94 protein-coding genes and 1 rRNA gene are annotated in these 109,839 nt (G+C 55.8%); 59 read left to right on the top strand and 36 right to left on the bottom strand.

Annotation, left to right across the window (positions count from 1 at the left end; genetic code table 11):
- The 3 genes from EI42_RS22215 to EI42_RS22205 all read right to left on the bottom strand — a co-directional run.
- Nucleotides 1-132: transposase (locus EI42_RS22215; protein WP_249033474.1), on the bottom strand; the 132-nt coding region annotated here is incomplete at its 3' end.
- 161 nt (nt 133-293) lie between these two features.
- Entirely contained in the window at nt 294-2,444 is a 2,151-nt protein-coding gene (locus EI42_RS22210; protein WP_111324838.1) for a serine/threonine-protein kinase, read from the bottom strand.
- A 391-nt stretch (nt 2,445-2,835) separates the two neighbouring features.
- Entirely contained in the window at nt 2,836-5,475 is a 2,640-nt protein-coding gene (locus EI42_RS22205) for an ATP-binding protein (protein WP_111324837.1), read from the bottom strand.
- A gap of 432 nt (nt 5,476-5,907) precedes the next feature.
- Here EI42_RS22205 and EI42_RS22200 point away from each other — a divergent pair, with 432 nt between their 5' ends.
- The 3 genes from EI42_RS22200 to EI42_RS22190 all read left to right on the top strand — a co-directional run bounded on the left by EI42_RS22200 (nt 5,908) and on the right by EI42_RS22190 (nt 7,990).
- The gene (locus EI42_RS22200; RefSeq protein WP_111324836.1) at nt 5,908-6,204 is read left to right on the top strand and encodes an XRE family transcriptional regulator; all 297 of its coding nucleotides are present in this window, start codon (nt 5,908-5,910) and stop codon (nt 6,202-6,204) included.
- Between the two features lie 95 nt (nt 6,205-6,299).
- Complete coding sequence (gene map, locus EI42_RS22195; protein ID WP_111324835.1) at nt 6,300-7,088, top strand: type I methionyl aminopeptidase; 789 nt, start codon at nt 6,300-6,302, stop codon at nt 7,086-7,088.
- Between the two features lie 182 nt (nt 7,089-7,270).
- Nucleotides 7,271-7,990 carry a TVP38/TMEM64 family protein gene (locus EI42_RS22190; protein ID WP_111324834.1) on the top strand — a complete coding sequence of 240 codons (720 nt, stop codon included), beginning with the start codon at nt 7,271-7,273 and terminating at the stop codon, nt 7,988-7,990.
- Between the two features lie 180 nt (nt 7,991-8,170).
- Here EI42_RS22190 and EI42_RS22185 read toward each other — a convergent pair whose 3' ends face one another.
- The 3 genes from EI42_RS22185 to EI42_RS22175 all read right to left on the bottom strand — a co-directional run bounded on the left by EI42_RS22185 (nt 8,171) and on the right by EI42_RS22175 (nt 15,863).
- Complete coding sequence (locus EI42_RS22185; RefSeq protein WP_111324833.1) at nt 8,171-10,564, bottom strand: serine/threonine protein kinase; 2,394 nt, start codon at nt 10,562-10,564, stop codon at nt 8,171-8,173.
- Between the two features lie 136 nt (nt 10,565-10,700).
- Nucleotides 10,701-13,082: a hypothetical protein gene (locus tag EI42_RS22180; protein ID WP_111324832.1), complete on the bottom strand. Its 2,382-nt coding sequence runs from the start codon at nt 13,080-13,082 to the stop codon at nt 10,701-10,703.
- Nucleotides 13,083-13,358: 276 nt separating this feature from the next.
- Complete coding sequence (locus tag EI42_RS22175; RefSeq protein ID WP_111324831.1) at nt 13,359-15,863, bottom strand: protein kinase domain-containing protein; 2,505 nt, start codon at nt 15,861-15,863, stop codon at nt 13,359-13,361.
- Between the two features lie 1,438 nt (nt 15,864-17,301).
- On the opposite strand from EI42_RS22175, the gene EI42_RS34460 reads away from it, so the two are divergent.
- Both EI42_RS34460 and EI42_RS22170 read left to right on the top strand, forming a co-directional pair.
- The gene (locus EI42_RS34460; RefSeq protein ID WP_281278858.1) at nt 17,302-17,424 is read left to right on the top strand and encodes a hypothetical protein; all 123 of its coding nucleotides are present in this window, start codon (nt 17,302-17,304) and stop codon (nt 17,422-17,424) included.
- Nucleotides 17,425-18,335: 911 nt separating this feature from the next.
- Nucleotides 18,336-18,860 carry a hypothetical protein gene (locus EI42_RS22170; RefSeq protein WP_111324830.1) on the top strand — a complete coding sequence of 175 codons (525 nt, stop codon included), beginning with the start codon at nt 18,336-18,338 and terminating at the stop codon, nt 18,858-18,860.
- 443 nt (nt 18,861-19,303) lie between these two features.
- Here the strand turns inward: EI42_RS22170 and EI42_RS22165 are convergent, their stop codons facing one another.
- Nucleotides 19,304-20,116 carry an alpha/beta fold hydrolase gene (locus EI42_RS22165; RefSeq protein ID WP_111324829.1) on the bottom strand — a complete coding sequence of 271 codons (813 nt, stop codon included), beginning with the start codon at nt 20,114-20,116 and terminating at the stop codon, nt 19,304-19,306.
- Between the two features lie 505 nt (nt 20,117-20,621).
- Between EI42_RS22165 and EI42_RS22160 the strand changes: the two genes are divergently transcribed.
- On the top strand, nt 20,622-21,404 hold the full coding sequence (locus EI42_RS22160) for a DUF6585 family protein (RefSeq protein WP_111324828.1): 783 nt from the start codon (nt 20,622-20,624) through the stop codon (nt 21,402-21,404).
- On the opposite strand, the gene EI42_RS22155 is transcribed toward EI42_RS22160, so the two are convergent.
- Entirely contained in the window at nt 21,405-21,662 is a 258-nt protein-coding gene (locus EI42_RS22155; RefSeq protein ID WP_137686072.1) for a hypothetical protein, read from the bottom strand.
- Nucleotides 21,663-21,782: 120 nt separating this feature from the next.
- On the opposite strand from EI42_RS22155, the gene EI42_RS22150 reads away from it, so the two are divergent.
- Nucleotides 21,783-22,442, top strand: coding sequence for a DUF7010 family protein (locus tag EI42_RS22150; RefSeq protein ID WP_111324826.1), 660 nt, complete (start codon nt 21,783-21,785; stop codon nt 22,440-22,442).
- A 59-nt stretch (nt 22,443-22,501) separates the two neighbouring features.
- On the opposite strand, the gene EI42_RS22145 is transcribed toward EI42_RS22150, so the two are convergent.
- Together EI42_RS22145 and EI42_RS22140 are read right to left on the bottom strand one after the other, a co-directional pair.
- Nucleotides 22,502-22,777 (bottom strand): hypothetical protein, encoded by a 276-nt coding sequence (locus EI42_RS22145; protein ID WP_111324825.1) that lies wholly within the window; start codon nt 22,775-22,777, stop codon nt 22,502-22,504.
- Nucleotides 22,778-23,035: 258 nt separating this feature from the next.
- Nucleotides 23,036-23,431 carry a hypothetical protein gene (locus EI42_RS22140; protein WP_111324824.1) on the bottom strand — a complete coding sequence of 132 codons (396 nt, stop codon included), beginning with the start codon at nt 23,429-23,431 and terminating at the stop codon, nt 23,036-23,038.
- A gap of 218 nt (nt 23,432-23,649) precedes the next feature.
- On the opposite strand from EI42_RS22140, the gene EI42_RS34455 reads away from it, so the two are divergent.
- Together EI42_RS34455 and EI42_RS22135 are read left to right on the top strand one after the other, a co-directional pair.
- On the top strand, nt 23,650-23,781 hold the full coding sequence (locus tag EI42_RS34455; protein WP_282957333.1) for a hypothetical protein: 132 nt from the start codon (nt 23,650-23,652) through the stop codon (nt 23,779-23,781).
- A gap of 144 nt (nt 23,782-23,925) precedes the next feature.
- Nucleotides 23,926-24,705, top strand: coding sequence for a DUF6585 family protein (locus EI42_RS22135; RefSeq protein ID WP_111324823.1), 780 nt, complete (start codon nt 23,926-23,928; stop codon nt 24,703-24,705).
- A gap of 96 nt (nt 24,706-24,801) precedes the next feature.
- Here EI42_RS22135 and EI42_RS22130 read toward each other — a convergent pair whose 3' ends face one another.
- Nucleotides 24,802-25,635: a nucleotidyltransferase domain-containing protein gene (locus tag EI42_RS22130; RefSeq protein WP_111324822.1), complete on the bottom strand. Its 834-nt coding sequence runs from the start codon at nt 25,633-25,635 to the stop codon at nt 24,802-24,804.
- A gap of 5 nt (nt 25,636-25,640) precedes the next feature.
- On the bottom strand, nt 25,641-25,820 hold the full coding sequence (locus EI42_RS22125; protein WP_211326309.1) for a hypothetical protein: 180 nt from the start codon (nt 25,818-25,820) through the stop codon (nt 25,641-25,643).
- A gap of 523 nt (nt 25,821-26,343) precedes the next feature.
- Here EI42_RS22125 and EI42_RS22120 point away from each other — a divergent pair.
- Nucleotides 26,344-27,117 carry a hypothetical protein gene (locus EI42_RS22120; protein WP_111324820.1) on the top strand — a complete coding sequence of 258 codons (774 nt, stop codon included), beginning with the start codon at nt 26,344-26,346 and terminating at the stop codon, nt 27,115-27,117.
- 87 nt (nt 27,118-27,204) lie between these two features.
- On the opposite strand, the gene pckA is transcribed toward EI42_RS22120, so the two are convergent.
- Both pckA and murD read right to left on the bottom strand, forming a co-directional pair.
- The gene (pckA, locus tag EI42_RS22115; protein ID WP_111324819.1) at nt 27,205-28,788 is read right to left on the bottom strand and encodes a phosphoenolpyruvate carboxykinase (ATP); all 1,584 of its coding nucleotides are present in this window, start codon (nt 28,786-28,788) and stop codon (nt 27,205-27,207) included.
- Between the two features lie 535 nt (nt 28,789-29,323).
- Nucleotides 29,324-30,700 (bottom strand): UDP-N-acetylmuramoyl-L-alanine--D-glutamate ligase, encoded by a 1,377-nt coding sequence (murD, locus tag EI42_RS22110; protein WP_111324818.1) that lies wholly within the window; start codon nt 30,698-30,700, stop codon nt 29,324-29,326.
- Between the two features lie 311 nt (nt 30,701-31,011).
- On the opposite strand from murD, the gene EI42_RS22105 reads away from it, so the two are divergent.
- From EI42_RS22105 to EI42_RS22090, 4 genes are all read left to right on the top strand, one after another.
- The gene (locus EI42_RS22105) at nt 31,012-33,627 is read left to right on the top strand and encodes an ATP-binding protein (RefSeq protein ID WP_111324817.1); all 2,616 of its coding nucleotides are present in this window, start codon (nt 31,012-31,014) and stop codon (nt 33,625-33,627) included.
- A 144-nt stretch (nt 33,628-33,771) separates the two neighbouring features.
- Nucleotides 33,772-34,518 carry a response regulator gene (locus EI42_RS22100; protein ID WP_111324816.1) on the top strand — a complete coding sequence of 249 codons (747 nt, stop codon included), beginning with the start codon at nt 33,772-33,774 and terminating at the stop codon, nt 34,516-34,518.
- A gap of 161 nt (nt 34,519-34,679) precedes the next feature.
- Nucleotides 34,680-35,120, top strand: coding sequence for a response regulator (locus EI42_RS22095; protein ID WP_111324815.1), 441 nt, complete (start codon nt 34,680-34,682; stop codon nt 35,118-35,120).
- Between the two features lie 24 nt (nt 35,121-35,144).
- The gene (locus tag EI42_RS22090) at nt 35,145-35,333 is read left to right on the top strand and encodes a hypothetical protein (RefSeq protein ID WP_111324814.1); all 189 of its coding nucleotides are present in this window, start codon (nt 35,145-35,147) and stop codon (nt 35,331-35,333) included.
- A gap of 191 nt (nt 35,334-35,524) precedes the next feature.
- On the opposite strand, the gene EI42_RS22085 is transcribed toward EI42_RS22090, so the two are convergent.
- From EI42_RS22085 to EI42_RS22075, 3 genes are all read right to left on the bottom strand, one after another.
- Nucleotides 35,525-35,794, bottom strand: coding sequence for a hypothetical protein (locus EI42_RS22085; protein ID WP_111324813.1), 270 nt, complete (start codon nt 35,792-35,794; stop codon nt 35,525-35,527).
- A 118-nt stretch (nt 35,795-35,912) separates the two neighbouring features.
- Nucleotides 35,913-36,545, bottom strand: a complete 633-nt coding sequence (locus EI42_RS22080) for an RNA polymerase sigma factor (RefSeq protein WP_111324812.1) — start codon at nt 36,543-36,545, stop codon at nt 35,913-35,915.
- Nucleotides 36,546-36,957: 412 nt separating this feature from the next.
- Nucleotides 36,958-38,943, bottom strand: coding sequence for an acetoin utilization AcuC family protein (locus EI42_RS22075; protein ID WP_111324811.1), 1,986 nt, complete (start codon nt 38,941-38,943; stop codon nt 36,958-36,960).
- Nucleotides 38,944-38,996: 53 nt separating this feature from the next.
- On the opposite strand from EI42_RS22075, the gene EI42_RS22070 reads away from it, so the two are divergent.
- Together EI42_RS22070 and EI42_RS22065 are read left to right on the top strand one after the other, a co-directional pair.
- The gene (locus EI42_RS22070; protein WP_111324810.1) at nt 38,997-39,272 is read left to right on the top strand and encodes a hypothetical protein; all 276 of its coding nucleotides are present in this window, start codon (nt 38,997-38,999) and stop codon (nt 39,270-39,272) included.
- A 75-nt stretch (nt 39,273-39,347) separates the two neighbouring features.
- The gene (locus EI42_RS22065; protein ID WP_111324809.1) at nt 39,348-39,899 is read left to right on the top strand and encodes an HD domain-containing protein; all 552 of its coding nucleotides are present in this window, start codon (nt 39,348-39,350) and stop codon (nt 39,897-39,899) included.
- A gap of 238 nt (nt 39,900-40,137) precedes the next feature.
- On the opposite strand, the gene EI42_RS22060 is transcribed toward EI42_RS22065, so the two are convergent.
- On the bottom strand, nt 40,138-41,391 hold the full coding sequence (locus tag EI42_RS22060; RefSeq protein WP_111324808.1) for a hypothetical protein: 1,254 nt from the start codon (nt 41,389-41,391) through the stop codon (nt 40,138-40,140).
- A gap of 252 nt (nt 41,392-41,643) precedes the next feature.
- Between EI42_RS22060 and EI42_RS32040 the strand changes: the two genes are divergently transcribed.
- Complete coding sequence (locus tag EI42_RS32040) at nt 41,644-41,781, top strand: hypothetical protein (RefSeq protein WP_211326308.1); 138 nt, start codon at nt 41,644-41,646, stop codon at nt 41,779-41,781.
- A gap of 16 nt (nt 41,782-41,797) precedes the next feature.
- Here EI42_RS32040 and EI42_RS22055 read toward each other — a convergent pair whose 3' ends face one another.
- Nucleotides 41,798-43,129 (bottom strand): helix-turn-helix domain-containing protein, encoded by a 1,332-nt coding sequence (locus tag EI42_RS22055; protein ID WP_170142824.1) that lies wholly within the window; start codon nt 43,127-43,129, stop codon nt 41,798-41,800.
- Between the two features lie 288 nt (nt 43,130-43,417).
- Here EI42_RS22055 and EI42_RS22050 point away from each other — a divergent pair, with 288 nt between their 5' ends.
- Genes EI42_RS22050 through EI42_RS22035 form a run of 4 tightly spaced genes read left to right on the top strand, consistent with a single transcriptional unit; the run spans nt 43,418 to nt 44,706 of the window.
- A complete protein-coding gene (locus EI42_RS22050; protein ID WP_137686074.1) occupies nt 43,418-43,807 on the top strand; it encodes a hypothetical protein in 390 nt (129 codons plus the stop codon).
- Between the two features lie 24 nt (nt 43,808-43,831).
- Nucleotides 43,832-44,110, top strand: a complete 279-nt coding sequence (locus tag EI42_RS22045; protein ID WP_111324805.1) for a hypothetical protein — start codon at nt 43,832-43,834, stop codon at nt 44,108-44,110.
- Complete coding sequence (locus EI42_RS22040; protein ID WP_111324804.1) at nt 44,071-44,475, top strand: hypothetical protein; 405 nt, start codon at nt 44,071-44,073, stop codon at nt 44,473-44,475. The genes EI42_RS22045 and EI42_RS22040 overlap by 40 nt, the downstream gene beginning before the upstream one ends.
- A gap of 42 nt (nt 44,476-44,517) precedes the next feature.
- Entirely contained in the window at nt 44,518-44,706 is a 189-nt protein-coding gene (locus EI42_RS22035) for a hypothetical protein (protein WP_111324803.1), read from the top strand.
- 90 nt (nt 44,707-44,796) lie between these two features.
- Here EI42_RS22035 and EI42_RS22030 read toward each other — a convergent pair whose 3' ends face one another.
- Nucleotides 44,797-45,522 (bottom strand): CBS domain-containing protein, encoded by a 726-nt coding sequence (locus EI42_RS22030; protein WP_111324802.1) that lies wholly within the window; start codon nt 45,520-45,522, stop codon nt 44,797-44,799.
- Between the two features lie 211 nt (nt 45,523-45,733).
- Between EI42_RS22030 and EI42_RS22025 the strand changes: the two genes are divergently transcribed.
- Nucleotides 45,734-48,082 carry a S9 family peptidase gene (locus EI42_RS22025; protein WP_111324801.1) on the top strand — a complete coding sequence of 783 codons (2,349 nt, stop codon included), beginning with the start codon at nt 45,734-45,736 and terminating at the stop codon, nt 48,080-48,082.
- Nucleotides 48,083-48,150: 68 nt separating this feature from the next.
- On the opposite strand, the gene EI42_RS22020 is transcribed toward EI42_RS22025, so the two are convergent.
- The gene (locus EI42_RS22020; protein ID WP_111324800.1) at nt 48,151-48,543 is read right to left on the bottom strand and encodes a hypothetical protein; all 393 of its coding nucleotides are present in this window, start codon (nt 48,541-48,543) and stop codon (nt 48,151-48,153) included.
- 6 nt (nt 48,544-48,549) lie between these two features.
- Nucleotides 48,550-49,875: a TolB-like translocation protein gene (locus EI42_RS22015; RefSeq protein ID WP_111324799.1), complete on the bottom strand. Its 1,326-nt coding sequence runs from the start codon at nt 49,873-49,875 to the stop codon at nt 48,550-48,552.
- Between the two features lie 417 nt (nt 49,876-50,292).
- Here EI42_RS22015 and EI42_RS22010 point away from each other — a divergent pair, with 417 nt between their 5' ends.
- The 3 genes from EI42_RS22010 (at nt 50,293) to EI42_RS22000 (ending at nt 54,191) form a co-directional block, all read left to right on the top strand.
- Nucleotides 50,293-52,185: a serine/threonine protein kinase gene (locus EI42_RS22010; protein ID WP_111324798.1), complete on the top strand. Its 1,893-nt coding sequence runs from the start codon at nt 50,293-50,295 to the stop codon at nt 52,183-52,185.
- Nucleotides 52,186-52,304: 119 nt separating this feature from the next.
- Entirely contained in the window at nt 52,305-53,282 is a 978-nt protein-coding gene (locus EI42_RS22005; protein ID WP_111324797.1) for a DNA methyltransferase, read from the top strand.
- Between the two features lie 105 nt (nt 53,283-53,387).
- Entirely contained in the window at nt 53,388-54,191 is an 804-nt protein-coding gene (locus tag EI42_RS22000; RefSeq protein ID WP_170142823.1) for an inositol monophosphatase family protein, read from the top strand.
- An 89-nt stretch (nt 54,192-54,280) separates the two neighbouring features.
- Here EI42_RS22000 and EI42_RS21995 read toward each other — a convergent pair whose 3' ends face one another.
- On the bottom strand, nt 54,281-55,234 hold the full coding sequence (locus EI42_RS21995) for a C39 family peptidase (protein ID WP_249033473.1): 954 nt from the start codon (nt 55,232-55,234) through the stop codon (nt 54,281-54,283).
- Between the two features lie 439 nt (nt 55,235-55,673).
- Between EI42_RS21995 and EI42_RS21990 the strand changes: the two genes are divergently transcribed.
- On the top strand, nt 55,674-55,973 hold the full coding sequence (locus EI42_RS21990) for a hypothetical protein (RefSeq protein WP_111324794.1): 300 nt from the start codon (nt 55,674-55,676) through the stop codon (nt 55,971-55,973).
- On the top strand, nt 55,973-56,467 hold the full coding sequence (locus EI42_RS21985) for a DUF1440 domain-containing protein (protein WP_111324793.1): 495 nt from the start codon (nt 55,973-55,975) through the stop codon (nt 56,465-56,467). Before EI42_RS21990 ends, EI42_RS21985 begins: the two co-directional genes overlap by 1 nt.
- Here the strand turns inward: EI42_RS21985 and EI42_RS21980 are convergent.
- Nucleotides 56,452-57,105 carry a carboxylesterase family protein gene (locus EI42_RS21980; RefSeq protein WP_111324792.1) on the bottom strand — a complete coding sequence of 218 codons (654 nt, stop codon included), beginning with the start codon at nt 57,103-57,105 and terminating at the stop codon, nt 56,452-56,454. The two genes, EI42_RS21985 and EI42_RS21980, sit on opposite strands and share 16 nt — an antisense overlap.
- Nucleotides 57,106-57,365: 260 nt before the next feature.
- Here EI42_RS21980 and EI42_RS21975 point away from each other — a divergent pair, with 260 nt between their 5' ends.
- On the top strand, nt 57,366-58,223 hold the full coding sequence (locus EI42_RS21975) for a DUF72 domain-containing protein (protein ID WP_111324791.1): 858 nt from the start codon (nt 57,366-57,368) through the stop codon (nt 58,221-58,223).
- Here EI42_RS21975 and EI42_RS21970 read toward each other — a convergent pair.
- The 3 genes from EI42_RS21970 to EI42_RS21960 all read right to left on the bottom strand — a co-directional run bounded on the left by EI42_RS21970 (nt 58,195) and on the right by EI42_RS21960 (nt 61,346).
- The gene (locus tag EI42_RS21970) at nt 58,195-59,358 is read right to left on the bottom strand and encodes a glycosyltransferase family 4 protein (RefSeq protein ID WP_111324790.1); all 1,164 of its coding nucleotides are present in this window, start codon (nt 59,356-59,358) and stop codon (nt 58,195-58,197) included. The genes EI42_RS21975 and EI42_RS21970 overlap by 29 nt on opposite strands.
- A gap of 566 nt (nt 59,359-59,924) precedes the next feature.
- Nucleotides 59,925-60,947: a histidine phosphatase family protein gene (locus EI42_RS21965; RefSeq protein WP_170142822.1), complete on the bottom strand. Its 1,023-nt coding sequence runs from the start codon at nt 60,945-60,947 to the stop codon at nt 59,925-59,927.
- Nucleotides 60,948-61,076: 129 nt separating this feature from the next.
- The gene (locus tag EI42_RS21960) at nt 61,077-61,346 is read right to left on the bottom strand and encodes a metal-sensitive transcriptional regulator (RefSeq protein WP_111324788.1); all 270 of its coding nucleotides are present in this window, start codon (nt 61,344-61,346) and stop codon (nt 61,077-61,079) included.
- 313 nt (nt 61,347-61,659) lie between these two features.
- On the opposite strand from EI42_RS21960, the gene EI42_RS21955 reads away from it, so the two are divergent.
- The 7 genes from EI42_RS21955 (at nt 61,660) to EI42_RS21925 (ending at nt 73,151) form a co-directional block, all read left to right on the top strand.
- Entirely contained in the window at nt 61,660-62,781 is a 1,122-nt protein-coding gene (locus EI42_RS21955; protein WP_111324787.1) for a WD40/YVTN/BNR-like repeat-containing protein, read from the top strand.
- 160 nt (nt 62,782-62,941) lie between these two features.
- Nucleotides 62,942-63,376 (top strand): FixH family protein, encoded by a 435-nt coding sequence (locus EI42_RS21950; protein ID WP_111324786.1) that lies wholly within the window; start codon nt 62,942-62,944, stop codon nt 63,374-63,376.
- Nucleotides 63,373-64,500, top strand: a complete 1,128-nt coding sequence (locus EI42_RS21945) for a HAMP domain-containing sensor histidine kinase (protein WP_111324785.1) — start codon at nt 63,373-63,375, stop codon at nt 64,498-64,500. The genes EI42_RS21950 and EI42_RS21945 overlap by 4 nt, the downstream gene beginning before the upstream one ends.
- Nucleotides 64,451-65,146, top strand: coding sequence for a response regulator transcription factor (locus EI42_RS21940; RefSeq protein ID WP_111324784.1), 696 nt, complete (start codon nt 64,451-64,453; stop codon nt 65,144-65,146). Before EI42_RS21945 ends, EI42_RS21940 begins: the two co-directional genes overlap by 50 nt.
- Before the next feature lie 187 nt (nt 65,147-65,333).
- Nucleotides 65,334-68,126 carry a dynamin family protein gene (locus EI42_RS21935; protein WP_111324783.1) on the top strand — a complete coding sequence of 931 codons (2,793 nt, stop codon included), beginning with the start codon at nt 65,334-65,336 and terminating at the stop codon, nt 68,124-68,126.
- A 189-nt stretch (nt 68,127-68,315) separates the two neighbouring features.
- Entirely contained in the window at nt 68,316-70,673 is a 2,358-nt protein-coding gene (locus tag EI42_RS21930) for a glycoside hydrolase family 31 protein (protein WP_111324782.1), read from the top strand.
- 216 nt (nt 70,674-70,889) lie between these two features.
- Nucleotides 70,890-73,151, top strand: a complete 2,262-nt coding sequence (locus EI42_RS21925) for an ATP-dependent helicase (RefSeq protein WP_111324781.1) — start codon at nt 70,890-70,892, stop codon at nt 73,149-73,151.
- An 18-nt stretch (nt 73,152-73,169) separates the two neighbouring features.
- Here the strand turns inward: EI42_RS21925 and EI42_RS21920 are convergent, their stop codons facing one another.
- On the bottom strand, nt 73,170-74,111 hold the full coding sequence (locus tag EI42_RS21920; RefSeq protein ID WP_111324780.1) for a LysR family transcriptional regulator: 942 nt from the start codon (nt 74,109-74,111) through the stop codon (nt 73,170-73,172).
- A gap of 286 nt (nt 74,112-74,397) precedes the next feature.
- On the opposite strand from EI42_RS21920, the gene EI42_RS21915 reads away from it, so the two are divergent.
- The 4 genes from EI42_RS21915 (at nt 74,398) to EI42_RS21900 (ending at nt 77,267) form a co-directional block, all read left to right on the top strand.
- The gene (locus EI42_RS21915; RefSeq protein WP_111324779.1) at nt 74,398-75,156 is read left to right on the top strand and encodes a thioesterase II family protein; all 759 of its coding nucleotides are present in this window, start codon (nt 74,398-74,400) and stop codon (nt 75,154-75,156) included.
- A 233-nt stretch (nt 75,157-75,389) separates the two neighbouring features.
- Nucleotides 75,390-75,971, top strand: a complete 582-nt coding sequence (locus tag EI42_RS21910; protein ID WP_211326307.1) for a hypothetical protein — start codon at nt 75,390-75,392, stop codon at nt 75,969-75,971.
- A gap of 211 nt (nt 75,972-76,182) precedes the next feature.
- Nucleotides 76,183-76,731: a zinc ribbon domain-containing protein gene (locus EI42_RS21905; RefSeq protein WP_111324777.1), complete on the top strand. Its 549-nt coding sequence runs from the start codon at nt 76,183-76,185 to the stop codon at nt 76,729-76,731.
- 17 nt (nt 76,732-76,748) lie between these two features.
- Complete coding sequence (locus tag EI42_RS21900) at nt 76,749-77,267, top strand: hypothetical protein (RefSeq protein ID WP_111324776.1); 519 nt, start codon at nt 76,749-76,751, stop codon at nt 77,265-77,267.
- Between the two features lie 52 nt (nt 77,268-77,319).
- Here the strand turns inward: EI42_RS21900 and EI42_RS21895 are convergent, their stop codons facing one another.
- Nucleotides 77,320-79,752 carry a valine--tRNA ligase gene (locus tag EI42_RS21895; RefSeq protein WP_170142820.1) on the bottom strand — a complete coding sequence of 811 codons (2,433 nt, stop codon included), beginning with the start codon at nt 79,750-79,752 and terminating at the stop codon, nt 77,320-77,322.
- A gap of 468 nt (nt 79,753-80,220) precedes the next feature.
- Here EI42_RS21895 and EI42_RS21890 point away from each other — a divergent pair, with 468 nt between their 5' ends.
- The 7 genes from EI42_RS21890 (at nt 80,221) to EI42_RS21860 (ending at nt 89,867) form a co-directional block, all read left to right on the top strand.
- Nucleotides 80,221-80,541, top strand: a complete 321-nt coding sequence (locus EI42_RS21890; RefSeq protein WP_111324774.1) for a DUF2171 domain-containing protein — start codon at nt 80,221-80,223, stop codon at nt 80,539-80,541.
- Between the two features lie 354 nt (nt 80,542-80,895).
- Entirely contained in the window at nt 80,896-82,017 is a 1,122-nt protein-coding gene (locus EI42_RS21885) for a sigma-70 family RNA polymerase sigma factor (protein ID WP_111324773.1), read from the top strand.
- Between the two features lie 232 nt (nt 82,018-82,249).
- Nucleotides 82,250-83,884, top strand: a complete 1,635-nt coding sequence (locus EI42_RS21880) for a glycosyltransferase family 39 protein (protein WP_111324772.1) — start codon at nt 82,250-82,252, stop codon at nt 83,882-83,884.
- Between the two features lie 120 nt (nt 83,885-84,004).
- Complete coding sequence (locus EI42_RS21875; RefSeq protein ID WP_111324771.1) at nt 84,005-85,174, top strand: glycosyltransferase family protein; 1,170 nt, start codon at nt 84,005-84,007, stop codon at nt 85,172-85,174.
- A gap of 128 nt (nt 85,175-85,302) precedes the next feature.
- Nucleotides 85,303-86,445 (top strand): mannosyltransferase family protein, encoded by a 1,143-nt coding sequence (locus tag EI42_RS21870; RefSeq protein WP_111324770.1) that lies wholly within the window; start codon nt 85,303-85,305, stop codon nt 86,443-86,445.
- An 18-nt stretch (nt 86,446-86,463) separates the two neighbouring features.
- Entirely contained in the window at nt 86,464-88,173 is a 1,710-nt protein-coding gene (locus EI42_RS21865) for an MptA/MptB family glycosyltransferase (RefSeq protein WP_111324769.1), read from the top strand.
- A gap of 119 nt (nt 88,174-88,292) precedes the next feature.
- Entirely contained in the window at nt 88,293-89,867 is a 1,575-nt protein-coding gene (locus tag EI42_RS21860) for an FHA domain-containing serine/threonine-protein kinase (RefSeq protein ID WP_111324768.1), read from the top strand.
- Here EI42_RS21860 and EI42_RS21855 read toward each other — a convergent pair.
- The 6 genes from EI42_RS21855 to EI42_RS21830 form a co-directional block, all read right to left on the bottom strand.
- Nucleotides 89,864-90,937, bottom strand: a complete 1,074-nt coding sequence (locus EI42_RS21855) for a Gfo/Idh/MocA family protein (RefSeq protein WP_111324767.1) — start codon at nt 90,935-90,937, stop codon at nt 89,864-89,866. The genes EI42_RS21860 and EI42_RS21855 overlap by 4 nt on opposite strands.
- A gap of 13 nt (nt 90,938-90,950) precedes the next feature.
- Complete coding sequence (locus EI42_RS21850) at nt 90,951-91,760, bottom strand: sugar phosphate isomerase/epimerase family protein (protein ID WP_111324766.1); 810 nt, start codon at nt 91,758-91,760, stop codon at nt 90,951-90,953.
- A gap of 132 nt (nt 91,761-91,892) precedes the next feature.
- Nucleotides 91,893-92,720: a M55 family metallopeptidase gene (locus tag EI42_RS21845; RefSeq protein ID WP_111324765.1), complete on the bottom strand. Its 828-nt coding sequence runs from the start codon at nt 92,718-92,720 to the stop codon at nt 91,893-91,895.
- A 165-nt stretch (nt 92,721-92,885) separates the two neighbouring features.
- Nucleotides 92,886-94,157: a galactokinase gene (gene galK / locus EI42_RS21840; RefSeq protein ID WP_170142819.1), complete on the bottom strand. Its 1,272-nt coding sequence runs from the start codon at nt 94,155-94,157 to the stop codon at nt 92,886-92,888.
- Nucleotides 94,154-95,071 carry a galactose-1-phosphate uridylyltransferase gene (gene galT, locus EI42_RS21835; RefSeq protein WP_111324763.1) on the bottom strand — a complete coding sequence of 306 codons (918 nt, stop codon included), beginning with the start codon at nt 95,069-95,071 and terminating at the stop codon, nt 94,154-94,156. Before galT ends, galK begins: the two co-directional genes overlap by 4 nt.
- 16 nt (nt 95,072-95,087) lie before the next feature.
- Nucleotides 95,088-95,615 carry a hypothetical protein gene (locus EI42_RS21830; RefSeq protein ID WP_111324762.1) on the bottom strand — a complete coding sequence of 176 codons (528 nt, stop codon included), beginning with the start codon at nt 95,613-95,615 and terminating at the stop codon, nt 95,088-95,090.
- Nucleotides 95,616-95,871: 256 nt separating this feature from the next.
- Between EI42_RS21830 and EI42_RS21825 the strand changes: the two genes are divergently transcribed.
- The 13 genes from EI42_RS21825 (at nt 95,872) to EI42_RS21765 (ending at nt 109,091) form a co-directional block, all read left to right on the top strand.
- Nucleotides 95,872-96,642 (top strand): class I SAM-dependent methyltransferase, encoded by a 771-nt coding sequence (locus tag EI42_RS21825; protein ID WP_111324761.1) that lies wholly within the window; start codon nt 95,872-95,874, stop codon nt 96,640-96,642.
- A 215-nt stretch (nt 96,643-96,857) separates the two neighbouring features.
- On the top strand, nt 96,858-97,067 hold the full coding sequence (locus EI42_RS21820; RefSeq protein ID WP_137686076.1) for a hypothetical protein: 210 nt from the start codon (nt 96,858-96,860) through the stop codon (nt 97,065-97,067).
- Between the two features lie 34 nt (nt 97,068-97,101).
- On the top strand, nt 97,102-98,076 hold the full coding sequence (locus EI42_RS21815) for an A/G-specific adenine glycosylase (protein WP_111324759.1): 975 nt from the start codon (nt 97,102-97,104) through the stop codon (nt 98,074-98,076).
- A gap of 66 nt (nt 98,077-98,142) precedes the next feature.
- Entirely contained in the window at nt 98,143-98,967 is an 825-nt protein-coding gene (locus EI42_RS21810; RefSeq protein WP_170142818.1) for a PIG-L deacetylase family protein, read from the top strand.
- Between the two features lie 178 nt (nt 98,968-99,145).
- Nucleotides 99,146-100,921: a serine/threonine protein kinase gene (locus EI42_RS21805; RefSeq protein WP_111324757.1), complete on the top strand. Its 1,776-nt coding sequence runs from the start codon at nt 99,146-99,148 to the stop codon at nt 100,919-100,921.
- A 24-nt stretch (nt 100,922-100,945) separates the two neighbouring features.
- Nucleotides 100,946-101,530 (top strand): 2-amino-4-hydroxy-6-hydroxymethyldihydropteridine diphosphokinase, encoded by a 585-nt coding sequence (gene folK, locus EI42_RS21800; RefSeq protein WP_211326306.1) that lies wholly within the window; start codon nt 100,946-100,948, stop codon nt 101,528-101,530.
- Nucleotides 101,531-101,737: 207 nt separating this feature from the next.
- Nucleotides 101,738-102,097, top strand: coding sequence for a ribosome silencing factor (gene rsfS, locus EI42_RS21795; protein WP_246046291.1), 360 nt, complete (start codon nt 101,738-101,740; stop codon nt 102,095-102,097).
- Between the two features lie 21 nt (nt 102,098-102,118).
- Entirely contained in the window at nt 102,119-102,304 is a 186-nt protein-coding gene (locus tag EI42_RS21790) for a hypothetical protein (protein ID WP_111324755.1), read from the top strand.
- A 214-nt stretch (nt 102,305-102,518) separates the two neighbouring features.
- Nucleotides 102,519-103,457 (top strand): hypothetical protein, encoded by a 939-nt coding sequence (locus tag EI42_RS21785; protein WP_111324754.1) that lies wholly within the window; start codon nt 102,519-102,521, stop codon nt 103,455-103,457.
- Nucleotides 103,458-103,621: 164 nt separating this feature from the next.
- On the top strand, nt 103,622-105,115 hold the full coding sequence (locus EI42_RS21780; RefSeq protein ID WP_111324753.1) for an FAD-binding oxidoreductase: 1,494 nt from the start codon (nt 103,622-103,624) through the stop codon (nt 105,113-105,115).
- A 9-nt stretch (nt 105,116-105,124) separates the two neighbouring features.
- Nucleotides 105,125-106,459: an FAD-binding oxidoreductase gene (locus EI42_RS21775; protein WP_111324752.1), complete on the top strand. Its 1,335-nt coding sequence runs from the start codon at nt 105,125-105,127 to the stop codon at nt 106,457-106,459.
- Nucleotides 106,456-107,535 (top strand): SAM-dependent methyltransferase, encoded by a 1,080-nt coding sequence (locus EI42_RS21770; protein WP_111324751.1) that lies wholly within the window; start codon nt 106,456-106,458, stop codon nt 107,533-107,535. The genes EI42_RS21775 and EI42_RS21770 overlap by 4 nt, the downstream gene beginning before the upstream one ends.
- A gap of 11 nt (nt 107,536-107,546) precedes the next feature.
- The gene (locus EI42_RS21765; RefSeq protein WP_111324750.1) at nt 107,547-109,091 is read left to right on the top strand and encodes a (Fe-S)-binding protein; all 1,545 of its coding nucleotides are present in this window, start codon (nt 107,547-107,549) and stop codon (nt 109,089-109,091) included.
- Nucleotides 109,092-109,325: 234 nt separating this feature from the next.
- Here the strand turns inward: EI42_RS21765 and EI42_RS21760 are convergent.
- Nucleotides 109,326-109,839, bottom strand: a 23S ribosomal RNA gene (locus tag EI42_RS21760); the annotation flags it as partial.

The raw sequence follows: 109,839 nt of genomic DNA, 5'->3' as shown, positions 1-109,839 counted from the left end.
TTCAATAATTTGTTTGAGTCGTGTATCTATTGGTTCCACAAGGACTTTCCGTCTGTACTTGGGGCACCAGACCACATGATATTTGCAAGAATAGAGCACATTCTTGTTTGATTTGTAACTCATCCTACTCATGGGAGTAGTATACAGCATGAGGCTACCTATTGTCAATATCTTGAGCTATCTAGTGTTGCGACTTTGACGCAATCCTCCTACGCGGCCCTTCCACAATCACCCCATAAGGAACGCCCCTTCTATCCCCATAGCTAAAGCTAGGGGGTTTACGGGGCGCTTTGCTAAATCGTCTGCCAGACCTGAACACTATACACTTGATTCCCCTCCTCATCTCCACTGAACGTATCGACAGACGCGATCCGCGTTCCGTCGGGCGACCAGGCAACATTGCTGACATCCTGCCTGTGTCCCTCATAGGTATAAATAATCTGGCCCGATGAGGCATCCCAGACCTGCACGGTATGATCCTGCCCACCCGAGGCAATGTATTTGCTATCAGGCGACCAGGAAAGCGAGTTCACCAGTCCGCTATGCATCCGATAATGAACCAGCGTTGCCGCCGTCGAGGCATCCCAGACCTGGACCGTATTATCCCAGCTACTGGACACGATGCGCGAGCCATCGGGCGACCACGCCAGCCCTCGAATCGAGGCAATATGTCCACGAAACACCACGCTGGCCTTTCGCGCCAGAAATCGAATTTTCGGGGCGTTATCCCAGATGGAGATCAGCCCGTCATCACCCGCCGCCGCAATATAGCGTCCATCGGGCGACCAGGCCAGCGATTTGATCCCCTTCGAGTGGCTGCGATGGGTAATCACGCTCTGATCGTTAATGACATCCCAGATGTAGACCTTGCCGCTCTCCCCACCAAGCGCCAGAAACCGGCTGTCGGGAGACCACGCCATCGCGTCAATCCAGCCCTCGATATACTGGTGCACCTTCTGATGTTCCTGCGCATCAATCACCGTCAGTTCGCCATACTGCACCATCGCCCGGTGTCGTCCATTCGGCGCCCAGGCCGTGATATTCCCGGTATGTGGCGTGGTAAACGCGACCTTTCCGCTTCGCCCATCCCAGATACAGAAGCAGTCCATACTGCCCGAAGCAATCCACTTGCTATCAAGCGACCACGAAAGCGTATGAATCTTCGAGGTATGCCCCCGATAGACACACAGCAGCGTTCCGACAGGCTCTTCGCCCATTGCGGCACGCCAGGGCGTATGAGGGAAACGGGGAGCCGGTTTCTGTAAGGCGGGCGAGAGTTCAGGCCCCTTGAACACCGACGGCGAGAGCTCGCGCCCCTTCAAGAGCGACGGCGAAAGCTCAGGCCCTTTGAACAGTGCAGGCGACATCTCGGGCCCACGAAGCTGCGTCGGTGAAAGCTCCTGCAAGTGGGGCGGAATCTCCAGATCATCAGGCAGGTCGAGCGAAGGGATATCAGCCATCGAGGCAACCGAAGCCAGCGGCATATCTTGCCGGAACAGCGGTTGTACGGCCAGCGATTGCATGCTATGTTCCTCGGTCGCCTCCTCACGGCCCGGCGAGAGGAACGGTGTGCCCGCAAGCTGAGGAGCGGGATCCTGCTGTCTGGGCATAATCAATTTGACCGGTCTGGCGGCCTGTCCAGCCTGCTCAAGGGCCTCGGCAAATTCGAGGATACTCTTGAAGCGCTGCTGAGGATCTTTCGCCAGAGCAGTCAGCACCACCTTTTCGACCTCCGCCGAGATGAAGGTATTCTTCTTGCTTAACGGTGGCGGCTGATCGTAGGCATGGTGCCAGCCCAATTCAAAGGGAGAGGCCCCGTTAAACGGGCGTTCGCCGCAGAGCCACTCATAGACCACGATACCGAGCGCATATTGATCGCTGGCAGGCCGGGGCTTCCCCTGAAACTGTTCTGGAGCCATATAATGCGGAGTGCCCGAACGGTCGACCCGCTGCATCGAAATCGTGTTGTGCGCAGTCGCAGCCAGGCCAAAATCACTTAAAATGACCCGGTCTTGCTCATCAAGAAGCATGTTCTCGGGCTTGATATCCCGATGAATAATCTTGTTGTCGTGCGCATACTGCAAGGCAGACGCAACCTGCTTGACATAAGACACAACAGACAAGAGAGGGACACGCACCCCCCGGGGATGCCGCTTGAGCAGCGTTCCTTTTTCGGCATACTCCATGATGATATAGGGGATATCATCGGCAAACCCGAAGTCATAAATCTTCAGTATATGAGGATGCTTCAGTTTTACAATGGTCTGCGCCTCATGCGCGAATTCCTTCTTGTGAGCCGTGGTCATCCGCTGACACATTATCTTGATGGCGGCTTGCGTTTTCAGGTATTTATGCTCACCCAGGTACACATCTGCAAAGCCTCCCTTACCGATCAAACGCACAAGCCGATAATTGCCGAACTGCTGCCCGGTGCGCTCACTCATCGGTTACATCCTCCGATCCTACATGCATTCAGATTCAAACCCGCTCCTCCTTTCCCCCGGGGTATGCACGCTTCTGCTCCGCATACTCTCACTCCCCTGTGTTTACACCACTTCTCTGTCAATCTATATCCATACAGGTACCATTGAGTACGAATAGCTGTCCTTTTCGTCAATTTGAGCACACTTCTTAACCACTTCTCAACCACTTCTTGACGCCTTCTTTCCACGTTCCCCCGCCAGGCCCTTCTAGTATACTAACATAAATTGAAAGTGTTGCATATAGAAAGGTCAGATTTTCCCGTGACATCTTGAAATGTATCTACAAGTGTCAGCACAAAAAGAATGGTTTGCTTCTCCTTTGTCGGTAGATCACCACAAGCTCGCTTTTCGCCTATAACGCAGCTTGCTTGAGCGGCAATAAGCACCAGAACAGGGAACCTTTCTGCGGTTCACTCTCGACACCGACAGATCCCTGATGCAGCTCAACAATCGTACGACAAATATGCAATCCAAGTCCTAAGCCTCGCCCACCCTCTCCATAGACCTGCACTCCCTCCGCCTGATAATAGCGCTCCCAGACGTGCCGCTGCTGCTCAGGGGTCAATCCCTGCCCGCGATCACGCACCCAGATCCGCGCCTGCTCACCCTCCACGCGCAATCCCACCTCCACTTCTGCCATCGAATATTTCAAGGCATTGGACAGATAGTTCCCGACCACTTGCGCGATGCGCACCGGATCGACACAGGCCTGCACCCGCTCCCGGCTCACCTGACAGCGAATCGTGCGCCCGGGCGCCGAAACGCGAAAATCATGTACCACTTCCCGCACAATCTGCACCAGATCGCAGGACTCAAACGTTACGACCAGCTTGCGTTCTTGAATCGAGGACGCATCGAGCAGATCGCTAATCAGCCGATCCTGTACGCCCACCTGGCGCAGCGCGCTTTGTAGCTGGCTCTCGATCATATCAGCCTGAGATCCCAGCTCCGCGGGCAGCGGTTCCAGCCTCTGCCGAACCTGCTGATGCAAATATTCAACTAATTGCAAATTGGCCTGAATCGCTGCTAACGGCGAGCGGAGCTCATGGCTTGCCTGCCCGATAAACTCATCTTTGCGCCGCTCCGCATCCTTCAAGCCAGTGATATCCAGAAACGAGAGCAGCACCCTGGGCGTATACCCATACATCTCGTGCAACAGGGTCGCACCGATCAGGACCGTCTTGCATCCGGTCGGCGTCTCCCAATCGAGCTGTACATGCTGAACCGACTCCCCTCGCGCCGCCTGCATCACCAGAGCAAGGACCGGCTGCATATGCTGGCTCTGGAGATCAAAGCAGGAACAGCGCACCTGCTCGTTCCGCTCGGGTTCCTCGTTACAGAGCAAGCGATGCGCAGCCTTGTTTACAAAGGTGATCTTCTGCCGCTGTGGCTCGATCAGCATGACCGGCGTTGGCAACAGGTCAAGCACGCGTTCCAGCCAGCGCCGATGCTGGCTCAGGTTTTCAGCGAGTAGCTCGGCTCGGGCCCGGGCCTCACGCTCGCGAAGCAGCAAGTGATTGCGCTCAATCTGCATCTGCCTGCGCCTGGCAATCTCCTCCTGCGCCTCGGTATAGAGCCGCGCATTATCGATCGCTCGGGCCACCATCGCAGCCAGCTCCTTCGCAAGCGCCACATCAGTCCCGGTATAATGGCGTCCGGATTGCCGCGTATAACAGGCAACCAGGGCCCCGAGCGCCTTCCCTCGCGCAAAGAGGGGCATCACCAGCACCGAAGTAATCTGCATATCATGCAAAAACTGGAGATGTTCAGGCGAGGTACTGGCCCGCTGGATATACTGCTCCAGCATATAGGGCGCAACAATTGGCTCGCGGGAGCGAATCGCTTGAATCACAGGGTGGCTCTCCATCGCCCGCGTGGGCACATAGCGCATACACTCCTGACACCGCTCAGAAAGCTCTGGCACCGCCGTACAGGCCACACGTGAGAGCACGTCCTTCGACAGCAGGTCGATAAAGCAGAAATCAGCCAGCGTTGGGACAGCCAGCTCGACCGCCTGCTGCACCGTCTCCTCGATCTTCAATGAGGACGCGATAACGGTACTTGCCCGCAGGAGAAAGCGCAGCGCCTCCTCTGATCTCCGATGCTCGATCCCTACAGCGATGGTATTCGCCATCACATGGAGCGCCTGCTGTACCGCCGGGCTGCACATATATTCCAGGCAGAAAACCAGCGCCCCGGTCAGGCGGTCCCCGACATCCAGCGGATACACCAGCAGATAGCGCTTCCCGACCCGCTTCAGTGCGGGCCACGCCTCCTGAAGCTCGGCACAGTAGAGCCGTTGTGTCGTCACGCGCCCCGGGCCCTCGGCTCCAGGTGGGAGACAGCGGTAGTCGGCCCGCTCCTGTGGCGTCAGTCCCTCACAAGCCTGCAACTCCAGCATCTGCGCCGCCGCGTTCAGCGTCCAGATTCCTACCATTTCAGCCGGAAGCGACTGCTTGAGCATGCAGACACAGCGCTCCAGCACCTCGTTAAGAGGATCATCACTGCTCATCAGCAGGCTGAGCTCAAGCCGCATCTTTGCGAGCATCGCCTGTTCCTGCTGCTCAATCTCGGCCCGTTTACGCTCGGTGATATCGCGCGCCATCGCCAGGATGCAGGAAGTGTCGCCCGGCGGCCAGACGGGCATGACGATCACCTCCCACCACTTCGGCGCTCCCTTCAGGGTCGGAAAAAAGCCTTCAAATCGGTCCGCACGCCCTTCGCGCGCGCTTCTCACCGCCTCCCGAACAAGGGGCTGAGAGGCTTGATCCCAGAACGCAGACCAGGATTTCCCGCGAAAAAGGGCCTCATCCTCGATTCCCAGCACCCGCATGCCAGCAGGGTTGATGGAGAGGAGATGTCCTTGCATGTCCAGCACCATGATGGTTTCAATCCCCAATGGCCCCAGAAGCCGTTGCAACTGTAATTCACTCTCACCTGGCTCCCACAGCGGGCAGTGCTCAACATGCGCATTTCTGTTTCTCTCTTCCACAGTCCTCAGCAGCGCTCACCCGAGAGGCGCCGCAACCTCCTTTCCCACTTACTCCCGACATCCGTTTCGTTTTTCGCCTCGGGAACCCACCCGATCACCGTTCTGCTTCCACGCCTGTTCTTCGCTGTTGATTCGCGATTCGTAATTTGTAACAACTTTTGCCCTTGCAGAAAACAGTTCTAAGTCTAACGCATTCTCCCATTTCCGTCAATCACTATCCCTTGTTTCTCTTCTTTTTTCCTTACACGTATGCTCCAGTTACTCCATTCCTCTTTTTCCTCCATTGAATGGCCGCAACGTGTATTGACATCCCGGTACACTTCTGGTATTGTATTCGGAGTAGAAGGCATGCCATTCACAGAGAGCATCAGGAGTTTTTGAGAAGCCTTTCGCAGGTCGAAGTTCTTAGAAAAAGCCAGGAGGATTCTGACCGTGACTATTTACTGCACGCTGCGTCCCTTGCTTGCACGCGTGAACCAGGTGCGCACCAGCCGGGGCCTGCCCCCTTTGAGCCTGCGCCGTCTGTCCGCCGAAAGCGGTGTTCCCCTCAGCGTCATCGCTGCCCTGAACACCGGTCGCAGCCGCCGCATTGACTATGGGACAGTGGACCAGCTCCTCCACTACTTCAGTCGCTACTTCTCTGTTACGGTCAATGATCTCCTTTCCTGGGAACGAAATGTCCCTTCAGAACAGGAACAGAGTGCACTTCAACCCCATGCTCATCTATAGGCCATTCGATGCTCACAGCATTGTGTTCTCGATTGGTATTGCCCTATCACAAACAAGCATTCCGATGCGTTAACAAGACAGAAGGAATTTCGATTATGGCTGTTATGCTCAAATCTCGCAGCGAGATCGCGAAGCTTCGCGAGGCCGGTCGGCTGGTCGCGGAAACGTTCGAGGTCCTGCGCCCCTACGTCAAGCCGGGCGTCTCGACCGCTGAACTGGACCAGATCGCTGAAGACTATATCCGCAGCAAAGGCGCGACCCCGATCTACAAGGGCTATGGCGCTCGTCCCGCCCGCGATGGCCATCCCGGCACACCTCCTTTCCCCGGTACCATTTGTGCTTCGGTCAATGAGGTCGTCTGTCACGGCATTCCAAGCAAGAAGGCCATCCTGAAAGATGGCGATATCATCGGCGTTGACATCGGCGTTCTCTACAATGGTTGGGTCGGCGACTCCTGCACAACCTACCCCGTCGGCACCATCAGCGAGGAGGCGCAGCGCTTGCTCGATGTGGCGAAACGCTGCATGGAGCTCGGTATTGAGCAGGCTCGCCCGAATAATCGCCTCGGCGATATTGGCGCCGCCATTCAGAGCTATGCCGAATCGCACGGCTATACCACTGTCCACGAGCTGACCGGTCACGGCGTCGGACGCTCCTTGCACGAAGATCCTCTTGTCCCACATTACGGACGTCCGGGTACTGGCCTGCGCATCCGTCAGGGGATGGTCTTTACGATCGAGCCGATGATTAACCAGGGCGTGGCTGCGGTTCGCATGCTTGCAGACCGCTGGACAATCTGTACTGCTGATGGGAAACTCTCCGCGCAGTACGAGCACACGCTTGCGGTCACCGATGGCGCTCCCGAGCTCCTGACCTTGCCGTAACAGGTTGTTGCTCCGGCGCGTCATAGGGCTGGCGCGCCGCCTTCCTTGCTCCTCCTTTCCTGTAACTCCTACCCCATCTCTCTCGTACTAAAGACAAACAGGATCTCCGGTCGGAAATAGCAGCAAAACAGCACACACGCCGTTTACATATCTCTCTGACTCAGTGAAAGGATTTTACCCGTTTGTCAAAGAAAAACCTTTTCTACTTTGCCTTGACTGTTCTGATCGTCGTTGGCGCAGCGCTCTTTTTCTTTCTGCACGTGCTGCCTAACTTTGAGAGCTATAAGCAGATCTTCTCGTCGCTGGATAGCCTGCGCGCCTATGTGCAGAGCTTCGGCGCCTGGGCTCCCCTGATCTTCTTCCTGATACAGGTGACTCAGGTGATCGTCTCGCCCATTCCCGGCAATATCACGACCCTTGCCGGCGGGGCGCTGTTCGGTATCGTGCCCGGCTTCCTGCTCAGTGGAAGCGCGATTGTGGTCGGTTCGATGCTGGCCTTCTACCTGGCGCGATTCCTCGGGCATGTCTTTGTGATCAAACTGGTGGGCCGCAAGCAATACGAGCGCTACAACTCGTTCTTTACGGGTCGCTACTCGCTCGGGCTGCTCATCATCTTTCTGGTGCCCTTCTTCCCTGATGATGTGCTCTGCCTGCTGGCCGGGCTCTCCGCGATGCCCGCGAGCATCTTCTTTCTCTTCCTGCTGATCGGGCGCCTGCCTGGCACCTTCCTGACCACACTGGTAGGCGCGGGCGTGCTTCAGTTGTCGCTGGTAGAATGGATTGTTGTTGGTGTCATCTCGCTGCTGGTCATAGTGGTCATCTTTAAGTATGGTGACAGGTTTGAGGAATGGATGGGCAGAAAAATCAAGAAACTCAACAATAAAGAGAACGGGGCCTCTTGAACCGCTCAGAGGTCCCCCCTGTATCGATAGGTGGCGATGCCCCTGAATCGCTCTTTCTCCCATGAAATCAGCCCTCTCCATCCCTCAAAAAGCCTCCCGATATTTCCGCCCTATTTCACGCCTTTCTCGACTATACGAAGCACATATACCCGCCCGCGCCATCTGGCTACAGGAAAAGCATCACTGCCTGTCTGGTGTCACCACCACAACCTTGATCCGCTCGATCTCGCCCGGCAGATGATCGCTCCCGAACGGTAGCTTGACCTCAACGTTCGCGATCCCGTGCTGCTGGTTCAGGTAGGCAAGCGCGGCCTCGACCGTGGCCCCCTTCACGCTCTCGGGCCAGTTCCCGATCTCCTGCTTGCTGAAGTGATACAGCCATGTCCCCCTGACCGTCACCGTCAGGAAGATGATATTGTTCGGCCCATTGCGCGCGGTCAGCGCCCCCACGGGCTTGATCGTGTCATGCAGCGTAAAAGCGTCCTTCAACTGCTGCTTCGCCTGTAATTCCAGCAGCCGTGTGGCAAGCTGTTCGGCGACAGCCCGCCTGTAGGCGACGCCACGCCCATCCACGCGAATCGTGATCGTGACCGCCTCGGGCTGCGTGTCAAGCGGCGGATCGACCGTGGCCTTGACGCTCAGTTCCGGTTGCCCGGCCAGCGTCTCATCTTTGCCAAGCGCCTTCGTAATCTGATCCCTGACCTCTTTTTGCAGCTTCTCCGTCAGCGTGGCTTTCGCCTTCTCCACATCCTCGTTCTGGATCACATGCAGCACCTGCCCATCGACGCCGCCACTAAACGCCTCCGGGTTCCGCACGGTGACGCCCTTGCTACAGCACGGCCCGTTGAGCGTCTCCGGGGGAATATTGCCAGCGCTGCCGGGCGTCGTCACCAGCGCGTCGGTGGTTGCCCTGCCAGGTTCGGTCAGGGTGCGTCCGGGGATTTTGATCTCGGTGAGCGTCTGGATCTTCAGGCCATTGGGACCATCCAGCGTGGTCTGAGCGGGAATCGTGACCGGCAGCAGGTTCGTATTGTAGAACTCAAGCTGACCCCGCGCCTGCGCTCCCTCAACCGTGCGCGTCGTCTGCGCCTGAATCGTGCTGCTTCCCTGTTGCTGCTTGCTGATCACGCGATCGGGGAGCGTTCGCGCCTCCACACTCGGCACCTTGCTCTGAGGCGAGGCGCTGAGCACAAAACTATTCTCCAGCGTCTTGCTCTCCGGCGTGACATAGATCATGGCATCACCCGGCGTGCCAAGCACCGGGAACCCCGCCGGAAAAATACTGATCCCGAAGACATGCGGCAAGATCAGCAGCGTGAGCAGCATCGAGGTGGCGATCAGGCAGAAGAGCAGCGGCAGGAGCAACCGCCGATGACGCGGGACAGCTCTCCGCTTCGGTGGCTCAATCACGTCTTCGGTGGTGCGGGCACGCGGCTGAAAATCGTCGGTGGTATGCACCGGGCGCGCCCGCTTTTCCAGCACGACCGGCTGTTGCTCTGGAACCAGCGCCGCCGTAATCGCGGGCCGCAGCCGCCGGGAGGGATCGGGCGCTCGAGGCGCGCGCTCAAACGTCGGGATCTCGGGGAGCGAGGGCAGTTCTTCAAGCGGATAGGCTCGCCCACCCGGCTCAGGCTCGGTCAGGGTATCGCCATCAAATCCACCCGCCTCCTCAAAGAGCTCGATGACCGGGCCAGATCTCGATGATTCGATTGCTGACAGAAAGGCGTCACGCAACTCGGCTATGGTACGATACCGCTCCTCGGGCCGCTTCGCCATCGCCGTGCGAACCACGTCATCCAGCGCGCGGGGAATGGTCGTATCCCGGTCAGAGGGACGCGGAATCGGGTCGTACAGGTGCATCTTGATGACGGTCACGTCGTCTTCGTGGTTGTAAGGGAGATCTCCTGTGAGCAACTGATAGAGCAGGACACCAAGCGCGTAGATGTCGGTCTGGGGGGTGATGATGCCCCGGGTCTGCTCCGGCGCCATATACTGGGGCGTGCCCGGCACCTGATCGAGCGGGATCGGCCTTCCCGGACGCCCGGTGCGGCTATCGTCCAGCCCCTTGCGCCGCCGCGAGGCCGCGATCCTGACAAGCCCGAAGTCGGCCAGATAGATATAGGGCGGACCGTTGCGCCGCACGTCAAGCAGGACATTTGAGGATTTGATGTCGCGATGAATAAGCCCTTCATCATGCGCATATTCAACCGCATCGAGCAATTGCTGATAGATCGCGGCAACTTCGCCAATCCCCGGCAGACCCCGGCGCAGATACCCGGTCAGGGTCCCCCCCTCGATAAACGGCATGACGAGGAACAGGATGCCGTGCTCTTCGCCAAACTCAAACAATGGCAGAATATGCGGATGTCGCAAGGCTGCCACTGTCCGCGCCTCTCGCAGGAAACGCCGCCGCATATCCCGGTCTGTCGCGTAGTCCCCCAGTATCACCTTGATCGCTACCCGCCGATCAAACGCGGTCCGCTGCCGCCCCTCATAGACGGCTCCCATACCTCCCACCCTGATTCGGCGAATAATATCATAGTTTCCAAGCTGCTTGCCTTCCAGAGACAGCATTGCTCCTCGCGATCCTTTCCTGTAGCTTGAACCCGCTTTTTCTCAACACAACCACCTACCATCATTGCCACCTGTCGCGTTTTCTCGCGCCTCGCCGTGTCGTGTGACCGGAGCAAAAGAACCTGCCCGTCCGCTGCTAGCCGTTCCCTGGCTGCCCTTCGCCATCTCCATCCGTTACGGTTGGTTGCCCGCTCGGTACTCCATCGTTCCCCTTAAGACCCGGCACCGACTGAATGCTGAAGCCGATCAGTCCGAGCTCGGTCGGAAGCTTGTCACCGTTCATCTCGATCGAGACTTTGCCTTTCGCGATCCCTTTTTGCTTCTCAAGATATGCCTTCGCCTCGTTGACAGGCTTGCCCGCGATCGCTTTCGCCCACGCGTCCTTCATCTGCTCCGTGATCTCGAAAGCCCAGAGCCCCTGTGCGGTTACCTCCATCCGAAGCGGCTGGATTGCCTTGATCTGCGTTTTCGTGGTGATATCACCGATCAGCTTGTAGCCGGGTCCCAGATCGGAAGCAGACCCCGCCTGCTCCTGGAGCCGCTTCGAGACAAGCTGCTTCAAATCCTGAGGCTTCATCACCCACGCCGAACACGACGCCTTCACGCTCACCGTCGCCTCGCGTATGTCCCTCCCCTCATCACCTACCGGCTGGTCCACGTTCGGCTGAACCTGACATTGCGGATTCCCCACAATCTGCTCGCCCGCCTGCAACTTCGTCTTCAGATCACTCTGCGCCTTGCTCGATGTCTCATTCTTCACCGAGTTGATCGCCTTATCAACGTCATCCTGTGTCAGAAAATGATAATCGACCGGATCCTGCCCACCGGTGAAGCCAGAGGGATTTTTCACAAAGACTGAGTTACTGTTCGAGCAGCAGTTTTTATCAATAGCCATTGCCCCGATATTACCTGCTCGTCCTACCACTGAAGCATGAGCAGAAACCGAAACCTGACCAAGACTTGTCCCATCACTTGGCGGGATCACCGCAGGCTCATCAGTCACAACAGAAGCGCCACCGCCATTGATAGTGATTTCCGTGCCCGCACCGACGGTATATGCCGTTGACATGCCATTGGTAAACACAAGGGTACCGGTAGCAGTACGGCCCGGGGTTTTGGTATGGCCCGAGGCGGTCACGTTGATCTTTCGAGATTCGGCGCTGGTATTGAGCCGCCGCACCGGAATCTGCAATGTGTCAGGGGGCGGGTTCTTCTCGACACCGACCACAATATATTTGTTCTCGACGATGCGACTATCAGGGGTGATCGAAATAGTCGCGCCCGGCTGCGCCCCGGTAAACGCCTGCTGCACGCTGCTGAACAGGCTCGGGTTCGCGTAGGAGACACCGACACAGCCGCCAATCAGCGCCAGCAACAGCACCGCGATCAGGATCAGCCACGGCCAACCGCTCCGTTTCGTGGTCGTGGTGCGTCGGGTCGAGCCTGGAAAGCCGGTACTGGCGGCATTGATCGCGGGCATCTTGCCACTGGTGCGCGGAAGCGGTTTACTCTGTGAGGCGCTCTTGCGGGCCAGCCCTTCGGCAGCAGCGACCCCGGCACCGGCCCCGATCAACGCGCCGGTTGGGAGCTTACCACTTCTCCCATTGCGATTCGCGTCCGCGCCGATCTTGCCCGAAGCGCGTCGGGGAGGCAGCGGGTGCAGTTCGACCTCATCGGGCTGATTGAGCTTGATTGTCTCTTTCGCCTTGCGCTTTGGCTGAAGGTCGATAATCGACAGCTCGTCGTCGGGGGCAACATCCGGCTCTGAACGGGTGCTTGCCACGCCCGAGGCTCTGACAATCTCATTCTCCTCATTCAGTGGAGCCGTCTCGCCGCCTTCATCGTCGTCGATGCCATGCGGGGTCTTTGGCAGGTAGCCCTGTTGCGCGTCGACCTGTTCAGGGCTTGGCGGTTCAAGCGGGCTGTCCTCGTTAAAGAAATCGACATCGTCGGCGTCGTCACCCGGCCCGCGTTTCTGCATGGCGTTTGCCGCGCCCGCCCCGAGCAGAGCGCCACCAACTGCCGCCGTGCCGCCAACGACATGCGGACGCGCCGATTGTTGAGGGGAAGCGGAAGGGTCCTGATCCTGTGGCTTCGCTTGCTTCTCTTTCGCGCCACCATTACCCTTGTTGAACAGCGGGAACCAGCCCTTGCGCTGCTCGCTTTCGGCCAGTTCATCATCAAGCGATTGAACATAGCCCTCCAGTGACGAATAGACAGGAAAATTCCGGTGCCGCAGAAAATTCGCCGCCGGTGAGCCACTCGGAGCCACAAAGACCATGTTCGCCTTGATCTTCTTGCGCATCGCTTTCAGTTCGTCGTAGTCGACAGGGCGCTGAAACCCACGATTCTGGTGCGGCAGGATCAGGACAATCTGCTTGCGCTGCAATTTCTCCTGCGTCAGAATCGCCATTAAAATGCTTCTGCGTTCATCGTTCGGTGCTACATGGATAACGCCAATTGTCTGACTACGGGGATCGTTGGGTCCCAGTATTTCAGAGCCGTTTCCTTGTCTCATATACCCGCTTCCTCTGACCTCAATCTTTTTCTCGCGCTTCTATCGTGACATTTTACACTATCAACCGCATTTCTAACAATAGACAAACCGCTTGAAAATGGGAAGAAGCCGCGCCGCGCTGAACTCGTTGCCTGTCGCGCCACGCCTCTTCAGCGAGTTCCACCCTTCGCACGATCTATGAGAATCAACACCGGTACGGTCTGCGATTAGCGCATTTTTGTCTCCCTTTCCGACCTCTCCCCACATCTGCCCGCTTCTCGTCCCGTCTGGCCTTGCTCAGGTCCCTACCAGCACCTCAAAGTGAATCGCGGCTGGCTCCTGCGGGAGTCTGTTCGCGCCGCCCACCTCGATGACGACATCACGCACCCCTTGCTGCTGCTTGAGCGCCTTGATGGCCTCGTCCACGGTGCGACCGGCAATGCTCTTTGCCAGATGCTGCTGCTGAAGCGGATTGAAGAACGGCGTCGCAACACTCTTCGCCTCTACGATCATCCCGTTCTTGCAATCGCAGGGCTTCACGGTGGTGCTGATCTGATCGGATAGTGCCACATCCTTGCCCGCGTCTGCGGTTGCCTTCGCGCTTAAACGCTGCCTGACAAGCGTTTCGACCTCTTGCTTGTTATACGCGAGAACCCGGCAATTCTGGGACACGGTGACCTTTGTCCGCTCGATGGTGCGCCCCTGATCTCCTATCGGTTGCTCTGACGCCACCTTCGGCGTACATTGCGGCTCCCCGACCGACGCTTCACCCGCCCGAAGCTGCCCCTTGAGCTTCTGCACGCCCTGCCCTTTCAGCCTCTCGGCCAGCGGCTTCGCCACCTTATCGACATCCGCCTGCTGCACAAATGTGTATGACGCCGCGTCCTGTCCGCCCGTGAACGGCTTCTCATTCTTGACATAAATCGAGTTATATTGAGAGCAACACGTTGTATCAATATCCAGAGCCGGTATATTGCCTTCAGGTCCGAGATCTATGGCATGAGCAGGAACAAGTACTGTTCCCAAATCCCTGGTATCAGAATTCGCAGATGGAATTATCACCTCTGCATCCGTAATCACCTTAATTCCGCTTTTACTCGTCAATTGTGTCCCAGCCGGTACTGTCTGCGTAACAAATGCTCCATTCGTGAACTTCAGGATCCCCTGGGCGTGAGCCCCTTCGGTCTTTGTCTGGCCGGTGGCGGTGGCGTCCTGAGAGGCGCTCTCGGTCGTGCTGTACTCGTGCATGGTGACGCGCAGGTGTGCCAGATCGGGGTTCTGCTCGACGCCGCTCACGATGAAGCTGTCGCTGACCTCCTGCCCGCTCACGGTGAGTTTGACGGTCGCCTGGCTCGCCTGTCCGAAGCCAGAGAGCCCACGGAACGGAAGGAGCCAGGTCAGCAGCCCACCCACCAGCAGCGCGATCACGATGCTCACCAGCATCACCCCGCGGCCACGCTTCCCGGAGGTTCGGGCAGCCGTACGAGGGATGCGTGTGGCCTGTTGCAGGCTCGCCGGGCGGGCTCGCGGCACCTCATCTTGTGTCTGGTAGTCCCGCGAGCGCAGGCCTCGCGTCTGGTAGCGTCGCGATGCATAGCCTCCGGTCGGGCGTCCCCGTGGCGAGCGGCGCAACGGCGGGTCAACGGGGTCGGCATCCTCCAGATCGAGCGTGTCGGGCTGCATCGAGCGACGATGACGAGGAGGCAGCCCTGAAGGCGGCCCCTCCGGGTCGTCGAACTCCTCCGTATCGTAGGGCAGCACGCGCGTCGGGCGAGCAGACGGGTAGATAAACGTGTCCCGCGGGCTGAACGACTCCTCATCGAGTGCGAGATCCTCATCATCATCGAGGCGCATCGACAGCGTTTCGTGGTCCAGCGAGGCCGGGCGAGACCGCTCATCGAACGCTCGAAATGAGCGATGACGCTTCGGCGGATCGAAGAAAGCAGCCTCTACCGCTTCCCACAGCTCCAGCGCGTCCGCATAGCGGTGCTCGGGATCGTGATGCAGCGCCCTGAACAGCACGGCATCCAGCGCCTCCGGGAGCAGCGCTTGCAGGCGACTCGGACGCGTGGGCGGCGCGGGCGGCCGAGGATCATGGATATAGCGTCCGACATCGGCCAGCGTGCGCCGAAACGGCATGCGCCCCGTACACAACTGATAGAGAATCACGCCCAACGCAAAAATATCGCTTTCCGGCACCACCACGCCGCGCAACTGCTCGGGCGCCATATACGGCAGCGTGCCCCCACGCGCATAGGTAAAATGGGTGGCTCCCACCTCAACGGCGAGGCCGAAATCACTCAGAACCGGCTGCTCAGTGCCATCGGGCAGCACGCGAAAGAGGATGTTGAGCGGCTTCAGGTCGCGATGAATGACCCCGTGCTCGTGCGCGTAGGCCACAGCGCTACAGAGCTGGCGAAAGAGCGGAAGCGTCTCGCTGAGATCATAGGGCTGGCCCGCCGTGAGCCGCCGATGCAGGTCGCCCCCCTCCGCGTACTCCATCACGATATAAGGGAGAATCGAGCCCTGTTCCTTGTCCAGCAGCTCCATACGCACGTTCGTGTAGACGCGCAAAATATTGGGGTGATTCCACAGCACCACTTTCTCCGCCTCTTTGCTGAATCGATCCAGCGCCCGCTGATCCATGTTTTCCTGCTTGATGACCTTGATCGCCACCTCACGCTTGCCGACAAGATCCCACGCGAGACATACATCAGCCATACCACCGCTGCCGAGCATCCCTTCCAAGCGGTAGCGATGGCCCACCATCTCGATAGCCCGACCATATCGCCATAACTGCATAGTCGAACGTCTCCCTTTTTCATCTCAATAGAGCTGTCTCAAATCCTTTTTCTGCCCGAGAACCTGACCGAAGAAAAGCACTATCCAGTATATGCGACAAGACCAATTATTGCATATGAATGGGAGAAAAGGCAACTCTTTTCAGAACTTTTCTTTCTGTTGCTCCAAAAGCGGACAGAACATCACAACCTGCGATGTCTACCGTTCGATGAGGCGAACTGCCACCAGCACAGAAGCTGTTCCCTGTCTGCCACCTCTTTGCCCCATGATCGCTCGTCACGCCGTTTGCGGCTCTCTCATACACAACCCACACAGTACCCATACAGCACCCACACAGCGATCATACGGTACTCATTCTGCGATCGGGTCTCTTTTCGGCAACTCACACAGCACCCACACACTACCCATACAGCACCCACACAGCGATCATACAGTACTCATTCTGTGTTCATTCTGTGGTCGTTCTGGACTCAACTCTCTTTCTGGCACTGATACTGCAACCCATACAGTACCCACACGCTACCCATACAGTACTCATACAGCGCTCTCATATCGCTCATATGGTACTCATTCTGTGGTCGTTCTGTACTCAAATTTCCTTCTGGCACTGATACTGCAACCCACACAGCACCCACACGCTACCCATACAGCACCCACACAGCGATCATACGGTACTCATTCTGTGTTCATTCTGCGATCGGGTCTCCTGCCGGCGCTCACATTCTCCTCACATCGCGCTCACACAGAACTGATACACTACCCACACAGCACCCATACAGCGATGCTTCAGCGCTCTGTTCCGCATTCGGCCACCCACACACTACCCACACAGCACCCATACAGTCCAGACACAGCACTCATACAGCGCTCACATTAACCTCACATACTCCTCACATGGGGATAGAGGGACTCATGGTGCTCTGGTGGCCATCTCGTTGAGCAAACTCCAGAGAAAAAATGAGGATCTGTCAGAAGAGAGCGCAATTATTTTCGCTTTTTTTGTGGTATGACCCCTGAGCGCGCTCCCCGGGCTTGTTGCAACATACGCGCAATTATTTTCGCTTTTTTTCACACCATCTTCACACGAGATCAAAGCCCCTTGAGCGCGCTTCCCGAGCTCCTGGATCGGCAGTAGATGGTGCTTTGCGCGGAGAATATGCCTGCTCACAACGCGCAATTATTTTCGCTTTTTTGATGCTATAGTCCCTGAGCACGCTTCCCGGGCTGTTTGCAGCATATGCGCAATTATTTTCGCTTTTATTCATGATATTTTCATACTACTTCCCGGCATTTTCGCCCGGCATCAAAGCCCTTGAACCGGCTTCTCGGGCTCCTGGATCGTCAGCAGACGATGCTTTTTGCGGGCTCTATGATCGCACGCAACGCGAAAATAATTGCGCGTTCTTTGTTTTTCGCAAAAGGGAGACGTTTTTGTATCGTGACAGCGTGTTTTATGGGAGGCACTCCGACTCTCTGCGATCCTGCCGATAAGCGAGGAATGCAGCGGCTTCCGGCGCGTGGTGAGGCCGGTTTCTCCCCGACGAGCGAACCCGAGGCATGACGATCGCCCCACAGCCAGCTTTCTCCCCGCTAGCGCGTGCTGTGCCCCATGCGCTGCGTCGGCCTCTGAGGCAACCTGAACGGGTGTCGGGATCTCCCCGGCAACGCCACCCGGAAAGCAGCCGAGGCGTTTTTGCGGCAGCAGTCCGTTTTCCGCCGCCAGAAAACAAATCCCCTCCTATACGCGTGCGCGCGCGCGAATTCGAAATATATAGACAGTACTACGAGTACTGAAAAGTAATCTATGGTATAGATATATAAATTCGAATCATGAATTTCGAATGTATGTCTGTTGCGGTTCTTTTTTTTTCTGGAAGTCTGGAAAGCGCTGCGCTTCTCGAATGCGCGGAGGTCTGGCGATCACCTGCACTGAAGATGAGTCTTACGGGAGTATTCGCCTGGTGCATGCCTCACTGCTTGCTTGCCGGAAGTACTCGTATCAAGCAGAGAGCAGTTTTCTCCTGCACTTCTTGCATTGCCTATTCACCATCGGTTGCCGGTTCCTCTGCTTCGCCGCGTCAGATTCAGGTATCCTTGTGTCTCCTGCAGTAAATGACACACGTTTTTTCCAAATTACGTCCTGATTGGCTCAAATTTTAGGTATTTACAGAGAAAAATCAAAAACTGTCAGAAATTCCAGCCAAAATCACTTGACACCCAGATAGAAACTCTGCTATGATTGCTACGTCAAGCGCACGTGTGGTACCTGCCGCATGGTAGTGGACCTTTACCAACAATGCCACTAGCACCGCTCGGGTCGCTTGAAACACAAATGAATACACGCAAACGTAGTGGAGGAAATTGTAGTGCTGTTTTGTATGTTAAGCGTTTTTTGTAAGGTGGAAGTTGTTGAAAAGGAAAACCATATGACACATTTCGAAATCGTTTCTTGGATGGCAGGGAGGCTGAAAGATGACTGTTCCCCCTATAAATTTGTTCCCCGGTAGTGAGGAAGATCCTCGCCGGCAGCTAGAACGGCGCATGCGCATGCTTGAGCGCATGTACAAAGAGCAGCAAAAAAAGTACTATGATCGCACGGCGAAACGGCTGTTCAACTCGGTCTTCCCACCGGATATCAAGCCGGTGGAGTTCGCCGAGCAGGTCTTGCTGTGGGTAGAGCTGCTGAAAGAGGGCTATCCCGGTCCTTCAGGTCTGGACTGGCGCGCCATTACGCTCGGTCAACTGGCCGACCCTGTTGAAGAGGATGCCGATGACGTGCTGACAAACGTCGGCGAACAGGGCATCCCCCATTTCGACTCGACGGTTTCGCCGAGCGAAGATAGGGGACTCCCCTGGTATTTCCTCCGACACCTTTTGTTCGCCGATGATAAAAAGCAGAAGCTTCCCAAACGGGAGCGGCCCACTGACAGGCAGACGGGCCCCCTGCAACCACAGGAGCCTGATGTGTCTGGCAATGAGCCAGATACCGCGGGATAACAGTTGGCACTGGCACCACGCGAACGCCTCCTGGTGAGGCACAACCTGCACAGAGCATGGCAACGGGAAAATTCGGGCGGACAAGGAGGGGAAAGATGCGCCAAACAGGCTGTAGTCGATGGGGAACGCAGGCCCTGGCACAAAACCTCATCAGCTCACATCCAAACATACTGCATCTTCTATGGGGAAATTTCGCGTTTCTGCATCCCTGCCTGAGGGTTGTTCCTTGCAGCACATCAGGCCTACAGTTCTTCCCGTTGTCCAGTTCTGTGCGTGCGCTGCCGGTAGCATTCGTCAGCATGGTTGGCAGGTTGATCATGCTGACCCTGTCCTACATTTATTACTTCTACCTCACATTCTTGCGAATCGAACGGACGACAACGACGCGCTCACAACCAACCGAAGGAGAGGGGACGGTCAAACCCCCTCCTTCGGTCTCTCAATTACAGAAGCTGGATTTCCTTAAAAAAGCGCTCAAGCGCCTCGTGCCAGCGCTCCGGCTGATGCAGGTGGACATCATGCCCGGCATCCGCGATCTCGACAAAGCACCCTGTGGGGATCAGCCGCGCCATCTCCTCCATCGCGTCCCGGCTGATATGGCTCTTCTCCCCGTGCACGACCAGCGTCGGGCATTGCAGCCGCTGCCACTCGTCGCGATACGAGGTTGTCGCAACGTCCGAGATCGAGCGCACCATATCATCAACCACGAACTGTGGCCAGTAGCCTTCTTCGTGCTCCTCAAGTATCTCGATCCAGGTACGAGCCGCCAGCGTCTCGCCGCCAAAGAACTCCCGGGCATCCGCGAGCGTCTGGAAGGGAACCGGCCAGGAACTGAGGTCACGCTGTATCTGCTGTGGTGTCCCCGGCTGAGGGTCAAGCTGCGCCTCGACGACCACCAGCGCCCGTACCAGATCGGGCCGCTGAGCCGCCGTCAGCAACGCATTCAGCGCCCCCATCGACTGACCGATCAGCACCACTGGCGCAAGCTCAAGCCGCTCGATCACCCGCACGGCGTCGCGCACATAGGCGGCCCGCGAGAAATCGGGCAACCGCTTCGAGCTCATCCCATGCCCCCGCTGATCCAGCGCGAACGGATGGAAATGCTGCTGAGTCAACCAGCGCGCTGTAGTACGCCACTCGGAGCCTCGCCCGGCCAGACCATGCAACAGGAACACCGGCAGGCCATCACCGCCAAAATCCATACAACAGAGCCGAACATCATCTACCTGCAAAAAAAGCCGCTTTGTCTGGTCCATTTGCAGTCCTCACTTTCCTTCATCTTAAGGAACCGGTCCCTCTGGTGGAAACATGCTATCCGGCGCCCCGGTGCGCTATCCATTTGCCTCCTCCATGTTTCTCCCTTTTGCACATGTTCCACGCTCTTATTCTACACACAAACACCGTTGCATTTCATCACTTTTCTATCACAGATGCATCACAAATCAAAAGAAAATCCTATTACAGAGTACCTCAACTGCTACACAAAAGCATCTGGATTGCCATGCAAATAAGGAATAGCATCCTGATAGAATACCTTCATTCTGTCCCCGGAATGTCCATTTATACGAAACAATGTAGTGAAATGTCTGCATCTTGCGTCATTCTGCGGGAAATTGGCCTATAACTTGCTTGTAACTCTACCAGAAAATGCGATACATTGTATAGGGAATACATACTACTACCATAGATGATTGACAATCAGCCGAGGGTTCTTGATTCTAGCCACCCAATAATCTGGAAGTGAGAGGAACAGATTTTTTTATGGCACAGATCACCGCCACCCCCAACGAAGAAACAAGCATTCAGCAGGCCGCCAGCGCCTTCCAACTGGGCGAGCCCATCGCCGAGCACCAGATCAAACGCGCCGGGATCTATATTCGTATCGGTCTGGGAATACTGGTGACGCTTCTGCCGCCCTTCTGGGCCTACATCTCCATGGATGATACGCTGCTGGTCACGCTGCTCTTTACGCTGGCTTTCTGTAGCCTGCTCCTGACCGCGTTTCAACTGTTCTCACTGCCCTATGCCTATGATTGGCGGCTCTACACCTTTCGCGAAGGCTTTCTGTTCACGGCTCCCGATAAGATCGAAGCGTTTCGTTGGGATGCAATCGAGAGCGTGAAAGAGCAACAGGAAGAACGTCACTTCCTGCGCCTCATCCCGCTAGGCCAGAGCACCAGCTATCTGATTCGGCGCCATGACGGCTGCACGATCCATATCCCCGGTCTCTTCACGAACTTCTCCACCTTTCGCGCCCGGCTGATCGAAACCCTGAAACAGCGCCTGCTCCCCGAGGCCATCGCAGCCTACGAAGCGGGCAAAGAACAACAGTTTGGACCGCTCACCCTCTCTCAACAGGGCATCACCTGCAAAGGACAGGACATTTCATGGCAACACTTCAAAGCGCTCACCCAGCGACGTGACGGCTCACTCAAGCTTGAAACCCGGGGAACCACATCCGTGCCGCCGATCGCCATGTCTACCGTGCCGAATCTGGCAGTGTTGCAGGCCCTGCTGACCCACATTCGCGAGCAAGCCGCGTAGTTAGCGCCTTCCCCGGGCATTCTGGCGCGAGAGCGTGCGCCAGGCGGTAATGATGGCCAGAACAAACAAAATCGCGCCAATCACCAGCCCCGGGATCGCGAAAATACCGCCGGTCAACCAGGGGCTGATGGCGCCCGCCACAAAAAAGCCGATACTGGCACCCAGAAAGCCAACATTCGATTGAGGTGCCCCCTTGCGCCAGAGATAGGAAGCCAGCCCCAGGGCACAAACCGCGGCAAAGAGATTCACAATCGTCATCAGGTACATATTCTGCCTCCACGCTGAAATATGGCTATCATAACAGAACAATCCAGCAACCACAAGCCGCCGCTTTATGGTACAATGCAGCTCTGACTATCATGAGAGGTTCAGTCTCCTATGGACGAACAACAGAACGAGCCATTCAATGAGCAGAAACTTGTCAAAGAGTATCTGCGCTCGCTGACGAACAACGCCATGCTCTTCAACCTCTTTGCCGCCTTCTGGGCATTCATGGCGCTCCCCTCTACCAGTGGCCTGCTGCAACTTGCCATCGGGATTGGTCTGTTCTCGATCACCATCGCCTTCTGTCTCATCACCTACCGGGTGCGCCATCGCCTGCGCCCGATCCCGCGCACGCTGCTCTTTCCCGAGGGAAGCCAACCTGAGCCGCCCTCGCTCCGGAAAAGCTACTCGTCGGTCTTTCTGCTTGAATCGTTGCTCGTCTTTGTGGTGCTGGCCGTCCTCTTGATGGAGCATCAGGAGCGGTTTCTGCTCTCGGCCTTTGGGCTGATCTCGGGGCTGCATTTTCTGCCGTTGGGGGCACTCTACCGCCTGCGGGTCTACTATGTGAGCGGCATCACAATCACGCTGCTGGCAAGCATCATTATTCTGCTTCAGCTCGCTGGCGTTCAAGGGGAACTGCTGCTTGTGTTAAGTCTGGGAATCGCCGCGATTCTCTGGTTGACGACGCTCTATGCGCTGCGGCTCGCAGGAACAATCGTGCAGGAGATTCGGAGTCTGCTCACTGATCCTGAGGCCTCACCACCGCTGCTCTAGCGTCTCACTCAGGAAAAAAGAAAAGCAGGGAGCGCTTTCTTTCTCCCTGCCTCCTGAGACTATTGCTTCTCCTCTTTTTTGCCACCGAACATATTCCCGAGATTGCCCAGAAGATCCTGAGCCTTCGCTTGAAGCTGCTGCTCGGCCTGGTCCTCAAGGAGATCCAGACCTTGCGCCGCCATGTTCTTCGCCTGTTCTTTAAACTGTTCGCCACCGGGCACCTTCGCGGCAAACTGATCTATCACCTGATTGATCTTCTCCTCGGCTACATCGCGCGCCGCATCAATTGAATTGCTCAACGGATTGTTTTGTTGGGGCTTCTGCTCCTCGCTCATTCACTCCTCCTGAAGGATGCTATCGACATTGTGGAAATACGCCGCAGCATTACGGCATTCACTCAATAGTATACTGATATCTGCAAATAGATGCACCCTTTCGCACGCCAGATCAGCACACGGCCAAATCGATCAACGCGCCGGCTTCTCCCCGGCCTATCAAACCCCAAAAAAGACCGTAGCGGAGAATAGTTCCCCGCTACGGCGCATTCCCAGAAAAGAGGATAGCCAGGGTCTCTTCTTGCTACAGCAGCATTCTCATTCTTCTGGTTTCTTGCCTCCACCAAAGAGGCCCCCAAGTCTTCGCTTGGCCTCATCCAGAATACTACCGGAATGCTTCTTGCCTTCCTCCTCTATCCGATCCAGCCCCTTTGAAGCGAAATCTTTCGCCTGTTGTTTATACTGCTCTCCGCCCGGAACCTTGCTTGCATATTGATCAATGACATTATCAACCTGGCCTTCGGCGGCATTGCGTGCCTGATCGAACATGCCACCGGATTGATTTTCATTGCGGCTTTGCGATCGGTCCTCCTCTCTCTCAGAGCGGCCCCCAGAGCGACCCTCACTACCATACTGACCTTCATTGCTGTATCGGCCTTCTCCAGAGTACTGATCCTCGTCACGATACCGGCCTTCATTCGGATATTCGTTCATTCAGATACTCCTCTTCGTCAGAGAAACTACCGGGCGGTACCCCCTCGTTCTATACCAATCAGAACAGAGAAAAGCGGGACGTTCTCTCTATCGCGCGATACCAAAAGCTCTGCATTCCCCACACGGTAGAGATTCTCGTTCCCATATATCACCAGTATATGGTATTGCCTTTTCCCACCGCATCACACAAAAGAAGTATTCTCTGTTCACTCTTTTGAGTGAGGACAAAAATCACTCGAACGAGTGAGCAGCCTCCCTCTCCAATGATCAGACAAACAACCCTCTTTCCCTTCGGCGCACAACGCATTTGCCGCCGCCCGGGAAGCCATACCGCCGCTGTGTTGCAGTAAGACGAGAAACAACGGTTTTTTGATCAGAGGTTAGGAACTATTGTTTACTGTGGAAGTAATGGAGTACACATTTTGGCAGGTAATCCGTGTTTCTATCAGGGAGCAAATCATGAGTATGCTAGTTCAAAGGAGAGGGAAAAAATCGTGCGTGAGCTAGAACAACTGACAAGAGCCCATCTACCGGAAGAAGCCATCTCGGAACATAACATCCATTTCTCAAAAAGGCGCTTGCTCTGCTCTGCAATTGCGCTCTATACTGGCCTGCTTGGCATGATCATCAGTCTGGCCGGGCCGTTCTCCGGGCAGTGGTGGACGCTCGCCTACCTGCCCCTGAGCTTTGGCCTGCTTCTTCCCGGTGGGTATGCCCTCCTGATTCCGCTGCTCCGGCGCTCCTGGCAGGTTCGCGTGTACCCTTCTGGCCTGGTTGTCAGCAAGCAGCGCGAGATGCTTATTTTCCTCTGGGATCACATTGACGCCGTCTGGCAGAAAACAAGCTCTATTCCCGGCCTGCACGGACAACAGATTCGCTATTCGTTCACGATCAGGCGGCATGATGGGCGCAAGCTGGTACTCGATCACCATTTCAGCAATATCGAGCAACTGGGCACAACCATTCAGCAGGAAGTCACCCGGCGGCTGTTCCGCAAGGCTATTTTTGATCTGGCGGTAGGACACACCGTCCCCTTCGGCCCGCTTGGCATCAACCGCTATGGCCTCTTCCACGGTAGCGATTCCCTCGCGTGGAACGACGCCAGCATTCAGGTGAACAGCGCAGAGGTCAGCATCACGCAGCCATCCAGCGGGCGCGAGTGGTATCACGCACACACCGCTACAGTGCCTAATATTTACCTTCTTCTCTCCCTGATCACGCATATTCATACGTACTACCGCAAGAAAGCTGCTACGAGTGATTCCGGGGCCTAGATCCCCGCTTCCTTTGCCTGAAAGGCGGGTCTTTCCCCACCCTTCAGGCCGTTCGCCACCTTCTGGCACCGCTTCATCACGCAGAGGCGGTGCTTTTTATTGGCCTTCAGCCAGCGCCGCGACCTCGGCATAGAGCGCCTCCGCCGTCTTGCACGACACCGGCAGCTCACTTGCCGTGCCAACCGAACCCAGAATCGCCTCGATCCGCTCAAGCATATTCTGCGGCTTCTGTTGAAATGCAGCCAGATCGTGCGCCAACGTCTTCTCGCTGAGATAGAACGTCTCGTTCAGCGCGTAGAGTACCTGCACCAGACAATGAATCGCTCGGGCCAGACAGCCAGCCACCATATAGACATTGCCCGCCGCCGCTGCCTTTTCGGTGAAGCGCAACGAAAACTGAGCCGACCAGAGGAACGTTCTGATAATCGAGGCCTTGAGCTTCGGCGGGTACGCCTCGACCTGCACCTTGAGCCGCTCAAGAATGTGCTCGGGATCGTAGAGCGGACGACAGATCGCCGTCTCGGTGCAGTACATAAAATTGTGGAAGCCATACGCTGGCTGCTGCCAGTAATCAGAAATAACGATACCCGCGTTACAGTCGTCAAGCGTCGCCATGACCTTATCAATATCGCGGTACAGGAAATCAACACGTTGCCCCTGAATCGTCAGCCATGCACCGCCATTGACCCACGGCCCCCATTCGCCAACCTCTGTCACCACCGGATCGGGCGTGTCGTTCAAGCTGGCCGCAATGGCGCGTATATGCTCGATATCGGGGGGCTGCTGCTCCACATAATAGATCCCGATATCAAGATCAGAGTCGGGCCGCTGCGTCCCCCGGGCAAACGACCCACCAAGCACCAGCGCCCGCACCCCACGCACATCTTTCAATTGTTGCACTATCTGTTGAAGCAAGGCTTCCTGTTGCATTTCACTTATTCCTTTACACACGCAAACAGATCACGCATTTTCTGCACATCCCTGAACGTCACGCGGCGCCTCCAAACGCCCCGCCAGAGACGTTCAGCATCCAGAAAATACGCGCTCGGGCCATGAAGTGCCGCCCGACGGAACCATTCAAGCGGACGAAGGGAAAACAGTGGTAAACGATACATACCGCTCACACGGCCGGTATGTGCTGTCCCCCTCTTCAATCGCTCCCTGCGCATCTGCCAACAGGCCTCACAAAGCTCCACAGGCTAACACTCCTCACTCTCCTTATGAAAAACATACTTGCAGTCAGTGTAGCAAAAACGTTGTCCCTCTGTCCATTGCATACCTCACAATTTCGCAAATGTACCTGGCGTTATTTCTTCCGCTATCGTCGTTTGCTCTACTTCCTCTTGCCTTTCTGTTTCCGATCGCTTATAATAAATATCCCTACATTTCCCTGCATATCCCTTCATGCTCCTTGCTGACGGGATTCAGAGGAAGGAAAGCGTTCTCTCTGCATACAAACGGTCGAATGCGCCATTCCCGGGGTATCCTGGTCAGTGCCTTCCCTTCAATTTCTTCCCGTTCTACCCGAAAATTATTGCCTTTCTCCTTTTCTTGTATTATCATAACACATAGCAAAGGAGCACCCGGTATTCCACAACCGGCTGTCTCGAATATACTTCACGATGGAGACGAAACGGCATGGTTATGATGCAGCCGAGGAAGCCATTGGTCGAGGCCCTCTACAGCCTGATCCACTTCCTCTTCTTCGCGACCGCAGGACGCATCATCCTCGGCATAATCCTTCTTGGTGCGGGGCTCTACTATGGAACCACCTCGCATGCTGTGACATATCAGCGCTTTGAGGGAACGAGGGAATATCGATCGCTTATGATCGATGGAGCCTACAACTTCGTGCCCACACAGAGCGCGAACGGGGTCTTTTATCAACTCTCAATGAACGATTTCCCGATGCTCCCGGCGCCCACCGGCAAGGACCCTGAAACTGAAGACTTCCTGTACACCGTCGAGTCCTTTGTCTATGAGACCACGCCCATCACCAGCCAGAGCATCTTTACCAGGCAAGGGGCCAAAGCGAAAGGCTACCATGTGGTCGAGGTCACGTTTGCGGGCAAAACGGGCAAAACAACTACCCTGAGCACTCAGGGCTACAAGGAGCATCCGAACGGCTATACCGTCAATAACTGGCCGGTTGGGCTGAGTATCGTCGGGGCCGGGGTTGCTTTCCTGCTGCTGGCCAGCGCCGGTCGTCTGCTTGACTATCTCGCCAGGCGCAAGGAGCAGGCCGGACAGCTTCTGGTCCCCGAAAAGCAGGCCAGCGTCCTGCAACAGCAGCAGAGTGAAAACCCGTGGGACGATGCAACGCCGGCCATTCAAAAGCAATACCAGCAACGACTGGAGGAGCAGCACTACTGGAACAGTACCAGAAATAGGAAGCCAACGCTTACCGAATAGACCAAAAAGAGCAGGGGAGCGTCTCTTCTCCTCTGCTCTTTGCATGCAGTTCTTCTATACATGCAGGTTTTCTGATAAAGGCCTCTTCTACCGTGGGCCCGCGTTGCGAACCTCTTCCGACGGCAGGGTGAACTGCTTGAAGTTCTCCTTAAACAGTTCGGCGAGGTGCGTCGCCTGCATGTCATACCCGTCGCGATCAATCCACGTGTTGCGCGGATTCAGGATCTCGCTCGGCACGTCGGGGCAACTGGTCGGAATGCGCAGGCCAAAGATCGGATCAACCATTGTCTCGGCCTCGTCAATCGCGCCGCTGATGGCCGCCTTGACCATTGCCCGGGTGTAGTTGATGTTAATGCGCTTGCCGATCCCATACGGGCCGCCGGTCCAGCCGGTGTTGATGAGGTAGCAGCGCACGTTGTACTTCTCGATGCGCTCACGCAGCAGGTTGGCATATTCGCCGGGCCGCAACGGCAGGAAGGCCGCACCAAAGCACGAGCTAAAGGTTGCCTGAGGCGAGGTCACGCCGCGCTCTGTCCCTGCCAGCTTACTGGTATAGCCTGAGAGGAAATAGTACATTGCCTGCTCAGTCGTAAGCCTGGAGATAGGCGGCAAGACACCAAACGAGTCGGCAGACAGGAAGATGACCGCCTTCGGCTGCCCGGCCATTCCTGACCCAACGACATTGTCAATATAGTCAACGGGGTACGCCACCCGCGTATTTTCAGTTATAGATGCATCGCTATAATCTGGCTCACGCGTTTTCTCATGAAGAACCACATTCTCATAGACAGCCCCGAAGCGCACGGCGTTCCATATTTGAGGCTCAAACTCTCGAGAGAGATTAATACATTTGGCGTAGCAACCACCCTCAAAGTTAAAGATCCCGTTATCCCCCCAACCGTGCTCGTCATCGCCGATCAAGCGGCGCTCTGGATCGGCTGAAAGGCTGGTCTTCCCGGTGCCAGAGAGCCCAAAGAACAGGGCCACATCTCCCGCTGCACCCACATTCGCCGAACAGTGCATAGGCAACACGCCTTCAGCAGGTAAGATAAAATTCAGAACCGTAAAAATGGATTTCTTCATCTCACCAGCATACTCTGTTCCGGCAATCAGCACAAGCCGTTCTTCAAAATCAATAATAATAGCGGTCTCAGAGCGCGTTCCATGCGAACGCGGATTTAAACGGAAATGCGGTACACAAAGCACGGTAAAGCCCGGACGCTCGCTCAAGCGATCGGCCTCCGTCGCACGCAAGAACAGGTTGCGCGCAAACAGATTGTGCCAGGCCAGTTCAGTGATAACCTGTATCGGCATGCGATAGCGCGGGTCAGCCCCTGCCGCAGCATCAAGCACGTATACATCGCGTCCTTGCAAGTAATCCGCCAGGCTTCGGCGCACAATCGCAAAGGTCTCAGGAGACATCGGGTGGTTATTCTCACCCCACCAGATCTTAGATGCTGTTTGCTCGCTTGAGACTATATACTTATCCTTTGGTGAGCGCCCGGTATGAGCGCCAGTCGTTGCTCGCAACGCTCCATTGGCCGCAAGCAGGCCTTCTTTACGCTCTAAAGCATGTTCTACCAGTTCAGCAGGAGGCAGGTTCCAGTGAATCGTTCCCAGGTTTACCAGACCGTAATCTTCTAGCGCCTTCCTGCTCATCATCATCGTCATTGTCAACATCTCCTTCGGGGGATGTGTTGAAGATCGCGTATCACAACGTCTATGGTGTTTTTACTCTCCGCAGAGTACTGGCGACGCGACCGATCCCCTAACCACCGTTAGTTTAATACAAGTAACCACCTCAGTGCAACCCGCCAAAAGACGAATTCTGAGAGTTTCCTGAGAAATCAACCTTTCAGGCTAGCGCCCTCCTTCCCCTTTCAGTCCCACCTCCCAAAACAGGGCCGCCTTCCCTTAGCCCTATCGTACGACTCAAAACAGATCCATTTTCCATTACTCCAAAAGGGTTATCCCCTTTCCATTACGCTCTTTCTCCTATAAACGGCTTCAAGCTATACTCTTTACGCGGTGAGAAGCAGTACTACGGGCTCTATCGTGCAGAATTTCGCTCCGAGTCGATTCCCTGCCCGTTTCAGCAGACACGTTGACACGCTCTGCCCGAAAAACCCGGCATTCCCGCCCACAAAAAAGCCGCCAGCACCACTGTGCCGACGGCCAGCTTTTCAGTATTTCTTCAGGGCAAGAGCTACAGCTTTTCGACAAATGCTACAAAGCGATCGCCCCGCTCAAACTCGTTCTGGAACATGCCGAAACTGGTAAAACCCGGAGAGAACAACAGCACATCACCCGGCTTTGTCAGTGAAACGGCGGTCTCCATTGCCTGCTGAAAATCACCAAAAACGCCGCGGACGGGATTTTCTTTTCGCTGCTTTTTGGCCTCTTCCTCGATTGCTGGCAATAGCTCATCAGTACCATTTCCGCTCAGCAGCACCACGTCACGACAGCGCTCCACGATCAAACGCGGCCACGCATCCAGCGGTAGATGCTTGGTATTCCCACCGGCCACCAGCACCAGCGGCTCACGAAACGCCTCAATCGCCACCTGGCCGGCTACCGGTGTCGTGCTGGTACTATCGTTGATATAGCGCACCCCGTTCACCGTGCGCACCTCTGCCAGCCGATGCGCCACACCCCGGAAGCCACGTACCGCCCGGGCAATTGTGGCATCATCTACACCAAGCAGCCGGGCCGTGGTCGTCGCCAGCATGACATTCTCACGGTTATGCTTGCCTGCCAGCGGGCTTTCAGTGAACACGAAAGGCTCAATGCGCGACGGCTTGCCATGCTCGTCCAGTACCTCACGCGGGAAACTGCCGCCCAGTTCCACACTGGTAAACCAGGTCTGCCCTGGCGCTTCCAGACCGAAGCGACGTGTCCAGGGGTTTTCGTAGTTAAAAACGGCTATTCCCTTCTCCGACTGATACCGAAAAATATTGGCCTTTGCCTCCGCATACTCTTCCATCCCGCTATAGGTATTGAGATGATCGGGATAGAGATTGGTCATCACCGCGACTGCCGGGCTGATCGTATGCGGAGCCAGTCCCTCAAGCTGCCAGCTCGACAGCTCCAATACCACCAGCGTCTCTTCTGTAATCTCCGGCAACAGCGACAGCGTCTCCACGCCGGCCACGTTGCCACCAAGCACGACCCGCGCCCCGCTCTCGCGTAGAATCTCATACAACAGGGTTGAGGTCGTCGTTTTGCCCCGGGTACCCGTCACGCCGATAATTCTTCCCGGACAGTTCAGGAAGAACAGCGCTATCTCCATCTCGATTCGGGCCCCATGCTCCTGAGCAAGCAACAGATACGGCGACGTGCGCGGCACCCCGGGATTCCGAATCACGATATCTGCCCAGATAAAATCTTCTTCACGGTGCTGCCCAAGAATAAACTCGATGGGCAGCCCTGCCAGCGCCCGGACACTTGGCGCCAGTATGTCCGGCGATTTCATGTCCGTCACACGCACAATGGCGCCCTGCTGTGCGGCATATCGCGCCGCCGCCATACCCGAGCCTTGCAGGCCCAAACCCATCACAAGAACACGCTTCCCGCGCAGATCCATAGTCACAAACCCTCAATTCGCGCCGCCTGCCCGAAGGAGTCCCCGGCGCTGGCGGTGTGTCTGTATTTCAAGAACTCTCTTCTGCGTCTTTTTTCGGTAGGCGTAGTATATCATGCCGTTCCTGAAAAAACTAGCACAGTGCTCCACACCTCAGCGGCACAAAATCCCTGGATGTCCGTCCCTGAAAAAGAAGACAGAGTGATGAAAAAAGAGTATAATAGAAGTATCGATGTTCCAGAACCCATACAGGCAAGCATACTGCATCTTTCCCATGAAAGCGCACATGAGCGATCTATAGCAATAGTGTTTTTATGGAACTAGAATCAGCGTTACAGCTTGAACATATTCTCGGTCACGCCTCCATCGGTATCGCGCTTCTCGATACCGCAACCTTGCGTATTCGTTACATCAACCATTCTTTGAAATCCCTGCTTGACGAGCCCTGGAGCTATCAGGAGATCACCGGCACCCACGTCAGCGATGTGCTGCCACCCGACATCGTGCCGCATGCGCTGCCCCTCTTCAAGCAGGTTGCCGCGACCATGCAGCGTGTCCAGTATAACCGTCTCCCCTACGAAGGCTTCCTTGAGAGCCGGGGACGGACCTACTGGCGCGTCTCCATCGAATATGTGCCCGCTTCTTTCCTGCCAGCCAACCATGAAACGGCAACGCCCTCGCTCCTCATCACCGTTGAGGACATCACCGACAGCGTGCGCTCCCAACTCCACCTGAGCGCCATTCACCATATCAGCTCGGTGCTGGCTGGCCCGACGGCGCTCCCGCAGGTGCTCACTCGCATCCTGCAAGCGCTCCACGATATGGTAGGCTCCAAACGCTGCGCCGTGCTGCTGCGCGACCAGACCAACGGCGATGAGATGGCGCGCTCGATGCATATCGCGGCACATCGCGGCCTGCATCCAACGGCCTTCGAGTGGCACCCCACGGAACAGGAGCACACGCTACTTGGCAAGCTGATCGCCCGCGAGCGCCAGGGCAACCACGCCATTATTATTACCGACACCAGCCTGACGCCTGATCTGCTCCTGCCCCCGATCGACGATCGCGGCAAGCCAACACGGCCAGGCTCGGTGCTCTGTGTGCCGATCTTCGAGCCCTCTCAGGGTGATACTATTCTTGGCTCGATCGAGGTCTATCACCGCCGCACACGCGGCTTCCCCGCCGAGGAGGTTCGCCTGCTCGAACGCTTCGCACAACAGGCAGGGCTCGCCATCCATAACGCCCGCCTCTTCCGCAGTATCGAGCGTTGGGCCCGCATGGCAAGCCGAAGCGCCAACCAGAAAGAGAACGTCATGAGTGCCATCCCCGATGGTGTCGTGATCTACGATCCGCGTTGGCGCATCGCCGAGGCTAACCCTGCCGCCCGCCAGCTCTTCGGCTGGACAGATGACGTGATCGGACTGCCCATCACCGAGGCGCTGACGCGCAGCACCTCCCGCTTTACCATTGAGGGGCTCGACCAGCCCGACTTTATCGCGCAGCTTGAGCAGCGGGCCCTTGCTCACCAGAGTGACGAGATCAAGCTGACAAATGCCGCCGGGCAGGACTACACGCTCCGGTGCAGCTATACCCCGATTCGCGATGAGCCGGGCGACATCTTCGCCTTTATCACCATCTATCATGATATCAGTCAGGAAGCCGCCGCCCGCGAGCGCGTCGAGGAAGAGGTACGCCAGCGCACAGCAGAGCTCGCGCAACGCAACCGCGCCCTGAAAAAAGCCCGCTCTGAATTGAAATCTGCCAATGAGAGAATGCAGGTCCTGCTAGCCCATCTGCCCTCGGGCGTCATTGTCGTGGGCGCCGCCGACCACACCATTAACCTGATCAACAATCGCGGGATCGAGCTCCTCCGCAAAATGGGGACGCCGCTTGGCCCGCATACCGACCCCGCACGCGCACGCAAAAAGGTGATCGGGCTCTCTGTCGAGCAGGTCTTTCGTTCGCTCCAGATGTACAACGCCTCAGGCGAGTTCGTCCCTTTCGAGCAGCGGCCCATGTATCGTGCCCTCTTCGATGGCGAGGCCTGCGAAGATGAGCTGTATATGCACACGCCCGACGGACGGACCATGCACATGCTGGTCAACGCCGCCCCCTTCTTCGACAGCGATGGTGCAATCACCGATGCCGTGGTTGTCCTGCACGATATCAGCCGCACCAAAGCGCTGGAACGCGCCCGCGAGGATTTCTTTAATACCATCGCGCATGAGCTCAAGACGCCGCTTGCCAATATTCGCGCCCACCTGACCGCCCTCTTAGCCCGCGATCTCCAATGGTCGCTTGAAGAGCAATATCGCTTCCTGCAAACCGCCGATGAGCAGGTTGAGCGCCTGGTGCGCATGGTCAACCAGCTCCTTGACGCCTCGCGCGTTGAGGCCGGCGCCCTGCGTCTTGATGTAGAGCCGATTCTGCTCGCCGAGATGATCGAGGATCTTCAGGAGCGGCTGGAAGCGCTGATTGCCACCTCACAGCGCGGCCTGCGGGTCTCGCTGCCGCCACATCTGCCAGCGGTGCAGGGCGACTACGAGCTGATTATGAGCGTGCTGATGAACCTGCTCAGCAACGCATTTCGCTATGCCCCCGAAGGGGATAACGTCTACCTGAAGGTCGAGCCGATCACCGAGCCGGGCAGCACCACCCCGCACGCTGTTACCCTGCACGTCATCGATCACGGGCCGGGCATTGCCGCCGAGCAACTGAAAACGCTGTTCTCGCGCTTCAGCACGTCCCTCTATTCAGGCGAGCAAGCGCGTCGGGGTGGCTATCGCTGGAGCCCGGGAACCGGCCTGGGACTCTATATCAGTCAGGGAATCCTCGAAGCGCATCAGAGCCGGTTGCATGTTGAAAGCAGTCCCGGTCAGGGAGCACATTTTTCCTTTACCCTTCCCGTGTATAACGGGCAGCACAACTGAGAATTATGGTATAGTAGAGATGTACTCAAATACGTGGAGAAAAGCAAAAAAGCACAAATCATCAGAAATCGCTTTCTCCCTTCCCTCTGGTTCTCGCTCGTCGCAGCCAGAAGAAAGTATAGCAAGCACGTAAGGGTAAAACCAATGGCAACAACGGAAAAAAAAGTGCGCCTTCTCTGCATAGAAGATGACGCTCAGATGCGATCATTCTTGCTGACACAGCTCAAAGCGCGTGGGTTCCAGCTTCAGGCGGCCCGCGATGGAGCCCAGGCAATCGATATCGCCGCCATGTTTGAGCCAGAAATTGTCCTGCTTGATCTCTCGCTCCCCTCGCTCGACGGGCTCACCTTCCTGCGGCGCCTGCGTGAATGGAGCAGCGCCCCGGTGATCGTGCTCTCGGCCCATCAGACGGAGCAGATCAAGATTCGCGCTCTCGACCTGGGAGCCGACGACTACCTGACGAAACCGTTCAGCATCAATGAGCTGATGGCCCGGATCCGCGTTGCGCTTCGGCGCTCCGAGGAAACCGCCCGCCTGCGCATCAGCCTGACCGGCGAAAACGGGCTGAAATCCACCTATCGGAGCGGCGGCGAACAGGGCCTGCTGATCAATTTCGCCCGCCGCAAGGTGTACTCGGGCGGCAAAGAGGTCCATCTTACCCCCATCGAATACGATCTTCTCTGCGTGCTCGCGCGCAACGCTGGCAAAGTGGTCCCGCGCCGCGAGCTGCTGCAACAGGTCTGGGGGCCAGAGTATACCAAAGAGAATACCTACCTGCGCACCTTCATTCGGCATCTGCGGCGCAAGCTTGAGCCCGACCGCTCGCAGCCCCGCTACCTGCTCAACGAACTTGGCGTCGGCTACTATATGCCGCCTCCCGATCCCCAATGAAGCCCGGGCGTTTTCACGTTTTTTTCACAGAGTTCCTCTTCACCTTCACGCCATTCTCACTCAGTTTCAGGTATACTTGATAGTGAGGGATACGGAGTTCAGATGCTCCATCGCAGTTTGTCCTGTCGGCAGCGCCGCCGTCGTAGCAAGAAAGCGAGTCTATGCAGCAGAGTCACGCGGCAAACCAACAACCGACACGCGACAATCATGCCCTGCAAGCCCGCACACATGGGCAACGATGCATCCTCGTCGTGGAAGACGATCGCTCTTTAGCCCGTCTGGAAAGCGATGTCCTGCTACATCACGGCTATACCGTGATTGCCGTGCAGAGCGGCGAACATGCCATCGCGCAACTCCGCCGCTTTGTCCCTGATCTCGTAGTGCTGGATCTTGAACTCTCTGGCGCAGTGCATGGCCGGGACGTGTTACGCTTCTTGCGCTCGGGAACCCCGGTTCTGCTCACCACCAGCTCGATCACAGTCACACGGAAATACCTTCGTAGCCACGGTGAATCGATCATCCTTGAACATTTAGCGAAACCGTACTCCATTCAGGCTTTTCTTCACCGAGTACAGCATTTGTTGAAGGTCGCCTCTCAGTAGCCACGCTTCAAAGGAGGTTTCTCTATGGATCGAAAAGATGAGTATGAAATCCTGCGTCGTGGAGGCTTCGCCGAGAAAGAGATGCTCCAGCTTTCCAGACTGCGAGCCCTCCATCAAGAGAAAGAGAGGCAACAGGCAGCTATCGCGCATCGGCGGCTTGAGTTTATTCGCTGGCTGGTCGCTCGGGGCAAGCTGACCGATCAGATCGCCTGAAAGGAGAGGGGAAAGAAGATCACCGCGCCCAACGGGGTCGGATTCGATGCCATAACGGCGCCTCTCACATCTGCCACTCTGAGAAAAGCCAGAAGACACAAAAAAATCGGCGCTCCTCTTTCACATCGGGAGCGCCGATCCCACTATTCTTGTGTGCATCTCTCTTTTCCTTCTCGCTTCGCCGAAGCCTTTCAGGAAGGTAATAGCCGCAGATGCCTGGCAATCAAACCATCAAAAACCTGTTCTGCTTCTTGTTGTGCGTCAAAAAAATCCTCATCATCCTGGTTCTCGGGCAGATATTGCGGCAATGGCATCTGTGCAACTTTATCCATAATCGATTGAATAACGCCCTTCGGTGGCTCAAAGCGCCCTAGCTGGCTGAAAAGGCGATCGATTTCATCATTCTCGTCGAAATCTTCAGGCAGATTTTGTTGATAGAATTCATCGAATGGCTGCTGCATACGTGCTCCCTCTTACGTTGTTCTTCACCGTTCTATCTTATTCACGAACAACGCAAGGCGAGAGTTTCAGATTTCCAAGCTTTCTTATCCAATTTTCAAAATTCCGCCAAAATTTGCCCTAGTTGGCCGCAGTCAACGTCTGCCACTGAGTAGCAAGAGCGGCCCTCAGAAGCGGTCTCGCGCGCTGAAAATAGGTCTTCGCTGTCGCTTCAGGCATATTTAAGGTTTTCCCGATCTCTGAGAAGCTAAGCTGACCGGCGTAGCGCAACAGCACGACGGAACGGAACTTCGGTGGCAGGTTGTCGATCGCCTCTTTCAATGCGGCCTGCAAGTCGTTGCGCTCTGCCATCTCATCGGGAAGCGGTCGCTTGTCCGGCATGATGTTCAATGGCGACAGATCATCGTCGTCGCTGGAGCCTTCCAGTTCGGAGAAGTGTACAGCACGCTTACGGCGCAGCTCGTCAAGACAACGGTTTCGCGCTACCTGGAACAACCAGGCCTTGAGGGGCTCATTCGTACGCAGCTTTGGCAAGTACAGGTAGAGCTGGAGAAATACTTGCTGTAACACGTCGCAAGCCAGATCATAATCATTCAAACAGTGACATATAAAGTTGAACAGTGGAAGATGATAGCGTTGCACTAATTGTTCAAATGCTGTCTGATCGCCTGCAATGGTTTTCTTGACTAACGTGCCGTCGGTAATCTCGGGGGTCGGTGTCTTCACGCTCTTTGCTTTTGTCTGGGTCCTCATAATTTGCTTTAACCTCGCTTTCATTCTTTCGTCGCTTATAGCGTAGCTTTTTCCAGTGGAAAATTCAAGTATTTTTTGCTCGAATAAACTCTGCTATAAACGATTTTAAGGAGATCCTAAAAACATTAATATAATGTTGGGCTTAGCTTAAAATGAGATAAAAAAATTCGATTTCTAATCTAATTCTAAGCTCATTCTTATCGTTCTCTAAGCCTGATGTGCTTCTGCGGGGACGCTCTCTCCTGAGCGGGGGGCTTCTGTGAGGTCCGGGATCTCCGCGAGGTTATTATGTTGTTGTTACTCTTGACACGATCCAGCGGGTAAACCGGTTGTGGTGTTACCGTTTCTCCCTCTCACCCAAAAAAGGGGCGACGCCTCTTAAGAAGCGCCGCCACAGCATTCTACTGCTCGCTTAAATTCGCGCCAGATTTGGCGAACTGAGCATACGGCTTAAAAACTGATTTGCGGTCTGCTGGTCGACGCGCTTGCCAATGCGGGCCAGCAATACGTTTGCCGGCTCCATGCTCACATTCGGCTCGGTGGTGGGATATTCCTTAAAACCCTGAGAGCCAAACAGCCGCGAGATCATCTCTCGATACCGATACACCGAGATGCCCAGGTTCTCCGTGTCCCAGTGCCACGAGAGCCCGATAGCGAAGAGAATCATATCTTCCAGCGCGTCCAGTTCAAGGGCAAATTGCAGCATAGAACGTGCGATCCCCAGGCCACGCCAGTCGCTGCTGACCTCTATTGCGACCTCGTAGAGGTTCTCGATACCCTCCCACCACTCGTCAGCGGGCGCAATCGTTACCTGCCCGACGATCGCTCCCGAGGGCGTGTGGGCCAGCGTCAGCGCGCAATCGGGACTCTTCGCGATATCCAGCAGCAGTTGATGCTCGCGCTCTGGCAACCGTGCGAAGGTTCGCAACCCATCATCGGGACGCAGCCGCTTGACCAGCGACACCGGACTGAAGTCACGCAGGAGCAGCGGGCCACGCTTTGTCTCGATGGTTCTGGTGCGCGAGGGTGTCAGCGACGGATCGCGATTGAGATGCAGCAGGTCAAAGAGCCCCGCCAGCGGCGAGCGATGCCGCGTTGAGGGAAAGGCCTGACGCACCGATGGCGGTATCACCAGGTGACGCACCAGAGCCGCCGTCTGCCGGTTTGTATTGCTGATCGACCAGCGGCGCGGCTGCGGCGGGAAATCCTCTTCTTTATCCAGGAAGGTGCTCGGGAAGGTCGACGTTCCCTTTGTCGAGCGCATCACTTCCAGCAGCTCCACATCCTGCTTCATCCGTTCTTGCCAGCGCTCGCGCCAGCGCTCAACCCATTCCGACGGAAGCTGCTCCGGCACCTGCTGCCCGGTCATCTCGGCCCAGACCAGCGCCCACGCACGCGGCACCACGCGATACAGCGCATACCCACCACCACCGACAGCCAGCCAGCGCCCTCCACAATAGGTATCGGCCAGTTGGCGTGCCATCTTTGCCTGCGCACGGATACCCCGCATGGTCAGCGCGAGGTGCGTTAATGGGTCCCACGCATGCGTATCGCACCCGTGTTGCGTGACGATCACATCAGGCGCGAATGAGGTCACAAGCGGGTGCAGCAGAACATTCATCACCTCGATATAGGAATCATCCTCGGTGAAGGGCTCCAGCGGCACATTCACCGCGTAGCCACGCCCGACACTCCGCCCGGTTTCCAGCACATCGCCCGTTCCCGGGAACAGATAGCGCCCGGTCTCATGAAGCGAGATCGTCATGACGCGCGGGTCATCATAGAAGAGCTTCTGAACACCGTCCCCGTGATGGGCGTCGAAGTCGATGTAGAGCACCTTCGCCTCGGTCGCCTGCAAGACATGGGCAATCGCAACCCCCACATCGTTATAGATACAGAAGCCCGACGCCCGATCAGACCAGGCATGATGCAGGCCACCAGATGGATGAAAGACACGCAGCGGGCGCTCCTCTTCGCTGGCAAACGTCCCGCCCTCAGGCAATCCCATAATCGCGCTGAGTCCGACCAGAGAGCCACCCGCGATCCAGGCCGCTACATCATGCATATCAAGCACTGGCGGCGTATCGTCACTGTTAAAGCCGTAGCGCATCTGTAACCAGGCCCGTTCTTTCAGCTCGCCCTCTATCATAAACTCGTCCGACTCGCTGAGCTTCTGCACGGCCTGAATATAATCACGCGTATGAGCCAGCTTCAATTCAGCATCCGTGGCCTGCCGGATCGGCAAAAACGTCGCCGGGTCTTGCTGATCCCATAACCCGCTGGTCCGCAATAAATCTATCAGGGCCTCAATACGCACCGGCTGCAACGGATGCTGTGGCCCGAGTTGATAGTGTAATTCCGCCGGATCAAAGGCCAGGCGGGCCCTTTCATTGTGCATGCAGCTCCCCCTCCTCTACGGAGATTCAAAAGCGCTCTGTATCCCCCGGGAAATTGGTATCACTCAGCGCTTTTACCCCTTTTGGATCATTCATCGATATCAATGCCTGTACACTATTGTACACCGTCCTCGCTGTCAAGTTCGCCACCGACCTCCAAAAGCAAAAAGCCACCGAGCAAGCTGCCGCTGATCTCTATCTGGCCGCCCCTGTAGAGATCCAGCGCGTCAAATTGCAGAAGTGTCAGACCGAAATGCAGGAGTTTACAGCCCTCCTCAAAAGATCTATTTTGCAGACGAGGCTGTCACTCCCTGAAAATAAGGTGAAGTAGCCCTTTTTGCTCGTATGGCAGGTGTACGCGACATGTTATGATAAGACAGTGCAACAAAATGGAGGTATTGCTTGTATGCTCACTATCGCTCAAGCAGCCCGCTTTGCGGAATCTTATCTTGCCCCGCTCGGAGCGCGATGGCTCCATGTACAGGGCGTTGTCAGGCAGGCCTATTCCGTGAGCAGGATTCTCAATGACAAAGAGCATGACTATTTGATAAGCGCTGCGTATCTACATGATATTGGCTACGCGCCATCACTCCAGAAAACGGGCTTTCATCCTCTTGATGGTGCGTACTTTGTTCGCTCCCTGGGAGATCTACGTCTGGCATCGCTGGTTGCCCATCACTCTGAGGCCCGCTTTGAGGCTCGTTTGAAAGGGTTGGAAGAACAGCTTTCCGAGTTTCCGCGTGAGGAATCCCCGCTTGCGGATGCGCTGATCTACTGCGACTTCACTACAAGCCCTTTCGGAGCAACCATCTCGATGCAAGAACGCGTCGCCGATATCATGTCACGCTATGGGAAAGAGCACCCTGTCACACAGGCGTTGCACTTAGCGCTCCCCACCCTGACAGAGGCAATCGAGCGAATGGAGAAGCGGCTTCAGGCAAGCAGTTCGTCTCTGTAGCGATAATCTACCGGGACCAGAAAAAGAACCACCGGGCTGCTTCCGATGGTTTTTTATCAGCATTCAGCAATACATGCAGGGTTTCTATCTACCCTATTTATACAGCTTGATCTGGCCTATAAGTATTCTATCGGGCCGTGAAGCACATCAAGAGGACAAGATGTGTCCTTTCCATACGGGCTCTTCTTTCATATATCGGGCCTCTCTACATGACTTGTCTACAGCATCTACAAAATGCTTATTGAAAAAGATCAGGCCGTTGCGTTTTTACTAACTGAAACCCGAACTTGATGACATAAGGCTCCTTTGTATATTTCGCGTTTTCACGCAGAGATTGATAGAGGTTATGCATGCGTATGAGATGCAAAGGCGACTTCTTTGCTTCTGGTAAAATCGATTCGGCGATCTTTAAACCTTCATCCAGATAGCCGCTTTGAATAGTTGCAATAGCTTCTTCAGACCGGGCCGTTAACGTTCTACGCATTCGGGGATGAAGAGAAGGCAAGCTCTCTAAAGTTGCTAAGGCTGTTTGTGGTTCTTTCAGGGCAAGATGCATCTCAGCCTTTGTGATTATGTGCCAACTGAGATCAATCTTGTGAAAGAGAGGCTCTGTCTCTTGCTGATATTTCTCAGTGAGCCTGAAGGCGATGTCGTTTTGCTGTTTCGCTACTGCCATATCCTGTCGCGAGCGGGGATACACACTTAACAGAGCTGCTAGCTCGTCTCGGGAAGCGCTCTCCACGAATGGAGGTACGGCATAATTTTCAGCGATATTGACGGCTTCTCTCGCAAGATCAATTGCAAGTTGCAGATCTTTTGGCTCCTGGTGTATACTCAAGCTCCACTTCTCGTCCTGGATGTATGCATACATATACAGCGCTTTCGCTCTCTGTGCCTGATATGACTTCCTTTCAGCAACACGTATCGCTTTTTTTATGTATTTCTCTGCCGACAAGAGATAGCCCTGCGCTCTCTGCATATTTGCTGCTGCAATAAGATATTCGCAAAGCAATCTCACTATCTCATCTCTACTATTTTGATACAGAATACAGTCTTGCAGTACATAGATCCTTGAGAGCGCCTCATCAAAACTGTCGTAGGGGTTCTGCCAGAAAGAAATCAAGCGATCTCTATAAGCATTCAGGTTCAGCGGAGGAAGTTTGTTTGATGGAGTTGGGTGGAACAGCTTGTTAAGATCTTCCATCTCCATAGTTTGTAAGCCAAGATAAGCAGGTGGAATATTTAATATAGTATGAAGTATCCATCTCCTTTTCTGATCTACTGGAACGGTATTTGAGCTTTCCATGCGCTCCCACCAGCGTTTACTCACAGGTTTCTCTCCTAAGGATATCAGCAACTCATTATACAAGCGTACAACTTCACCAGTATTATACCAATTGAGCTTGTTGAGCCGCCAATCCCTCAGGACGTTTGCTTTATGGGTTAGCACAAATAAATCAATGTACTTTAGAGATTTTTGCTTTGATTCCATACCATCCCTCCATATACCTTACACATCTCTGTAGAATAGACTCCCATAAAACGCGACAAACTGCTGCTTAAAGCATATTACTTTGTCGCTCTCCTTATACATTAGCATGATATTTATAAAAATGGAATAGCTTTCCCTACCAGAATTACAATAAAAACTCTCAACATCCACTTTTTCGGGGTTGGATTTATGAAAGAAGTCAGTAAAGTAACATTGAATTACACCTTCCACAAAGATGAGATAGTAGCTGTGATGGAAGTCCTGAATCAGTTCCTCAGCTATGCACGCTCACATCCCCCTGAAGACGAGAAAGGGGTGAACCATGTGGAGGCGGTGCGGCGCTTTGTTGAGCGGGTGAAACAAAAGAGCCACCGGGCTGCTTCCCGATAGCTCGTATCATTACGTTCTACCAATGTTGTGTAAAGTCTCGTAATTCCTTGATTTCCTTGTCTCTATTCCATATGGTGTTCATTATCTCGTACATCACCAGAGCTTCATTAAAACGCTGTTCACTTTTTATCGATCTTGCTCCCTGAATTGCTGCTTTCCAGTAATAGATTGCTTTATCTCTATCCCGCCTCTTGCCCCTGAGGGTCGCAAGGGTCATACAATTGAGAGTATGTATCCTTGCTCTCTCGGTCATTAGGACCTTTGGGGTGAGATCGTCGTTAAGTAACTGTTCCGCTGTCTGTAACGAGCTTGTATATTCCTCCTGGGTATTATAGAGAATAACCCCATTTAACAGGATCTCTGCATAGGTGTAATAACTGCCAGGATCGGATGTCTCTGTGCCTATGGCTCCGATAGCCGCCTTATATGTGTCTGCTGCCTTTACACCTTGCTTCGCTCGCATGATAGCCAGGGTACTTTGTAAACCGCTGCGTACGACCGGGGGAATATCTGCGTTATTCAGGTAAGGGGTGACTTGCTCAATAGCCGCCAATGCTTTCTTATACATAGCTGCGTGGTGATAAGCCCACGCCTGAGTATCTAAAGCGCATGCAGCAAGCACCGGGTCGCCTGCATCATTACTAAGTTGTACGGCATTGCTGCTACCTTGTAGAGCTTCTTGTACTCCTTTTATATGCCATGCCAGGAAAGATTTGAGAAGGGCGCACTGAGCTGCCAGTTTTAAAGCTTCGCTACGATGTTCAGCCGAATCTTGAGCGATCCTTACTAAAGAAGGCAAAAATGCACTTGCTCCGTTGTATGCAGCCAGAATATCATCTCTTTTCTGGCTTTTCCCGTTTAGTTGCCAGCATGCAGCAACACTTGTTGCACACTGAGCTAAGAAGTCTCCATATTTTGCGTCTGTCATAGTAGCATCTCCTAAGACGAAGGGAAGCGATATAACCCTTAATAAAGCACTTTTCTGATCTTCATAGGGAATATCACTGAACTTGTTCATCAATCTACTAACTGCCTCTAATCTCTTATTAAATGAATAAGGCTTAAAGGCAATTGAGATGAGCTGCAAAGACAAGTCTTTTTCAAAATATTCCCTGGTTTCAGTAGTACCGTTTTCTCCTCCTTCTAAGAGCAATCTATTCTTTGCTAGCAAGACGTCTACATCTTCTACTTTCAGGATCTTTGCAAGCTGTGAGCGTACCTCGTAGGGCATCGGTCGTTTGCCTTTGATATACTGACTTATCGTTTGGCGGCTATAGCCAGTGAGCTTAGCAAGCGACACATAGTTCAAGCCTCTATCTTTTATGAGATCTGCTAAGGTGTACTTCATACACATCTCCATCCTGACTACATGTTCACCCTGTGCATCAAAGTATAACATATCAAGCATGTAAATTCAACTTAACGTATATTTAACATATTTTTACCACCTATATTCATTACCCTGTTAACATAACGAGTCCATTCTTAGTTCTATTACAGCTTGTATTCTCATTACCTAGTCTTTTATACTTGTAGGGCAGGCGCATAACAATTAGTAAAGCACCAATCAAGCAAGTTAATGTTTTAAAATCACCGATTCACTAACGGGAGCTTGTAGTTTATGGGGGTTGGTAAGATGAAACAACACGAAGAAAACTACACACAACTCACAGCCTGTAAAGACGAGCTAGCTGCTGTTCTAAATGTACTTCAGCAGTTCCTCAGCTATGCACGCTCACATCCCCCTGAAGACGAGAAAGGGGTGAACCATGTGGAGGCGGTGCGGCGCTTTGTTGAGCGGGTGAAACAGGAGCCTGCTGGTCCTCTATATTCTCAGGTTGTCTATCACGTACAGGCGCTGAATCGAGCACAACGCGAGGTCGATAACGGGGCATGGAACCCACTGTTTTACAAATCAGCAGTGGATCGCGTAGCCAGACACAAGGAATGGTTACAGTCACATGGCGTCCCTGTCTATCTCGACACGACGGCACGATGCTGGTGTCTTTGGATTGCCCTCGAGTAGGCAGAGTCAAGCAAGGAGGCTCTTATGCACAGGTCTGAAGTGGATGCACTTCGAGAACAGATCTATCTCGCCTGCGTGTCGCTCCGCGATCTCCATCATCAATCAGGCCGCGTCCAGGGGCGTTTGCAGGCGTTGGTGGCGGCGCTTGATAAGCATATTGGTGTTGAGGCAACAAATAGGTTGGTTGCGTCCATCTGCCTCAAGGTTGATATCATACCGGCGTATTTCCGTCTGCCTCAAGATGAATATCAGGGAGATGTGGCATGCAGGGACGAAAAACAACACTCTACGAGTTACGAGTAAAACACAATATCTACCATCAGGAGTTGCAGGAAGCATGTGAGGCGCGGGGGCTGCGTCCCTCGTATCTCGCGTGTATGGCGGGGGCGGCCATTCCGCGCGAAGCTGCTGAAATGATTCTGGCCGCCTTGAATGAGCTGGCGCATACCCACTACCAGCTTCATGAGGTCGAAATAGCGCTCCGGCCCCCGCTTTCAGAGCAGGATCTTGAAGGCAAGCTCAGGCAACTGGACGCTTTGCGGCAACAATGGCTGCAAACACGGAGAAAGAAAGCGCTGGATGCCTATCGGGCACTGGAGCGATGGTTTGAAAACCAGGGGCTGGCCCCCGCGTATCACTACGCGCTTGAAAAGCATGTGGTCTTATAAAAGGTTTGTGTTGCAGAAAGAGTCAGGAAAAGCGAGTTCGAGATGCAGAACAAGGATACCTATGAAGTGAGGGCCGGGAACACGGTTCTCTACGTGGGCAAAGACGCCGAGCAGGCTCGCCGAGTGTTCTTTGCCGCCGCGAAAGAGCAGGCATACGACACCCGGAAAATCACATTCTACGTCAATGGAAATAGGGCAGCCGAATTCCTGGAAAAGCCCGAATTCAGATAACAGACATCATCTGGTCACTCTGTTACCCCTTTTTGGAGCCCTGATACCGGCTGTGTACCAGGGCTCTTTTCATGGGCTCCCCGAGCGCTTTCAGGGGTGCAGCTCTCCCTCCTCTACAGGAGTGCCAAAGGCATAGTGGATCCTCTCTTGCTGCAAACGCAACAGAAACGGAGCGGGATTAATGGTGCCCAGGCGAATGATCGCAACATTCGGCACGCCTCCGATCGAAGGGGCCGCCATCACGCTGCGAATCTGCATGTTCATCTCCGCCGCCAGTAACAGCGCCCGCGCCAGCGGAGCCATATCGCCGAGCGGCAAGACGATATCAAGCTGCATGCCCGGCTCAAACGCGCCCATTGCCCGCGAGAGTGCCAGCAGCAGATCACTGCGTGTTACCAGCCCGACCAGCACCGCCTTATTCTCATTCTGGATGATCTCATACTCAACAACGGGTAAATAATTGAGGTTCCGTTCTACCAGAATTTGAGCAGCAGCCGGAACACTGGTCATTGGCGAAACGCGTAGCGGCGCACGATGCATCACCTCGACAACACGCCGCTCCAGCCAGGGGCGTTGTGACGTCGCGTTCGTATCTCGCTGTCGGGCCAGCGCGGCCTGTAAATCGATGTCCTGCGCCGTCAACATCCCTTCCAGAACGGTCTTGCGCACCTTCTTCTTCTCCACCTCAACATGCATAGAACGCACTACAGGGAGATGGTGAAATCCATGCTGCCGCAGAAGATTCACGGCGTGCGCCAACGTGGCGTCAGGAGCAATCGTAATCAATTTGGTGGTCATAATATCGCGAACAATCATTCCAGTCTCCCGTAGCAAGCATATCACGAGCCCCCGAGCGGCAGGCCGATATCTATCATAGCATACGGTTGCATCGGGCTCACAACTTCGCTCGCACTACTTCGTACAATATATAGGCTAGATAGAGCAAGTGATCAAAGCTCCAGACAAGACCCTGCATCACATCTCGCATGGGCGTAGCACTAAGAAAATTACGTTGAGGAGTGAACATATGGCTACTAATGAAGATACCACAAAACCACGCGTCAGTATCCCGGAGACAGAGCAACAGAACACCGAGCAACACCAACCGGAGAGCGCCGAGCCAGAAAACACAGGTCAGCAGCCACTGGAACCCGATGATAACGTGACCGCCCCGATGGATTTTCACGAACAGCTTGCTCCCACGCCCATCACACCAGAAGAACCAGCATCAGAAGCGGAAGCAGAGCCCACACCAGTCGCAGAGGAACACGAGCAGACACCGAATACCGAAGAGAAAAACGAGGCTCCCGAGCAGACACCAAACACCCGGGAGAAGAACGAGGCTCCCGAGCTCACAGCTTCCTCACAACAGCCAGCGGGCACCATCGTCACCCCGGCTCGTGAGGCCCCGGTGACCGCGCCACGCCTGCCCTATATGCGCGTGGAGGATCTGACCGAATTGCGCGTCGTCAGCGATCCACAGCTTTCGCCGGATGGTTCGCAGATCGCCTTTACCGTGCTTGAAAGCGATGCCGTCCACAATACCACACGTAGCGCTATCTGGCTGGTCAAAAGCAACGCCAGCAAAAATGACCAGCCCTGGAAACTCACCACTGGTACCGCCCACGATACCCAACCGCGCTGGTCACCCGACGGCAGACGCCTTGCCTTCCTGAGCGATCGCAGCGGCACGCCACAGATCTACGTTCTGACCATGTATGGCGGTGAGGCCCAACAACTCAGCGATCTGCCACAGGGCGTCAGCGACTTCAGTTGGAGCCCCAACGGCAGGGCGATTCTTGCCCAAAGCGGCTGGAAGCCCGCCGACGAGCAGAACCTTGAACAGCCTGGCTACGCCCCCACGATCATTACCCGTCTGGGCGCTTACCGAGAAGGTACAGGCTTTCTGCACGGTCGCCATCAACAGCTCTGGCTCCTCCCGCTCGCTGGCGAGCCGACACGCATCACCTCGGAACCGGTCGATCTGCTGGACGCAAGCTGGTCGCCCGATGGCAGCGAGATCGCCTTCTGTGCCAACCGCCGCACCGATGCCGATATCAGCGCGAGTAGTGCCCTCTGGGTGCTGACGCTGAAAACCGGCCAGCTTCGACGGCTCTCCCCGGAAGACGGCGTTGCCGCTATGCCAGCATGGTCACCCGACGGAAAGTATATCGCCTTCCTCTACAGCCCGGATCAGACCGAAGCGAGCAATATCGCCCCCTGGCTTGTGGAGGCCGATGGCAGCGGCACAGCTCGCCCGGCGGTTCCCGGCGCCGAAGCCATCACAACCCAGGTCTGGATCATCGACGAGCTGCGCACCGACTACCTGACGCGCCCGCAGTGGTATCCCGACAGTCAGTCCTTTATCGTCACCGTTCAGGAGCGGGGTCAGGTGCATCTCAGCCGTATCAATCTCGTCAAGCAGAGCATCGAGCGGCTGACAAAGGGCAACGGACGCTATCTCGCGCCACAGCTCAGCAAGGATGGCCAGCGTATCGCGCTCATTCGCGCCGACTGGTTCACGCCGGGCGATATCTGGTGCACGGACGGCAACGGCGAGAATCTGCGCAAATTGACCCGCGTCAATGACGCCTTCCTGCAAAGCCGCCAGCTTATTCGTCCGAAACGCGTCACCTGGAAGGCACACGACGGGCTGGAGATCGAGGGCTGGCTCTATCTGCCTCCCCTGCGACCGGGCACCCGAGCGCCACTGCTTCTGGCTCCGCACGGCGGTCCTACCGCGGCCTGGGGAGATGCCTATGTGCACGAGTTCCAGGTGCTGGCCGGGCGTGGCTATGCAGTGCTGGCCCCCAACTCGCGTGGCAGTTCGGGCTATGGCGAGGAGTTCAGCCGCAAACTCCTGAACGATTGGGGTGGCGATGACTACCGGGATCTTATGGCCGGGCTCGACCATGTGCTGAGCACCGAGCCGCTTGACAGCAGCCGCCTGGGCATCACCGGCATGAGCTACGGCGGGTATATGACCAACTGGGCCATCGCGCAGACCAATCGCTTCAAGGCCGCGGTCAGCCGCAACAGCATCAGCAACATTATGACTGCCGGGCTGCTCTCGGATCAGCCGACCTGGTTCCAGCAGGTGATGGACACACCCGACCTGCAACGCAGCCGCTCGCCGCTCACCCACGCGCATAAGATCCAGACGCCGCTGCTCCTGCTGCATGGCGAAAACGATCTCCGCTGCCCGATCAGCGAAGCGGTCCAGTTGTTTACGGCGCTCCGCCAGCGCAAACGCGTGGTGCAGCTTGTGCGCTATCCCGAGGGCGGCCACCTGATGGATTGGCCTGCCAATGGGTCGCCACAGCTCCGCCTCGATCGGCTGCGCCGCACCGTCGAATGGTTCGAGCACTTCGTCTAAGACAGAACAAAAGCCGGGATAATAATACTTCCCGGCTTTTCCGTGCTTTACAGGTCGTCGTACCCGGCTTAACCGAGGACGAAAAGCTGCACCAGCGCGAAAATGCCAATCACGGCAAGGAAAATGCCATAAATTCCCGCCGCAATCCGCGAGACACGATGTGTTCCACTGACATACTTCGCTCGCAGGCTGGAGAGCGCCATGCGCACCGCCACAGCGATGATACCCAGGATCAAGAAGAAGTCTATCACCCGTACCGCCATCGCCCCGTCAAAGACCAGCAGCAGAACAACAATACAGGCAAATGCCAGAAACGCGCCCAGTACGTCCAGAACCGCCCATCCCATAAAGGCAGGATCATCTATCGAATAACGCTGCATTTTCGGCGTGATGATCCAGATAACCACCAAACCAACAATATAGGCAAGAATAGCCCCTATAGTCCAGAGAACTTGCTGCATGCAGTATTAACCCCAGCTAAAAACACGTGCATTTTTCTCCAATGTACGTGCAGTTGATGCATCTATATAATAGATGTATGTATCCGGGAAAGTGGTCATCCCCAACTGCTGAAAGCTCTGCATCGCAAAAGCCTCGCTGTCAGCCCGCCAGGAGACCTGACCGGCTACGCTCGGAGTCATGGTCTGCACCTTGCCGGGATTATCCAGGGAGATCAGGAACGGGCCCTGCTCCTGCCCCATCTGCATGTATGCGGTTGCGACCAGTTTCTTGTTATCGGGCGACCAGCTCAAGTCAACATCGCGAGCCAGGAAGGTCGCGGGCACGCCGGCAAAGGCTCCCTGCTTCTCCCCATTCTCCAGATTCACGATCTGTATTTCACTCGCCTCCTTGCCCGGTCTGCCCTCCTTCAACACCTGCACAGCAAGCTGCTTGCCGTCGGGCGAAACGCTCCACCCCGGATGGACAAAAGCGCTGACCATCCGATTCGCGCACCAGGGAATATGCCCCATATTGAGTACCTGTTCGTGTTTCTCAGGATTGCTCAATGAGTAGCGATAAATGCCCACAGAGCTCTCATTCGCGCCGGGCTTATCGACCACCTGTACGTAGAACTGACCCTGACTATATTGCGCGTTCAGAAGTGTTGGCTTGCCTTGCTGCGGGTTCGCGACAGGGGTTGCACCGATCGTGCTTTGAGACAGGACTTTCTCCAGCTTCTGCGACTCCACATCGTAACGGTACAGGCCAGCGTCATCGCTCTTCTTTCCCGTGACGCCATTGTACCACGCCAACAGGTGTGACGCATCTTCCCAGGAGACAAAATTCCAATAGTCCTCCTTCGCCTCACCCTTTAAAGAAGCATTACGCTCAATTTTGGGGAGACGAATCGCCGTTGCCTGGCCCTTCTGAAAATCATACACATACAGCGAGCCGTTTCCGGCATAGTCCGGGCCAGGACAGCCACCGCCGCCGATTCCATAGGGCAACGCATGATACGCAAAGGCCAGATAGCGATGATCGGCGGACCAGAGCGGCATCTGCCAGAAGACCATTGTATTCTGCGAGAAGTTGAAGCTCGTTACCTGCGTTGGCGATTGTCCATTCTGTGCCGCCCAGAGCTGATTCTGACGGACGAAAGCATAGAAGTCGCCCTTTGAGTTCTCCGGGGCTTGTTCCAGCTTCGGGGTCGGTGTTGGTTGAATTGCGGGCGTTCCGCTTCCCGTATCGGGCGTGCCACGCGGGATCGTGCCTTCTCGCGGTCCACCACAGGCGGCAAACAGCAGCACCATCAGAAATACAGGAAATAACGCCGCTCTCAAGCGCTTACGCATGGAAAAGTCACCTCTCCACTCTCTATTACACAGCTTCAGCACTGCTCCATCTCGAAACGATAAAGCCTGGCTACCACAAACCATATCATACTGTTTCACGATTTTCATTGCCAGTAGGAAATATCGCCCGTCCGTCCCACCACCTCGCGGCTCTCCTCGAACACGCTCGATCTATCGAGGCACAACGGGAAACTTGTGGTATACTTGAGAAAAAGGGTGTTTTTGTTCCATGCATACACATCCGGACGCGGAACCGATGAAGCCTTCATCAAACCGCCTGCGGTCTTCCCCCACTGCACTCTATGCAATACGTGCTATTGAATTCCGCTAAAACACGCTACATGCTATACTTGCTGTGTTCTTTTCATACCTGGTCGTTACCATTAAAGAGCGCTTTTTTGGCAGGGAGCACTATTCATGACATTAGATGGCCAACGGCTCGATCACTATCAGCTCTCTCATCCCATCGGTCGCGGCGGGATGGGAATTGTCTATCTGGCGCAGGATTTACGGACTCCCCGTTCTGTCGCTATCAAAGTGATCTATATGAATCTGCCTCACAACGAGGAAGAGAAGCAAAAAGCGATACACCTGTTTCGCCGCGAAGCAGGAATTATCGCCTCAATGGACCATCCCCACATTCTTCCCCTTTTTGACTATGGAGAAGAAAGGGTAGATGGCGAAGATATCGCCTATCAGGTGATGCCCTATCGCAAAGAGGGATCGCTTGATCAGTGGCTCAAGCAGCGATACGCAGGCGGCGCACTACCCATTGCGGAGGTTTCACGCTTTATCACGCAGGCCGCCAGCGCTCTCTATTACGCGCATAACTCGCAGATCATTCACCAGGACATCAAGCCCTCGAATTTCCTGCTCCGCCAGCGCCCCGAGCGCCCTGAGCGTCCGGACCTGCTGCTTGCGGACTTCGGCATTGCCCGGCTGAGCACCAATACCAGCAGTTCCAGCATGGCAACCATGCGCGGCACCCCGCAGTATATGGCTCCGGAGCAGTGGAAAAGCCAATCGGTCCCGGCCTCCGATCAATACGCGCTGGCAGTGATGGCCTACCAGATGCTGACCGGCAGCACGCCGTTTCAGGGCAGCCCGGAGCAGTTGCTGTACCAGCATCTCAATGAGCCACCGACCCCGCCCACACAGCTCAATGCGCATCTGCCGTCCACCATCGACGCGGTCTTGCTCCGCGCCCTGGCGAAAGAGCCTGAGCAGCGTTACCCCAACATCAACACCTTTGCCTCAGAACTTCAGATAGCGCTTCTCAACTCAGATACTCCGACCGTCACCCTATCTCCTGGCTACATTCCGGGTGCGCGCTCCACCTCGGGAGGGCAGGGACCGCGGCCCGGCTACACACCCGTTTTCACGCAGACCCCACAGAGCAACCCACCGGCCCCCAACACGCCGTCACAACACGGTAACACCACTATTCCAGCGCCGCCAACGACCGACACCCCGGCGCCAGCAGGGAACACGAGCAAGAATAAGGCACTGCTGACACTCCTGCTCATCAGCCTTGTCGTGCTGCTTGTCGGCGGCATTGGTAGCACTTTTCTTCTGCTCAACAATCAGCCACCATCGAAGAACGCCCATTCTCCAGCAACCGATCAGCCAGATAGCATCACAACAACCACGGCAGAAGGCACATCACCCACCATCCCGGCGGTCACGCCCGACGTCAGCGCTGCCGAGGCCGCCCAGAACCCCTATCCCGAATATTTCCCCAAAGACGGCACGCTGCTCTACCTTGACCCGCTCACCACAGCACGCCACTGGCATGATACCCCGCTCAACCAGGATTTTGGCGGCAAATGCACCTTTATCCGCAACGAGCTCTATGTCACCCTGACTGACCTGCATACGTCCTTTCCCTGCACCAGCGATTTCACACTACAGGACTTTGCAGCCGAGGTCACGATGACCATGAAGAAACCCGGCTGCGGCGGCTTCTACTTCCGCTACAACGCAAATGAGCATCGTGGCTACTATTTCCTGATCTGCACCGATCAGACCTACACGCTGTACAAGTTCAACGGGAAGGACGCTTCGGCTCAACGCATGACCGGCAGCACCAACAAAGTCACCACGCTCTTCCCGGTAGGCGCGGGACAATCCCACACGCTCGGGCTCTTTGTGCAGGGCAACACGATGTACCTGTACGTCAACGGTCAGTATCTTGACAAGTTCACGGACGGTACCTACACCCGGGGCACGCTCGGCCTCGCAGCAAGCGCCCAGAACAAGGATATGATCGTTGCCTACCATCAGTTGGAAGTCTGGCAGCCAGACGCCTGACGAGCAGGGGGAGCAGACGCAGCACTCCCCTTCCTGGTCTGGCAGCTCTCGGGCATAGACGTGAGCAGGGAGATATGTTACAGTATCTAGTACATTTTTGGTTCATGGAGCATTGATGCATGGTCGAATTGATATGGAAAGGGAAACAACGCGCTCTTCCCCCGGCTTCCGCGCAGCTTCATACGATCGCTCAGTATCCCCCTCAAACCACGTCACCGGTTGACTGGCAGAATCGCCTGATTCAGGGCGATCGCGGCATCTGCCTGCCCGCATTGCTGCCAGAGTTTGAGGGAACTGTCCAGCTTATTTATATCGACCCACCCTTTATGACCGGACGTACATTCAGCAGGAACTCTCAAATAGCTTATCGTGACGTCTGGGGCAACAGCCTTGATACGTATCTCCAGTGGCTCTACGAGACGCTGCACTATCTCTATGCTCTGCTCGCTCCGACAGGGAGCCTCTATATCCATCTGGATTGGCGCACCACTCATTACGCGAAGCTTCTGCTCGATGAGATCTTCGGGTATAAGAGACGAGGCGGCGGCTTTAAGAATGAAATCATCTGGCACTACCAGAGCGGCGGACGCTATCGCAGGCTCTTTTCGCGCAAGCATGACACGATCCTCTTCTACACGAAATCAGAGCACTACACCTTTCATGGCGAACGCATAGGCGAGCGCCGTGGGGCTCAGAAACGCAACCATATGCGGCGGGAAGTTGGCCCGGATGGTCGTGTCAACTGGGTCATTCGGGCAGGAGGGCGCACCTACACCTATAGCGAAGACGATCGCATGACACCAAGCGACGTCTGGACCGATATCAGTCACCTGCACCAGAAAGACCCGGAGCGCAACGGCTACGCCACTCAGAAGCCCGAGGCGCTGCTAGAACGCATCCTGCTGGCCTCCTCCGAGGAACATGACCTTGTGCTCGATTGCTTCTGTGGCAGCGGGGTCACGCCTGCCGTGGCCGAGCGGCTTGGGCGTCGCTGGATAGCCTGCGATCAAAGTGAGCTTGCCATTCAGACGACCCTGCACCGCCTGCTCCAGCAGCCCAGGCAGCACCCCTTCCTGCTCCAAAAGTGCCAGCCCTGATAGGCCAGAAAGCGTCCAGGCATCCCTGTTGAGATAGCATTTCATGGTATAATGTTTCTACACTGGAAACGAGCAGAAAACGTAAAGGAGACACATTTTCATATCATGCTTGAATTGCTCGAACAACTTTTCCGCCAGGTTCGCAGCTACTCTCAATCGGAGCGCTTTGACCGCAAACGGATCTATCACCGCACCGCCAAACATGTCACCATGCAGTTTGATCGAGACGCGGAAGATATCATTATCCAGGGGCTTCAAGAGAGCGGGCACGGCTTCGAGATCATCACCGAGGAGCGCGAAACCCTGAGCACGACCAGTAACCCGCAATATCGTATCGTCGTCGACCCTATTGATGGCTCCACCAATGCCGAGCGTGGCATTACAGCCGCCGCCGTTGCACTTGCCGTTCTACCAATCGATGCCCCAATTCTCCCATCGCACGTGCAATGGGCACTGGTTGGCGACCTGTTTAGCGGCACCGTCTATCTTGCTGGAAAGGGACACGGCTCCTTCCGCAACGGGCAGCGCAATCAGGTCAGCTCTATTACCTCTCTGAAACACAGCATCATCGGCCTCAATCTCGATAGCCGCGACTTGCACACCCTCGAACGTCTGCTACTTAGCTCTCCCCGTCCTCTCGGCGTCCGCAGAAGTGGCAGCACCGCCATTGATTGTGTCTATGTTGCCAGTGGCACCTATGATGCCTATGTTGATGTGGGCGATGTTCTGACCGGTGAATCATTTCTGGCATCAGCCGCTATTGTACTGGAAGCAGGCGGCATCGTTACCGATCACAAGGGGCAGGAGCTCAAGCCTGTTGCCAACCTGACAGACGGCTATTCCATCGTCGTTGCAGGCAATAAAGACCTGCATCAGGCCATACTCAATAAGATTAACCCACGCCCATAGTTCCCGTATACAGTCAAAAAGAGGACGCTCGCCCGGCGGGTCGTCCTCTTTCTCTCTGAAACAATACGTCTATCGCGATACGTCAATCATCATCTGGGCGTCAACACAGCGCTGAAGCCCTGCCAGATACTCGCGAAATAATCGCGTGACATGCTTGTAAAGTTGGTAGGAGCGGAGTCGGCAGTGAAAACAGTATTTGCATCTCCTCCCTTGATCACAAACAGGTGTCCGCCGGGGAAATACTGTGCGTCGCGCAGGCTGACAATTACCGGCTGACCGCTATTTGCGATATCAATGACCTCCTGGAGTGAACGGGAATGGCCCGCACTGGTGTTAAAGCCAAAATGCGCGGCGGTTTGCGCAATCCCATCTTCAGTCAACAACCCTAAATCAACGTCCCATACCCCCAGATCCAGTTCGACCTGTAACACGTCCGCCGCCTTGAGGTTCTTGCCATAGGCGTTCATCACCATCTGCATCGAGATACCAGAACAGGATGAGTAACTCCAGGTGTTCAACTGGTACGAATTGTAATACTGCGAGGGATCAGCCGAATCGACCCGCACCACCCGTGAACTGGCCGAAAACGTGGGAGACTTCGGCGCCTGCGGCTGCTCATGGGAAGCGAGGTCATAGCCATAGGTAATCGGTTTGCCCGTGAGGATATTCAGGCCGATACCCTGAATGCGCTCTATCGTGCCCTCGGCAAGCCCGGTCTGGATGAAGAGGGTCAGCACAATCATCACCAGAAAACCTGCCGAGATCAGCATGCGGTGTCGGCGATACCATGACCCGGACACCATAAAAGCGGGAGGAGGTGGCGGGCTTTCCATGCCGACTATCTCGCCATCGCGCAGGTGCACAATCGCGGTGACATGAGCATCAAGGGGATGCTCGGGAAGCTGCGTCTGAGCCGCGAGCGCCCGTTTATACCGTCGATACTCGCGCCAGGCACTCATGACGAGGCTGGCAACTATCAGCACCATTACCACGACCAGCAAGACCGTGACGATCGAAGTCAGCATAAAAATCTCACCTACCATTCAGAAATTCGATGCTACTCAGCAGTTAAGTATAACGCAAGAGCAAAATCACAACCAACTCACCCGCCCAAAACAGCCAGATATTGCTATGCATTTCTAGCGTGCTCGATATCGTCCAGCGCTTCGTAAAACTCTCCATACAGATCGAGTCACGCTGACATTCCTTGCTTCACCATTCAGCGCATACATCACTCACCTGGCCACGAAGCCCAACCCCCCAAACCGAAGCTCTCGCCCTTCTATAGAAACGACCCCATCACATAGCGTTTTTTTCTTATTCTAGCATGACCTATTTCGATTTCCCACTTTTCATGACTTGCTTCCCATATCTCCCTATACACAGCCTGTTTCACCAAACCAGGAGCGCTGTAACCAGCCACCATAACATGACGTGTAGCAGATAGAGGACCTGCATCATAGCGAGGAAAGGGAATACAGTATGTTAGAGAAACTCAACCAACAGCAGTTCTTCGTCGGCCTGCAAACCTCAGGAGAGGAGAACAACATTGTCCCTCCATATCAGGTTTCTCCGTATCCAGCCGAAGGACGCCCCGACATCGGAGAGGAAACTGCCTCAGAAGAGCAGGAAACCACGATCATGGAACCTTATTGTTCCCGTCCTCCCGCCGAAGGCCGCGAGGATATTGCCAGCGATGTGCAACAGGAAGAACAACAGGCATACAGTAAACAGCATCCCCCTACGCCCCATCAAGCCAGGAAACCGCAGGGGGAGGCATAATGATGCACGATAACCGTTCTGTTTCCTGGCGGCAAGGAGCGATTTCGGGGTGTGCCGGAACCGCTCCTATGACCATTTTTATGCTCCTCACACAGCGCTTGCTTCCCGAAGGAGAACAGTACGCCCTGCCCCCAGAACTCATCACACGCGACATTTCCAGGCGCCTGCACCTGAAACTCCACTGGAATAAGCAGCTCCTGTTGCTTGCCTCCCTCATCTCGCATTTTGGCTATGGCGCAACAATGGGAGCGCTCTACAGGCTGTTCTCCAACCGGGTAGCGCTTCCCGCCGCCCTCAAGGGAACACTCTTCGGGCTGTTGATCTGGGGAGCCAGCTATCTGGTCTGGATGCCGCTGCTTGGCATTACGCCCGCCGCCCAACGCGAGCCGGCACGCCGCAACGCGCTGATGATCGCCGCCCATATGGTCTGGGGAGCCACAACCGGGCTCCTGGCAACCTGCCTGAAGTCCCAACAGGCTCAAGAGCGCCGCTGAGCCAGAAACCACTTGTAGAGCTCGGGATTCGCATAGGTCTGCGTCCAGGAATCGTGTCCGCCCCGCGGGTAGATGGTCAGGCGGACGTTGCCACCACACTGCTCCAGCCTGCGGACAATTGTCTCGGCATATTCGAGCGGCACTACTCGATCCAGCGCCCCATGAAACGCCCACACCGGCAGATGCCTGATCGTGGCGACCGTCCCCAGATTGCCGCCTCCACAAATCGGTGCGATGGCGGCAAAACGCTGCGGGAAGGTCATGGCCAGTTCCCAGGTCGCGAAGCCGCCCATGCTCATCCCGGTCACATAGATGCGGTCTTCATCGACCCGATAGGATTGGACAAACTCATCCAGCAGCTCCCCAAGTAGATCGACACGCCATCGCACCCCGGGCAGACATTGGGGTATCAGCACGAGAAACGGAAAGTCCTCGCCCTTTTGCAGCAGCTTCGGCAGTCCCTGCGTTTTCAGCTTTTCAAGGTCGGTCCCGCGCTCCGCGGCCCCATGCAGAAACAGGATCAGCGGCCAGCGCTGTTCAGCCTCCTGCTCATAGGAGCGGGGTAGATAGAGCAAATAGCGGGTATTCAATGCGCCCTCGAAGCTCCTCCGAAGCACTTGACCCTCTTGCAGTCCCATAACCTCTCCTTATTTCAGGCAAACTGGTTTATCCAAACTACGCAGAATCGCACAAAGTCGCGGGGTAATTCGGGCAACAGGCAGGATTTCCTTGCTTTCACAGTGGCTCCCTGCTCTTGCATGCTTGAGAATCGGGAACACAAAACCAGTTTGTACAAACTACAGAGACAGGCACCCATCTTGCTTGACAAGGAGAGTCTGTCCCATATAGAGTATGAAACGTTGAATCAAATCAATGCAGGAAGGATACACAGGAGTTTATGGAAGCGTTCTATATCGGTTGTCCAATGTGGGGTTACAAAGCATGGGTCGGGCGCTTTTTCCCGCAACGCACACCAGCCAGCGAGTTTCTTCGCCTGTATAGTCGTCGGTTGACGACCGTCGAAGGAAACACGACGTTCTACGCGCTTCCATCAGCCGAAACAGTGGCCCGCTGGCGCCAGGAGACCCCGGAGACGTTCCGCTTCTGTCCCAAGATCTCACGCGATATCAGCCACATCGAGCCCCTCGACGCTCATACAGCGGAGACATATCACTTTATCGAGCGCATGCGTGGCCTCGGCTCGCGTCTGGGCCCCATCTTCTTACAGCTCCCACCAGCCTTTGGCCCGGACCAACTGCCACAACTACACCGCTTCCTTGAGCGCTGGCCCGAAGATGTTCGGCTGGCCGTTGAAGTGCGGCACCCCACCTTCTTTCAGGAGCCGCAGGAACTCGATGCACTGCTTCAGCGCTTCCGGGCAGCACGCGTCATCATGGACACGCGGCCCATCCGCATCGGTTCCCGAGAAGAAGTGCAGGACATGCAGAAACGAGAGCGCAAGCCGAACCTTCCGCTGCACCTCGCCACCACCACCGATTTCGCCTTCGTGCGCTATATCGGTCATCCCCGCATGGAGGTGAACGCACCGCTTCTCGCTCAGTGGGCTCACCAACTGGGACAATGGCTCAAGCAGGGGGTCACGGTGTACGTCTTTTGCCACTGCCCCTATGAGGAACATTCCCCTTTCATCTGTGCGGAGCTATACCGCCAACTCCAGCAACACGTATCGCTCCCGGCACTTCCCTGGCGGCCTGACGCTTCCGATACTACGCCGGAGCAGCCTCGTCTGTTTTAAGCGGACTCAGGGGGACATCGCTGCTCAGCGGTGTGATAGCCAGCGCAGGCTTACGCGCCGCAATCACCTTTTCATAGACGCGCGTGTACTTCTCTGCCATCACCTGCGCCGAAAAATGGCGTCTGACATAGGCGCGAACCAGCGTGCGATCAAGGCTCTCCACCTTTGGAATAGCCTGCACCATCTCATCAAGGGTGCGCACCAGAAAACCGCTGATTCCAGGCGCCACAATCTCAGGAGCGGCACCACGGGCGAACGAAATGACCGGGCAACCAAGCGCCATCGCTTCCAGCATCACCATGCCAAACGGCTCCTCCCACTCGATCGGGTTGAGCAGCACCCGCGCCTTGCTCAAGAGCTCGATCTTCTGCTGCATATTCACCGGACCGATATAGACCACCTGTTGACCGTCAATCTGTGGTCGGATCTGCTTCTCGTAATACTCAATCGAGGAAGGCAGGTAGGAGTCAAGTGTGCCGGCCAGAATCAGGCGGATACCGGCCTTTCTTGCTGCCTCAATCGCGAGATGCGTTCCCTTGTCAGCGACGATACGACCAAGCCAGACCGCGTAGTCGGCGGGTTCAAACGTCTTCGGGTGAAATACCTCCATTGGTAAACCGTGGTGCACAACACCCACAAAATTCAATACAAATGGGACCTGCTTCTGCGCACTTTTACTGATCGCGACAAAGGGAATGTCACGCAACCATTCATAGTAATAGGTATCAGCATCGCCCACCCAGTTCTCGGCCTTGTCGAACGGGAACGGACTATGCAGCGTGGAAACATGCGGAACAGGGATGTGCGTCAGCAACGGATATTGATACATATCAGAAGCTGATGAGAGATGCGTATGAATGATATCAAAATCGTGTCTGCTGATATACTCTATCGCTTTGAAGTAATGATAATAAGGCTTGAGATGGGCCGACCAGGGAGCACCCTCATCAAGCAACGCATGCGGGAAAAATGAGACATGTCGTGCTGACGTCTGGGCATCCCCAGGAGCAAACAGTGTTACGTCGTGGCCCTGTTTCACTTGCTCTTCGATCAGGTTATACAGCACAACTTCTGTTCCGCCGTAGTTCTTCGGAGGTATAGCTAACCACGGTGGAGCAATATGCGCTACCTTCATATTTCACCCTCATCTTGCTTGTAAGAATCGCATTCACTGTAAAAACGCGCTACTAGAAGAACAAGAGGTACCACCAAAACCACCCCACACCTGCAGAACGACGCGAGCTGAACACATGTTCTACAGCTTATGCGCTCTTTCTCCACAGATTCGCGTCAAATCGGGATGGAGAAGCGCAAGAAAAAAAGCCTCACTTCAAATACGGAGACCAGCACACATAGGGATACATTTTATATCATCTTCTTACCGTCCACTCTCTATTATAGAACACGGCTTTAAAAAATGCAAGATCATCTCATTAACTAGTTTCCCTCAAATAACTGAATGGTATATACTGCGAGAGTTATAGTTATAATCTATTCTCCCCTCACAGTCTCTCCTTCAATACTCCATACAAAAAGGCAGACGTGAAGCCTTTCCCTGAAGTGGATGCTGGCCAGACTCAACTTTTTTTCCAGTTGCTTCCTTTGTTGCACCCACAGGCCCCACGTCCTTCATTACAGGATTTCTCGGCTTTTTTCGCTTTTGCTGTACTTATAGAGGAAAGAAATAGCGCCCGCCAGCCACTATACCTGCTGTGCCACTTCAACACAGCGCCACGCCGGCAATTCAAATACCAGATATGCAGGCATCGCAAGCGCTTTCCAGAACGCAAGCGGCTTGACCCCGAGCAACTGAGCGGCAAAGAGCGTCAACACCGTCCCGTGCGAGACCACAATCAGTTGCTCTGCTGGCTGTTGCGCGAGCGCCGTCTGTAACGCCTGTTCAAAGCGTTGACGAGCCTGTAGCGCCGTCTCACGCCCAAAAACCAGCCGCTCCGGCTCCGCAAAGAAACGGGCAATCGTCTCCTGCCAGCGCTCCGCATCGAGGAAGGGCATCCCCTCGCGCTCGTGCTCATGCAGATTCTCAGCCGTGCGCCAGGGAAGCTGTAGCTCACTTGCCAGGATCCGGGCCGTCTCCTGCGCTTTGGGTTCCACGCTGGACACAATCGCGGTCGGTCGATAGGGTGCCAGCCGCCGCGCCAGGACGCGACAGCGCTCTGCCCCCTCTTCCGTCAGTTCCCACTGCTTCGCCGCTGTGGCGGGATCGACCCGCGAGAGCGAGTGCCGAACCAGGATCAGCAGCCGCTTGCCCGGGGCCTGTCCGCGCTGTGGCTTCGGCTCCTCGGGCGGTGTCGGGAAGCCCCCAAAGGCACGAATTCCCTGCATACAGCCGACATGCACCAGCCCATGACCGATACTCTCAATGAGGGCCTCATAGACGCTGATCGAGGGGTTCCACGGCAGGGTAATCGTGCGTTGCCAGTCCTCTGGTGTCAGCCCGGTCAGGCAGGCTTCTATCTGCTGGTGCATCGTCGCAAGCTGCGCGAACAGCTCATCTGCTGTCCGAGGCTGCGGCAAGCGCGGCGGCCATTCCTTTCCGGTCGCCACACAGGCCACCACCAGCACCGGTCGATAGGCATGGATCGCGACCTCTCGCAGCGGACGCAGATCAATGGCGGGCGCACTGTATGCTAGCTGCTCATCAGTGAGCCCGGTCACCACAGCCCGCACCTGCTGATACAGATAGGCGTTGAAGGGAGAAAGCATCACCATACTCCTTTTTTCGGGGTTGAGTAGCGGGATTCACAGTACTCATTTTTGGTACAGTATAAGGCGGGCAGGCAAGAAAAAAAGCTGCGGGGAAGCAATACCTCCGCAGCTTTGTCTGTTTGATGCTTAACGATTTCCGGCGATATCATAGAGCTGCACCAGCTCCTGAATCACTTCCTCTTCGCGCCCTCCCTTGATGCCCTCGGGCACACAGCTATGCAGGTGGCCCTCAAGAATCATATGCTCTATCTTCTCAATGGCTTTGCGCACCGCGTACGTCTGGCGTAAAATGTCTACACAATATTTATCATCCTCGACCATTTTACGGATTCCGGCTACATGTCCTTCGATGTAAGAGAGACGTTTTAAGACATCGCGTCGACGATCATCATGCATTGTTGCTATTCCTTTCCTTCTGACATGTCTTGCTGAAATAAGCCGGTACACACACTATACCACACCCGGGGGGGTTGGGCAAGGTGTCCAACTCTGACCTCATCCTTATACGCTTCGTCGTTTCTTGCACCTCACGGCAGCCTTTCCTGACAGGACCATCCCCACAGTGGAAAAGAGATGCTATGATATGAGTGTGGGCTTTGTAGCGCCTTCAGGGATGCTCGGAGGGGTGTCCCATAAAAGCGTGTAAAGCCGCCTATACAACCTGATTTCTCAATCGTCCTGTGATTCCGCATCAGCTAGAAAGAATCCTATGGCATCGACACCTGTACAGGTCGAAAACGATACACCAAAACCACCGAAGAAACCGGAGCGAGCTCGAAAACAACTGATCTTGCTCTTTCTGGCGGCGCTACTCGTTATTGCCGGTCTGACCGCCTGGCAGATGCTTGCCTCGTATAACGCCAGCACCGCACCAACCGTGCAGGGCCGACCGCTCTCAAATCCGAAAACGCACCTGCACTTTGTCGCACTGGGTGCCAGCTCGAATACCATGTATTTAGGCACCCACTACGGGCTCTTTACCAGCACGGATGGCGGCAAGACATGGCCCGAATCGAAAGGCGCACTCGATCATCTGATGATCACCGTCCTGGCAGTAAGCCCGAAAGACAGCAAGGCGATCGGCGTGGTCGCGACGCCAAGTACCAGCCAGAATTTTCCAATGGGCATGTATTTTACCGACAACGGCGGGCAAACCTGGGAATTGCGCAATCCTGCCAACCTGCCCGGTTCTGCCTACCCTTATACTATCACAGCCGGAACCGATACGCCCGGCCATTTCTATGCATTTTATCTCTATGCGGGCTGGTATGAAACCGGGGATTATGGCAAATCATGGAACAAGTTGCCCGCACAATCACTTCCAGAGATGCAGGCACCCAAATTGCTTCCCTTCCCCGATGATCCCCGTCATCTCCTGATCGGGGGTGAACAGGGGCTCTTCGAGAGCAAGGATAACGGCGCCACATGGCGGCAGCTCGATGGTATCAAGGGCAACGTGATGAGCCTGATAGGCTCGTTCGGCAAGCAAACGACCATCTACGCCGCGACCGATGAGGGCGTATATCACTGGGTACACACTGAGGCAACACCGCAGCCCACGCTTGCCAAATTGCCCGACGAGAAGACGATCACACGCCTTGCCACCGATCCCGCAGGCACCTTCCTGTATGGCATCGCAGGGCGTGAGGTCTGGGTTTCACACGATCAGGGGTCACACTGGACCAAGACCGCGCAGTTCGACCGCACCGATATCACCTCGCTGGTGGTAGATCCTGCCAACCCGCAACAGCTCTACGTCAGCCTGTTCCTGCCACCAAAGGTCATGCACAGTAGCGATGGGGGCAAAACATGGACGGCCTTAACAGAATAAGGACTTTTTGCAGCCAAAATAGGGAGATCTCCCAATAGACAAGCAGATACGTTGCACTCTAAGCTATTCCTTGATAGAATCCTATCAGGGAATAGCGCATTGTTCTCTGTTCTGATATGTACACTATCGATTCTCAGCTTAGCGGCTATTGAGGGCTATTATGCGCGTTCGACCTTTCTTCTGGCTTTTACTTTCCTGTACCTGTACCATCATACTGATCCTTGCGATCCTGTTGCCCACGCCTATGCCGGCCGAGCTGCGTTTCTCGATCGACCAGACAACGCTAGCAGCCGATACCATGACCGCGATCGATGTGCATATTCTCGACGCCGAGGGCCGACCGATCAAGCAGGCGGTGGTCACGCCTCAGGCCTATATGACGAATATGGTCATGGATGCCGGGCGCACCAGCGTGAAGGAGCTCGGCAACGGGCGCTATGTTGTGCGCATTCATTTGTATATGGCCGGTCCCTGGGCCATCAAGATCAAGGCGCAGGCAGATGGCTTTCTCACACTTGAAAAAACGGTCCATGTAGAGGTGCATGATGGGCAATCCACTTACCAGATTCAAAAAGGGTGTAGCAACTTCTTGTGAATAACATCACCCGCCTGTTCTCACGCTTCGTACAACGCTGGAAGCTTTCTCTCTTTGAGAAGGTTATCCTCGTCAATACCTTTGTCCTCCTGCTAGAAACAGTGGTCGCGCTCTGGATCACCAGCCACAACCTTGAGCGGAACCATTACCTGATTGATATGACCTTTATTGTCGTATCAACGCTGGCAACGCTTGTTATCACGATTGTGCTGCTCCGACTCAGCTTCCGCCCACTGTTTGGCCTGCTCACCACGATTCGTGAAGTGAGCCTGGGGAAAACGGATGCTCGCGCCTCCATCCGTTCCAGTGATACCGAGATCGATGAGCTGGCAGGAGCCTTTAACGGCATGCTCGACACGCTGGAAACGGTGCGCCGCGAGCGCTCATACCTGATTCTTCAGGCGCAGGAGGACGAACGCCGCCGCATCGCGCTGGAGCTCCATGACGAGGCAGGGCAGAATCTCACGGCGCTGCTGATCCATACTGAACTGTTGCAGCAACACCTTCAGGAGCCGCTCACGCCAGAGACACGCGCACAGCTTGCTGACGGGCTACAGCAGCTTACCCGGCTTGCTGAACACACCCTGGAAAATATTCGTGTCCTCTCGCAACAGTTGCGCCCGAGCGTCCTTGATGATCTTGGCCTTATTCCGGCGTTTCGCTGGCTTGTGGAAGACAGCCGCCGCTCGCTGCAACTGTCGGTCCAGCTCTCCATTCGCGGCTTCGATGATCGAGAGATCCGCCCGCTCCCACCGCTGTATGAAACGACGCTCTTCCGTATCGCACAGGAATGCCTGACCAATATCGCACGTCATGCAGGCACCACTGAAGCCAGCGTAGAGCTCTGGCGTACCGCTGAACAGGTCTGTGTTCGCGTGATCGACCGGGGATGCGGCTATGATCCCTCAACCCAACGCACCAGCTCCGGCATTGTGGGCATGCGTGAGCGCGCCACCCTGCTGAAAGGCACGCTCACGATCCGTTCTGCGCCCGGAGAGGGAACCGAGGTTCTCGCGGAACTGCCGCTCGCCCCGCTTCAGACGGCGACAAGCACATTGAAACAAGAGGAAGACTATGACAACCGAGGCGAAATCGATTCGCGTCTTACTGGCAGACGATCATGATATCTTGCGCCAGGGCCTGACGCTCCTGCTCAAGGCACAACCGGATATGACAGTTGTTGGCGAGGCTCGCAACGGCATCGAGGCGGTCGAGCAAGCGACACGCCTGCATCCAGATGTTGTTGTGCTGGACATCAGCATGAGTAAGATGGATGGAATGGAAGCCTGCCAGCGCATTCGGGCCCTGCTTCCCGCAACACAGGTGCTGATCCTTACCATGCACGAAAGCGAGGAATACTTTCTCCAGGCGCTTCGCATGGGCGCCGCGGGTTATATCGTGAAAAAGGCCGCGCCCGCCGACCTCTGCAATGCCGTGCGCACCATCGCCCACGGCGGCGCATTTCTGTATCCCGGGCTGGCTAAAGCGCTGATTCGCGAGTACCTCTCGCCGGAAACATCCCGAACGCTCCCCGAACCAAACGCGCAAGATCGCCCCAACCCGCTCAAACGGCTCACCGCCCGCGAGCTGGAAGTGCTGACGCTGGTCGCCGAGGGCCTGACCAATCAGCAGATCGCCGACCGGCTGGTAATCAGCATCAAGACGGTGCAGGCCCATCGTGCCAATATGATGGAGAAGCTCGGCCTTGCGGACATTACCCAGGTCGTGCGCTTTGCGATTCAGCACAAATTGATTTCGGCCGAGTGGTAACCAGCATAAAGCAATCAGTCGAGCAGGACAGGATAAAGATATATAAATAGATATATATCACTTTAAAGAAGTAAGCAGAAATGACAAATAGAAAACAATAGGTCATGTTTTATTGAAGTTGAGTTGCGCATGTGCTATGATCGAACTATATATTTTACCGCAACGGTAAAGGGGGATACATAGCCTCATGCAATTCATCAGGCAAAAACAACAGGTTACCACATGCCCACAGTGTGATAACGTCGTGCGGTTGGATGCGGAATTCTGCAATATCTGTGGAAAACGGCTCAAGGGATCGAACAGCAAAACGGCGCAGGCAACACCACAAACTCAGTTGCCTCAGACACAGATCCCCGCGTCAGTTATGCCACCCGCGCCGCTAACAGAGCCAATCGAAGAACAGGTTGAGGAGTACGTGGATGACGTGGACGAGGATCTCTTCACGCGAGAGGATGCAATCCCTCACCAGCACATCCCTGCTCCCCCGGCGGAAATCATCAATCAGTTACAGCATCTCATTGAGCAGTCGGGCCAGATGGAAAAATACTTCCCGGCAGACCTGCCCGACAAAGCGGAAAAGCTTTCGGCCTGGCGGAAGCAGCTTCAGCGCGCCCGCGCCTGCGCCGAGCTTTTTGAGCTCCCGCAAATGCTTCAGGTTGACCCCCAGCAGGCGTTCAAACTGCGCTACCACCTGTCGGAGGCCGCCCGCGCCCTCGATTTCACGCGCGAATATACCGTGAAGGTCATCGGCCATGCCGGCGCGGGCAAAAGTACCCTGCTGGCCGCGCTCATCGGACAGGATATCTTCCCTCGTCTGGCCGGCGGAGCCGTCACCGGAGTACGCACGCGCATTCGCCTCTGTGGCGAGCAGGAGCCCGAGGAAATGCGCGTCCACTTTATGACCCGGGCCACCTATGATGAGCTGGTCAAGCAAACACAGCAAGCGCTTCAGAACACCAGCAATCCACGAGCCAGAGAAGCGCTCTCGAACGAACTCGCGATCCTCGTCAAGGCAGGCGAAACCTACGGCGAGATCTACCTGCGCAGCGAACCACACATCGAGACGCTGCCCCGGAGCCGCTGGAAAGACGAGGGCAGCCGCTTCGTTGAAGAGCCAGCCCGCGACAGTCAGGAGCCACGCGTCATCCGGCTTGTAGACTATGTTGAGTATAAGGTCCATGCGGGCTCACGCTCGGCGCTGCCACCCGGCAGTATCCTTGTTGATCTCCCCGGCGGCTCCGCGGGCCAGCTCCGCCACGATGCCATTATGCGCGAAGAGCTCAACGACGTCGATGCGATTATTCTGGTCATCGGGAACAACCGCTTCGGCGACGACGACCGCACACAGCGCATCTTCGAGCTGGTTCGGCGCAAGATCGTGCAGGGGCGCTCGGCAGAGGTCGCGGCACGGATGGTCTTCCTTGCCGTCACCCACTGGGATGAGATCAACTCGTTCGCCAGCCTTGATAAGGCGCTCGGCAGCCTTCGCCCGCTCCTGCGTGACCTGCCCGCCGATTACGCCAGCTATCACCATCATGGTCCGAACAACGACTACTTCTTCTACCCGCTGCGAGGCCTTGATGCCCTGATGGCAACGCTCGGGCTGGAAAAGCAGAAGCTCGACCCCGACCGTGCACAGGAGGGACGTGAATATGTCGGGCGCGTGTTAAGCGTGTATCCCGAGTTACTCCAGCTTGACCCTTCGCTCCCCTCGACAGCCAACGCCCAGGACTTTCACCGTGTCAGCCAGAAGCAGCACGAGGCTATGCTGCGCTTTAGCGGCCTGCCCGCCCTGACACGCGACCTGCAATCCTTCCTGACCGACAATCGCTATGAGGTCCAGCTTCGACAGGCAGAAACGCAACTGGCGATGGCGCTGCAACATCTTGAGGATCTCTGCTGGGAACACCTGAATCAGAATGGCATCCACAGCCGCGACCTGCAAGAGTTGGAACAGGAAATGCATGCGCGCAAGCGGAAACGGGGCGCGACGCGCTTTGAGCTGCTCCAGAAGCGCACCAACGAGATGCACACCGCCTGGGCCGACGCCCTCAAGCAGTTCGACACGGTCATCAGCACCGATAACAACCCGTTCCATCGAGCACTTGCCACCGCCCATGAACGCGCGATGCGCCGCATTAAGATCCGAATCATGCAGGGCTATTTCGACGTCTTCATCAAGTCAAGCAGCCGCTCACAGGAGGCGTCACCGGCGATGGAGATCGGCACACGGTGGGTCGATATCGATGGGTGGGGCCTGATTCGCGCGCTCCGCCTCAGCTTCAGCGCCGCCCTTGAACGCGAGCTCAACGAGCCCGCTCGCACGCTGGCCGAAGCCTTCCTGATCCCGATCGCCCATAAGGAGGAGATTGATGGCACGCTCGATATTACCCGCGTGGCGCTTGGCGAGTTTGGCGGCGAGCTGGATGATATCCAGAAGTCCTACAACAAGCTGAAACGCGGCATCCGCGAGAAGGCCCGCGATGTCTGTCTGTATGTGACCATGAGCGAGCTGCTGAATGAGGAGAAGTATGCGCCCTCAAAGGATGATCCTGCTGTCAGCGCCCTCTATCACCTGATCTCGGCGCCGGGCAAACCGGAAGATATCGTGCAGCAGGCACGTCAACTGATGGGCCCCATTCTGGACGTTATCTGCGGCAATCTGGCACAAAGCACCGAAAAACGCATCGCGCATCTCTTCCGCTATGAGCTGGATAAGCTGGAAGAACGCACCATCTACGAGAGTGATCGGCTGGACGCCAACCCGAGCTGTGTTGCGGGTGCGTTCGCCGACCTGATTAACCGGCTCTATAGCCTGCTCACCGAGCGCGTGCTGACCTCCGATTCCCTGCGGCAACAACTGGATATGTTGCAGGATCAGCGCGAGGCTAGCGTTGACCGCTGGGTAGAACTGCTCCGCGAGACAGAGATGCTCCGAAGCTGCAAAGTGCTGACCCTGACGCAGCCAGGCGAGGCCTAGCGGCTGCTATCGAGAGAGAAACAGCAAACAGCCATTCATGTTCCACCTCCGCAGCGTCATCAGCCGGGAGAAGCGGACCGCCCGTCGGCTCGCTCCTCCCGGTCCGTCAGGCTTGTGAAAATGGTAAGATAGAGAGGAGAGAAAATAGAACCTCAACCATTGGGATGGGAGAGAAAGGAGCAAGCCCCGATGACAACACACGATTTCTCGCACACATTTACGGATATACATGAGTTGACCTATGACCATGTAGAGCAGAATGAACATATCTGGCAAGCCCGCGCGGGCGGCTTTGAAGGCTTTCTGGCAGCAGCCCCGCTTGGCACCGCTATCGTGCGGGTGCGGCTCATTCGCGGGACTACCTTTGATACCGCACGCTATCAGCTTGTAGACGGCGCTCCCGGGTCACTGCCCTATCATTCCTGGATTGTCGTTAAGGGCGACGAGCAATGGACACAACCGCCCGGCATGAGCCCGGAATCTCTTCAGCAGCAGCTCGCCACCTATCTGACCGGCTTCGCCGCGACCGCCGACAAGCTGCGCCTGAAACGGCCCCTTACGCCAGACGAGTGTATTTTTGGTCTGGGCGAACGTATCGGGCCAATGAATAACCGGGGACAGAGCTTCCCCGTCTGGAACATCGATCCCGCTGAACGCGCCGAAGCAACCGACCTGCCCAGTATGTATACCTCGATTCCCTTCTATATCGGCCTGCAACCAACCAGCGGACAGGCCTACGGCGTCCTGATCGACCATACAGGCTACCTGCACATGGATATGGGACGCACCGAGGAGAACGCCGCCGCAGTCACCATCGAGGGCGATCACCTGGTTGCCTACTTCTTCTCGGGCCCGACGCTCCAGCAGGTCATGCAGCAGTATACCGAGCTCACCGGGCGTATGCCCATGCCACCGCGTTGGGCGCTCGGGCACCATCAGTGCCGTTGGGGCTATCAGTCGGCGCAGGAGATCAGCGAGATCGCCCGCACGCTTCGCGAGCGCAATCATCCCGGTGACTCCCTCTGGCTCGATATCGACTATATGCGCGGCTATCGTTGCTTCACCTGGAATACCGACACCTTCCCCGAACCCGCTCAACTGGCCGAATCGCTGCATCAGCAGGGCTTTAAAATGGTCACAATTATCGATCCCGGCATCAAAATTGATGAGCAGTATCACGTCTATCAGCAACTACATACAAATCAGTATGCATGTCGCTACCCCGATGGGAAACCGTTTGAGGGCAATGTCTGGCCGGGACGCTGCGTCTTCCCCGACTACTCGCGGGCTGAGGTGCGCCGCTGGTGGGGAGATCTCTATAAAGAACTGCTAGATATCGGTGTGGATGGCATCTGGAACGACATGAATGAGCCAGCCCTGACGAATCAGCTTCTGGAGGGCGAGCAGCCCTTCCGCGAGGGTGAGAACACAATGGATGGCGCGGTCCTCCATCAGGCCGGAGGCGAGCAGCCAACCGGAGAAGATGGCCCACCCGTCACGCATCGCTTCTTCCACAACGCCTATGGCATGGAGATGGCTCGTGCCACCCGCGAAGGGCTCCAGCGGCTTCGCCCCGATGAGCGGCCCTTTGTGCTCTCACGTGCAGGCACGGCAGGCATTCAGCGCTACGCCGCCATCTGGACCGGCGATAATACCAGTAAATGGGAACATCTCTCGCTTGCTATCCGCATGTGCCTGAATATGAGTATGAGCGGCGTTCCCTTCGTTGGCTCCGACATCGGCGGGTTCTGGAAATCCAGCACGGGCGAACTGCTCACACGCTTTGCACAGCTTGGCGCGTTCCTCCCCTTCAGCCGCAATCACAACGCCCGCGACACCCACGCTCAGGAACCCTGGGCCTTCGGCGAGCCATACGAGAGCGCCTACCGCAAGGCCATCGAGACCCGCTATCGGCTCTTCCCGTACCTGTACACCCTCTTCCATCAGGCCGCAACCACGGGCAGCCCGATCCTGCGCCCGCTCTTCTACCACTATCCGAAGGACGAGCACACCTATGAGGATCAGGACGCTTTTCTCATCGGGGACACGCTGCTCTCGGCCCCCGTCACCACCGAAGGAGCAACCGAGCGCGAAGTCTACCTGCCTGAAGGGCGCTGGTTCGACTACTGGGACGGCACGGAGTATCCCGGGCGCGGCGTCAGCACGATTCCGGCTCCGCTGGACCGCTGGCCGCTCCTCGTGCGCTCGAACAGCATTCTTCCGAGTATGCCGCTGGTCCAGAACCTTGAGCAGCTTCCGAGCGAGACGCTGACCTTCACCTGCTATATGGCGGTTGATGGACTGGCAACCTATACACTCTATGAGGACGACGGTAGGTCGCTTGCCTATCAAAAGGGAGAGTACGCCCTGACCTCGGTCAGTTGTCGGGTGGATCGTGAGAGCATCACCATTCGTATCGATGAGCACCACGAGCGCTACAACCCGCACCATCGCGAATATGAAATCGTTGTGCTGATCGGCAACCAAACCTATCGCGAACGAGTCCGCGCCGGCCAGGGCAGCAGCACGCTTCGGATCGTGCTCTAAGCCTCAGATGGCAAGGGTCTGCAAACGCTCTGCGGGCCCTTCCATCCGCCTCACCCGCTCGCGGAGAGCGCTCATCTTCAGCAGGTACTCCCTGGTTGCCAACGCCCGTATCATCATGCTATAGTAGCTCACCGTGATGATACAAAAATTCTATGTGAAGAAAGCTGACGAGCGCTCACCCGAGCTAGATTCAAACAGTGAGGAAGAGATTCAGGAATGGCACCTCAGCGTAGCAAAAACAAGCAAACTCCATCTCTTTTTACTCCTAACCCTCAACAGGCCGCGGCAATTGCCCACACCGAAGGACCAGCCGCCTTTATCGCCGCTGCTGGCACCGGGAAAACGGCGATTCTGGTACAACGTCTGGTCCGCCTGATTGCGGAGGTCGGCGTTGCCCCGGAAGCGCTTCTCTGTGTCACATTTACGCGCGCAGCCGCCGACGAAATGGAGAAACGCGCCACGAAGGCCCTGCGCGAACGCGGCATCCCGGCAAAGGATCTCAAGGGACTGCGCGTTGTCACGTTCCACGGTCTGGGACACCAGATGCTCCGTGAAAAGCTTCAAATGAAGCCGCTGGAGCTCAATCGCCGCCTGCTCAGTGGAGACCCGCGCCAGTGGCTCGCCGAAGATATCGTGCGCCCGTGGAGAAGCAACCGCACACGCGGCATGAACTGGGAAGTCAACATTGCCGATGTGCTCGGAGCCGTCGACCGTGCGAAGGAGGAACTCATCAAGCCCGAGCAGTCGCTTGATTTCTTCCGGCGCTACCTGGGCATCGAATATGAGCTGGCTGCCCGTTATCAGGAATTCTTTGTCCGCTACGAAGAGACCAAGCAGAAAGAAAAGCTCTACGATCTCTCCGACCTGATCTACATTCCGCTGCTGTTGCTGGAAAGCAGCCCGAAATTCCGCAAAACCTGGCAGAATCGGTACCAGTATCTTCAGGTTGATGAGACGCAGGATACCAACCCTTCGCAATATAAGCTGATCCAGTATCTCGCCTCGCCGAAGCACAATGTAGTGGTAGTCGGCGACCCGGATCAGGCAATTTACGAGTTCCGTGGAGCCAGCCCCGAGGCCTCGATCCTCTCATTCAAGACCATGTATCCGAAAGGGAAGATCTATCGCATCGAGCAGAATTATCGCTCGACACCTCAGATCCTTGAGGCCGCGAACCGCCTGATTGCCCATAACGAGGTGACACCCGGCTTCGAGAAGGTCTTGCGCCCGACAAAGGCCGACGGCGCTCCGGTAATGGTCACAGCCTATGAAGATCAGGAGAGCGAAGCCGAGGGGGTCGCCATGCGCATCGAGAAGCTGGTGCGCACCTGGAAAGAGCAGCTCGAAAGCCTCTCCTATCGCGATATCTTTGTGCTTGCTCGCACCAACCATCACCTCGCGAACCTGGAAATCGCGCTCGCCCGGCATCGCATCCCATACCGAACGCTTGGCGGCTCGTCTTTCTTCAAACGCAAGACGACGCGCGACATTCTGGCCTATCTCACGCTCATTGATGGGGTGCGCGTGTATCAGGAGTTCCTCAACTCGCGCAACGGGCCCAACCCGCTCAAGCGCGACGATGTCTTCACGCCCGTGCATTGTGGCGAGCAAAACGCAGCCTTTCGCGTCGTCGCCAATATTCCTTCAAATCAGTATTTCGCGCGAACCGGCAAGACTTCGCACCGCTTCACGCCGACCTTCTTCGGGTCACTCACCGCATTCGCGGGCGGACAACCCCTGCTGCAATTCTGTGAGGAACAGGCCTATACCATCGCCTCAGAACATCAACTGGGGGTCAAGGACTTTGTCGGTCTGATCCGCAGCGTGTGGAGCAAGTGCGGCAACAAGCCAGCCGAGGCCATTCGCCTGATCCGCGAATATGCCTACGATACCCATTTGCGCCACTATGACAGCAAGCACAAAGAGAATCAGGACGAGGACGCCGAAACGCCCACACCACGCGAAGAAACCCGGCTGGAAGGTCGCTATGACGAGCTTGAGGAGCTGACCGAGATCGCGCAACGACATCAAAGCATCCGCCATTTTCTCCATGCGATGGCGCAGCTCAAGGAGCAGGCGGAGAATACCAGCAAGAATAAACGCGACTGTGTGAGCCTGATGACGGTGCACAAATCAAAGGGACTCGAAGCGCCCGCCGTCTTCGTCATGGGACTGACCGAGGGGATCTTTCCACATCGTCGCTCATACACGGTGGTCGAAGAGGGGCCGATCTCACCTCCGGGGATCGCCGAGGAGCGCCGCCTTGCCTATGTTGCCCTGACCCGAGCGCAACAGTTGTTGTTCCTGTCAACGATCACGCGCTATCGCGGCACTGATGCCGTTCCCTCGCGCTTCATCGCCGAGGCCGGGTTAACGCCACGAGACGAGGATGGCGTCCTGAATCCGTTCATCATGCGGCGTGATGGCTCCCCACGGAAAGCACCACCCCCAGAGGTCGAAACGCCGACGCTCTTCTAGAACGAGAGCACTGGCTGCTCAGGCGTCACGCGCGAGCTCATCGGGTGTTCGCCCCGGGAGCGTCTGCCGCCGCAGGAGTGACATTCTCAGCATCGCACAGAAGGCTTCGGCGGCACGCGACAACTGGCGGTCAGCGCGCTGAATCAGGCTGAGCGGCGGGCGCAGGTTCAATCCGAGAACCGGCACCTGAACCAGCTCGCCGCGCCTGAGCTCCCGCTGCACCGAAAGTGATGAGACAATCGCCGCACCGACGCCATTAATCACCATCTGCTTGACGGCTTCGTTATCGGTCAGGGTGAAGAGCGAGTGCAGCTCAACCCCGTGTTTCCGCAACTCCCGTTCAATAATATCACGCACGACACTCCCCTGCTCGCGCATAATCAGCTCCACTTCTCCCAGTGCACTGATTGGAACCTCCCCCTGCTTGCTCCACGGATGAGAGGGCGCGACGATCAGAATCATTTCATCATAGGTTGAGGCGGTCACTTCAATACCCGGCGGGAGCTGTCCCGGCTCGCCCTCAACCAGCCCGAAATCAAGCTTCCAGTTCAAAACGTTCTGCATGATTTCATAGGAGGTAAGAATTGAAATATGCAATATCACCTGTGGATAACGCGCACGAAACCGCGAGACCACCGGCGGCAGCAGATACGCGCCCGAATAGCGATTCGCCGCCATCGTGACTTCTCCGCCCTCAACATCTCGCAACGCCTCTATTGCGTCTTCCATCTCTCGTTCAAGCTCAAACAACTGACGCGCATAGCTCCGCAATACCCGACCGGCATGGGTCAGCGCGATACGTCTCCCCTGCCGCTCGATCAGTGCAAGCCCGAGTTCCTGTTCGAGGCTTTGCACGCTCTTGGTAACAGCCGGTTGACTCAGATGCAGCTCCTCGGCGGCACGCGTTACATGTTCAAATTCAGCAACTTTTAAGAAAACACGCAAATTTTGTAGATTCATATGGCCTGACCGATCAGAATAATGAATGTCTGACGCCTCGCTCCCACAGCAACCCGCTCCTCATGCAGTGTACCACGTTCCAGCGAGAAAAAGAACGCCTGCTTTCTTGCTCGGTTTCACGTAGTGCTTTTTTCTCATTCCATATCGTTTTATTCCGACTTTCCTGCTTCTGCCGCTGCCACTCTATTGACGAAACCAGAGGGAAAGCATAATGTAAGGCAGAGAAACCCTTTGGCCCTTACACACTTTTGTAGAAAGGATACAAGAAAGGACGTAGCAATTTATTATGAGTGCACTATCTATAGCTACACCCTGGCTGATATGCCCGCAAACAGCGCAGCAAGCCAGGCTTCGTCTCCTCTGCCTGCCATACGCAGGGGGTGGCGCGTCGGCCTATCGTTCCTGGCAACAGCAGCTTCCAGACACGATTGAGCTTTGCGCGGTGCAGTTACCGGGACACGAAACGCGCCTCAAGGAGCAGGCGTACACCCATCTCCCCTCATTAGTCGAAGCAATGGCCGAAGCACTCCTGCCCGTACTCGATCGCCCTTTCGCCATTTTCGGGCACAGCATGGGGGCACTGCTCAGCTTTGAGTTGACCCGTTACCTGCGCAAGCATGCACAGCGCAGCCCCGAGCATCTTTTTCTTTCAGGCTGCCGGGCCGCTCATCTGCCACGCACCGAGCCCGATGTCCATACCCTATCCGATGAGGGCCTGATTGATTATCTGCGCCGCTTTAATGGGACCCCTGAAGAGATTCTACAGAACGAAGAAATGATGCAGCTTCTGCTTCCCATCTTCCGCGCTGATTTCACGCTCTACGAGACCTACCAGTATCAGCATGAAGAGCCGCTTTCTTGCCCGATAACCGTCTTCGGAGGCCATCAGGACAGCAGTGTCAGCTACCAGCAGCTTCAGGCGTGGCGCGATCATACCCGAGGAGCCTTTGCCGCCCATATGCTGCCAGGGAACCATTTCTTCCTTCAGCCATCTCGTGATCAACTTCTGGCGCTTATCAAGCAAGCACTCAACCAAAATCAGTAAGGCATCTCTCACTATTTCTATGGATAAGCATGGGATGGGCTGCCAGCGCTTCCCTTACCCTATTTATGTATCACAACGGTCTTCCGGGTGTGACCTATCCCGGAAGACCTCCCTATTTGTGCATAGGCGCCCCTATACGTTCTTCTCCTTATAGAAGCCCCGGTGATATGATACAGATACGCGCCGGAACAGTGAGAGGAGAAAGCATGAAGCCCTGTCCATTGTGTGGATATGTGAATACAGCAAGGAGTTCCTTTTGTGAGGGATGCGGATGCTCTCTAGAAGCCGAACGCCACGGCTCTCCCGAGAGACAACAGCAGGAAATGATGATGCAGGACCCGTACGAGATGCCCCAGGCCGATGAACTGTATATGCCACCACCGCTCACAACGCCTCATGCCTCCGCCTTCGATATGACGATTACCCCGCCACGCAATTCGTTTGCCGAGCTGCTTATCAACGCGGTGGTCGCGCTCTGGGGGACGCTGTGTAGCGCGTTCGGCCTCAGCGGGCTGGTAATGAGCTTCACCGAAAATAGTCTGGCAATTGTCGGGGCGGCGGCGCTCGGACTCATTGTCAGTGTGGCGGCCTGTATCCTGCTTCTGATCCGGCAATATCATCGACATGCCCGTATTTCCATGAGCAAAAGGCTTGGCGCGGTGCTCACTGTGGCGCTCCTCGGCTTTGTTGCCCTGCTGCTTGGCGTCGGCTGGCTTCCCGAAGCGGTGGGCGGAGGCGACCAATTTACCTATCGCATACTCGGGATTGTTTTTCTGCTCTACGGCATCCTGAACGAAATCATTGCTACATATTAATATCCTCCCTGGTTCTGAGTAGAGAGAAGAAATGCAGGAGTCGTCAATGTACGTGGCGGCTCCTCTTTTGACGTATTTTCAGGAAGATCGAGCCATATCACTATACAAAGGCACTGCTGAAAGAGTATACTAAGGACGGAAACCCTGCAAATTTGATCAAATAGAGTTTTCTCCATGTTATCAGATAAAACACACTGCTAAAAGGTCATCTATGAAACATATGTGTGCCTCCTGTGGCTATCCAAACATAGACACGTACAAACACTGTGAACGCTGTGGGAGCGAGCTCATCAAGCCTCAGACACATGGCTACGCCGAAAAGGTCGAGCCTCTATCCCGAGGACAACTGCAAGTGCAGGCAAAACCGGTACAGCTTACGTCTCCCGAGCGAGCCGAACGTACCGTGCTCGGAACAATTGTCACCATGCTGCTCTATACGTGGGGAACCATGATTCAGTTCGGCGCCACCCTCTTCCTGACATCACCAGACTTTGATGCAAACGTACGCGCGGGAGCAGCGGTTGCGGGCCTGCTTGTCCTGATTATCGGCGTTGTTCGCCTGCTTCTACTGCTGATTTACCATAAACGCCCATATCTGCTGACGGTTCGCCGCGTGGTACTGTCGCTGTTTGCCCTGTTCCCGCTGATCCTGATTGTGATATGGCTCGCAACAACACAGGTTGGGGGAACACAATTGGCCCTTACGGTACCGTTTCTCTTTCTCTATGGCACACTGGTCACTATTCTGGCAACTATTTAAGAAGGATTGCTTCTCCTATGAAAGAAAAAACATGTCAGGACTGCCAGCGCGTCAGTCCACCCGATTTCCACTATTGCGGTTTCTGTGGCAAGCCCTTTGAGCAACCGCCGGCCTATGAGTACGCTCAACAAGCCCTCGCACCGGCACAACAACAGCAGCAGATCCTGATCCAGTCATCCGGGAAGATACGCGCACCGCTCAGCACCGCCCTTTCACTCCTGTTCTACATATTTGGTTTTTCTATCTTCATGACGGGACTCACGCACCTCAGCGAGAAAGTAATATATATCTCTCCTTTCGCCCTTATTCTATTTTTGATACCATTACTTTTTCTATTTCCTAAAAATACCAGAATTCCATCACCGGAACGGAGATTCAGGAAGCCGCTCCTGCTCTGGTGGCAGCGCCTGCTGCTGATCGTCTGCTGTACCATACTCGCGGCGCTCTACCTGCTATTTCTCAGAAGCCCTCTCAATATCTACCCATTACTTCTCATTGTCTACGGAATTCTCTGTATGTTCATTGCCTGTCTATAATGAGGATATTGAGGAGCGGCGCCCACGAAAGCCAGAGCGCCGCTCGTATGCGCTATTGGATGGAGATGGTCAGCGGCTCGCCAGCCTGCGCCTCAAACTGGACCTCACGTGCCCGGGTCGCGCTCTGAATATCGGTCAGCGTGGCCTGTAACGCGGGCTGGAGCGCTGGCCGAACGCGTATCCTCAGGCAGGCGAGCTCTGCGGCGAGCGAGAGACCATGAGCCGCCTTATAGCGTCGAACCTGCTGAAGCAGCTCCAGCAGTGCCGAGCCGACCGCTTCCGCCTCGGGATCATGCCATTCCAACCATTCCAGCGGCCACGACGCTCGATGCAGCGAGACATCACCCGAGCGCTCCCGGAAAAGCCCCTGATAGATCTGCTCGGTGACGAAGGGCAGGTAGGGCGCGAACAGCTTAAGAACAGCCAGCAACGCCTGATAGAGCGTCCAGCGCGCCGCCAGACGTTCCGCGCCATCCGCCTGATAGAGCCGTCCCTTGATCAGCTCCAGGTAGTTATCACAGAGATCATTCCAGAAGAAGCGCTCTATCTCTGCCCGCGCCGTCGCATACTCATTTTTGCGAAGTTCGGCAGTCGCGACCTCAACCGTCTGGGCCAGCCGCGAGAGCAGCCAGCGATCAACCGGGAGCAACAGCGCCGGACGGTGCGCGATCTCATCCCGGGTCAGGTCGCTGATATGCCGCTGGGCAAAGCGAGCCGCGTTCCAGAGCTTGGTGACGAGACGGCGCCCGGTCGCGACGCTCGCCTGATTGTAGAAGGTATCCAGCCCGGTGCGAATGCCGGTCGCCCAGTAGCGCAATGCATCCGCCGACTCCTGCTCGATCAGATGCCCGGGCTCGTAGCGGCTATTCCCCTTCGACTTCGAGAATTTGACGCTCTTCTCAGCAAGCGCAAAGCCTGAGATCATGATTTCCTTCCAGGGCGCCCGACCGGTGTGATAGAGCGCCTTGACCAGCGTATAAAACGCCCAGGTCCGAATGATATCGTGCGCTTGCGGGCGCAAACTCGCCGGATAGTGACGGGCGAACCAATCAGGATCATCCAGCAGACGTCCGATCAAAAGCGGCGAGCAGGACGAGGTCGCCCAGGTATCCATGACATCACGCTCGGGCTCGAAATCCAGAGCGCCACAGTCACACGGCTCATCAGGGAGCACCTGGCGCGGATCGAGCGGCAACTGCTCCGGGCGGGCCAGCTTCAGCGTGCCACAGGCGCGGCAGGTCCACGCCGGGAACGGAATACCCCAGTAGCGCTGACGCGAGATGCACCAATCCCATTGCAGATTCTCAACCCAGTGCTCATAGCGCGTCTGCATGTGAGCGGGCTGCCAGCGAAGCGAGCGTCCAAGCTCAAGCAGCCGCTCCTTCTGGTCCAGAACGCGAACGAACCACTGACGCGTGTGGAGATACTCGACCGGAGTTCCACACCGCTCATGCGTGCCTAGCGTGTGCTCAATCTGCTCCTGATGCAGAATCAAGCCCTCGGCGGCCAGCCATGCCAGAATGCGTTCACGTGCCTGCTTGATCGAGATTCCGGCAAGCGGCCCGGCAAGCTCAGTCATACGGCCATCGCGCCCGATCGCCTGACGAAGCGGCAGGTTATGGGTACGCCACCAGAAAATGTCAGTCGAGTCGCCAAAGGTGCAGCACATAACCGCACCGGTTCCCTTCTGCGGGTCAACGCGCTCATCGGCAAGCAGGGGAACCGTGATCTGCTCCTGTGGCGAAAAACCGGCGCTCGCAATCGAGGCAGTCCGCCCGACAAGATGAGCATAACGGCTGTCCTGTGGATGAATAAAGATGGCGACACAGGCCGGAAGCAGCTCGGGGCGCGTCGTCGCGATGGGGAGCGTCGCGCCATCAGCGAGCGAAAACGCAATCGTCGTAAAGCGCGTGGTATCTGTCAGGTCGTCGACCTCAGCCTGAGCGATTGCGGTGCGACACTCAGGACACCAGAGGACGGGAGCCTGCTGCGTGTAGATGCGGCCCTGCCTGTAGAGCTCAAGGAACGACCATTGCGAGATGCGCTGCGCCTCCGGTGAACTGCTGCTATAGCGATAGCGCCAATCAACACTCAGACCAAGCCGCTGCCAGAGCGCCGCGAAGCGATCCTCCGCCTGTTCCGTGATCTCACGACAGGCACGCAGAAACTCAACCGGTTCCATCTCGGTCGCCTTGCGCTTGAGCGTCTTTTCAACGAAGCGCTCGGTAGGCAGGCCGTTATCATCAAAGCCCATCGGGTACAGAACCCGTTCGCCGAGCATGCGATGAAAACGAGCAATAACATCTGTCTGCGTGTATGAGAAGCAATGTCCCAGATGCAGCTCACCCGAAACGGTGGGAGGAGGTGTATCAATCGTGTAGGTCGGGCCCGATCCCTGTGGATCATAGGCATAGATGCCCTGTTCGGCCCAGAAGTGGATCAGATGTGGTTCCGCTGTAAGAAAATGATAGCGGTCGGGCAACATAGATGGTACTCCTTCGTTGTGATCTATCCGCGCCGCCGTCACATAAGGACGAGGGCAGCGCGACTCGTGGTACCACCTTAGTTCAATAGCGGGCCCGCCCAACCCTGGGCCAGCTATCCTCATTTCAGCGTTAACGGGCTGACCCCGGAAACCCCTGACATGCCATGCCGGCATCTCGAAGCTTCGACTCACAGGCCACGTTCACGGCTCGCAACTGAAAGGAGCTTCCACCCGGTGACTCCTCTTCTCTGGCAGTCCGATAACCCTACTCCGCCTGCTCTTCGTCTTCTTCCTTATTAAACAGTAGCAATAGTATACCATCGCCCCGGCCCCAAAAACAAGCCTGCATCTTTCTTTCGCTGAAGCGTCCCGTTCCGTCTGAAACTCTTTCTTGCTTCCAAACGTGAACAGCACAGAAACAGAAGCGTAAGGAATGGAACATTGTTCAGAAGGAAGGGGTATTGCATTATGAGTCAGTGGAAGCAAGAACAGTTCAAGAAGGGTATGGAAGTCTATTCCTCCGCGGACGAAGATCTCGGCCATATAGAGAACATTTTCGATGACTGCATTCAGGTGCAGAAGGGCATCATCTTCCACAAAGATCGATATATCCCATATGATGCAATCGCCTCGGTCGACGCGGACGCGAACCGTGTCTATCTGCTGGTGAGCAAGGCCGAAGCGAAAGAGATGCAGTGGGATCTTCGCCCGAGCGAGAAACTGGCGGATCCAGTTGGCTATACATATGATCAGGGGCACCTGCCCGATAGCCCACCGCCAATGGCATAAGATGACCCGGCGCTCTCCTGAGGGGGAGCGCCTTTTTTTGCCAGCGGAAAGCCCCCTATACACCATACCTGATACGCCACTTAACGCGCCTCGAACCCGCACCTTTTTTGAAAATAGCGACAAAAAATGAATACGATATACGGTTAGAACCTTATCTTATTTAGGGTAATTACCCGATGTATTTCTGTATTTTGTCTTATACAATACAGACAAACAAGATCTAATTTTGTGACACAGATCCGGACACATACCTACTCAGCACTATCAAGCCATCATGCTTGTGCGTACTGACCACGAGGCCATGGGGGCCGACGCTGATTCTGTCGGTTATTGTCCTGAAGGGAGCGTGGAAGCATGGCTATCATTGACCCTGTTCGCGACGAACGTCGGGCATTGCTTGATTGGAATACAGCAACGCCAGACGAAATAGACACCGACGAACATACCGTTTTCAAAGAGGAAATCGGACACACTCCTGTACCCAAGCGTAGGGGATACCGGAAAACTGACTCCCTCTCTGAGCTCAATGACCTTGAGGTAGGGGCTGATCTCTTCTACTCAGAAGATGAGCTTGAAACGGACGAAGAGGAGTTCGCGACAAACCCTACCCGTTCTCGTAGTGATGGCATTACTCGCACAAAGCACTCTTCCGGCTCGGAAGACGCGTTTCAGAGCTATCTCCGCGATATTCGCGGCCTCGGCCTGCTCTCACATGCCGAGGAAATTGACCTCGCACAACGCGCCGCCGCCGGAGACGAAAGAGCGAAACGAAAACTGATTGAGTCGAATTTACGTCTGGTCATCTCTATTGCCCGTCGTTACACCAGCACCGGGGTCCCACTTGTCGATCTGATTCAAGAAGGGAATCTGGGACTGATCCGCGCCGCCGAAAAGTTCGACTATCAGCGCGGCTGCCACTTTGGCACCTATGCCACGTGGTGGATTCGACAGGCAGTCAGCCGAGCAGCGGGCGAACAGTCACGCATGATCCATTTACCGGAACATGTTGCTACCCGCCTGCGCAAAGTACGCCGCGTGGCCGCTCAGCTCTCGCAGGAAAACGGCCTCGATCCATTGCCTGAGCAAATTGCTGCCGCCTGCAACTTTGCCGTTGATGAGGTGAAAGACCTGCTGGGCGTCATCGAACAGCCGGTCTCGCTTGATGCGCCGGTTGATGACGACACTCGTTATGCTCTTTCTGATACGCTGGAGGACAGTACAACTCCCTCTCCGTCGGAGACCGCGTCACAGCATCTTCTCGGCGAGGAGCTCCACCGCGCATTGTCTGTGCTGACACCACGGGAGCGCTCGGTCATCATGCTGCGCTACGGTATCGGAGATGGGCGCAGCCGCACACTCCTGGAAGTCGGGAAAGAGCTAGGCATCTCCCGGGAACGCGTCCGACAACTCGAAGTAGTCGCGCTCACCAAGCTGCGCGGCGTTACCAGCAAATACGCGCTTCATGAGTGCGTTTAAGATACATTTACACGTATAAATTATCATTGTTTATTGTATCTGCAGCTCCCGCTACAGGAGTTGTCTGAACACGGTATTATCTCTATCCAGGGCACCCGAGTGGTGCCCTTTTTTTCTGCTTGAGCACGAGCTTGACCTGTGTTATAATGCGCTCGACATTCTACCGGTCCTATCGGCGCACACCGCAACTGGCTTGCTCTATTTCTATTCAGATGAGGTCTATACTGAAGTCATGGGAGAGCTTGTATCATCTCGTTCAAGTGCGACAGAGACAGAAGCAGCCCGCTACTCCTCTACTTCGCACCTCCTCGCGCTTTCCCTCTCCCTTTTTTTGACCGCAGTGGCGCTCGTTCCCCGTGTCCTGCTGGCAACCCGGCTCGATATGGTGACAGATGAGATCGTCTATTTTCGGGCCGGTCGTCTCTATTTCCCGCTCGTCACCCACCTGCAATTCTGGTCAACCGCGTGGAGCTACAACTATGAGCACCCACCCCTGGTCAAGCTGCTGATCGGGGCAGCGCTGGCCCTCAACAACACCATCGGACACCCGCTGCCCGACCTGCTGGCGGCGCGGCTCCCGGGGCTACTCAGCGGTACCCTGCTGCTCCCGGCGATCTATCTCCTCGGGCGGCGTCCGTTCGGAGCTCAGGCGGCATTTCTCGCTGCACTCAGCCTGGCGCTCAGTCCGTGGCTCAGCTATTTTAGCGCTCTGGCATATCTGGATATGCCCATGACCACGCTCATCACGGTGGCCTTCCTGCTGATCTGGCATGCACGTGCCCGTCCGGGACTCTATCCGGTCGCAGCCGCCCTTGCCGCGCTTGCTTTCGCCAGCAAATATACCGCGATCCTGGCAGTACCGCCCATGATCCTCTATACCCTCTATCACTTCTGCGTGCTTGAGCGGCGACGACCTCCGCTGAAATATGGCTTGCTTGCGGTTGGCATTGGCGTGCTGGTCTTTCTGCTGGCTGATCCCGCAATCTGGACGAACCCGCCGAAGCGGCTCTATCACAGCTTTCTCTTCGAGCTTCAGCACGCCATCAACGGGCATGATTTCTTTCTGGCAGGACACTATATGACGCATGTCCCACGCTGGACCGTGCTGTACATCCTGCTGGTCAAACTCAGCGTGTTCCTGACCATTCCAGCGGGGCTTTTCCTGCTCTACGGGCTATTTCAGCTTGTTCGCTTCCACCTGCGCCCCACGATGGAGCTGGAGCGAGCCAGCGCACTTGCTTTCGGCGTCTGCTGGCTTGGCGGCCTGTTGCTGACCTTCTGCCTGCTCAACATCGTGGTCGGGACGCACTATCACCTGCCGCTGGCTCCCGCTGTGGCGCTAACTGGCTGTGCCGCTCTCGTTGCCGTACTCAAGGCGGGGCTGGCCCGTATACCGCGCCCTCATCCGGCTTATGTGCTTGTGCCTGCGCTGCTGGCAACCTGTACCTCACACCTGCTTGGTCTGCTTACCGTACCCGCGGCTGAGGGCTACACCAGCGAGCCATTTCAGGGGGAGAACACGACACTTCAGGTCGCCTATCCGGGCTATCGAGACGCCGTGCTCTGGCTGGCGCAGCACACCGACAAACCGGCCCGCGTCGGCCTGGTCGCCCGAGACCAGACGCTTGATAAAAAGATCGATGACCTGAGCTGGTTTGCTTTCAACCGGGATCTCCCCGCCCGCTTTCAACTGGAAGAGGTCACGCCGGACCAGCCTGCGGAGGTCTATCAGCGCTATGATTACCTGATCTGGCCGGCCCACCTGCAACAGCGCAACGCCCCGCTTCCCGCGCCCTGGGCTCACCATATCATCTATGTGTTCACAGGTGGGCAGACGACCTATTGTGTGATCGCAGCACGCCCCTGAAGTCGCGCCCGCTTGACAGTGGCGAGCTTCGTTCATATACTACATGACGACCCTCCGCAGAGGTATATCAACAGGTTTTGCTCCCGCAACAAACGCGTAAGGAAGGTCGTCATCTATTTCATGCGTATTCAAAGGCTGTATCATAAGTATATTGCGCTTAAAAGAACCCCGATCCGTGACACTATCTGGTTATTTATTGTCACGCGCCTTGTCCTCTTTGCTGTGACCTATTTTGCCTATCTGCTGCTGACGACCCCAACCTATCTGGCGAAAATTGTGACGGTCCCTTCTCTGCTTTCCGCCTGGAACCTGGGAGAGTCGACAGACTATATTCGTATTGCCCGGTATGGCTATCAATCGCTGAGTGATTTTGCCTATTTTCCGCTCTATCCGCTGCTCGTGGGAGCAGTGGGCAACCTGACTGGCAACTATTTCCTTGTCGGCATGATCCTGAGCAATCTGGCTTTTCTGGCAGCACTGATTTTCCTCTATCATATTATTGCTTTCTCTATCGAAGAAAAAGTCGCCCATTACACGATTCTCTATTATTGTATCTTTCCGACCTCCTTTTATTTTTTTACGGCCTATAACACGTCTTTCCTGTTGCTCTTTTCGGTCGGGACATTCTGGGCGCTGCAACGGCGCTACTGGTGGCGTGCCGGGCTGTTTGGCATGCTGGCTTCCCTGACCTCACCGTTTGGCCTGTTGTTGCTGCTTCCCTATCTGGCGACGCTGATCGCCGAACGGAGAGCCCTGTTCTCGAGCGTGTTTGCCTTCCTGAATGGCATAACACCTCTTTTGCTGTTTCCCTTTTGTATTCTCTTTATTAACTATTGTGCCTGGTTGGCGACCGGTGACCGTCTCGCCCTGCTGACAGTCGAGTTGCAGTCGGGACGCGAGTTCACCTATCCCTGGGAAGGGATCATACAGACATTCAGCATGCTCTTCGGGCCGCATGCGCTCCCTGCCGGCTCGTCGCTTCAGGTACACCTGATTATCGATCTCTGTATCACCCTGTTCTTTCTGGTCCTGTGGGTTGTGGGGCTGTTTCGGCTTCCATTTCGGTACTCGCTCTGGTCATTCGGTGTCCTCTTTGTGCTGCTCTCATTTCCGGCACAGGAGAGCCCCGACGTCTTGCAGCCCAATCAGCACATGCTGCTTCTGCTTTTTCCTATGCTGCTCACGCTCGCATTTCAGGGGAAAAAGCATCCTGGATTCCATCAATCGCTCTTCCTGATTTTTCCTGTTTTTCTGGCACTTTTCAGCATTACCTTTATTCTTCAACCTTGAGCGCACCCTAAAATGGGGGGAAGCAGCGGTTTTTGTTTCCAGACACGCATCTTTTTCGTTAGAAGAAGAGGAAATTGCGCGACCTGGCCGTTTTGTTGACGGGCGGGTCGTGTTTGTGGTGGTTTTTGATGAAATTTTCTGCCATACTCAGGACACTCTGGCTTTTTGTCCTGACACGGGTTTTGCTCGTCATCGTAACATACGTTGGCTATATTCTGCTCAACACGCCCAGAGACTCCACGCAAGCAGTCAAGCTTGAAGATATGCTGATGGTCTGGGCGCGTTGGGATGCGCTCAATTTTCTGCGGATCGCGCAACACGGCTATCAGGTCCCGACAGACTTCGCGTTCTTTCCCTTCTTTCCGCTGCTGATTGCCTCGATCAGTCAGTATCTTGGCCCGTGGAGCTACTGGCTGGTTGGTTTTATGCTCAGCAATCTGGCGCTGTTCGGGACGCTGCTGCTGCTCTACCAGCTTGCTGCGGACATTGGCGGCGAAAAAGTAGCATGTAAGGCACAACTGCTCTTCTGTATCTTTCCGACCTCGTTCTATTTCTTCACAGCGTACAACGAGACACTGTTTCTGTTTTTTGCTCTGGGAACGTTGCTGGCGCTCCGGCGTCACCATTGGTGGACAGCGGGACTGCTCGGCTGTCTGGCGGCGTTGACGCGCTCGGTCGGGCTGATGCTGGTCTTCCCCTTTCTGGTGGAGCTCTGGTTACAGAAAGACCGGGTCGCGATCAACAAGCGAACGCTGTTCTTTTGCCTGCTCCCCATGTTGTTGATTCCGCTTGGCACCGCGCTCTATTCGCTTTATTGCTGGTACAGTACCGGAGATCCGATCATTTTCGCTACGGTACAGGAAAACTGGTCGCGGCGCTCCGCATGGCCGTGGGCCGGCATCGCCAGTGCGATCTATGACCTGATCTGGGAACAGCCCTTCGGCTCGTTTTATCAGGCACATATTCTACTCGATCTGGGGGCGACGCTCAGCTTTCTGGCGCTGCTTCTCGCTGGCTGGCGCCGCATTCGCCTGAGCTATAGCATCTATAATCTCATTCTGCTGCTATTCTGTCTGGTGAATCCGAGCCTGACCCACGCCGACCCACTGATTTCAATGCAGCGCCTTGTGCTTGAGGAGGCTCCAGCCTTTATTACGCTCGGTTTTCTCTGTATCGAGCATCCACGCCTTGACAAAGCGTTACAGGTATTCTTTGCGGCTCTGCTCGTGACGCTCAGTATGATCTTTTACATGAATTCCTGGATGGTATGATTCTCTAGAGGGAGACGAATGAAACAGACCTTTGTCGATCCGCAGCCCATCAGCGTCCAGCCAGAACGGCCACCAGCCCGGCTGTCGGCGCGGGGTGTGCTGCTCTGTGCCAGCGCCTTTCTGCTCTGTAACCTGCTCTATGTGACACCGCTCTATCGGCTCACCTATCTCCCCCCCCATAACGAGGTTATGCCACCACCAGGCCCGCTGACGGCACCTGGGGCCTGGCTTCCCGCGCCTTTTGCCGGGCAACTTGACCCGGTATCGGCGAACGCACTGCTTTTTCTACTCTTGAACGGTCTGCTCTTCAGCATCTATGGGCTTTGTGCCTGGTGTCTCAGCAAGCAGCCAGAAACGGGGAACTATCGCCTGATCTTGCGCCTGATCCTGGGAACTACGCTGCTTGTCTGCCTGATCTCGATTTTTAGCCCGGCGATGATCTCGCATGATATCTTTGCCTACGCGGGCAATGGTCGCCAGATTGTCACCTATCACGAAAGCCCCTATTTCGCGCTGATGGGCCATCATGCCGACCCGATCAACCGCTACCATGATTGGCGCTACGCCACGTCAGCCTACGGCCCCTTCTGGCAGTATATCAGCGCGGCAATTGCCCTGTACGCCGGCCCACATGCCCTGATACATCTGTACAGCTATCGTGTGCTCCTCGCACTGACCCACCTTGTGAATAGCTACCTGATTCTGCGTATTTTGCGCCGTCAGGGCTGCACAGAGCGCACAGTGATGCTTGGAGTACTCCTTTATGCCTGGAACCCGCTCACGCTGCTGGAAAGCGCCCATAGCGCCCACAACGATATCATGATGATCACATTCCTGCTGCTTGGTGCTTTCCTCTGGCAACGGATCGAGCAGCGGCCGCATGAACAACGGGCGCGCCTCTCGCTCTACCTGCCCGTGCTCTTCAGCGTGTCGCTGGCGCTGCTCATCAAATATTCGGCAGCTCCCCTGCTGGCGCTGTTCTTTGTGCTGATGGCTCGCCAGCTCTTCGACGCACACCGCACGCAGACGCCCGGGGCACGCTGGCGTCTGGTCCTGCTCAAGCTCCTGGCAGGGGCGGGCTTCTGCCTGCTTCTGGGACTGATCGGCTATGTACCGCTCTGGATCGGGCATAGCATCCCTGAGATTGTGGCGAGCTTCTCAACGCCTCCCTCGGCAGGCTCATTCTATCACTCGATCTCGTACAGCATTGTGCTCCTGGTCAAGCAGAACGGCATCCCGGCGACTGGCTGGCTGCATACAGTACTTCCGCCTCTCGCCGAACATTCGACATGGAGCGTGATAAATGCGCTGGTGCTCGGCCCAACCCTGATCTACACAGCGGTGCGGCTGTGGCGCACGCCCACCCTGCGAAACTGGACGCAGATGAGCCTGTTGTTCCTGTTTGTCCTGTTCTTTGTGGTGCCCTGGTTCTTCCCCTGGTATCTTACCTGGTCGATTGGTATAGCCGCGCTCGCGCTTCCCGTCGCGCATGAACGACTCGGGCGGGCGCTGCTGGGGGCGTCGGTGGTCTTCTCGGCCTCGGTCTACTCGATCTATTTCTATCTCTTTCACCCACCCGCCTTCGGTGACTGGCAGGGATGGGATTTCCTCTATCATCTCGTGCCGCCGCTGCTCGCCTTTCTCGCGCTCTATTTCTGGCCTGCGAAAGCGCTGCGCGTCCCGAAGCGAGGAACTCAGCCATACCATGAAACACCATACCTGGATTAAAGACAAGAATCGCGCAAAATCCGAAATCAGCAGTGGTCCGCCATCTATGAGGGAACGTGCGATTTGTGCTACAATACGTTGAAAGAAGGGACTCAACGGAACGGAACAGAGGAGTCTGTATGCACGATCTGGTAGAAGGACAGAAATTCGCGTATTATCGTATCAACCGGTCGCTTGGGAGCGGAGCCGCAGGCAAAAGCTATCTTGCAGAAGACACGCGCATTGCACGGATGGTCCTGCTGAAGCTGCTTCATCCCTGGTACCCGCTCTCAGATCAAGCTCGCCGTCAGTTTTTTCGCGATGCCCAGGCCCTGAGCATCATCACCCACCCGCTGCTGACGCCGATTCTCGACTATGGAGACCGGGACGGCTATGTCTATATCGCGCGTCCCTACCTTGAGGCTGGCTCGCTGCTCGGGCCATATGGACGTACGCAGTATCGTCCGCCGCTTACGGTTGCCGATGCCGTCCGCCTGACCACGCAACTGGCCCAGGCGCTCGATGCCCTGCACACTCAGGGCTACGCGCATGGCTCCCTGACATTCTCCAATATTCTCGTTCTACCAGCCTCTGCCGAAACGCCGCTGATCGTCTCCGATGCATGGTGTGCCATGTTTGTGCGCAAGTACGGGCAGCCTCAGTCCACACCACTCCCGATTATCGCGGCACCCGAGCAATATCGCCTGCACACCCTCCCCGAGAGCGATCAGTATGCCCTTGCGTCCCTGTTTTATTTCTGGCTCTCGGGCCGCCCTCCTTTTTTTGGCATGCCGAAAGAGGTGCTTCAATTCAAACTCAACATACGCTTTACCGCGCTCTCGCGGCTGAATCCCGCAGTGCCGAGGTCATTTGATGCCGTTATGACACGCGCCCTGCAAGCAGCGCCGGAACGTCGCTACCCTTCCACACGTGAATTCACTGATGCCCTGCTTCATGCTCTGACGCAAACGGAAGAAGCAGAGGAGGAAGACATCATGATGGAGGAAACACTTGTGCATAAGGTAATTGTTCCGCCGCCAACCGGCAACACGCCCAAACGCCCCCTGCTGGAGGATCTACTTGCAGCGATGCGCGAGAAGCCCCAACAGGAGCCACGTATTGAGCCCGATATTGCGGAGCCCATTCCAACGCCGGAACCAACGCCCCCGCAAATTCCTGAACCGACGGTGCCCTATCAGCCCGAGCCGGAGGAGCCGCCCGATGTCAGGCCGCCCCTTCCGCCACAGCCAGACGTTCCCGAGCCGATCCCGGTTCCACCAACCGAGCCGGTTGTCCCTGAGCCGATGCCAGGCCCACCAACCAGACCGACCATTCCCGAACCGCACCCGGTTCCGCCAGCCGCTCCAAATATTCCCGAGCCGAGTCCGGCACCACCAGCAGAGCCGCCAGAGAAGCAGGCCAGTTTGCTGGTTCTCTCGCCCTATCAGGGGTCGCATGAGATCCCGCTGCATGGCGATCTGCTGACTGTGGGGCGGGCCGGGAGCAGCACTATTCTGCTCGAACGCGATAACCTGACTTCGCGCCACCATGCCGTGCTACGCAAAGAGAGCGGTTACTATACGCTCTACGATCAGCAAAGCGCAAAAGGGGTGTTTGTCAACGGGCAACGGCTCCTGCCGGGCCAGGGCTATCGGCTCCAACCTGGCGATCGCATCACCATCGGGCGCTATACCCTGATCTATCAGCAGCGTTAGCGAGCCCAGTCCATCGGCTCAGGCTGCACAAATTCCGATTGAAGCTCGACCGGCGTTCCCTGCTCATAGGACTGCCGAATCGCGCAGAGAATATCGACCACGTGTGCGGCCTGTGTGCCGGTGATCCGCTGCGGGCGCTGTTCCTCTATGGCGCTTGCGATATCCAGCACGCCGCGCGCCCACTCGATACCGCGATAGGGCTCCCTGAGATACGGGAGCGGCTGATAGGCCTCACCAAAACGCGCGTACTCAACCTTCGCATCGAATTCCTGCCACGAATCGATGAAGAGCGAGCCCTTATCCCCATGGAACTCGATGCCCTTCTGCTTGCTGTGCTGCCCCACGTAGAAGCTCGCAGTCAGGCGAGCAACCGCGCCGCTGGCGAACTCAATCGTGGCGGTCACAAAGTCGGGTGTCTCGATATGGAAGGGCTCCCCGGTTTGCGTGACGCGATCTGGATAGAGCACCTTGCCGAAACCGATAACCCGTCGGGCCGGGCCAAAGATCGTCGTCATGATGGTGAGGGGATAGACGCCCGCGTCAAAGAGCGCTCCAACCTCGTAGAAAGGCCCGGGCGCGGGATGCCAGCTCTCGATACGTCCCCAATTGACCTCGGCATAGGCTACCCGGACCTCGCCAGCCAGACCGTCGCGAATCGCCTTCCAGAGCGTCTGCTGTGCCTCCCCGAGAATCGTCATCGGCGCGCAGCTTAACCGCCGCCCTTTCTCCTCCGCCAGCCTGACCAGCGCCCATGCTTCCTCGGAGCTCAGCGCAAGCGGCTTCTCGCTATAGACATCCTTACCCGCCTCCAGACATTGCCTGATCACGGCGGCATGCGCATGGTGAATGCTCAGATTGACAACTACATCCACCTCAGGATCTTCAAGCAGCGCTTCCAGCGAGGGGTACGCTTTGCCGCCATGCTCCGCAGCATAGGCTTCGGCCCGCGCAAAATCGATATCTGTGGCCCCAAGCAGGCGGATCTGCGGATAGGGAGCAAACGTTCTGGCATAGGCTCCGGCAATATTGCCACATCCAACAATAGCGATATGCAGTGGTTTCTTCTCCATAGCGTCCTGCTTTCTACTCGGCCAGCCAGCCAGAGACCTGCGTTAACATCACACGACAATCTTCTGTGGGGTCATATAACTCGGGTTCATGTTCTATACTGTAGTAGCCGCTGTAGCCGAGGCGCCTCAATGTCCTGACACACTGCTCGACATCGACGATCCCCCGTCCAAAGCGGCAAGTCTCGTGCTCACCCGCCTGCAACACATCCTTGAGATGCATATGAACAATGGTGGGAAACAGCTCTTCAATCGCCCGGACAGCGTCATAGCCCTGCGTCGCGAACCAACCGGTATCCAGGGCAGTGCCAAGCGCGCCCTCGCCATCATCGCCAATCTGCGCCAGTACCTCCTGCGGCGTCTTCTCCGGGTGGTTTTCAATGCCAAGCACCACCCCGTGCTCTTTGAGAATGGCAATCGTCGAGGCGCGGTCGGTCTTCAGCAAGGATGAAGTCCCGCCAAGCACCGTTGTCTCAAGCGCTCGTGCCAGACGGCAGGAGGACGCAAGCTCTTCCCGGGTCGAACCAAAAAAACCGGCCAGACTCGCTACCCGCATCGAATATTTTCGCAAGATCTCACGAGCCAGCCGGATATGCTCCTCAGTTGCCCAGGACCAGTGCAGATGTGCAAGCCAGACATCCATTGTTGTAAAGCCGAGCGCATGAATGTCACTCACGATCTGCTCGAAGCGCTCCGCGAAGGTCTCAAGCGGCTGAAACAGGCGATTTGTGGCCTCGTCGCCTTCTCCCCAGCCTTTGACCATATGATAGCCCACAGCACGCGCTACATAGTTCGCCCCCATAAAGGAAATACGAGGATTCATCATCACTCCTTCCAGACAACAGGTAGTACGCACGAAATGGAACCAGCAAGCAGCGCACTCTGCCACTTGCCGTCTCCTGGCATTAAACCACAAAATGCGGGGTAATGCCAAATAAAGCGAATCGCGCAAAAGCGGCTAGCGATCAACCAACCCACGAGTCAGCATCACAATCGTAACAAACGTGCGATAGAGCTCAAGCAGGTCTTCACCCACGACCTTCACCGTTCGCGCTCCCACACGCTCCACGCCCCGAATCCAGAGGGCCATGTCCGCCATATCCGCGACCAGGAAAGTAATCTCAACCGTGACCGGCAACAGAAAATGAGGCGGCTCCATCTCGCCCAGGCGCTTAACAGCCCGCTCCGCACCCTCTTTGAGCAGCTCACAGGCCACCTCGGGATGCAGGTTGACCGCCGCGAAACGCCCGAGCGAGTGCTTGACGACGATCTTTTCGGCTTTCGGTGCGATCCCTTCCGCCTCCTGAGCCGTCGCGTCATCACCGCTCACAAAAATAATCGGCACCCCATAATGAGCGGCGACAAGCGCATTCAGCCCGGATTCACCCACGATCTCGCCGTTGATGCGCACCTCCCAGATCGCCCCCGGGTTATAGGTGTGCGACAGAATCGCTTTTTCCGCGCCAATCGAGCCATGATAGCTCACCAGACAGACGCCATCGAACGAGCTGTCGAGCCCTTCCATCATATACAGCGGTTTGTGGCGTCCGGTAATCAGCGTGGCTCGCCCCTTGAGATTCTGCGGGTGCAGGTTGCGCATGCTACTATGGGCATCGTTCACCACGAACTCGCGTGCTCCCGCCTGAAGAGCACCCTCAATCACTGCATTGACTTCGGCGGTCAGCAGCTTGCGTCCCTGTTCATATTCCACCTTCCCCTCAAGGATCTGTTCCCAGGCAACAACGCCGCTGGTCCCCTCGAAATCGGTTGAAAGAAAGAGCTTCATAGCCTATCTCCTCATTTTGAAGAATGATACTCGCTGTACACCTTTTTATGGCCTTCATTGTACAACAAGGGAGCATACATATTGAGGGAGAGACGCGCACCGCCAGGAGACATACGTGTGTATCCGCCGTATTGAGTACGCGTCCCTGCAATTGCTACTGAGAAATCAGGCGAGAAAGGTATAGCCGGGGCCGCCCACCGTGTTACAGATATCGAAGCCCGCACGCAGGCCGGTTTGTGGCTCATAGTGCTGCTCAATGGCCTCACGCAGCGCCTCTACGGCCTCATTGCGCACAATATTGATGGTGCATCCGCCGAAGCCTCCACCCATCATACGCGCACCGAGCACACCCGGCACTGAACGCGCGATCTCAACGGCAACATCGAGCTCTTTGCAGCTCACCTCATACTCATCGCGCAGCCCGGCATGGCCCTCCCAGAGAAGCTGACCGACGCCCACATGATCGCCCTTTTCCAGCAGCGCGACAACCTGCAAGACGCGCTCATTCTCGGCAATCACATAACCGGCACGCTTGCGCTGCACCTCGGGCAATTCGTGCTGATACTTCGCAAAGATCTCCGGGGTGACATCACGCAGCGACGAGATCGCGGCACCGGCGGGGTTCTCCGGCTCGTGCTTCAGCATCAATGCCTTGATCGTCTGCCAGGCTTCACGGCACTCACGCGTGCGATCGTTATACCCGGAATTGGTCAGCTCACGGCGCTTATTGGTATCAATGACGACAATGGATAGGTCGGGCGCGTCAAAAGGAATATAGCGATAGTCAAGCGAGCGGCAATCAATCAGCACAGCTTTGCCGGGTTGTCCCAGACAGGACGCCGCCTGATCGAGAATGCCGCCATTAAGGCCAGCCGAACGGCGCTCGGACTCGGCACAGAGATCAGCAAGCTGCATCGGGGTCAGCTTTGCGTGCTCGGTACCAATCGTGAACTTGCCATCGGAGAAGAGCGCGTAGGCCTGCGCACTGGCGACGACGAGCGCGGAGGACGAGCTCATCCCGCCCCCCAGAGGAACATCACCGGTCACGACGGCATCAAAGCCACAGAGCTCGATTCCGGCGCGGATCAATTCGGACGCGACCCCCATCACGTAGCGTACCCACTTGGGCGCGGCATCCCGCTGCTGCGCAAAGTTCTCGGGCAGCCCTTCCAGCGTGAACTGGCCGCTCTCCTGAAACTGCTCGGACCAGAGACGCACGTTCAGATCATTGCGCCGACGACCGGCAAAAGCAACGACACGGCTCACCGCTGCGGGCAGAACCAGCCCCTCGTTATAGTCGGTATGCTCACCGATGATATTGACGCGACCCGACGCCCAGGCAGCGCCGAGCGGGCTAGCATACGCTCCATCGTCCTGAAAAACGGCGGGGAACCGCTGTGCAGCCTCAACAGCAGGCTGTGGTAATGGTTGCTTCACGTGTTTGATACCTCCTTGTTCTGAATCGCCTGACGCAATTCCTGTGCCTTCTGCATTGGAGACGAATCGTTTGACCACATCCCCCAGATTCCTTCAGAAGACGCGGCATATTTCAGTTTCCCGGGAGCGCGCCCGATCGCCTGAATCTCGATATGGAAATGAAAGCGCTCGTCAGCGAGCTGATGCAGCCCGAGTAGATAGGGCATGGGGGCCATTTCCCCATCAGCCAGCGCATTATAGCCCTTGATGACACGCAAGAGCATCTCGGCAAGGTCGTGGAGCTCCTGGTCCTCCATCTGCGCCAGATTGGCAACATGGCGCCGGGGATAGAAATGGGTCTCATAGGGATAGCGCACAAATGGCGGTAAAAAGACCTGCCAGCTCTCGTTTGTAGCAACCTCATAGTCGCTTGCGGTTAGCTCCTGCTGCACCCGGCAGAACGGGCAGCCCCTTCCCGCGGCGGCGTCAATCACAACAGTTTCAAGCTCGCGCTCAAGGGTGGGCGGAATGACCGACACGCCAAAGGCCTGCCCATGCGGATGAAACTGCGTCTGCCCGATGGCGGTGCCGCTATTCTCGAAGATCATGACCGTGGGATAGCGCTGCGCCAGATCAGTATACAGATCGCGCCAGAGCCGCGTGACCGTGTAGACCTCATCAATGGTTAATTGCGTGAACGTGCGCTCATGATCCCGACTATAGATCACCACATACGCTTCACCCACCGGAGGCTGCAACATCGGGAAATCATTCGGATGCAGCCAGGCCTGCGTTTCGGGCCCCACACGCCCCTCGATAATATCAGCGCAGAACGGACATTGGGTCGTCCCTTCGCGGCGATTCATGCGGTGAGGAGCATTTACAAGATACTGTCGCAAGATTGGATTCCAGATTAACGGGGTTTTCTGCTCCATAGTCAATCCTTACAAGCTAATGATGATGATGCCGCAGCGCCGCCTGACTTCCCAGGAGCACACAGCGACCCTGACGAGCGAGAGAGTCCAGCAGCGCCCCTTTATCAATCATCCCGGCTTCTGCCTCCGGGGACAAAACCCACTCGTCCCACGTCGCTTTATCGGTAAAGAGGGCCCAGGCCACGGGCGCAATCTCACGCTTGACGACCCGCATAATTGCCCGGGCATGCTCGAAATCTGGCGCGAGCTCGTCCAGTTGGAGCGTCTCGTCTAGCTGCTCAAACGTTCGGAGCGAACGCACTTCGCCCGCAACCACCTCGCAGACACACCCGAGCGCCAGGCGATCTGCCTCCCACACACCCGCGATCAGCGCGCAATGGGCCGGAAGCGCCTGTAGAAATACGTCGATCTGCTGCTTATTCCAGCCATGCCATGTAGCAGTTTCGCCCTCGCGTTCCAGACGCAACGCAGCGGAAACCAGAGGACGGAGTGCCTCCCAGAGGGCCGAGCCGCCGTCAAGCACAGCGAATTCTTCCGCGAACACTGTCCAATTACTCCTGCAACGACACCTGATGTGTCAGAACTTCCACCGAGAGAGCATCTCTCTTGAGGCACAGTTTACCGCAAAACCTGACAGCATACAAGCATTGTACCGATTCCCGCCCCTCTCTCGGAGCAGAGAAACATGCTGGCACTGTTTGCCTCTGTCACCTATTACACAACAATTTCCTTTCACTCCTCGTTTGTTGTAATAGAACCACCACTGATCATCTATTCACAGAAGAGGGAGCTTTCAGCATATGGCCGAAAAACCGTGGTACGAATCATTCTTCGGCGAGGATTATCTGCGCATCTACGCCCCGTTCCTGCCACCCGAACGTTCACAGATGGAGGCCGAGCAGATTATCAAGCTGCTCCAGTTACCTCCCGGGAGCAAGGTGCTCGACCTGTGCTGTGGCTATGGGCGACACACACTCCCCCTGGCACGGCAGGGATATCGCATGACCGGGCTGGATCTCAATGACTATTTTCTCCAGCAGGCCCGCGCCGCAGCTCGCGAACAGGATCTTCAGGTGCGCTGGCTGCATGGCTCGATGCGCCACATCCCGTTTCACGACGAATTTGACGCCGTGATCAATATCTTTACCTCATTTGGCTATCTGGAGAACGATGAGGCTGATTTAGAGGTCTTACAGCAGGTGCACAAGGCGTTGAAGCCAGGGGGGCTCTTTCTACTGGAAACAGTGCATCAGGCCCGCGTCCTGCGCTCCTTCGCGCCGCATGGCATTATTCGCTATCAGGACGACCTGATTGTGCTGGAAGAGCGGCAGATTGACCTGCTCAAAAGCCGCTACAATGTGCAGATCAGCCTGCTCTTTCCTGATGGGGCGCGGCGGGAGCACCAGCAGTCAATGCGAATCTACACCCCCACCGAGCTTTCAGAAATGCTCTCGTTTGTCGGCCTGCCGATTCAGGCGGCCTATGGAGGGCTGGACGGGCGTCCCTTAAGTATGGATAGCCGTCTGACACTTGTGTGTCGCAAAGCGGCGTCATCATCCATCGACCGATAAGGGGGTTGTCCTCTGGACTCAATTAAACAGAATGCGCTATAATTGCAATGCCACCATAGTAAGAATGACCAGAAGCACTGGTGGCAAAGGTATGCCCTTATCCATTGAATAATATGCAAGGAAGGTACCAAGCCGTGCCGTGGTGTAGATTCTTCATACCTAAAATTGCGTCATCCAATATCAAGCCAGATGATCCTGACTTAAATGAACATATCATGTACGCAAAGTGCATCAAGGGACACGTTCTCAAAGATGCCAACGACTGGATTCTGTGCGAGAACCTGCCCGCACCCGATGCAAAGTGCTGGCAGGAGGGAGGAGATACGATCTTTACACTGTCCCGGCGCAAGCGCAGCGAAGGGGCGTCACAACAGACAGCACAAAATAATGGGAAGCCATCGACGCTGCAAAAGAGCAACGTCTAGGCGCTGACTCATTCCCGAGCAGTACACAACATACATGCAATCTTCGTCATCGCTTCCCTTCCGGCCTGCGCCCGAGCACAGTGCAGACGTACAGAAACAGGTATTGGAGTGGTACGCTGCCGAACACCGAGATCTCCCCTGGCGTTCGACCAGCGATCCATATGCTATTCTTGTGTCTGAAATCATGCTACAACAGACACAGGTTGATCGCGTATTGCCAAAATATCACCAGTTTTTAGAGGCATTTCCGACACTGGCCGATCTGGCAGCCGCGCCAACCGCAGAAGTGATTAAAGTCTGGGTGCCGCTTGGCTATAACTCGCGTGCAGTGCGTCTACAGGCCATTGCCCGTCAGGTGATAGCAGAACATAACGGGCAGATTCCCGCGACCATTGATGAGCTGCTCACCCTGAAAGGGATCGGACGCTATACCGCCGGCGCCATCGCCTGCTTTGCCTATCGCCAGCAGGTCGCCACGGTTGATACCAACATTCGCCGCGTCCTGCATCGTTTGTTTATCGGCGTCGAGCATGATGAAACACGCCTGAATGACGCGCAGATGCTTGCGCTTGCAGAAGAGGTACTGCCAGCAGGAGAAGCGTATAACTGGAATCAGGCGCTGATGGATCTGGGAGCGACCATCTGTACCAGTAATAACCCGCAATGCCAGCAGTGCCCCCTGACGTCATGTTGTAAAGCTTATGAGGAAATGAGCCAGTACAGTTTGTTCCCGTCGGGGACGGTACTGCGCCAGATTCGCAAAGTGGCAGAGAAGAAGCCGACCTATCAGAGCAAGCCGTTTACCAGTACGAACCGCTACTTCAGGGGGCGCATTATCGACTTGCTCCGCTCTGTCCCGACCGGTCAGCGCGTCTCGCTTCCAGAACTTGGACCGAAGATCAAGCCAGACTATAGCGAAGCGGACTTCCCCTGGCTTCAGCGGCTTATCAATGGGCTTTCCCGTGATGGCCTGCTGGACGCGACAGAGGAAGGGGTATGTTTACCCTGAGCCCATTATTTTGATGCATGCACTCAATCTTAGCAATCTCGCAGATATATTTGGAGGAACGAGCAGTTGCGACTAACCAGCTTGAATGATATACAGCGACATCACCGCCACATCTTCCTGTCGCCACACTATGATGATGTGGTCTTCTCCTGTGGCGGCACTCTCGGTGTTCAGGTCAGTAGCGGCCTTCGTCCGCTGGTCATCACCGTTTTTGCAGGCGCACCCGATGCCAGCCAGCCCTTGAGCCCGCTGGCCCAGTCCGTGCAGCGCAGCATGGGATTTGGCCCCCAGACGCCCCCGCAGGAGATTCAGAAAATCCGGCAGGAAGAGGACACAAAGGCAATGGAATTGCTTCAGTGCGACCATCTCTGGCTGGATTATTATGATGCGCCCTATCGTGGCAACCCGCCTCTGTATACCGAGGAAAAAGTCATGATCGGGGGAGAGGTTCATCAGGCAGATGCAGCCATCGCCAGCCAGCTCGCAAAAGATCTGATGGCCCTGCACGAGCGCCTTCCAGACGCCGTCTGGTATGCCCCGCTTGCCATCGGTCGTCACGTCGATCATCAGATTGTCTGTTCGGCGGCGGACCATCTGGCACAAAACGGCGTTCCGGTCTATTTCTACGAGGACTTCCCCTATGTGACGCGGCCAGGTCTGCTTGACGCACGCCTGAAAGAGCTTTCACTGCCGCTTGAACCAACCCTGGTAGAGATGTCGGAGATGCTGGAACTGCGCAAGGAAGCCAGCGCGACCTATGCTACCCAGATCAACAACAATTTTGCCAGCAAAGAAGAGATGCTGGACAAGATTCAGCACTATACGCACAGCATTCGCCCGGTCGAGACGATCCATCTTGAGCGTTACTGGACCTGGACGTATCGCCGCTAGCGCAAGGCAGGCATGTAAACTCTTTCTTCGTTGTGAGACAGGCGCAGTTCTTCGCCTGTCTTCCCATTCTTTCGCTAATGACTCGAAAATAGAGTAGATAAAAAGTTTGTTGTAATCGCTGTTTAAAGGCCCTGAAAAAGTACAATTTCATATCGGGATAAAGTAGGAGTGTGGATTGATGAAGGGAATGGAAGGTACAACGCTAGGGCGTTATGAGCTGCACCGCTGTATCGCTCAGGGCAGCCTCTCACAGGTCTATCTGGGATATGATCGACGCGTCAAACGACGTGTTGCGGTAAAAGTCCTCTATGCAAGCAATAAATCCTATGTGCGCCGTGTCGAGCATGAAGCTCGCACAATTGGCACCCTCTCCCATAACCATATTCTCCCTCTCTATGACTTTGGTGCACAACATCCCTGGTATTATCTGGTTATGCCCTTTGTTGAGGGCGGCACCCTGCGCGATTATCTGTATAAACGGGAACGCCTGACCCTGGAAGAGGCGGGGAGCTATCTCCATCAGATTGCCTCGGCACTCCAGCATGCGCATGATAACGGCATCGTGCACCACGACGTCAAGCCCTCGAATATCCTCTTACGGCCCGATGGCTATGCGTATCTGGCAGATTTTGGCCTGGCTCGTGCCCGGCGCGATACCTCCTCGGCGGGCAGCCAGATCGTCGGCACCCCGGAATATATGGCCCCCGAGCAGACAAATGGGCAGAATGACCACCGTAGCGATATCTACTCGCTTGGGATCATCCTGTATCAGATGCTCACCGGAAGCCTTCCCTTCACGGCGGAGTTACCCGTCATCCTTTCCCTTAAGCATATTCAAACACAACCGACCTCGCCGCGCCAGCTCAACGACGAGATTACTCCTACGATTGAGGCAGTCATACTACGCGCCCTGGCGAAATCGCCCGACGAGCGCTATCAGCATGCCCGTCAATTTTCACAGGCGTACTGGCAGGCATTACAGCAGCGGCATCTGGGCGCGGAGGAGATCGAAACGATCAAGATCAGCACAGCCAGCGTACAGAAAGCCGAGGGAGCAGTTGCCACCACGACTCCGCCCCCTGATTTTCTCTATACCTCGGATATGAAAGCGCCCACGCCGCTCTTTCCGTTGGGAGAGCATGCACCATCGGTCCCCTCGCTCTCCTCGCATCCCTGGCCGCACCGCAAACGCCCCTGGTTCCTTGTCCTCACTTTTGGGCTGGTCATTCTGAGTATTGCGCTGCCTCTGCTGCTTCTGTTGACCTTGCAGCGGCCCCCGGCGAAAGCCCCTTCAGCCCATGAAGCGTTGCAGTATGCCACAGCCACGGCTCGCGCCCAGAAGCAGGATCTCCTGGCGAAACAGGCGCGTGTCGAGGCAACAGCGGGCCTCACATCGCGTATCGGAGCCGGACCGCTGCTCTATTCCAATGATCTCCTCACGACCGATCCGGCATGGCTGAATGATGGCCGTCAATGCTTCTTCGATCAGGATGGCTACCATGTCGCAACCGCAGCCCATAGTATCGCGTGGTGCTATTCAAGCAGGCAGACATTCTCGAACGTTGTCATCACAGCACAGGCCCGGCTGATCAGTGGCGATTTTTACGGACTGATCTTTCGACTCCAACCAAACAGCAAGGCCTTCTACGCGGTCGAACTCAGCAACGAGGGCGAGTTCCGGCTGATTCGAGCGCAGGGCAGCAATATTGCCAACTGGCTCACCTTGATCGATTGGAAGCACGCCAGCGCAATTGAGCACGACAACGATAAACTGAACACCTTTCTGATTATCGCGCAGGGCTCTCACCTGACCCTGTACGTCAATCAACAACTGCTGTTCTCGGCCTTCACCGATGAAACCTATCAGGGAGGCTTTGTCGGCTTTCTGGTCGGGCAGGAGAGCGGGAGCGGAGCCGAGGCAGTCTTTCGGAATCTCTGGATCTTCCAGAAGTAGCCATTTTCAGGGAAATGGTTTATCATGGAAGCACAAAAAATTGCTACGCGAAAAGAGGTTCCGATGCAACGGCATTGTATCTACCTCGCTCTGGGATCAAATCTGGGCGACCGTCACAATAATCTCACAATTGCCTTACAGCAACTGAGCAGGATCATGGATATTACCGCCCTCTCGTCGCTGTATGAAACAACACCGGTCGGGTACCTGGACCAACCCGACTTTCTCAATATGGTCTGCTCCGGTACAACAGAGCTGACGCCAGAAGAACTGCTTCATCAGGCCAAAACGATTGAAAAGGAACTGGGCCGACAACCGACCTTCCGCAATGGGCCGAGGCCGCTTGACATCGACATTCTACTGTATGATGACCTGCGGCTTCAGCAGGAACATCTGAGCATTCCGCACCCACGCATGCGGGAGCGAGGCTTTGTGCTTGTTCCCCTGGCCGAGATTGCGCCCGAGCAGATCGACCCCGAAACAGGGAAGACCATCCGAGAGCTTTTGCACGACCTGACAGCAGGCGGCAAGCCCGAGGGCGTGCGCATCTATCCCAAACGGATTGAATTGAAAACAGTAAAAGCAGGCTACAAGCCCCAAAACCCTTAACATTACTTGCCTTGCATGCTATAATGCTGCTATACAGTACAATGTGGATCAAGTAGCATTGGCCTCCCGGTCGTCTCTGGACGAGAAGATGTTTTTCTCATCAATCCTCCTGATCGGGATAGATCTATAGTCCACAGAGGTCTCGATAGAACCATTCAGTGGGTTCATCCGTAGTACAGATACATTATTAGAAATATGGGAGCGCTTGTGAAGGGAGTTCTACTGGATCCAGCACAAATAGCAAAAGCGGCTGTCGATATTGCATACGACAAAAAGGCAGCGGATATCCTGTTACTGGATATTCGTGAGGTTGCAATGTATGCTGACTACTTTGTCATCTGTAGCGGCAGCAATCCTCGACAAATCCTAACTATTGCAGAATCAATTGATGAAGAGTTGAGCAAGCAAGGAGTCTCGCTGCTCCATCGTGAAGGAACAGCGGATACTGGTTGGATTCTGCTTGACTTTGGTGATGTCATTGTCCATGTGCTTGCACCAAAGGAAAGAGAGTACTACCAGCTCGAACGGCTCTGGAGCGAAGCGAAAACGGTTGTGTATCTGCAATAGAATACAGAAGAAAAGGTGACAATGATGACATTCTTTCGCAACCGCATGTTTCTTGAAGGTATCGCCCTCGGCGGTATCTGTGGCATTGTTATAGGTTCTGTCATCGCTTTTACGCTTGGTGAAAGCGGGATAGAGGCTATTCGCCGAATTATCAATGAGCGCATCCCTGGCAGAACACAGGTACCTTTCAAATATCTCTCCCAGTAATTGTACTTCGGTTCAGGCCAATGCATAGAACGACGAGTCCTCCATTGGAGAAACTCGATCGTTCTTTTTTCTGCCTGCTTCTCCGCTACCATAAAGTCCTTCTCCATCGTGCAGATTCTTGTCCTTCTTTTGATTCCATGTTATACTCACCATCGTTCTACATTTCTATATACTTATGTGAAACATTCAAATCTTTTAGAAGGTAGGTGGCATTGTGAGGTATGTGCTTCTTCTTTGCTTCTTTTTCTCCTCACTGTTTTTCTTGCTTCCTTCTCATCGGCTGACAACAATGGCCGATTGTACGCCTGCTTCACCGCCAACAGACAGTATTGATCCAGCGCCAGTGCAGGGTCTACTTCTCATCAATGAGATCATTCCGCTTTCCGGTGAACCGGCTTCCGAGCAAGCCTGTATCCCCCAACTGGCAAGCCTGCAAATCGAGCTCTATAGCAGAGCGAATAGCCCTATCAATCTGGGAGGACTTCGTTTTCAGCTTGCAGAAAACCCGGCAGCGCTCAGCGAGACCTTTCTTCAGCAAACGACTGTGACAGGAGGCGCATTCTACCTCTACGCAATCAGTTTTGATCAGGCGATTCCATTTTCACCACAGCAGGAATTCACCCTGCAACTCCTGATAGGCGACACACTCTATGATAGTGTGAAGGTGCCGGGATTGGCCGCCGGAAGCGCCTATGCCCGTGTTCCTGATGGGGAAAAGAACTGGATATCCACCTTACAACCAACGCCCGGTCAGTCCAACCCCACCCAGGAGACACCTCCCACAGCGACAGTCACCCGAACGCCAACGGTGACCCCGGTCGCCACCCAGCGCCCCCAAAAGCCCACCGAGAAGCAGGGAAGCGGTGGTTCCAGCCCTACCAGAACACCGGGGCAACACAAGGAAACCCCGCCAAAGACGGTCGTGAATGGAGTCCAGCCCGACTGGAATAGCTTACAGGAGCCGGATTCTACGCCGCCGCCTGTAGCGGTCCCTCCATCGCTGCCGCCCTTGCTTCCACAAGCGATCGTTGAGAACTCGCCACCAATTCCCCGGCAGGCGCTTGTGACCGCGTGTAGCGTTGCGCTGGCGCTCAGTCTCTTCTGGGTATGGTTTCTGCTGAAACGGACTCGCCAGAAGAGAACAACCCCATAGAGAGCAGTTCCGGGGTACGCAAAATTTCATTCGGATGGTCTATCGAATGGGAAGCGTACCTCGGGCCACCAGGAAATCAAAGTATGGTAATATCAAGGGTATAGAGTATGCCTCGTAAAGCGTCCCCGACAATTTCTGACAGAGAAGGCAGAAAGAGCAGGGTCATGAGCATCATCGAAAAAACGGCTGGAACAACAGATAGACGCCTTTCAACAGCGCAAAAGGCCAGCGTTGTGCAGGAATTACGTGGCCTGCTTGGCACACGAAACGTTCTCTCTACCCCGTATGATCTTACCCTGTACGAATACGACGCCTCGATAGAGCGCGGTAAGCCCGATATTGTTGTGTTGCCTTCTTCGACAGAGGAGGTTGCAGCAATTGTCAGACTTGCCGCACGCTATCAGATTCCGGTTGTGCCCCGAGGGGCTGGAACAGGCCTGAGTGGAGGTGCAGTCCCGATTCAAGGGGGGATCGTCATCTCTTTCGCCCGGATGAACCGCATACTTGAGATTGATATTCCTAATCTGCGTGCGGTTGTTCAGCCCGGGCTGGTCAATCTCCATCTCAGTAATGCCCTTCTGCCTCAGGGCTTCTATTACGTCCCTGATCCAAGTAGCCAGCGTTCCTGTACACTTGGTGGCAACGTCGGCGAGAATGCCGGAGGCCCTCATACACTTCTCTATGGCGTAACCACAAACCATGTCACAGGGCTCGAAATCGTCACAGCAGAGGGCGAGGTAATCGAGGTCGGCGGCATGACCTGCGATACCCCGGGCTACGATCTCACAGGGCTTCTGATTGGCTCTGAAGGCACGCTCTGTATCGTGACCAAAATCATCGTACGCATCGTACCGGTGCCCGAAAGCGTCAAGACCATGATCGCAGTCTTTAACACGATGGACGACGCATCTAATACCGTGTCAGAGATCATTGCAAGCGGTGTCATTCCCGCAGCGCTCGAAATGATGGATCACATGATCTTGCAAGCGGTCGAAGCTGATACCCACGCTGGCTACCCGATGGATGCCGCCGCCGTTCTGCTGATCGAGGCCGAGGGGCTTAAGGAGAGCGTAACAGAGCAAGTCGAACAGATCGTCGCGATCAGCAAAAAACACCATGCACGCCTGATTCGTATCGCAGCTAACGAAACAGAGCGTCAGCTTCTCTGGGCGGGGCGGAAGAACGCCTTCGGCGCGGTTGGACGGATCAGCCCGGAGTTTTATGTACAGGATGGCGTCGTTCCACGTACGAAGCTGCCCTACGTATTGCGTCGTATTCAAGAGATCTGTGACCGGTATGATCTCAAGGTCGGCAATGTGTTCCACGCAGGCGACGGAAACTTACACCCGCTGATCCTCTTTGACTCCCAGAAGCCGGGAGAAGTAGAGCGCGTCCGGCAGGCAGGTCACGAGATCCTCGCAGTCTGTGCCGAGGTTGGAGGCTCGATCACGGGAGAACATGGCGTAGGACTTGAAAAGCAGGCCGAAATGGCGCTGATCTTCAGTGATGTTGATCTCCACGTCATGCAACAGGTGCGCGCTGCCTGGAACCCGAACGAGTTATTCAATCCGGGAAAGCTCTTTCCTCTTCCCGGGCGCTGTGCCGATATTCGTCATCTCTCATCTTATGAGAGCAAACAAACAAGCAGGAAAGGGTAGAGCGAATATATGGATGATCTCGCGTCAAACCTGGCCCTGGAAACAGAAGTACAGACAGACAAAGCGGTATTACAGGCCTGCGCAGTCGATGGCGTCGAGCCGCGCATGGTGGTAACACCGGCCTCTGTTCAGGAAGCAGCTCATGTAGTTGCGGAAGTGCGACGGAACGGCCTTCAGCTTCTCCCGAGAGGTGGGGGCACCCGGCTCCATCTGGGCGGAGTGCCGCAACATATTGACATTGTGCTGAATACCACCCGTCTTTCTCGGCTCCTGGAACATGAAGCACCCGACCTGACCTGCCGTGTTGAAGCGGGCATAACGCTGGCCGAGCTTCAGCGTCAACTGGCCCAAAAGGGGCAGCAACTGGCCCTTGATCCGCCCGATGAAGAGCAGACGACCATAGGTGGCTTGCTTGCATCCAATGCCAGTGGTCCCAGGCGCCTGCGTTATGGGACGGCGCGCGATCTGGTCATCGGGCTCCGCACTATTCAACCAAACGGGGAGATCAGCCAGAGCGGTGGACGTGTCGTTAAAAATGTCGCCGGCTATGATCTCAACAAGCTCTACATCGGCTCTTTTGGCACATTGGGTGTCATCGTCGAGGCAAATTTCAAGCTGCATCCCCTGCCACCAGCCGAGCGCACCCTTTTGCTGGCTTACTCGGAGGTGGAAGAGGCGATGCAAACGGTTTCCGCGTTACTTCGCTCCCCGCTTGGTCCCACCGCTATTGAATTGCTCGATAGAGGAGCCATGAACAGGCTGTTGAGGCGGGCCGGTTTTCAACTCCCTGCGCAAGGCTACGCGCTGGCAATACACTATGAGGGAAACATCCGGGTAATCAACCGCCAGATAGATGACACATACTTGCTTGCACGACAATACAATGCTTTAATAGGAGATGAACTGGAAGAGAAGGAACAGCTTGCTTTCTGGAAAAGCATTCGGCAGCTTTTGTCAGAGAAGTTCACCTGTGCGGTTTCGCTGCCCATCGCGGATGTTGCCCGGTATTTCCAGCTCATAGAAGCGGTCAGTCAGCGTCACAACCTTGAAACGGCCACAATCGCGCATGCCGGGAATGGGATTCTCTTCATTGAGATAGAGGGGATAGCTGAACCGATGTCCGATAACGATCAGCAGCGCCTGGCAGAAGCGGTAGAAGCACTACGTCTTTCTGCTCGCGAGCTCAGGGGACACCTGATCGTGGAACGTTGCCCGACCAGCTTCAAACACAGGGTCGATGTCTGGGGCGCGACGAACAAAGATTTTGCGCTTATGCAACGCCTCAAACAGCAGCTTGACCCGGACGGAACATTTGTTAAAGGTAGGTTTTTGGGAGGACTGTGAGTATCAATAATCTCTGTATTGTAACGGCACATCCTGAATTTCTTCAGCCAGCGATAGAAGAACTACGCGCCCTCGATCCAGAAGTAGAGAGCATCGACGAGCTGGCCGCAGGCATCACCCTATGCATGGCAGCAGATGCCTCAGCACTGATGCAGCGAGCAGCCAGCGCACATCTTGTCTTTACACGCCATCTCGCTCCGGTTCAGGAAGCAGTTTCGCTGAACTATAGCGAGAAAGATATGGGGAAAATAGCGCTAGCCATCGCCGAGCTGCCCGCTTTCAGGTTGCTTGAAAGAGGCATCCATTTCGCTGTTCAGACGCGTTTTGCCCGTATTGATAAGGAGAGAGGGCCACGTCCCTACAGCGGCGGCCAGCTTAATCAGGCACTTGCAGAGGCTTTTGCAGAAGAGACAGGAGCGATCGAGGATATCAAAAAGCCTGAGGTAATTGTTTCTATTCTCTGCACTATGACGACGGCCTATATCGGCATCTCCAAAGCGGAGGAGAATCTAAGCGCCTGGCCAGGTGGAGCGCGTCACTATGCCCAGACGCCTGACCAGATCAGCCGCGCTGAATTCAAGCTCCTTGAAGCACTCGAATATTTCGGGATCTCGCTTCCCGCAAGAGGAAAGGCGCTCGATCTCGGGGCAGCTCCGGGCGGCTGGACCCATATTTTGCTCGATGCAGGTCTGAGCGTTGTAGCTGTCGATCCGGCAAATCTCGATCCGAGAGTCAATCGGCCTGGCTTAACCCACTATCGGGGATATGCCGAACGCTATCTGGAAGAGGCCATACAGAGACGCTCGCGTTTCGACCTTATTGTCAATGATATGCGGATGGACGCTCGCGAGGCTGCGAGGCTCTTAAACAAAGCGGCTGGCTGTCTGCGCCCGGACGGCTTTATTATCAGCGTTCTCAAGTTGCCACATCGAACAGACACTATCGATCCGCAGGCAACCCTGAACGAGGCACTCAAAACGCTGCGCCGTCGTTACGCGCTTGTACAAGTACATCAGCTCTTCCATAACCGGCAGGAAGTGACAGCAGTAGCGGCGCAACCGATAAAACACGCATAGAGGAGGCCACTATGTCCCTGGAGTCCACCGAAAAACATGCTACACCGCTTCGCATCATTCCACCGCAGGAAGGACCTTTGCGAAGAAATACTGATACGTATGAGCTCCTTCGCCAATGTATCCACTGTGGCTTCTGTCTGCCTACCTGCCCGACATATGCCGTTCTGGGAGTGGAAATGGACTCGCCACGGGGACGCATTTACCAGATGCAAGCAGTCGCGGACGGGCGCCTTGACCTCTCAAGCGAGTTCATCGAACATATGAATTGTTGTGTCGGGTGCCGCGCCTGTGAGACAGCCTGCCCGTCTGGTGTTCAATATGGCAAGCTAATTGAGGCAGCTCGCGAGCAGATTCAGCTTGATGCACAACAGAAGCCAGAGCCCACAATCCCGGAAGAGCGAAATACAGTCATCGCGAATCGCCTGCTACGTCGCTTCTTCTTTGACGTGATGCTTCCCTCTCGTCTGGTCACATCACTTGTTTTCGGGGGCCTAAAAGTCTATCAGCGAACCGGGCTACAGGATCTCGTCCGACGCACCGGAATGCTGGACCTCGCCAACGGACTCCCAACGCCATTTCAGGGCAAGCTCAAGCTTCCTGAAGAGCTCATGGATAATGTCAGTGGCGATATTTTGCCCGCGCCACTACCCGAAATCACGCCTGCCATCGGGACACGCCGCTACCGGGTAGGCTTTATCAGCGGCTGCATCATGGATCAGGTATTTCGTGATATCAATGATGCAAGCATTCGCGTGCTTACCGCCAATGGGTGCGAGGTAATTACTCCACCACAACAGGGCTGCTGTGGAGCCCTTCATATCCACGCAGGCGAGAGTGAGCGCGGTCGCGCGCTTGCCCGCCACAACATCGACGTATTTGAGCAATACAACTGTGATGCGATCATTATTAACTCAGCAGGTTGTGGCTCAACGTTGAAAGAGTATGGCTACCTGTTACGCAATGACCCACAGTACGCCGAACGCGCCGAGGCATTTAGCAAGAAGGTTAAAGATATTAGCGAATTCCTCACCGAGATCGATCTGAATCCCGAAATGCAGCCTCTCATGGCCACCGTGACCTATCACGACGCTTGTCACCTAGCTCATGGGCAGAAAATCAAGCGACAGCCGCGGCAGCTCTTACAGTCAATTCCCGGCCTTACGCTGGTTGATCTGAAAGAGTCTGATTGGTGTTGCGGGAGTGCTGGTATCTACAACCTGACGAATCAAGAGATGGGTCAGGAACTGCTACAGCGCAAAATGGACAATGTCGCGCAAACACAAGCGGAGATTGTCGCGACAGGCAATCCGGGCTGCATTATGCAGATCGCAATGGGAGTCAGACAGCGCGGCCTGCCTATGACAGTAGTACATCCCGTCCAATTGCTGGATGAAGCATACCGGCTCGCGGGAGTCTATGCCGAGGTGCCAGCACTCGAAGAGAAAGAGACAATGAGCACGAAGAAGCGTACAGCGCTGTTGCTTGGGGCGGGACTTGGCGTTCTTGCAGGCATTCTCTTCCTGCGTCGTCGCAAGAAGAATAACAAGCACAAATAATGACAGGAAAAGAAAGCGCTTCAGTGCTACACTGGAGCGCTTTTCGCCTGATGGCGGACCAAAAATGCAAAAAGGCCCGTCCCCGCTTCCGGGGCGAACCTCTTTCTCCTGTCCACTGAAGACGAGAAAGCACGTTTCAAAGAGCGATCATTCAATTTTGCCGAACTGTCATCGATGCTGCACCCGCTCGGGCACCTTCCTCTGCACCACTTCCCCTCACCTCCGAGGCTACGATTCAACAAGCCGTTCGACCATTAGTCCCGTTCCGCTTCGCCTGTTACCAGACGTCCACGCACGGTCTATCTACCAGATCTTCTTTCTGGGGTCTTGGCTCCCTCCTCTCAGAGAGAGCGGGAAGACTCTTCTTGGGGTCGGCTTCGCGCTTAGATGCTTTCAGCGCTTCTCCTTTCTTGACGTAGCTACTCAGCTCTGGCCCGGGCAGGCCAACTGACGCACCAGCGGTCAAGCCATCTCGGTCCTCTCGTACTGAAGATGACTCCCCTCAATCTTCCTGCGCCCACGACGGATAGAGACCGAACTGTCTCGCGACGTTCTGAACCCAGCTCGCGTGCCGCTTTCATGGGCGAACAGCCCAACCCTTGGGACCTACTCCAGCCCCAGGATGCGACGAGCCGACATCGAGGTGCCAAACCCTGCCGTCGATGTGAACTCTTGGGCAGGATCAGCCTGTTATCCCCGGGGTAGCTTTTATCCGTTAAGCCACACTCCTTCCACTCGGGAATGTGGG

Origin of the sequence: Thermosporothrix hazakensis, assembly GCF_003253565.1 — a bacterium.
Classification (GTDB): Bacteria; Chloroflexota; Ktedonobacteria; order Ktedonobacterales; family Ktedonobacteraceae; genus Thermosporothrix; species Thermosporothrix hazakensis.
Note: the sequence above shows the minus strand (reverse complement) of the source record. Positions and strands in the feature narration are given on the sequence as shown.

Excerpts from the sequence above, each read along its gene's own strand:
- EI42_RS22210 (WP_111324838.1), bottom strand. The coding sequence starts at position 2,444 with ATGAGTGAGCGCACCGGGCAGCAGTTCGGCAATTATCGGCTTGTGCGT.
- map (WP_111324835.1), top strand. The coding sequence starts at position 6,300 with ATGGCTGTTATGCTCAAATCTCGCAGCGAGATCGCGAAGCTTCGCGAG.
- EI42_RS22185 (WP_111324833.1), bottom strand. The coding sequence starts at position 10,564 with ATGCTGTCTCTGGAAGGCAAGCAGCTTGGAAACTATGATATTATTCGC.
- EI42_RS22180 (WP_111324832.1), bottom strand. The coding sequence starts at position 13,082 with ATGAGACAAGGAAACGGCTCTGAAATACTGGGACCCAACGATCCCCGT.
- EI42_RS22175 (WP_111324831.1), bottom strand. The coding sequence starts at position 15,863 with ATGCAGTTATGGCGATATGGTCGGGCTATCGAGATGGTGGGCCATCGC.
- EI42_RS22170 (WP_111324830.1), top strand. The coding sequence starts at position 18,336 with ATGACTGTTCCCCCTATAAATTTGTTCCCCGGTAGTGAGGAAGATCCT.
- EI42_RS22165 (WP_111324829.1), bottom strand. The coding sequence starts at position 20,116 with ATGGACCAGACAAAGCGGCTTTTTTTGCAGGTAGATGATGTTCGGCTC.
- EI42_RS22160 (WP_111324828.1), top strand. The coding sequence starts at position 20,622 with ATGGCACAGATCACCGCCACCCCCAACGAAGAAACAAGCATTCAGCAG.
- EI42_RS22155 (WP_137686072.1), bottom strand. The coding sequence starts at position 21,662 with ATGACGATTGTGAATCTCTTTGCCGCGGTTTGTGCCCTGGGGCTGGCT.
- EI42_RS22150 (WP_111324826.1), top strand. The coding sequence starts at position 21,783 with ATGGACGAACAACAGAACGAGCCATTCAATGAGCAGAAACTTGTCAAA.
- EI42_RS22145 (WP_111324825.1), bottom strand. The coding sequence starts at position 22,777 with ATGAGCGAGGAGCAGAAGCCCCAACAAAACAATCCGTTGAGCAATTCA.
- EI42_RS22140 (WP_111324824.1), bottom strand. The coding sequence starts at position 23,431 with ATGAACGAATATCCGAATGAAGGCCGGTATCGTGACGAGGATCAGTAC.
- EI42_RS22130 (WP_111324822.1), bottom strand. The coding sequence starts at position 25,635 with ATGCAACAGGAAGCCTTGCTTCAACAGATAGTGCAACAATTGAAAGAT.
- EI42_RS22125 (WP_211326309.1), bottom strand. The coding sequence starts at position 25,820 with ATGTATCGTTTACCACTGTTTTCCCTTCGTCCGCTTGAATGGTTCCGT.
- EI42_RS22120 (WP_111324820.1), top strand. The coding sequence starts at position 26,344 with ATGGTTATGATGCAGCCGAGGAAGCCATTGGTCGAGGCCCTCTACAGC.
- pckA (WP_111324819.1), bottom strand. The coding sequence starts at position 28,788 with ATGACGATGATGATGAGCAGGAAGGCGCTAGAAGATTACGGTCTGGTA.
- murD (WP_111324818.1), bottom strand. The coding sequence starts at position 30,700 with ATGGATCTGCGCGGGAAGCGTGTTCTTGTGATGGGTTTGGGCCTGCAA.
- EI42_RS22105 (WP_111324817.1), top strand. The coding sequence starts at position 31,012 with ATGGAACTAGAATCAGCGTTACAGCTTGAACATATTCTCGGTCACGCC.
- EI42_RS22100 (WP_111324816.1), top strand. The coding sequence starts at position 33,772 with ATGGCAACAACGGAAAAAAAAGTGCGCCTTCTCTGCATAGAAGATGAC.
- EI42_RS22095 (WP_111324815.1), top strand. The coding sequence starts at position 34,680 with ATGCAGCAGAGTCACGCGGCAAACCAACAACCGACACGCGACAATCAT.
- EI42_RS22090 (WP_111324814.1), top strand. The coding sequence starts at position 35,145 with ATGGATCGAAAAGATGAGTATGAAATCCTGCGTCGTGGAGGCTTCGCC.
- EI42_RS22085 (WP_111324813.1), bottom strand. The coding sequence starts at position 35,794 with ATGCAGCAGCCATTCGATGAATTCTATCAACAAAATCTGCCTGAAGAT.
- EI42_RS22080 (WP_111324812.1), bottom strand. The coding sequence starts at position 36,545 with ATGAGGACCCAGACAAAAGCAAAGAGCGTGAAGACACCGACCCCCGAG.
- EI42_RS22075 (WP_111324811.1), bottom strand. The coding sequence starts at position 38,943 with ATGCACAATGAAAGGGCCCGCCTGGCCTTTGATCCGGCGGAATTACAC.
- EI42_RS22065 (WP_111324809.1), top strand. The coding sequence starts at position 39,348 with ATGCTCACTATCGCTCAAGCAGCCCGCTTTGCGGAATCTTATCTTGCC.
- EI42_RS22060 (WP_111324808.1), bottom strand. The coding sequence starts at position 41,391 with ATGGAATCAAAGCAAAAATCTCTAAAGTACATTGATTTATTTGTGCTA.
- EI42_RS32040 (WP_211326308.1), top strand. The coding sequence starts at position 41,644 with ATGGAAGTCCTGAATCAGTTCCTCAGCTATGCACGCTCACATCCCCCT.
- EI42_RS22055 (WP_170142824.1), bottom strand. The coding sequence starts at position 43,129 with ATGAAGTACACCTTAGCAGATCTCATAAAAGATAGAGGCTTGAACTAT.
- EI42_RS22050 (WP_137686074.1), top strand. The coding sequence starts at position 43,418 with ATGAAACAACACGAAGAAAACTACACACAACTCACAGCCTGTAAAGAC.
- EI42_RS22045 (WP_111324805.1), top strand. The coding sequence starts at position 43,832 with ATGCACAGGTCTGAAGTGGATGCACTTCGAGAACAGATCTATCTCGCC.
- EI42_RS22040 (WP_111324804.1), top strand. The coding sequence starts at position 44,071 with ATGCAGGGACGAAAAACAACACTCTACGAGTTACGAGTAAAACACAAT.
- EI42_RS22035 (WP_111324803.1), top strand. The coding sequence starts at position 44,518 with ATGCAGAACAAGGATACCTATGAAGTGAGGGCCGGGAACACGGTTCTC.
- EI42_RS22030 (WP_111324802.1), bottom strand. The coding sequence starts at position 45,522 with ATGATTGTTCGCGATATTATGACCACCAAATTGATTACGATTGCTCCT.
- EI42_RS22025 (WP_111324801.1), top strand. The coding sequence starts at position 45,734 with ATGGCTACTAATGAAGATACCACAAAACCACGCGTCAGTATCCCGGAG.
- EI42_RS22020 (WP_111324800.1), bottom strand. The coding sequence starts at position 48,543 with ATGCAGCAAGTTCTCTGGACTATAGGGGCTATTCTTGCCTATATTGTT.
- EI42_RS22015 (WP_111324799.1), bottom strand. The coding sequence starts at position 49,875 with ATGCGTAAGCGCTTGAGAGCGGCGTTATTTCCTGTATTTCTGATGGTG.
- EI42_RS22010 (WP_111324798.1), top strand. The coding sequence starts at position 50,293 with ATGACATTAGATGGCCAACGGCTCGATCACTATCAGCTCTCTCATCCC.
- EI42_RS22005 (WP_111324797.1), top strand. The coding sequence starts at position 52,305 with ATGGTCGAATTGATATGGAAAGGGAAACAACGCGCTCTTCCCCCGGCT.
- EI42_RS22000 (WP_170142823.1), top strand. The coding sequence starts at position 53,388 with ATGCTTGAATTGCTCGAACAACTTTTCCGCCAGGTTCGCAGCTACTCT.
- EI42_RS21995 (WP_249033473.1), bottom strand. The coding sequence starts at position 55,234 with ATGGTAGGTGAGATTTTTATGCTGACTTCGATCGTCACGGTCTTGCTG.
- EI42_RS21990 (WP_111324794.1), top strand. The coding sequence starts at position 55,674 with ATGTTAGAGAAACTCAACCAACAGCAGTTCTTCGTCGGCCTGCAAACC.
- EI42_RS21985 (WP_111324793.1), top strand. The coding sequence starts at position 55,973 with ATGATGCACGATAACCGTTCTGTTTCCTGGCGGCAAGGAGCGATTTCG.
- EI42_RS21980 (WP_111324792.1), bottom strand. The coding sequence starts at position 57,105 with ATGGGACTGCAAGAGGGTCAAGTGCTTCGGAGGAGCTTCGAGGGCGCA.
- EI42_RS21975 (WP_111324791.1), top strand. The coding sequence starts at position 57,366 with ATGGAAGCGTTCTATATCGGTTGTCCAATGTGGGGTTACAAAGCATGG.
- EI42_RS21970 (WP_111324790.1), bottom strand. The coding sequence starts at position 59,358 with ATGAAGGTAGCGCATATTGCTCCACCGTGGTTAGCTATACCTCCGAAG.
- EI42_RS21965 (WP_170142822.1), bottom strand. The coding sequence starts at position 60,947 with ATGCTTTCTCCCTTCAACGCCTATCTGTATCAGCAGGTGCGGGCTGTG.
- EI42_RS21960 (WP_111324788.1), bottom strand. The coding sequence starts at position 61,346 with ATGCATGATGATCGTCGACGCGATGTCTTAAAACGTCTCTCTTACATC.
- EI42_RS21955 (WP_111324787.1), top strand. The coding sequence starts at position 61,660 with ATGGCATCGACACCTGTACAGGTCGAAAACGATACACCAAAACCACCG.
- EI42_RS21950 (WP_111324786.1), top strand. The coding sequence starts at position 62,942 with ATGCGCGTTCGACCTTTCTTCTGGCTTTTACTTTCCTGTACCTGTACC.
- EI42_RS21940 (WP_111324784.1), top strand. The coding sequence starts at position 64,451 with ATGACAACCGAGGCGAAATCGATTCGCGTCTTACTGGCAGACGATCAT.
- EI42_RS21935 (WP_111324783.1), top strand. The coding sequence starts at position 65,334 with ATGCAATTCATCAGGCAAAAACAACAGGTTACCACATGCCCACAGTGT.
- EI42_RS21930 (WP_111324782.1), top strand. The coding sequence starts at position 68,316 with ATGACAACACACGATTTCTCGCACACATTTACGGATATACATGAGTTG.
- EI42_RS21925 (WP_111324781.1), top strand. The coding sequence starts at position 70,890 with ATGGCACCTCAGCGTAGCAAAAACAAGCAAACTCCATCTCTTTTTACT.
- EI42_RS21920 (WP_111324780.1), bottom strand. The coding sequence starts at position 74,111 with ATGAATCTACAAAATTTGCGTGTTTTCTTAAAAGTTGCTGAATTTGAA.
- EI42_RS21915 (WP_111324779.1), top strand. The coding sequence starts at position 74,398 with ATGAGTGCACTATCTATAGCTACACCCTGGCTGATATGCCCGCAAACA.
- EI42_RS21905 (WP_111324777.1), top strand. The coding sequence starts at position 76,183 with ATGAAACATATGTGTGCCTCCTGTGGCTATCCAAACATAGACACGTAC.
- EI42_RS21900 (WP_111324776.1), top strand. The coding sequence starts at position 76,749 with ATGAAAGAAAAAACATGTCAGGACTGCCAGCGCGTCAGTCCACCCGAT.
- EI42_RS21895 (WP_170142820.1), bottom strand. The coding sequence starts at position 79,752 with ATGTTGCCCGACCGCTATCATTTTCTTACAGCGGAACCACATCTGATC.
- EI42_RS21890 (WP_111324774.1), top strand. The coding sequence starts at position 80,221 with ATGAGTCAGTGGAAGCAAGAACAGTTCAAGAAGGGTATGGAAGTCTAT.
- EI42_RS21885 (WP_111324773.1), top strand. The coding sequence starts at position 80,896 with ATGGCTATCATTGACCCTGTTCGCGACGAACGTCGGGCATTGCTTGAT.
- EI42_RS21880 (WP_111324772.1), top strand. The coding sequence starts at position 82,250 with ATGGGAGAGCTTGTATCATCTCGTTCAAGTGCGACAGAGACAGAAGCA.
- EI42_RS21875 (WP_111324771.1), top strand. The coding sequence starts at position 84,005 with ATGCGTATTCAAAGGCTGTATCATAAGTATATTGCGCTTAAAAGAACC.
- EI42_RS21870 (WP_111324770.1), top strand. The coding sequence starts at position 85,303 with ATGAAATTTTCTGCCATACTCAGGACACTCTGGCTTTTTGTCCTGACA.
- EI42_RS21865 (WP_111324769.1), top strand. The coding sequence starts at position 86,464 with ATGAAACAGACCTTTGTCGATCCGCAGCCCATCAGCGTCCAGCCAGAA.
- EI42_RS21860 (WP_111324768.1), top strand. The coding sequence starts at position 88,293 with ATGCACGATCTGGTAGAAGGACAGAAATTCGCGTATTATCGTATCAAC.
- EI42_RS21855 (WP_111324767.1), bottom strand. The coding sequence starts at position 90,937 with ATGGAGAAGAAACCACTGCATATCGCTATTGTTGGATGTGGCAATATT.
- EI42_RS21850 (WP_111324766.1), bottom strand. The coding sequence starts at position 91,760 with ATGATGAATCCTCGTATTTCCTTTATGGGGGCGAACTATGTAGCGCGT.
- EI42_RS21845 (WP_111324765.1), bottom strand. The coding sequence starts at position 92,720 with ATGAAGCTCTTTCTTTCAACCGATTTCGAGGGGACCAGCGGCGTTGTT.
- galT (WP_111324763.1), bottom strand. The coding sequence starts at position 95,071 with ATGGAGCAGAAAACCCCGTTAATCTGGAATCCAATCTTGCGACAGTAT.
- EI42_RS21825 (WP_111324761.1), top strand. The coding sequence starts at position 95,872 with ATGGCCGAAAAACCGTGGTACGAATCATTCTTCGGCGAGGATTATCTG.
- EI42_RS21820 (WP_137686076.1), top strand. The coding sequence starts at position 96,858 with ATGTACGCAAAGTGCATCAAGGGACACGTTCTCAAAGATGCCAACGAC.
- EI42_RS21815 (WP_111324759.1), top strand. The coding sequence starts at position 97,102 with ATGCAATCTTCGTCATCGCTTCCCTTCCGGCCTGCGCCCGAGCACAGT.
- EI42_RS21805 (WP_111324757.1), top strand. The coding sequence starts at position 99,146 with ATGAAGGGAATGGAAGGTACAACGCTAGGGCGTTATGAGCTGCACCGC.
- folK (WP_211326306.1), top strand. The coding sequence starts at position 100,946 with ATGGAAGCACAAAAAATTGCTACGCGAAAAGAGGTTCCGATGCAACGG.
- EI42_RS21790 (WP_111324755.1), top strand. The coding sequence starts at position 102,119 with ATGATGACATTCTTTCGCAACCGCATGTTTCTTGAAGGTATCGCCCTC.
- EI42_RS21780 (WP_111324753.1), top strand. The coding sequence starts at position 103,622 with ATGAGCATCATCGAAAAAACGGCTGGAACAACAGATAGACGCCTTTCA.
- EI42_RS21775 (WP_111324752.1), top strand. The coding sequence starts at position 105,125 with ATGGATGATCTCGCGTCAAACCTGGCCCTGGAAACAGAAGTACAGACA.
- EI42_RS21765 (WP_111324750.1), top strand. The coding sequence starts at position 107,547 with ATGTCCCTGGAGTCCACCGAAAAACATGCTACACCGCTTCGCATCATT.